Origin of the sequence: Trinickia sp. EG282A, assembly GCF_040965455.1 — a bacterium.
In the GTDB taxonomy this organism is placed as follows: Bacteria; Pseudomonadota; Gammaproteobacteria; order Burkholderiales; family Burkholderiaceae; genus Trinickia; species Trinickia symbiotica.
Genome location: NZ_JBFRCC010000002.1, coordinates 740408 through 855750, shown reverse-complemented (window position 1 = coordinate 855750; position 115343 = coordinate 740408). Strand labels below are relative to the sequence as shown.

The following is a 115343-nucleotide window of genomic DNA, read 5'->3' as shown; positions in this document are numbered from 1 at the left end:
CGGCCTGATTGGAGCCCTTGCCGCCCGGACCGAGCGCGAAAGCCGAGCCGGCGATCGTCTCGCCGATGAGCGGCATGCGATTCGCGCGAAACGCGAGATCCGTGACGTAAATGCCGAGGATGACGACGCGCCCGCTCATTGTCCCCGCTCCGTCGTGCCGCCGCTCGGCGCATCGGGCGCGAGAATCACGCCCTTCGCGAAGATGAAGCAGCCATAGCCGCGCTGCTCGCCGGTAGCGATCACGCAATAGGCCTTGCGCGCACGGGCATAGAACGCGTGGCGCTCGATCGGCGCGAACGGCACGGCGCGCCCCTCGGCGGCATTCACTTCGGCCTGGGCCTCGCGCTGAACGATGGGCAGCGCGTTCGGGTCGCCCACCACTTCCATGCGCATCGCGGGCGCTTCGACGAACGTGTCGAGCGGCAGCAGCGAAAGAACGGCGCGCACGGCACGCGCGGAGTCGGCGCCGTCCATGCGCAGGAGCCGCCCGAGGGTGGTCGCGCGCGCGACCGAATCGGCCGGGAAGTTCGCGTCGCAGATGACGAGTTCGTCGCCATGTCCCATCGCGCTCAACGCATAGAGGATGTCGGGATTCAACAGCGGGTCGAGTTGTTTGAGCATATGTCTCCTCCATTTCGATGTTGTGCCGCTTTGCGCCAACGGCTGCCCGGGTCAGGTGCGTCGCCGGATCGAGTCTGTCTCGATCCGGCGAACGAAAGCGGTCAATCGCCGTACGGTATCCAAATGTTCTTGATTTGGGTAGCCTGACGTAAAAACGGCAGACCCTCGCTCGAGCGGTCGAACCAGTCGATTTGCCGTCCGTAGTCGACAAAAGTCCGCTTCAAATTGCCGACGGACTCGCGCTCGACGAGCGTCGACTCGTCGGCACGCCCGAAGCTCCATACCGCGTCGACGTCGTCGTGCTTCACGAGCGCGGGCAACAAAGCGCTCCGCGAGCCGGTGACGATATTGAGCGCCCCAGCTGGCACATCCGACGTTTCGACAACTTGATAAAAGTCGGTCGCCATCAGCGGGCAAGCCTCGCTCGGCAGCACCACGACACGATTGCCTAGCGCAAGCGCGGGCGCAACGAGCGAGACGAAAGCGAGAAGCGGCGCCTCGTCGGGACAGGCGATGCCGATCACGCCGACGGGCTCGTGCATCGCCAATGCGACGCCGCGCAGCGGCGGGGCGTGCACCGCGCCGTCGAACTTGTCGGCCCACGCCGCGTAGCTGAAAAGCCGCCCGATCGCCGCATCGACTTCGCGTTGCGCGTCGAGGGCGACCACGCCCGCGCGGCGCGCGAGCTGCCGAGTGAATTCATCGGCGCGCGCGGCAAGGTTCTCGGCGAGGTAGTAGAGCACCTGCGCGCGACCATGCGCGCTCGCCTGCGACCACTTGCCCGCCGCGCGCGCGGCGGCCACGGCATCGCGCACGTCCTTGCGGTTGCCGTCGCCGACTTCGCCGACGAGCTCGCCGCCCGGCGTATGGACGGCCCGCGAGTAGCCGCTGTCGGGCCGGACCTGCTTGCCGCCGATGAAAAGCTTGGCCGTCCTGTCGATTCTCTCGATGCGCGAACCGTCGTCGACATGACCGGCTTCATCGGCCCGCCGCGGCGTACGCAGCGGCAGCTTGCTCCATGCGTGCGGCTTCAGGTATTCGTAGACGCCCTCACGCCCGCCCTCGCGCCCGTAGCCCGATTCGCGATAGCCGCCGAACCCGACCGCCGCGTCGAAAAGATTCGTCGCGTTGACCCAGACTACGCCGCAGAGGAGTCGAGGGGCAATGTCGAGCGCGCGGCCAATCGTCTCGCTCCAGATGCTGGCCGCGAGCCCGTAGCGCGTGTTATTCGCGAGCGCGACCGCCTCCTCGGGTGTGCGAAAGCTCATCGCCACGAGTACCGGCCCGAAGATTTCCTCCTGCGCGAGCGTCGAGGCCGGCGCCACCTCGGTGACGAGCGTGGGCAGATAGAACGAGCCGCGCTCGGGCAGCGCGACTTCGCGCGGTTGCCAGATCGTGCAGCCTTCAGCCCGCCCCGTCTCGACGAGCGATTCGATGCGCGCGAGCTGCACGGGATCGACGATCGCGGCCATGTCGATGCCCTTGTCGAGCGAATGACCGACGCGCAGCGTCGCCATGCGGCGCTTCAGCTTCTCGATGAATTGCGCTTCGACGCCTTCCTGCACGAGCAGCCGCGAGCCCGCGCAACAGACTTGCCCCTGGTTGAACCAGATCGCGTCGACGACGCCCTCGACCGCCGAATCGAGATCCGCATCGTCGAAGACGATGAAAGGAGACTTGCCGCCGAGCTCGAGCGTGAGCGACTTGCCCGATCCCGCCGTTGCCGCACGGATCTGCCGGCCGACTTCCGTCGAGCCCGTGAACGCGATCTTGTCGACGCCCCGGTGATCGACGAGCGCCGCGCCGGTCCGGCCGTCGCCAGTCAAGATGTTGAGCACGCCATCGGGCAACCCCCCGCGCTGCGCGAGCTCGGCGAAGAGCAGCGCGGTAAGCGGCGTGTACTCGGCGGGCTTCAGTACGACGCAATTGCCGAGCGCGATGGCCGGCGCGATCTTCCACGCGAGCATCAGCAGCGGGAAGTTCCAGGGCACGATTTGCCCGATCACGCCGAGCGGCGCCCATTCGGGAAACTCGCTCTCCTGCAGCTGAGCCCACCCGGCGTGGTGAAGAAAGTGACGCGCGACGAGCGGCACATCGATGTCGCGCGTCTCGCGGATCGGCTTGCCGTTGTCGAGCGCCTCCAGCACCGCGAAGAGCCGGCTGTGCCGCTGAACCATCCGCGCGAGCGCGTAAAGATGCCGCGCACGCCCGGGGCCGCCAAGCGCATGCCACCCGGGCTGCGCCGCGCGCGCTGCCGCTACGGCCGCTTCGACGTCGGCGGCGTCGCCCTGCGCGACGCGCGTGAGCGTTTCGCCCGTGGCCGGCGCGATGACGTCGAAGAACGTCCCGGCGGCCGGCGCGCGCCGGGCGCCGCCGATGAAATGGCCGAATCCCTCGCCGTGACGCGCGAGCCACTCGCGCACAGGCTGGTCGTCCTCAGGGGCGGGACCGTACTCCATCGAAGAAAAATACTCGGCTACGCTCATCGGAAATCGGCTCGGTCAGGCTGCGGGGTGTCGGTGGAAAGCGGAGTAACGACCGCTCACGTGATGCTCGAGTTGCCGTTCGATATCGGCCAAAAGGCTCGAGGCGCCGATGCGAAAGAGCGCCGGCTCGAGCCACGGACGGCCGAGCTCTTCCTTCATCAGGATCTGGTAGGCAAGCGCGGCCTTCGCCGTGGAGACGCCGCCGGCCGGCTTGAAGCCGACCATCGCGCCCGTGCGCTCGCGATACTCGCGAATCGCGCGCACCATGACGAGCGACACGTCGAGCGTCGCGTTCACGCCTTCCTTGCCCGTCGAGGTCTTGATGAAGTCGGCGCCGGCCATCATGCAAACCATCGAACCTCTTGCGACGTTCGAAAGGGTGCGAATGTCGCCCGTGGCGAGGATCGCTTTCACGTGCGCCGGGCCGCAAGCCGCGCGAAAATCGCGCACCTCGTCGTAAAGCGCGCGCCAGTTGCCGGTCAGGATGTGCTCGCGCGTGACGACGATATCGATCTCCGCGGCACCGTCCGCCACCGATGCTTCGATTTCCTTCAGCTTCAGGGGATGCGGCGTCAGGCCGGCCGGGAAACCGGTCGAGACGGCCGCCACGGGTATGCCGCTGCCCGCCAGCGCATCGACCGCCGCGGCGACGAACCGGTGATAGACGCAGACCGCACCCGTCGTGATCGGCGCGCCGGCCATGCCTAGCGCCTCGAGAATGTCTTCGCGAACGGGCCGGCGCGCCTTCGCGCACAAGCGGCGCACGCGGCCTTCAGTGTCGTCGCCGTTCAGCGTCGTGAGATCGATGCAGGTGACGGCCTTCAGCAGCCAGGCCGCTTGCGCATCCTTCTTGACCGAGCGGCGCGTGCCGAGCGTGGCGGTGCGCCGCTCGACGGCCGAATGGTTGACGCGCAACGTATCGAACCATCCGGCGTCGAATGGAACGCCCGCGTTTCGCGCCGCGTGCACGAGCGGCGCCTGACGCAGCGCGACGACGGAGTTCGAGGGAGCTTCGGACATAGGAATGGGGGCCTCGATCGTGCGAAAAGCGCTCGCCGCTTTCGCAATGCGAGGGAAAGCCGAGCGCTAACTGGCACCCATCCTAGCGCAGCCGATATGATCGTGACAATAGGTTGTTACGATCATCTCTACCGATCGGTCTTGTCGGCGTCATCGGTACGCAATCGATGCATCGACGCCTGCAACGCGGGATAGAGCTCCTTGTAGACCTCGAACTGCCGCGCGTAGATCGCACGGCGGGCAGGGTCGGGGCGCGCATGCTCGCGCAGCGTCACCCAGCCGCGGGTCGCCGCCACCTCGTCGGCGAGCCCTGAGCCGATCGCCGCCAGCAGGGCCGCCCCCATCGCCGCCTCGACTTCCTGCTCGATCGTAAAGACCGGGTATCCGGTCACGTCGGCAATGATTTGCATCCAGAGATCCGAGTGGGCCGCGCCGCCGACGACGATGAGCCGTTCGTCGAGCGCGCCCGCGCCGCGCCGGCCTGCCTCGATGTTGTGTTGCAGCGCGAAGGCGACGCCTTCGAGCACGGCGCGATACAGATGAGCGCGCGTATGGACGAGATTGAGACCGACGAACGCGCCGCTCGCCTGCGCATCCCAGATCGGGCTGCGCTCGCCCATCAAGTACGGGAGAAACACCACGCCGCCGCAGCCCGCCGGCACCTCGGCGGCGGCGCGCTCCAGCAGCACATGAGCGTCGCCGGGGGCGAGGCTGCCGGCCTCCTTGGCGGCCTTGGCCGCTTCGACTTCGGCCTGGCAAAACTGATCGCGGTACCAGGCCACGCAGGCACCCGCGCAGCTCGCGCCGCCAAACACGTAGAGATCGCGGCGCCCGTTGACGACGTACGGCATGCTGACGAGCCCGTGCCGCGCGTCGACGCTTTGGTTGATATAGCCCCAACACATGCTTGTGCCGATCATCGCAACGTGTTGACCGGCGCGGGAGACGCCGGCGGCGAGCGTCGCGATGGCCGCGTCGACACCGCCCGCAACGATCGGCATGCCTGCTTCGAGACCGAGCTCGTCCGCCCATTGCGGAAGCACCCCGGCGACGACCTCGGACGACTCGACGAGCCGCTGCGGCAGCATGGCGGCTGGAATGCCGAGCATCGCGAGCGCTTCGTCGGACCAGCGGCGCGCGGCCACGTCGTAGATGCCGCCGATGTTGCCCGCTGAACTGTGGTCGACGGCGACCTCGCCGGTCAGCCGATAGGCGACGTAAGCGTTTGGCGGCAGGAAATAGCGCGTCTTGGCCCAGACGTCGGGCTTGTGCTCGCGCAGCCAAAGCATCTTCGTGAAGCCATAGTAGCTATCGACGCCATTGCCCGTGATCGCGAGAAGCCGCTCCATGTCGACGTTGCGGCGTACCCATTCGACTTCGGCTGTCGCGCGCCGATCCATCCAGATGAGGCACGGGTGAAGCGGACGCATTTCGTCGTCGACGGGAATGCCGGAGCCGCCATAGAGGCTGCTGATCGCGAGCGCCTTGATGTCGCGGGCCTCGACGTCCTTGGCGCGCGCGTCGCGCGTGCAGGACGCGATGCAGTTCACGACGGCATCGAACCATACGCTCGGCCATTGCTCGGCCCACAATGGCCGCGGGGTATCGGGCCGGTAGCTTTGCGCATGCTGCGCAATGATCGTTCCGTTCTCATCGGCGAGTATCGCCTTCGTGCTTTGCGTGCCGATATCGATGCCGATGACGTAGTTCATCACGTTGTCTCCGAGTGGTTGTATCTCGAGGCCGGCGACGGCTTCGCCGCGCGGACGGACTAGTGCGTTTATAGGCCGATGGCTTCGCGCGTGCAACCGCGGCGCGCGACTGCCTCGACCGATGCCGATCGGATAACGCTCGGAGAAGACGTCGCCGCTGGGGTAAGTGGCGGCGTCGGGGATGTCCAGCGTCGAGCGGCGGGCTCAGAAGGCGGTCGCGCCGGTCGAGGCTTGTTCGCCGTGCGCGGTTTTTATGACACGTGCAACCGCGGCGAGAAAATGCTCTAGGTCAGGAGTGACGATCGAGGCGTCCTTCGCGGCGTCGTCCCATTGCCGCAGACGGACGGCGTCGGACGCATACGGCTTGCGATAAAAGGCGTCGGCTTCTTCTCGGCTGAAAACGCCGCCCTGTAGTTCCAGGCTGCGCTTGGAGTCAGCCGAGAGCCGCTCGTAATAGCTGTCGTCGACAGCGCAGAGATAGCGCTTCGCATCGACATGGAGGCGGATCGGCTCGAGCACGCTGTCAGGCAACACGGGGCGCAGAAACGGCAGCGCGAAGTATTGGTGCATGTCGTCGATGCCGTGCTCGGTGGGCGTGTCGCCCTGCAGGTTCAGCAGATGACCGAGATCGTGCAGCAAAGCGGCCGCGACGAGCACGTCGCTTGCGTTCTCGCGCTCGGCGCACGTGGCGCACTGAAGCGCATGCTGAAGCTGCGTGACGGGTTCGCCGCTGTATGAAATGTCGCCGTGCTGTTGGAACAAGGCGCGAATATCGTCGAGTTGCAAAGCCACGGAACGGTCTCGTACTGAAAGAGTCAGCCGAAGAGCGGGACGTGCGTTCACGCCCCGCATTGTTCGAGCGCGATAACGTCCACGCTCGAGGTCCATAGCTTCGTCGGGTTCAGTGACGATTCCATGACGGGCAACTGGCAATCGACTCTCAGGTCACCGGCCATGGCCGTCCATCACACTTGCAATGGCTTTAGTCGCCCTACCGCTCGTGCTTCTTCGGAATCTTCGCGCCGTGCTTGCGCGCCTGGTTCAGCGCGATGGCAACGGACTGCTTTTGCGACTTGCCGTGTTTCATTTCGGTCTTGACGTTCTTCGAGACGTCCTCACGAGATGTACCTTTTCGCAGTGGCATGGTCCTCTCCTGTGGTAGTTGCGGACTCGTTCACCGTTAGTTCGGTGTACTGATGAATCGAGCAACCCTCATTCCAGGAGCCGCACGTGCCCGCCTCGACCCACTGCCTCACGCCTCGATGCGCCGCCTCGTCATGCCGAGCAGCCCGGCCATCGCCGCGCGCGCCGCCTCCACGTTGCGCGCGCGGATCGCGTCGAAAACGGCCGTGTGCTCGCCGAGCGCCGCGTTGAACACATCGGCGCGCTTCGCGTTGAGCCGCAACTGCGCCTCGAGCGTGCGCTCGATGACCGAGCCTAGCGGCATCAGAAGCTCGTTGCAGCTGGCGGCCAGGATCCCGAGGTGAAAGCGCAGATCCGCCCGCACCCACTCGTCGATGCTGCGCGCCGCCGCCATCGCCGCGTGCGCGTCGGCGAGCGCGCCCATCGCCTCGTCCGTTTGCGCACGCGCCGCAAGCGCGGCAGCGTAAGGTTCCACCATCTCGCGCATCTCCTGCAGCTTGAGCGCAAATTCGAGCGGCGGCGCCACCTGCGAGTACCACTCGAGCAAGTCCGCGTCGAGCAGGTTCCAGGCGTGGCGCGGCCGCACGCGCGTGCCGACCTTCGGCCGCGACTCGACAAGCCCCTTCGATGTCAGCGTGCGCAGCGCCTCGCGCAACACCGTGCGGCTGACGCCGAATGTATCCATCAACTCGGCTTCGCGCGGCAGCGTCGATGCCGGTGCGTAGTCGCCGCGCAGAATGCCGGTCGCAAGCAGGTAGGCGACGCGCCCATGCAGATCGCGCTGAATGATCGTTCTCCCCAAATGTGTGGTCTCGTGGATGCCGACGCTTTCCTTTCAATCCGCGCCGACGACGGCGATTATCGCGACATGCAGGAAAAGCGCAACCCCGCGTCAGATAAGGATGAGTAGTACTATTAATACTACTTCATAACGACTTCGTGTACCATTCGTCTCCAACCGCAGTCGCCTCTGAGCAATCGCAAAGTCGGCACCGGGGATACCGCCAATCGTCATAGCAATCGTTGGAGACAGGAGAACCCTCCCCCATGAAGATCACGAAGCTCGAAACTTTCGTCGTCCCGCCGCGCTGGCTCTTCCTCAAGATTGAGACCGACGAGGGCATCGTCGGCTGGGGCGAGCCCGTCGTCGAGGGCCGCGCGCATACGGTCGAAACCGCCGTCCAAGAGCTCGCCGACTATCTGATCGGCAAAGATCCGCTCGCCATCGAAGACCACTGGCAGGTGATGTACCGGGCCGGCTTCTATCGCGGCGGTCCGATCTCGATGAGCGCGATCGCCGGCATCGACCAGGCGCTATGGGATATCAAGGGCAAGCACCACGGCGTACCGGTGCATGCGCTGCTCGGCGGGCAGGTTCGCGATCGGATCAAGGTCTACTCATGGATCGGCGGCGACCGCCCGAGCGACGTCGCGAACAACGCGCGCGCGGTCGTCGAGCGCGGCTTCAAGGCGCTCAAGATGAACGGCTCCGAGGAAGTCCAGATCGTCGATACCTACGACAAAGTCGAGCGCGTCATCGCGAACGTCGCCGCCGTGCGCGAGGCCGTTGGCCCGCACGTCGGCATCGGCGTGGATTTCCACGGCCGCATTCACAAGCCGATGGCCAAGGTGCTCGCGAAGGAGCTCGATCCGTACAAGCTGCTCTTCATCGAAGAGCCGGTGCTTTCCGAGAACGCGGAAGCGTTGCGCGACATCGTCAACCAGACCAACACGCCGATCGCGCTCGGCGAGCGGCTCTATTCGCGCTGGGACTTCAAGAACATCCTCGCGGGAGGTTACGTCGACATCCTGCAGCCCGACGCCTCGCATGCCGGCGGCATCAGCGAATGCCGCAAAATCGCGACGATGGCCGAAGCCTATGACGTCGCCATCGCGCTGCATTGCCCGCTCGGACCGATCGCGCTCGCGGCTTGCCTGCAGATCGACGCGGTCAGCTACAACGCGTTCATCCAGGAACAAAGCCTCGGCATTCACTACAACCAGGGCAACGACCTCCTCGACTACATCCGCAACCCGGAGGTCTTCAAATACGAAGACGGCTTTGTATCGATCCCGCAAGGGCCGGGGCTCGGCATCGAAGTCGACGAAGCGAAGGTGCGCGAAATGGCGAAGGTCGGTCATCGCTGGCGCAATCCGGTCTGGCGCCACGAGGACGGCAGCGTCGCCGAGTGGTAATCGAAAAGCCGTCACCGTGCAGCCGTAACACGTAACGCGAAGGACGTAACGCCGCGGGCAATCCTGGTCGAACCGGTCGCCCGCCGAGCGTTGCGCGAATCGCGCGTCTTCCCGCAACGCCTCGCCCCATCAGGCAGCGCGCCTTCGAGCGCACCCCTCCGCATCCGCGGTACCCGACCTGGCCTGCGTTTTGCAAAGTGTCACCGCAAAACGACCAATCAGGGAGAGGCCGCCATGGCGGAGTATCTGCCGGACTATTTGATCCGGGAACAAATGGCGGTGGGCGCGCTCGTGATCTTCGGCGTGCTGCGCGTGCTGGCCGCGGCGTTTGCGGTACGCCGCGGCTGGCATGTCGCTTTGGTCGACAAGGCCGGCATCGCCGCGGCCGTTCTTTATTGCGCCCCGCAGATCGTCGATCTGCTCTCGCATGCGTACCTCGTACCGGCAGCGACCGCCGAGCTCGAAGGCAAAGTCATCGGCTGCGCGATCGCGCTGTTTTGCGCGCCGATCGTGAGCCACAAGCTGGGTTACGAATAGGCGCCAAGCAGGCGCGACCGCAACCTTCCGGCGGGCGCCGCGCCGCCATCGTGGACGACCGCCGCCGCAGCCGGGTTTCGGCTTCATGCAGGCGGCGTAAGCGCAAGCACCGCCGCCGCGATGAACACCCCCAGTATCACGAACGCCTCGAGATGCAGCACATTGTTGAACGTGTGCGCATCGGCCGTCGACGCGGAGCGGCGCAAGCGCGGCAACACCGAGATCCGGTTGAGCCCGCCGAGCACGATGGCGAATAACACGAGGGCGGCCTTGAGCGCCAACACATGGCCCCAGGTGCTCGTGCGCAGCGCGGTGAGCGTGCCGCCGAGGCCGCGCTCGGCGCTGACGAGGCCGGTCGCAGCGACGACGACGAGCGCGACGAGCGAAGTCGTCGACACAAAACCGGCCACGCGGATCAAGGCGCCGCGCGTCGGCGACGCGTCGAGCGCGGGCAGGACCACGAAGCCGCCGGCCAACACGAGCCCGCCCCACACCGCCGTCGACAGCACGTGCAAGACTTGCGTCGCCGCCGCGAACGAGAGCGCACCCGCATCGGCCGCATGGCCGAGCAGCGCGGCACCGGATGCGCAAGCCAGCGCCGCGAGCCCCATTGCGAATCGGCCGAGCGGCCCGCCGCGATACATGCAAGCCGCGACCACGAGCACGGCCGCCCCGCCGAACGCCACGCACCAGGCGTGGCCGACGTGCGTCTTCACGAGCACGTCGGGCAGGTAGGCCACGCCGTCGACCAACCCCGCGCCGCTCATCGAGGCAGCCTCGTAGACCAGCCAGCCGCCGTCGGCGAGCACGAGGACGAACGCGGCGGCGACGATGGACGAGCGTGCCCGATGCCAGGCCGAATGCGATGACGCATTGCGCACCCCGGCGCCATCCCCCGCCAGCCACCGCTCGAAAAGCACCGAGCCGACGACGAACGCAAAAGCGATATTCATCAATGCGGCCAGCGTGGCCTGCCCGATCAGCAATCCGTCGAGATTCATCGGTCGGCGCGCCCCGCGAAGGTCGGTGATAGGCGAACGGCGTCTGCATGCGACAGCATGCCGCAGGGCACGCGGGAGGACTGACGAACAAGCTTCATGAGCGGCCAATCGAAAGAAAAACGACAGGAAGACGAAAAGCGCGGAGGCGTCGCGCATGCCGCGACACTCGCCTCGCGCGCCAGGCGAGAGTGTACGCTGTCGGCAGACCTCGGCCGACGACGTGAGTTCACGGACGATCCATTGCGAATGAAGCACGCATCGGCTTTGATACCAATACGATGCGCAGGCAGCCCTCAACCCATCCCGCATGAGCCCTGCGCACGGCTCCGACGCGGCAAATTGTCGCGGGAACGCGTCGTGCGCGATCGCGGCCATGCGCAACGAATAGCTCGTGACCGGCATCGATGTTAGAATGCTGCGTCGCAACGCCGCAGCACGCCGGCCGGAAGGTGACCCGCACCGTAGGCACCGAGCCCACATCCGGCAGTCACGAGCCAATCACAGAGAACCACCGGGCCGATCGAAGTCCGGCAGGTCCCACGAATAACGATGGAGTTACGCGTGTCTTCAAGACGCATTTTCCGCCCGCTACTCGCCCTTCTGCTGATTGGCGGTATCGGTCTCTCGATCAGTGCGCAAGCGCAGACGCAGCCCCAAGCCCCCGATACGATGGAACAGCGCGTGCAGGGTTGCACGGCGTGCCACGGCAGTCACGGGCAGGGCACCGATAATGACTACTTCCCGCGTCTGGCGGGCAAACCGGCCGAGTACCTGTTCAACCAGCTCCAGAATTTCCGCGAGGGCCGGCGCAAGTATCCGCCGATGAACTACCTCGTCACGTACCTTTCGGACGACTACCTGCACCAGATCGCGGATTACTTCTCCAAGCAGCGTCCGCCCTACCCGGATCCGTCGAAGCCGACCGTCTCGGCCGATACGCTCGCGCGCGGCAAGCAGATCGTCTTGAACGGCGATCCGTCGAAAAACGTCCCTGCCTGCGCGGCCTGCCACGGCAAGGCGCTGACGGGCATGGAGCCGGCCATCCCGGGTCTCGTCGGTCTGCATCAGGACTACATCAGCGCGCAACTGGGCGCCTGGCGTTCGGGCACGCGTCACGCGAAAGCGCCCGACTGCATGCATGAAATCGCGACGCGCCTGACCGACGACGACGTCAACGCCGTCGCGGCCTGGCTCGCGACGCAGCGCGCTCCCCAAAACCCCGTTCCGGCTCCGGCCCGCTCGATGAAGACTCCGCTTGCCTGCGGCAGCGAACCGCAATAAGCGCGAGGAGAGACATAAACATGAAACGCAAGTCCCTGTTCGCCCTCACGGCCGTCGTCGTCGCGGCCGCGGCGCTCGGCTCCGTCCTCTGGTCGGGCGGCGATAACCTGCACAACGGCGCGGCTGTCGCGGCCACGCCGGCCGATCAGGCCGCGCTCGTCAAGCGCGGCGAATACCTCGCCCGCGCCGGCGACTGTATCGCTTGTCACACCGTGCGCGGCGGCCAGCAATTCGCCGGCGGCCTGCCGATGGCGACACCGTTCGGCACGCTCTACACACCCAACATCACCCCGGACGATCAATACGGTATCGGCAAGTGGTCGGCCGACGATTTCTATCGCGCCCTGCACACGGGCCGCTCGAAGGACGGCAGCCTGCTCTATCCGGCGTTCCCGTTCGCGAGCTACACGAAGGTGACGCGCGCCGATTCCGACGCGATCTACGCGTACCTGCGCACGGTTCCGCCGGCGGAAGTGCCGAGCCGCCCGCATGAGCTGCGCTTCCCGTTCAACAACCGCAATCTGCTGATCGGCTGGCGCACGCTCTTCTTCCGTGAAGGCGAGTACAAGGACGATCCGACCAAATCGGTCGAATGGAACCGCGGCGCTTACCTCGTCGAGGGTCTCGGGCACTGCACGATGTGCCATACGTCGATCAACATGATGGGCGGCCCGGTCAACTCGGCGGCATTCGCGGGCGGGCTGATCCCGCTGCAGAACTGGTATGCGCCGTCGCTCACGTCGAACAAGGAAGCGGGTCTCGGCGATTGGGACATCAAGGACATCGCCAGCCTGCTCAAGACCGGTGTCTCCGAGCGCGGCGCCGTGTTCGGGCCAATGGCCGAGGTCGTCCACAACAGCCTGCAGTATCTGTCGGACGACGATGTCCGCGCGATGGCGACGTACCTGAAGACGATCCCGCAGAAGAGCGAAGCGCCCGAGACGATGCAGTACGAGACGTCTCAGAAGTTCGGCAGCGAGCTGCTCGACCAGGGCCAGAAGATCTACAAAGACAACTGCGCGAAGTGCCACGCCGACAACGGCCTCGGCAAGCCGCCGGCATACCCGCCGCTCGCGAACAACCAGTCGATCCAGATGCCTTCGGCCGTGAACCCGATCCGCATGGTGCTGAACGGCGGCTATCCGCCGAGCACGGGTGGCAATCCGAAGCCGTACGGCATGCCGCCGTTCGCTCAGGCTCTGTCGAACCAGGAAGTCGCGGCTGTGGTCACGTATATCCGTATGTCGTGGGGCAACCACGGCACGCCGGTCTCGCCGCAACAAGTGAGCGACCTGCGCTCCGCACCGCTCGATTGAGCCCATGATGCGCGAGGGCGCGGCCACGCGGGCAACCGCGGCCGCGCCCTCGCCTTTTTGGCGATGACGCGTCAGTCACGCGTCGCGCCTCTCGTAAAGATAACGTTATGTCATTCGATTCCCTCGGCCTGTCCGAACCAGTAGTACGGGCCGTTCATGAGCTCGGCTACACGTCGCCGACGCCAATACAAAAGCAGGCGATTCCCGCCGTTCTCGAAGGCGGCGATCTGCTCGCCGGCGCGCAGACCGGCACGGGCAAAACGGCCGGCTTCACGCTGCCGATCCTCGAGCGTCTCTCCCGCTCGTCCACCGGTCACGAGAGCGGCGCGCGAGCGGCCCGTCCGGTGCGCGCACTGATCCTCACGCCGACGCGCGAGCTGGCCGCGCAAGTGGAAGCCAGCGTACGCGCCTATGGCAAATACCTGAAGCTCAAGTCGACGGTGCTCTTCGGCGGCGTGGGCATCAATCCGCAGATCGAGGCGCTGAAGCGCGGCGTCGATCTTGTCGTCGCGACGCCCGGCCGGCTGCTCGATCACATGCAGCAAAAGACGATCGACGTGTCGCGGCTCGAAATCCTCGTGCTCGACGAGGCCGACCGCATGCTCGACATGGGCTTCATTCACGACATCAAGCGCGTGCTCGCTCAGTTGCCGAAGAAGCGCCAGAACCTGCTGTTCTCTGCCACGTTCTCCGACGAGATCAAGGCGCTGGCCGACAGTCTGCTCCAAGCGCCCGCGCTGATCGAGGTGGCCCGCCGTAATACGACGGCCGAGCTCGTCACGCAAACGATCTACCCCGTCGATCGCGAACGCAAGCGGGAGCTGCTCACGCATCTAATCAAAACGCGCAACTGGTTTCAGGTCCTCGTGTTTACGCGCACGAAGCACGGCGCGAACCGACTCGCCGAGCAGTTGACGAAGGATGGCGTGAGCGCGCTCGCCATTCACGGCAACAAAAGCCAGTCCGCGCGCACCCGTGCGCTTGCCGAATTCAAGGATGGCACGCTGCAAGTGCTCGTCGCTACGGATATCGCCGCGCGCGGCATCGATATCGATCAACTTCCCCACGTCGTCAACTTCGATCTGCCGAACGTGCCCGAGGACTATGTGCACCGGATCGGCCGCACGGGCCGCGCAGGCGCCACGGGCGAGGCGGTTTCACTCGTTTGCGTCGACGAGCGGCAATTGCTGAAGGACATCGAAAAGCTGATCAAGCGCGCGGTGCCGCAGGAAGTGATCCCAGGCTTCGAGCCCGATCCGACCGCCAAACCGGAGCCGATCCAGCCGCGTCGCAACCAAGGCGGCACGAATCGTCAGCCGCGCTCGGACCAAAGCCGGCCGCAACCGGCGGCGCGCGAGAAAGAGCCAGCAAGCGGTCGTGCCGCGCCGCGCGCCGAAACTCGCGGCGGGCAGACGAGCGATGCCAACCGTGTCGATACCAAGCGGGTCGATGCAAAGCGGGGCGACACCAAGCGCTCGGACCCGAAGCGTGCTGACGCGACGCGCCCCGATTCGACGCGCCCGGACGCCAAGCGCGCGGACCCGAAGCGTGCTGATGCGAAGCGCCCCGATTCGACGCGCCCGGACGCCAAGCGGCCGGATGCAAAGCGCGGCGCCGAAAGCGACAAGCATGGTCGCGGCCCCGCTCGCAGCGGGAACCCGAATGCAGCGCCGGGCACCGATACGCGCAAACCCGACGGTCGCAATAAGAGGCAGGAGATGGAACCACGCGGACGAGGCCAGCGTGCAAGCAATCCTGGCGCACTGCTCGGCGGCCGGTCGCGGCCTTCAGCCGCCAGCGGCGACTAACCGCAACCGCCATCAATCGCCGCTCGCTCCCCGCGCGGCTCGTCGGTTTTGCGCCGCGAGCCGCAGGCGATCGACCTGGCTCCGCCAACGGTCGAGCACGGCATTGCGGCTTTCGTCGGCGAGCTCGAAAGCGATTCCGCCCGTGAGCCGCGCATAGGCGACGCGCTGCAGCTCCCCCGTATCGATCGACGCTTTAAAACAAGCCAGCTCGCCGTCGTCGGGCAGGATGTCGACGTTCAATTGCACCTGATAAAACGCCGAATCGTGAACGAACGTCAGCGCGGCGCGAGCAGAGCCCTTCGTCGCCTGCTCGGTCAGCGCGCGTGCGGCGCGCGCACCCGGCCATAGCGAAAACGAAAGCGTCCGCGCATCCGGCGCATAGAGCTCGCCGAGGCTCAGGAGCGAGGTGCGCAGGTGCCCGTTCGCATCGACCGTCACGAGCGATGCCGTAAAGCCGGTCTCACGGGCGAGCGCCGTCCCGTCGAACAACGCGCGCAACTCGGACGGCCATTCGTCGAAGACTTGCGACTCGAGTGCACGCGCTCGAGAGGAAGGATCGCTCATCTGCGTGCTCCGGACACCCTATCGAAAAAACACATGCTGCGTGATTTTCGCAAGCGGGTAGTGGACGCCGGGCTGAATGCGCGCGGGAAGGTCGAGCGGCTTCAGCAGCATCTTCACACACATTTCAGCCGACAGATTGCGACGCACGAGCGCGTTGATGCGCGCGGCGCGCTCGCGGTTGTAAGCCGTATCGTGCACGCGCTCGGGGTAGCGGATCGCAAAAACGTGCCGCAATGCGATCTCGGAATCCTCGCTCTTGATCTCCATCACACGGCGCATCAACGCGCCAAGGACGGCCAGCCGGCCGTTGCCTTCGACCTTGTTGTACTTCTTGAAGTATTTGAAGAAGTGCTTGTAATGGCGGACTTCGTCGGTCCGGATGTTGTCGGTGATCTCCTTCAGCACAGGCTCATCCGAGCACTCGTTGATCGCGCGGTAAAGCGTGGCCGTGCCCGTCTCGACGACGCAGCGCGCCACCATCTCGAGCGCGCGCGTCTTCTCGAACTCTTCGACCGAGCAGGTCCGCGAGTATTCGTCGAAGAAGTTGCGAAAGGCAGTGTCCCAGTCGAATTCGGGCCAAACGTACGCGATGTAGGCCTTGAGGGCGCGCCCGTGCTGCAGCTCCTCGGGCTCCCACTGATGGTTGAGCCAGGCCGAGACTTCCGGATCGTCGTCGAAGTAGGACGTGAGGTTGCTCGTGTACAGATCGGAACCGCTTTCAATGAACGAAGCCGCGCACAAAAGCAGCAGCAAGTCTTCGTTCGCGGCCGCGCGTTGGCGGTCGATCCGGGTCAAATCGATGTCCTCGATGCGCCAGGGCATCACATGCGTGGAGTCCGTATACGTCATTGCATTGAGCTCCCAAAGCCGCGTCCCATGGGGTCCGCCGCGCGCCGGTCAACTCGCGCGAATACCCAATCGAGAGATTTCCCAAGACGTATTTCAGGCAAGCCTCGGGCCCGCCTATGCGTGCAGGAAATCCAATGCGGCGCTTCAGTTAATTAAACCTTATGCCGGCATGTTAGCCGGAGTTGGACGAAAGTGCTTCGGCACACTCCAATGACCGCCGAAGCGTATCGCCGGTTCCGGCCCTGATCACCTCGATCGGCCGGCGATGGGTGCATACGTCTTTCGGCGTATTACGAAAGAGAGAGCGCAGCGTCGCCCCGCGCGCTCGCCCTTTGACGCTCGCCCTTTGACGCTCGCCCTGGAACGCGCTCGTCTTACAATACGCACCTCAATTTGCCCAATGCGAACGCCGCCCACCATGACCCGAGACCCCCGCCTGAGCCTCAATGCGCGCCAACAGGAACTGCTCGAATGGGTCCAGCGCGACGGCTTCGTCACCGTGGAGGATCTAGCCTCGCATTTCGATGTGACGCCGCAGACGATTCGCCGCGACGTCAACTGGCTCGCGGACATGAATCTCTTGCGCCGCTACCACGGCGGCGCAAGCCTGCCGACGAGCTCGGAAAACGTCTCCTACACGGCCCGTCAGCGAATGTTCCATGACGAAAAGCGCCGCATCGCAGCGCTCGTCGCCACCCATATCCCCGATCAGGCATCGCTTTTCATCAACCTCGGCACGACCACCGAGGAAGTCGCGCGCGCACTGAACCGTCACCGCGGATTGCGCGTCATCACGAACAACCTCAACGTCGCCAACATGATGAGCGGCTACCCGGAATGCGAGGTGCTCGTCACCGGAGGCATCGTGAGACCCTGGGACAAGGGGATCGTCGGCGAGCTCGCCATCGATTTCATTCGCCAGTTCAAGGTCGACTTCGCGATCATCGGCACCTCGAGCATCGAGACCGATGGGACGCTGCGCGATTTCGACACGCGCGAGGTTCGCGTGGCCGAGGCCATCATCGAACACGCGCGCACGGTATTCCTGGCCGCCGACCACTCGAAATTCGGCCGCCCCGCGCTCGTCCGGCAGGGTCACCTGAACCAGGTCGACGCACTTTTCACCGATGGGCCGGTCCCGCCGGAAATGGACGAGGCGATCAAAGCCGCCGGCACCCAGGTATATATCGCCGAGCCGCAGTGAGCGGCGCGCGCCTCCGCTTATCATGCTGCGGCGCACGCGAAACTTGAAGTACTTTCGCGAAATCGCCACGGACGGCAGACCGCTTTGGCCCCGATCAATTGTCAAACGGAAAATTATCAGGGGACGATTTGGATAAGGCACTCCCCTTGACTACACTGCAGTTCCCCGGCGCATGACCGCGTTCAAGCGCCGCGATGTCTCCCTCTTCCGCCAAGGTTGAGTTCGACGGTAACCGCAAACGCGGCCGCCGCGGCAATTCGATTGCCCATGCATGGAGAGAACGAAATGCTGAGTCCGCATGAATTCGCTACGTTGCTACTCGTGAAGGATGCCCCGAACCAAGTCGATATGGACCGAGAAGAACTCGATGCACTCCTCGAGCATCAACTCGTGCGTCTCGAGAGCCTCGCCTCGGGCCACCGCGAATTGCGCCTGACCGAATCGGGCGATTCTGCGGTCAAAGCAATCAAACGCCTGTCGTAGGTTCCACCGGTTTCACCCGCTTTCGAAGCCTTGCGGCGCACCGCGCCGAAAGGCGGGCTTACGTGCGGCGCCATCATAGGCCCGATCCCGTGGTCTGCTCAGGCCGGTAGCGCGCTCGCCGCGATGCGGCGCGCTCGGATTCGGGTGGAACCGCTCCCCCCGCGCCCTTCAGTTCACCCCTAGCCTCCGCGCAGCGACGGATCCACGGCCGCGCGCCAATTGATCGCCTTCACGCGCGCCTCGTTGAAAAATTCCGCCCAGGCGGGCCGGGCATCCGAACCGCCCGCGACCAGCGCCGCATGCCGCTCGGCAATGGAGTTTTGAAACGCGCAAAAGTCGGCCTGTGTCACGCGGCGGTGCCGATAGCCGACATAGGCGTCGAGCAGCGCCGAATAGACGGCCGGCGCATCCGCACCGTAGTCCGCCTGCAAGCCGCCGCATTGCGCCTGCAGCGCCGAGAGCGGCGGCGCGCCGAATCCGGCCACGCCCGCCGCGCATCCCGTAGCGAGCACGACCGCCAGCACCACACCGCACCATCCGAATCCTCGCATCGTCCACCTCTTCGCAGTTTTCGTCATAGTAGCGCCGCACACACCCTCGCGCGCTGACGGCATGCGCGCCGCTCAAACCTGCGGCGCACGAGTCATTTGCTTTACTTTTTCGAAAATGTTCGATAGATTTCGAAAACGAACATGACGCGTTCGCTACGCTTTCCAATACCGGCGAATCGCGGCCATGCAGATGGCCAGGCAAAGAGGTGAGCGAGTGACAGAACTGAGGGAAGGGGCGCGATACGATCTGCTCGTCGTCGGCGGCGGCATCAACGGAGCGGGAATCGCGCGAGACGCCGCGGGGCGCGGGCTCGCCGTGCTGCTCGTCGAACAGGACGATCTCGCCGCGCATACCTCGTCGTCGAGCACAAAGCTTATTCACGGCGGGCTGCGCTACCTCGAATACAAGGAGTTTTCGCTCGTTCGGAAAGCGTTGAAGGAGCGCGAGACACTATTGCGCGCCGCACCGCACATCATCCGCCCGCTGCGCTTCGTGATGCCGCATATGCCGAATCTGCGTCCGGCGTGGCTGATTCGCGCCGGGCTTTTCCTCTACGACCACCTCGCGCGGCGCGAGCTGCTGCCGGGCTCGCGCGGCATCGTCATGCGCCGTCATCCGGCCGGAGCGCCGCTCGTCGATTCGATCGAACGCGGGTTCGTCTACTCCGACGGCTGGGTCGACGACGCGCGGCTTGTCGTGCTGAACGCGCTCGATGCGAGCGAACGCGGGGCCGCGATTGAAACCCGCACGAAGCTGGTCAGAGCCGTCCGTGCCGGAGGCGAATGGCAAGCCGAGCTCGAGCGCGCCGACGGCACGCGGCTGGCCGTCCGTGCCCGCGCACTCGCGAACGCGGCGGGGCCGTGGGTCGGCCAGCTCCTGCACGAGGCGCTAGGGCGCGGCGCACAGCATACCGTGCGACTGGTCAAAGGCAGTCATATCGTGACGCGGCGCCTCTTCGAGCACGATCACGCGTACATCTTTCAAAACCCCGACAAGCGGATCATCTTCGCGATCCCGTACGAGCGGGAGTTCACGCTGATCGGCACGACCGACGTCGAGTATCACGACGATCCAGCCCGAGTCGCGATCGACGACGCGGAGATACGCTACCTCTGCGAATCGATCAATCGCTACTTCAAGCGCAAGGTCGCACCGGCCGACGTCTGCTGGAGCTACTCGGGCGTGCGACCGCTCCTCGAGGAGGAAGGCGCCGCCGACCCGTCGGCCGTCACGCGCGACTACCGGCTCGAACTCGATACCGGCACGAACGCGAGCGGATCAGACGCCCCTCTGTTGTCGGTCTTCGGGGGCAAGATCACGACGTTTCGCAAGCTCGCCGAAGAGGCCGTGGACCTCCTCGGCGAGGCGCTCGACCACCGCGCGCCCGGATGGACGGCGGGTGCGGCGCTACCGGGCGGCGACATCGCGAACGGGCAATTCGATCGGTTTGCAGCACGCTTCGCGAGCGGGCATCCTTGGCTTCCGGCGGAGCTTGCGCACCGCTATGCGCGAGCTTACGGCACCCGGGCCGAGCGCATGATCGGCGAGGCGCGCTCGGTCTCCGATCTCGGGGCCGAGCTGGCACCCGGGCTGTACGAACGCGAACTGGCCTATCTGAGCGGCACGGAGTGGGCGCGCTGCGCCGACGACGTGCTGTGGCGCCGTTCGAAGCTCGGTCTTCATCTCGCGCCGGGCACGCTGGACCAGGTGCGATCGCGGATCGACTCGTGGTTCACCCAATCCCGGTCGCTCGAGAGCGCTTCGCGGGCTTCCGTTTTTCCGCAGTAACCGGCGGCGCGCAAAGCGCGGCCGGAGCAAACACACGCCGCACGCGGGCCGCGGCGAATGACGACAATCACATGGAGGGCAGACAATGCAGGACCAATACATTCTTGCGCTCGATCAAGGCACGACCAGTTCGCGCGCGATGGTCTTCGACCGAATGGGCAATATCGTCTCCGTCGCCCAAAAGGAGTTCACGCAGATTTACCCCCGGCCCGGCTGGGTCGAGCACGATCCGCAGGAGATCTGGTCGACGCAGGCCGGCGTCGCGGCCGAAGCCGTCACGCGCGCGGGCTTGAACGGCGGCTCGATCGCCGCGATCGGCATCACGAATCAGCGCGAGACGACGATCGTCTGGGATCGCGAGACGGGCCAGCCCATCTACAACGCGATCGTCTGGCAGGACCGCCGCACGGCCGAGCTCTGCGACGCACTCAAAGCACAAGGGCTGGAGGCCGAGGTCCGCGCGAAGACCGGGTTGCCGATCGACGCCTACTTTTCGGCGACGAAAATCCGCTGGATTCTCGATAACGTCGAGGGCGCGCGCGAAAAAGCCAAGCAAGGCAAGCTCGCATTCGGCACCGTGGACAGCTGGCTCGTCTGGAACTTCACGAAGCAGGCGCTGCACATCACCGACGTGACGAACGCCTCGCGCACGATGCTCTTCAATATCCATACGCTGCAATGGGATGGCGACCTGCTCGAAGCGCTCGATATCCCGCGCAGCATGCTGCCCGAAGTGCGGTCCTCGTCCGAGGTCTACGGGCCGACAGTGACGACCGTCTTCGCCTCGAAGATTCCGCTCGCGGGCATCGCGGGCGATCAGCACGCCGCCCTCTTCGGGCAAATGTGCACGAAGTCGGGCATGGTGAAGAACACTTACGGCACCGGCTGCTTTCTCGTCATGAACACGGGCGCGAAGCCGATCGAATCGAAGAACAACCTCGTTACCACGCTCGCCTGGAAGATCGGCGATCGTGTCGACTACGCACTCGAAGGCAGCATCTTCATCGCGGGCGCCGTGGTTCAGTGGCTACGCGACGGACTCGGCATCATCAAGTCGGCGAGCGAAGTGGAAGCGCTCGCCGCGAGCGTGCCGCATTGCGACGGCGTCTACCTGGTGCCGGCCTTCGCCGGCCTCGGCGCGCCTCATTGGAACCCGCGAGCGCGCGGCACGGTGTTCGGCGTAACGCGCGGCACGACGAGCGCACACCTCGCGCGCGCGGCGCTCGATTCGATCGCCTACCAGTCAGTCGACGTGCTGACGGCCATGCAAGCCGATTCGGGTATCCGCGTGGGCGAGTTGCGTGTCGACGGCGGTGCCTGCGCGAACGATCTGCTCATGCAGTTTCAGGCCGACTTGCTCGGCGTGGCGGCCGTGCGCCCGCGCATCAGCGAGACGACGGCGCTCGGCGCCGCCTATCTCGCCGGGCTGGCAGTCGGGTACTGGAAAGACATCGGCGAGCTCGAGAGCCAGTGGCAGCTCGACAAACGTTTCTCGCCGACGATGGAGCGAGGAGCGGCGCGCGAGTGTCTGGCCGGCTGGCAGCGCGCGGTGGCGGCCGCGAAAGCCTGGGCGGACGCCACCTGAGTCGCGCCGGCGGACGGCCGAGACCCACTCATCGATCGCATGGGCCGTGCGAGCGAAGAGAAGCCGATCCGAACGACAAAAAAGCAAGCGCGGGCGGCATCGCCCCAACCCGCGACTCGATACCAACGAATGCCATTCCGGAGACAAACATGTCACCTCTCATTGCTGAATTCGTCGGCACGGCGCTGCTCGTGCTGCTCGGCAACGGCGCCGTTGCCAATGTGTTGCTCGCGCGCACGAAGGGCAAGGGCGCCGATCTCATCGTCATCGTCTGGGGCTGGGCAATGGCCGTGTTCGTTGCCGTGTACGTCACGGCTTCGTTCAGCGGCGCTCACCTGAACCCGGTCGTCACCGTGAGTCTCGCGCTCGCCGGCAAATTCGCCTGGAGCAAGGTGCCCGGCTACGTGGCGGCGCAGATGCTCGGCGGGATGGCGGGCGCCTTCCTGGTCTGGCTCGCCTACCGGCAACACTTTTCGAAGACGGACGATCCCGACGTCAAGCTCGCCTGCTTCTGCACCGCGCCGGCAATCCGCAGCGTGCCGCACAACGTCGTGACCGAAATGATCTGCACGTTCGTGCTGATTCTCGGCGTGCTCTATCTTGCCTCGCCGCAGGTGGGGCTCGGCGCGCTCGACGCACTGCCCGTCGGCCTGCTCGTGCTCGGCATCGGCATCTCGCTGGGCGGGCCGACCGGCTACGCGATGAGTCCGGCGCGCGATCTGGCGCCGCGCCTCATGCATGCGCTGCTGCCGATTCCCGGCAAGCGCGGGAGCGACTGGCGCTATGCGTGGATCCCTGTGTGCGGGCCGCTCGCGGGCGGAGCGATGGCATCGTGGGTCTATATGCACATGCATTGACGCCGCGCGAGGTCGGCCGCCCCGGGCGTTGCTGGCCGGCGCCATCGCCGCCAGCCGGGGGCACCGGGCGGCGCCCGCTGCGGCAGTAATCGAACACACGCTCCGGGTTGTGCGGCAACCACTGCGACTCAGCAGACCTGCTCGGTCGCCCGGCGCGGCTCCGCCACGCGCCGGCGATCCATCCGTGCCGCCACCACCGTGACGAGAAGCGCGGCAAAAGTCACGGCGACGGCCACCCACGGCAGCGCCGCGAGTTCGAGCCCATGCGTGAGCGCGAGCCCGCCTAGCCAGGCACCTCCGGCATTGCCGACATTGAACGCGCCGATGTTCAGCGTCGACGCCAGATTGGGCGCGTGCCGCGCCTTCTCGACGACGCGCATCTGCAGCGGCGGCACGGTCGCGAAAGCCATAACGCCCCAGACGAATACGGTGACGGCGGCGGGCAGCGGCAGATGGCTCGTCTTCGCGAAGATGGCCATGACGGCCGCGAGCGCGACGAGAATCGCCATCAGCGAGGGCATCAGCGCGCGATCGGCGAGCTTGCCGCCGACGACATTGCCGACCGTCAGCCCCGCACCGAACAGCACGAGGATCAACGTCACGGTGTGCGGCGCAAAGCCGGTCACCTGCTCGAGAATCGGCGCAATGTACGTGAAGACGACGAATACACCGCCGAACCCGAGCACGGTCATGGCAAGCGCGAACCAGACCTGCGGCTCCTTCAGCACGCGCACTTCGCGAGCGAGGCCGACGGGCCCCGCGTCGTGCCGATTCGGCACGAGCGCGGCGATGCCGGCGAAGGAGAGGACGCCAAGCCCCGCCACGATCCAGAACGACACGCGCCAGCCGAAGTTCTGGCCGACGAACGTGCCGAACGGCACGCCGAGCACGTTCGCGAGCGTGAGCCCCGTGAACATGAGCGCGATGGCGCTTGCCTGCTTCTCGCGCGGCACGAGCGAAGCCGCGACGACGGCGCCGATGCCGAAGAACGATCCGTGCGCGAACGACGTCACTACGCGCGCGATCATCAGCATCCGGTAGTCGCCCGCGATCGCGCAAAGGATGTTGCCGATCACGAAAATCGCCATCAGGAGCTGCAACGAGGCTTTGCGCGGCATCTTGCTGGTCAGCACGGCGACGAGCGGCGCGCCGACCGCCACGCCGAGCGCGTAACCGGAGACGAGCAACCCGGCGGACGGAATCGACACGGCGAGATCACGGGCGACTTCGGGCAGCAGCCCCATGATCACGAACTCCGTCGTGCCGATGGCGAATGCGCTCAATGCAAGCGCAATGAGAGGAAGAGGCATGGCTAATCGAAACCAAGAGTTCGAGACCGCGCCATTGTCGCGAGGCTGCGGGAATTTGATAATTGGCCTATCGTTTGAATCATTCTCAATTTTCTTGGAATAAACAACCGATGGATCGGCTCGGCGACATCCGGCTTTTCGTCGAAGCGGCGCAAGCGGGCAGCATTACGGCGGCCGGCAGGCGGCTCGGGCTGACGCCGGCGGCCGCGAGCGCGCGTCTCGCGAAGCTGGAGGCGGCGCTTTGCACGCGCCTGTTCGAGCGGACGACGCGCCAATTGAGGTTGACGGACGAGGGCCGGATCTATCTGCGCCATGCGACGCAGGCGCTGCAGGCGCTCGACGACGCCGAGGCCGCCTTGCAGGCCGGACGCAACGTCGTGCGCGGCAAAATCCGCGTATCGACGACGTCCGACTTCGGGCGCAACATGCTGATAGGGTGGCTCGACGAGTTCAACGCGCTTTACCCTGATGTCACGTTCGCGCTTTCGCTTGCCGATTCCGTTTCGAACCTGCTCCAGGACGACATCGACATCGCGATCCGGTTCGGCACGCCGCGCGAGGATTCTTCGCTGGTGGCGCGGCGGCTCGCCACGAACCGACGGGTGCTCGTCGCCTCGCCCGAGTATCTTGCGCGGCACGGCACGCCGGCCTCGCCGGCGGACCTGGCGCGCTTTCATTGCATCGTGCTCGTGATCGCGTCGGGACCGCTCAACGAATGGACTTTCGTGCGCGGCGCGCAATCGGAGAGTTACACGGTGCCGCTCGAAGCCTCGCGCGAAACGAACGACGGCGCCGTGACGCGGACGTGGGCGATCGGCGGCTATGGCATCGCGCTGAAGTCGCTCTGGGACATCGACGCGGACCTGCGCGCGGGCCGCTTGCAAGTCGTCCTGCCCGAATGGCGCCACGCGAGCGATACACCGCTCACGGCCCTCTTCCACGGGAACCGCTATCGGCCGCCGCGCGTGCGCGCGCTGCTCGATTTCCTCATCGAGCGTTTCGCTCACGTGGAGCGGCACTGGGTCGAGCTGCCGGGGCTCGCCGCGGCGAGCCCAGAACTCGACGTGCCGGACGCACGCTCCCCGAGCCGAGGCCGGCAACCCGAAGGGCTATAATTCAGGGCTATGCGGAGCGTGGCCTGCCGGTCCTGTCGACCGGCATCGCGCCCTTTTTTATCTCGAATTTCACCGCCCCCAGGTCAACCACTGCGATCGGCGACTTCATGACCAAAAAAGTGTATGTAAAGACCTTCGGCTGCCAGATGAACGAGTACGACTCCGACAAGATGGTCGACGTGCTCGGGCAGGCGGAGGGCCTCGTCAAGACGGATACGCCCGAAGAGGCCGATGTCATCCTCTTCAACACGTGCTCGGTGCGTGAAAAAGCGCAGGAAAAGGTCTTCTCGGATCTGGGCCGCGTGCGCGAGCTCAAGGAAGCGAACCCCGATCTGCTGATCGGCGTCGGCGGCTGCGTCGCGAGCCAGGAAGGCGCGGCCATCGTCGCGCGCGCGCCCTATGTCGATCTCGTCTTCGGCCCGCAGACGCTGCATCGCCTGCCGCAGATGATCGGCGCGCGCCGCGCGACAGGGCGGGCGCAAGTCGACATTTCGTTTCCCGAGATCGAGAAGTTCGACAATCTGCCGCCCGCGCGCGTCGAAGGTCCGAGCGCGTTCGTCTCCATCATGGAAGGCTGCAGCAAGTACTGCAGCTACTGCGTCGTGCCGTACACGCGCGGCGAGGAAGTGTCGCGCCCGCTCGACGACGTGCTGACTGAAATCGCCGGCCTCGCCGACCAGGGCGTGCGTGAAGTGACGCTGCTCGGCCAGAACGTCAACGCGTACCGCGGACCGCTCACGGCGGGCTCCTCGGAGATCGCCGACTTCCCCACGCTGATCGAATATGTCGCCGACATGCCCGGCATCGAGCGGATTCGCTACACGACCTCGCACCCCAAAGAGTTCACGCAGCGCCTCATCGACACCTACTCGAAGGTCGACAAGCTCGTTTCGCACCTGCACTTGCCGGTGCAGCACGGCTCCGACCGCATCCTCATGGCGATGAAGCGCGGCTACACGGTGCTCGAGTACAAATCGGTGATCCGCCGGCTGCGCGCCATCCGCTCGGACCTGTCGCTCTCGACCGACATCATCGTCGGCTTTCCGGGCGAGACCGAAGCCGATTTCGCCAAGACCATGGCGCTCGTCGACGAGATGAATTACGACACGAGCTTTTCGTTCATCTATAGCCCGCGCCCCGGCACGCCGGCCGCGAACCTGCACGACGATACGCCGCGCGAAGTGAAGCTGAAGCGCCTGCAACACCTGCAGGCGACGATCGACGCCAACGCCGCGCGGATCAGCCAGTCGATGGTGGGCGGCATCGAGCGCATTCTCGTCGAAGGGCCGTCGCGCAAGGATCCGACCGAGCTCGCCGGACGCACGGCGAACAATCGCGTCGTGAATTTTCCGGCGCCGCCCGCGGTGCACGCGCGCCTCATCGGGCAAATGATCGACGTGCGCATCGGCCATGCTTATCCGCACTCGCTGCGCGGCGAGCTCGTGCTCGCAGACGCCGACGCCAATGCCGCGGCGCATTGAGAACCTTCTTTCAGGACTACCGTTCCGGACAACCGTTTGACCTTGAAAACAGCCCAGCCTCTGGAATTCAACGCACCGCGCGACGACAATGCGCGCCTTGCCAACCTTTGCGGACCGCTCGACGAGAATCTGCGGCAGATCGAGCAGGCACTCGATGTGACGCTGCAGCGTCGCGGGCACCGGATCGCTATCCGCGGGCGCGGCGCCAAGGTTGCGCTCGGCGCGCTCGAGAACTTCTACAATCGCGCACGCGAGCCGCTATCGGTCGACGACATTCAACTCGCCCTCGTCGAGGCGCGCCACCCCGGCAACCGTGGCGCGGGCATGGCCGACGAACCGCTCGAGGCGGCGGGCGTGCGCTATGACCCCGATCACCCGTTCGACGAGCCGGCGGGGCTCGACGACGAGGATCTGGAAGAGCTCGGTCCCAAGCTCTACACGCGCCGGGCGGATCTACGCGGGCGCACGCCGCACCAGCGCGAATACCTCAAGCAGATCGTTTCGCACGACGTGACGTTCGGCGTCGGGCCGGCCGGCACTGGCAAGACCTATCTCGCTGTTGCCTGCGCGGTCGACGCGCTCGAGCGCGATCAGGTGAAGCGCATCGTGCTCACGCGGCCGGCCGTCGAAGCCGGCGAGCGCCTCGGCTTCCTGCCGGGCGACCTCGCGCAGAAAGTCGATCCGTATCTGCGCCCGCTTTATGACGCGCTCTACGATCTGCTCGGCTTCGACAAGACGGCCAAGATGTTCGAGCGGCAGATGATCGAGATCGCCCCGCTCGCCTACATGCGCGGCCGCACGCTCAATCATGCGTTCATCATTCTCGACGAAGCGCAGAACACGACGCCCGAGCAGATGAAGATGTTCCTCACGCGTATTGGCTTCGGCTCGAAAGCCGTGGTCACCGGCGACACGACGCAGGTCGACCTGCCGCGCGGGGCAAAAAGCGGGCTCATCGAAGCGCAGCAGGTGCTCGCGAACGTGCGCGGCATCGCGCTCACGCGGTTCACGAGTGTCGATGTCGTGCGTCATCCGCTCGTTGCCCGCATCGTCGAGGCTTATGACAAACATGCGAAAAACGACGACCAGGAAAAGCCCGGGCGCGACGATCGTTAGCGCCCGTATGACGCGGCGCCAGCGCGGGCCACGGCGTTCCGCGCCATTTGGCAGCGATCACGACAGAGACGGATTGCCCACATGAGCGCCACCCACACGCCCAAGCTGACACTGGCGCTGCAGTTCCCGGCAGCGTCGGCTTATCCGCGCCATAAGGCGCTGCTGACGCGCGCGCGCGTCGCCAAGTGGATCAAGTCGGCCCTCTTCGCCGACGGCGAGCTGACGCTGCGCTTCGTCGACGCCGACGAGGGCCGTCTGCTCAATCGCACCTATCGCGGCAAGGACTATGCGACGAACGTGCTGACGTTCGCTTACGCGGAAAGCGCCGACGAGCCGGTCACGGGCGACATCGTCGTCTGCTGCCCCGTCATCGAAAGAGAAGCAGCCGAGCAAGGCAAAGCGCTCGAGGCGCACTACGCGCATATGATCGTGCACGGCACGCTGCACGCGCAGGGGTACGACCACGAGCAGGAGGACGAAGCGCGCGAGATGGAGGCGCTCGAAACCGATATTCTTGGAGGACTCGGTTTCGCCGATCCGTACGCCGAGCACGAACGTTGACGGCGCCCGACGAATTTCGACATGGCGCGATTTCCCGATTCCCCCAACCTTCGCCTCGATGACGGCGCCGCTGCCGCCGGCGATTGCGCCTATCCGCCCGCGTTGGCCGAAGGCCGGCTGCTGTCCGACGAGGAGCTCGCCGCGTCGCTCGCCCGTGCGTTGAAAGACTGGGACGGCAAGTGCGATCTCTGGCTCTTCGGCTATGGATCCCTCATCTGGAACCCGGGCATGCCCGTGGCGGAAAGCGTGCGTGCGCGCGTGAACGGCTACCACCGCGGGCTTTACCTTTGGTCGCGCGTCAACCGCGGCACCCCCGAGCAGCCGGGGCTCGTGCTCGCGCTCGATCGCGGCGGCTCCTGCACGGGCGTCGCCTTCCGGCTCACCGGTGAAACGGCGATGCCGCATCTGCAAGCGCTGTGGCAACGCGAAATGCCGATGGGCTCGTATCGGCCGCAGTGGCTGCCCTGCCGGCTCGTCGACGGACGGTGCGTCCCGGCGCTCGCGTTTGTCATGCGGCGCGATGTCCCCACCTATACCGGGAAGCTGCCCGATGCCGTCGTCAAGGCGGTGTTCGGCTGCGCGCGCGGGCGCTACGGCACGACGCTCGATTACGTGAGCCGCACCGTGCAGGCATTGCGCGAAAGCGGCATGCCCGATCGCGCGCTCGAGGCCTTGCTCGCGCGCTGCCGCGCGGACGATTGAGCTTTCCGAGGGCCCCGCTTCGCTGACTCAAAATCCCGACGCGGCCGCCACGCCGACGAGCACGCCGACGCCGGCCACGCCCAACGCCCCGACGAGCAGCCATCGGCGTCGCGTCAGCAGCGTGATGGCCGCCAGCGAAATCGCGATCTGCGTAAGCGTCGTGGCCTGCGCCCAGCGATGATGCCTGTGGAGCTGCTGTTCGCTTTCGGCGTCGGCTTCGCGCACGCCCTTTTCTAGCGCTTCGGCATGCTCGCGAATCGCCGCCTTCTGCTGCTCGTATTTGGCGACGTCGGCCTGGAACTTCGCGCTCGCCGCCGTATCCTTGCTCGTCAAGGCCGCACCGAGCTCGGCGAGGTTCTGCTTTTCCCCCTTCGCCTGATAGTAGCTCCACTGATCGGCCGCCTCGGTCTTGCGAATCGCCGCTTCGTTCTTGTAAAAGAGCGCGAGCCCTTCGGTGGAGCCGCCCTGATACGAGAAAATGGCGCCCAACGTCGCGAATACGGCCGTCATGACCGCGACCCGACCCGCAAACGGATCGGGCGGCGCATGATGACCGCCATGTCCCGCATGTTCGAGGGCTTCGTCATGGGGACCGTGCACTTCAAAATCGTCCGACATATTTGTTTCGCGCGAGAAGGGTAAAAGAGCACCGTGCATGAGGTATGCGCGCATTCGTCGATGCGCGTTGCGCGACTTTATCAGGATGGCGCGCGCGCTTGGAGAGTCTTGCGCCTGGTGTATCCTTAACTTTCCGCTTACCACGCGTCCGGCCGTCTCGGACGCTTCGCCATGAACGACTCCTATCCCAGTCGACGACACACCGACAAACCGCATGAAAAGCGTTCGCTGCTCGAACGCCTGACCGATCTCATCTCGCCCGAGCCCGAAACGCGCAGCGAGCTGCTCGAAATCTTGCAGGACGCGCATACGCGCAATCTCATCGATGCGGACTCGCTCTCGATGATCGAAGGCGTATTCCAGGTCTCCGACCTATCCGCGCGCGACATCATGATCCCGCGTGCGCAGATGGACGCGATCAACATCGCCGAGCCCCCCGAGCAATTCATTCCGTACGTCCTCGAGAAGGCCCACTCGCGCTATCCCGTCTATGAAGGCAACCGCGACAACGTGATCGGCGTCCTGCTCGCGAAGGACCTGTTGCGCTACTACGCGGAAGAGGATTTCGACGTGCGCGGCATGTTGCGGCCCGCCGTGTTCATTCCCGAGTCGAAGCGGCTCAACGTGCTGCTGCATGATTTCCGCGTGAACCGCAATCACATCGCGATCGTCGTCGACGAATACGGCGGCGTCGCCGGCCTCATTACGATCGAAGATGTGCTGGAGCAGATCGTCGGCGACATTGAGGACGAGTACGACTTCGACGAAGAAAGCGGGAACATCATCGCGTCGCCCGACGGCCGCTACCGCGTGCGCGCGCTGACCGAAATCGAGCAGTTCAACGAGACCTTCGGCACGCAGTTCTCCGACGAGGAAGTCGACACGATCGGCGGGCTCGTCACGCATCGCTTTGGCCGCGTGCCGCACCGCGGCGAGCGCATGCGCATCGACGACCTGATCTTCGAGGTGCTGCGCACCGACGCCCGCCAAATCCACATGCTGCTCGTCCGGCGCGATCCGCTCGCCGGCCAGCGCGAGCGCGAACAGCAGCACGTGGAGAGCTGAGTGGCCGAACCGATTTTGCCCCGCGCGCGCCAACGCGCAGCCACCTCGGTCGATGCGGCGAACGCCGCCGGCGCCAGCCTCCGTTCCGGTAGCGCGGGACGCTACGATCGCCCAGGACGCCCGTTCGACCGACCGATCTCGGCACCGCGAGCGCTGCCCCGCTGGCATTACCTTGCCGCGCTCGCGGCCGGCGCGGCCAACACGCTGTCGTTCGCGCCGACGCCGCATGGCGGCTGGCTCGCGCTCGCGCTGTTCGCTTTTCTCTACGCCTGGCTCACGCGCACGACCGGCTGGAAAAGCGCGGCGCTGACGGGTGGCGCGTTCGGCCTCGGCAACTTCGTCACGGGCGTCTGGTGGCTTTACGTCAGCATGCACGACTATGGCGAGATGGCGGCGCCGCTCGCGGGCGCGGCGGTCGTGCTGTTCTCGCTCTACCTCGCGCTCTACCCCGCCCTATCCGCGGGCCTATGGTCGTTTTGCGCCGGCCATGCCGAAAACGGCAGGCGACGCGGCGAACTGCCGTTCTACCCGACGTGGCACGGCACGTTCGCGTTCGCGAGCGCGTGGGCGATCGGAGAATGGCTGCGCGGCACGATGCTGACCGGCTTTCCGTGGCTCGCGAGCGGGTACGCACAGGTGGACGGCCCGCTGGCGGGCTTCGCGCCGATTGCGGGCGTCTATGGAGTCGGGTGGATCGGGGCGCTCGTCGCGGCGCTCATCGTCCAGGCGGTCCACGCGGGCATCGCTCGCCGCGGCCGCGAGCGGTGGGTGGCCGCCGCGATATGCCCGGGGCTGCTCGCGCTGGGGCTCATCGCGAGCGGCATGCTGCTCACGCGCGTCACATGGACGCTGCCGGCGAACGCACCGCTCAACGCACGCGTTCTGCAGGGCAACGTCAAGCAAGAAATGAAGTTCGACGAAGCGGGCGTGCGGGACGCTATCGCGCTCTATCAAAGGATGATCACGGAGAAGCCGGCCGATCTGATCGTCACGCCCGAAACGGCCGTGCCGCTGCTGCCGCAGCAATTTCCGCCGCCGTTCGCGCAGGCTGTGCGCAAGTTTGCCGACAGCACCGGCTCATCCATCCTCGTTGGCGCGTTCGGCGCGACGATCACGCCCGATGGCCAGATGATCGATCCGACGAACAGCCTCTTCGGTATCACGCCGAACTCCAATGAGCTCTACCGCTACGACAAACGCCATCTCGTCCCGTTCGGCGAGTTCGTGCCGTTGGGCTTTCATTGGTTCGTGCAGCTCATGAACATCCCGCTCGGCGATCTCGCACGCGGCCAGCCGGTGCAGCGGCCGTTCATGGTCCACAACCAGCCGGTCGACGTCGATATCTGCTACGAAGACATCTTCGGCGAAGAGATCGCGCGCTCGCTGCGCGAAACGGCGACGCCGGCCGGCGTGCTCGTCAACGTGTCGAATCTCGCATGGTTCGGCGACACCATCGCGCTCGATCAGCATTTGCAGATGGCGCGCATGCGCACGCTCGAGACGGGCCGCCCGATGCTCGCGGCGACGAATACGGGAACGACGGCCGCGATCGACGCGCACGGCCGCGTCGTGGCGAAGCTGCCTGCGATGACGGTCGGCTCGCTCGATGTGACGGTTCAGGGCACGGCAGGCCGCACCCCCTATATCGCGGCGGGCAACAACATCGTGCTCGCCGTGTCGCTGATGCTGCTCGCCTTCGGCTTCGCGTTCGGGCCGGCCAGGCAAAAGCGGCGCAACGACTGAAGCGCCGACTGCAACCGGCGGATCACCCAGCGGCCTGGCGGGCTGCAACGCGCATCGGAGAAGGGAGAGACGCAGCCCCCGCCTCACAATGCCGGCAGCAACTCCGGCGGATGATGCTTGAGCGTATGCCGCGCTTCGCGGAACTCGGGGAAGATCGACTCAACCGTTTGCCAAAAGCGCGGGCTATGGTTCATCTCCCGCAGATGCGCGAGTTCGTGCGCGACGACGTAATCGATGATCGAGAGCGGGAAATGAATGAGGCGCCAGTTGAGCCGGATGCGCCCGTCGCTCGAACAGCTGCCCCAGCGCGTCGCGGCCGATGACAACGCATACCCCTTGAAGCCGACGCCGAGCTTTTGCGCGTAGACGTCAAGCCGCTCGCCGAAAAGCCGCTTCGCCTCCCCTTGCAGCCAACCTTGCACGCGGTCCTTGATCTGCTGCGCGTCGGCGGATCCCGGCAGCGCGAGCGCGAGCAAGGCCGCGTCCACGTCGAAGGTCAACCTTCCGTGCGCCGACGCGAGCGCGATACGCACCGGCTTGCCCAGGTAGGGAATCTGCGCACCGTCCTGCCAGTCGATCCGCGGCAGCGCGCGCTGCTCGGCGCGCGTCTGCCATTCGGCCAGCTTGGCGAAAATCCAGCGTTCCTTGCCGACGATGGCCGCCTCGATGTCGGCAAGCGTGACCCAGCGCGGCGCCGTGATCGTGAGGCCGGTGCCGTCGATCGCGAAACCGATCGTGCGCCGCGCCGACCGCTTCAAGCTGTACTCGAGTGTGCGGCCGTTCAGCGTCAGGCGGCGCAGTTTGGCGGCGGGGGCAAAGGGAGAAGCCGGCGTCTGCGTCGGCGATGAAGGGGACGACGGCGGCAAAGCGGCATCGACGTGCGGCTCGACGAATAGCGGCAAGTCGAGCTGCCGGCTATCGAGTGCTTTGGCTGAACGGGGCGTTACGGGCTTCGGCATCGGCTTCCCTGTTCGAATAGGCGCCTGGGTCGATGCGGCGCATCTCGGCTTCGATCCATGTCTCGACGCGCGTATTGAGCTCGTCGGGGGTCAATCCTTTCGGATCGATCGGCTTGCCGATCGAAACGGTGACGATGCCCGGGTACTTGATGAACGAGTTGCGCGGCCAGACATGTCCTGCATTGTGCGCGATCGGGACGACGAGCGCTCCGGTATCGAGCGCGAAGCGCGCACCGCCGGTCTTGTACTTGCCCTGCTTGCCGACGGGCGTGCGCGTGCCTTCGGGAAACATGATGACCCAGGCGCCTTCGTCGAGGCGCCGGCGCCCCTGCTTGACGACCGAAGCGAAGGCGTACTTTCCTTCCTTGCGATTGATATGGATCATCTTCAGCATGCCGAGCGCCCAGCCGAAGAACGGCACGTAGAGCAGCTCACGCTTGAAGACGAAGCAAAGCGGGTGCGGCATCGTTGCCGGCAGCGCGAGCGTTTCCCAGGCCGATTGATGCTTCGAGAGCAGCACGGCGGGGCCGTCGGGCAAATTTTCGAGCCCCTCGACACGATGGCGGATCCCGTTCAGGTGCCGCAGCACCGCGAGGGTCGAGCGGCACCAGCCGACGGCCATCCAGTACCGCTTGTCGGCACGCAGGAACGGAAAGGCGATGAAACAGGCGATCGCGTACGGAATCGTATAGACGACGAGGTAGAGGAAAAGCAGAAGGGAGCGAAGGAAGCGCATCGGTGTCGTCGATCGTTTGGCGTCACTCGTCCTGATCGGCGAGGTACGTGAGCGCGAACGCCTTCAGATTTTCGTGCACGCGCGTGCCTTCGGGCAAGCCGCCAGCGACCAGCGTTTCGCCGCCTTTGCCCGTCAGCACGAGATGCGTCGGAAAGCCGAGCGCGGCGCCCGCCTGTAAGTCGCGTAGCGAATCGCCGACAACGGGCGTCACGGCCGGCTCGATCTCGAAGCGCTCGACGATCATCTTGAGGAGGCCCGGCTTCGGCTTTCTACACTCGCACTGGTCGTCCGCCGTGTGCGGGCAGAAAAACACGGCATCGATGCGCCCGCCGACGGCCGCCGCCGCGCGTTGCATTTTCGCGTGCATCGCGTTGAGCGCGGCCATGTCGAAGAGCCCGCGCCCGATGCCCGACTGATTCGAGGCAACGACGACGCGATAGCCGGCCTGATTGAGCCGCGCGATGGCTTCCAGACTACCCGGAATCGCGACCCATTCGTCGGGCGACTTGATGAACGCATCCGAATCGACGTTGATGACTCCGTCGCGATCGAGGATGACGAGTTTCTTGGTCATGGGCTAAGCCGCAAGCTTCGAAATATCGGCGACGCAATTCATTTGCGCGTGCAGCGCGGCGAGCAGCGCGAGCCGGTTCTTGCGCAGCGCCTCGTCGTCGGCATTGACCATGACGTCGTTGAAGAAGGTATCGACGGGGTCCCGCAGCGTCGCGAGCGCCGACAGCGCGCGCGTGTAGTCGCGCTGCGCGAGCTGCAACTGGACTGCCGGCGCAACCTTGCGGAGCTCGTCGTTGAGCGCCTTTTCAGCGGCTTCGACGAGCAGCTTCGGCTCGACGCCAGGCCGGATGTCGGCAACCAACGGGGAAACGGTCGCCGGCGCGGGCTTTGCCTCGGCTTCCGACTTCTTGAGGATATTGGCGATCCGCTTATTGGCCGCGGCCAGCGCCTCGGCTTCAGGCAACGCCGCGAACTCGCGCACCGCGTCGAGTCGCTCGACGATATCGTCGAGCCGCCTCGGCTCGAGGCTCAGCACGGCCTCGACCTCGCCCGCCGTATAGCCGCGCTCGCGCAGCAAGCCGCGCAGGCGGTCCATGAAGAAGGCATAGAGCGCCTGAGTCGCTTCCGCAACATGCGGCTCGCTCGCAAAGCAGGCATAGGCCGCGTGCAGCAGATCGACGAGATCGATCGGCAGCTGCTTCTCGATCAATAGGCGCAGCACGCCGAGCGCATGGCGGCGCAGCGCGAACGGATCCTTTTCGCCGGTCGGCACGAGGCCGATCCCCCAGATGCCGACGAGCGTCTCGAGCTTGTCGGCAAGCGCGACCGCGGTGCCCACGCCCGTCGAGGGCAGTTCGTCCCCCGAAAAGCGCGGCTGATAGTGCTCGCTGCAGGCTAGCGCGACATCCTCGGCTTCGCCGTCGTGCCGCGCGTAGTAAGTGCCCATCGTGCCCTGCAACTCGGGGAATTCGCCGACCATGTCGGTCAGCAGGTCCGCCTTCGCCAGATAGGCAGCGCGCCGCGCGAGCTCGACATCGGCATGAATGAACGGAGCGATCGTCCCCGTCAGCGCGACGAGTCGCTCGACGCGCTTCAGTTGGGACCCGAGCTTGTTGTGGTACACCACATTGGCGAGGAGCGGCACGCGCTCGGCCAGCGGCCTCTTTTTGTCGTGCTCGAAAAAGAACTTGGCGTCGGCCAATCGGGGGCGCACCACACGCTCGTTGCCTTCGACGATCTCGACAGGCGTTTTGGTCTCGATATTCGAGACGATCAGAAACCTCGAGCGCAGCTTGCCGGCCGCGTCGGTCATCGCGAAGTACTTCTGGTTGGTCTGCATGGTGAGGATCAGGCATTCCTGCGGGACCTGCAGAAACTCGTCCTCGAAGCGGCACTCGTAGACCGCCGGCCACTCGACGAGCGCCGTCACTTCATCGAGCAAGGCATCCGGCATCAGCACCTTGTCGGCCTGCGCGTGCGCGAGCAGTTGCGTGGCGATCGTCTCGCGGCGCTCGGTGAAGCTCGCGACGACGCGCCCCTTCGTGCGCAACGTCGATGCGTATTCGTCGGCATGGAGAATCGCCACAAGGCCTTCGGACATAAAGCGGTGGCCGAGCGTCGCGTCGCCGGCATCGATGCCGAAAGCCGTGACCGGGACGACCTCCTCACCATGCAGGACGGTGAGCCGCTGGACCGGGCGCACGAATTGAACGCTCGTGCCGTCGGGACGCTGGTAGGTCATCACCTTCGGGATCGGCAGTTTCGCGAGCGCTTCGTCGAGCGCAGCCTGAAGGCCGTCCGCAAGCGTCGCGCCGGGCGCCGAGTAGCGGAGGAAAAACGCTTCCGCCTTGCCGTCGGACGCGCGTTCGAGCTCGTCGAGCCGAGTGTCGGGAAAGCCGAGCGCGGCAAGCTTTTTGGCTAGCGGCGCGGTGGGCTGGCCGTTCGCGTCGAGCGCGACCGAAACGGGCAGCACTTTCTCGCGCACATGCTTCTCGGGCGCGACGGCGCGCACGCGTTTGACGAGCACGGCGAGGCGGCGCGGTGTCGCGAAGCGCTCGAAAGACGGCTCGCCGTCTATCAGATCGCGCGCCGCGAGCCGCTCGACGAGCCCTTGCGCGAAGGCATCGGAGAGCCGCGCCAGCGCTTTCGGCGGCAGCTCCTCGGTCAGCAGCTCGACGAGCAGGGAGGCGGTAGAGTCTTGATTCATGTTGTCGGATCTTTATCGGGTCTCGTCACTTCTCGTCGACCGTTCGCTCCGCTCTGAGCGGCGGCGTCCAGGCCGGCATCGCGGCGTCCTGCTCATCGGTCGTGAGGCCTCTCACGCCGTGCACCGGGTTGCCGAGCATCGGAAAGCCGAGCTTCTCGCGCGAATCGTAGTAGGCCTGCGCAACGAGCCGCGAAAGTGCACGGATCCGGCCGATATAGGCCGCGCGCTCCGTGACCGAAATCGCACCGCGCGCATCGAGCAGGTTGAACGTGTGCGCAGCTTTCAGCACCAGCTCGTAGGCCGGCAGCGCGAGCTGCGCTTCGATCATCCGCTTTGCCTCGGACTCGTAGCTGTTGAAAAGCGTGAAGAGCAGATCGACGTTCGCGAACTCGAAGTTGTAGGTCGATTGCTCGACTTCATTCTGGTGATAAACGTCGCCATAGCTGAGGCGCCGCAACTCCGGACCGTTCGGGCCCGCCTCTTCCCATTCGGTCCAGACGAGGTCGTAGACGTTCTCGACCTTTTGCAGATACATTGCGAGGCGCTCGAGGCCGTAGGTGATTTCGCCGAGCACCGGCTTGCAATCGAGGCCGCCGACCTGCTGGAAATAAGTGAACTGCGTCACTTCCATGCCGTTCAGCCAGACTTCCCAGCCGAGCCCCCAGGCGCCGAGCGTCGGGTTCTCCCAATCGTCTTCGACGAAGCGCACGTCGTTTTGCTTCAAGTCGAAGCCAAGCGCCTCGAGCGAGCCGAGATAGAGATCGAGAATGTTTTCGGGCGCGGGCTTCAGCACGACCTGGTACTGGTAGTAGTGCTGCAGGCGGTTCGGGTTGTCGCCGTAGCGGCCGTCCTTCGGGCGGCGCGACGGCTGCACATAGGCGGCACGCCAGGGCTCGGGGCCGACGGCGCGCAGGAACGTGTGCACGTGCGACGTGCCGGCGCCGACTTCCATGTCGATCGGCTGAAGCAGCGCGCAGCCCTGTTGATCCCAATAGGACTGCAGCGTCAGGATGATTTGCTGGAACGTGAGCATGTCGTGCCTTTTGCGGCGGGCGGCGCATGAGGCCGCTGAGTTCCGCCGACGTGTCGAAAGGCCGGCCGGACTGGATTTCCGAATGCACGGCCGGGCGCGGGACGCGATCATTCATGCGACCCGCGCTGCGAAACGATGAATTTTACCGGATTGGTGCGGCGTTGAGGCTTTTGGCGGGTCGCGCTCGAGCGCGAGGGCTGTGGCGCAAGGCCGATCGGACAGTTCCATCGAGGGCAGAGCCACGCGCGCAATGGCGCGCGCGGCGCGGTTACGTCAACGCTTTCTCTGAATGAACTCGATTTTGTAGCCATCCGGATCGGTGACGAATGCGATCACCGTCGTGCCGTGCTTCATCGGGCCCGCCTCGCGCACGACCGTGCCGCCTTGCGCCTTGATCTGTTCGCAGGCCGCGTACGCGTCGTCGACCTCGACGGCCAGATGACCGAATCCCGTGCCGAGGTCGTACGATGGCGTGCCCCAGTTGTGCGTGAGCTCGATGACGGTGCCCTCGCTTTCGTCCGTATAGCCCACGAATGCGAGCGTGAAGCGGCCCTCCGGATAGTCCTGCCGGCGCAACACTTTCATGCCGAGCAGGTTCGTATAAAACGCGATCGAGCGATCGAGATCGCCGACTCGCAGCATCGTGTGAAGCAGGCGCATGCTGTCCTCCCTTCGGTCGAAAAACGGAACGCGACAAACCTTGAATCTATCAAGAAAGCCGAAACGCCGCTGCGAGCCCGGCGCGACTCGAGCGCCGAAACGGCACGCCGCACGGCGCGCTCACTCGGAAGGCACTCGCCCCGGCGCAAGCGCCTGCGCCACACGTACGTATTCGTCGACGGACACTTCTTCGGCTCGACGGGAGAGATCGAATCCGAGCGCATCGAAATCGACTTGCTCCCGGTAGGCGGACAACGTATTGCGCAGCATCTTGCGCCGCTGCGAAAACGCGGCCAGGACGAGATCGGCGAACACGCGCTCGTCGACGGGCGCGAGCTCGTCCGGAGCAAACGGGATCATCCGCACGATCGCCGAATCGACTTTCGGCGGCGGCTGGAACGATTCGGGCGGCACGTCGAGCAGCTTGTCCATCACATAGCGGTATTGCAGCATGACCGACAGGCGCCCGAACGCCTTCGAGCCCGGCTCGGCGACCATCCGCTCGACTACCTCGTTCTGCAACATGAAATGCTGGTCGACGACGATCGGCGCGAACGACATCAGGTGAAAGAGCAGCGGGCTGGAAATGTTGTAGGGCAGATTGCCGACGATGCGCAGCGTCGGCCTGTCGCGCGTCTCGACGAGCGAGCCGAAATCGAACGCGAGCGCATCGCCCGCGTGCAGCGCGAGCCGTTCCCCGAATTTCTTCTCCAACCGCGCGATGAGGTCTCGATCGAGCTCGACCGCATGCAGCGGCGAGTCGGGCGTCGCGATCCGCTCGATCAGCGGCTCCGTCAGCGCGCCGAGCCCAGGGCCGATCTCGACCATGCGCTGGCCCCGCTCGGGACGGATCACGTCGACGATCGAATCGATGATGCCCATGTCGACGAGAAAGTTCTGCCCGAACCGTTTGCGCGCCAGGTGGCCTTCATGCTGGCGGCTTTGATGCTGTCTGCTCGTGGACATCGGGTCGTGGAAAGCGCGGAAAAGATGGAATCGAAGTGATGGATAGTCGAGCGGCGCGGCGAATCGGCTCGAGCGCTCGCTCAAGCGCCGCGCCGGTTCCGCGCCATCGCCACCGCCGTGTCGATCGCGGCGATGAGGCTGCCCGCATCGGCCTGCCCGGTGCCGGCCAGATCGAGCGCCGTGCCGTGATCGACCGACGTGCGGATGATCGGCAGCCCGAGCGTCACGTTCACGCCTTCCCCGAACGTCGCGTACTTGAGCACCGGCAGCCCCTGATCATGGAACATCGCGAGCACGCAATCGGCTTGCTCGAGGTAGCGCGGTTGAAACAGCGTATCGGCGGGATAAGGGCCGCGCGCGTCGATCCCGCGCTGCTCCGCGAGCGTCAGCGCCGGCGAGATCACATCGATCTCCTCGCGCCCGAGATAGCCGTTTTCGCCCGCATGCGGATTCAGGCCCGTGACGAGAATTCTCGGCACGGGCAGCCCGAAATCGCGCCGCAAATTCTGATCGATGATCGCGAGCGTTTCGACGAGCCCATCGACAGTCAGCGCCGCGGGCACATCTTTCAGCGGCAGATGCGTCGTTGCGAGCGCGACGCGCAGCGGGCGCGCGCCCGTGCCCGCGAGCATCATCACGACGCGCGCGGTTCCCGTGCGCTGGGCCAGATACTCGGTGTGGCCCGTGAAAGGCACGCCCGCGTCGTTGATCGTGCTCTTTTGGAGCGGAGCCGTCACGATCGCATCGAAGGTGCCGGCGAGCGCGCCGTCGATGGCGCCGTCGAGCAGGCCGAGCACGTAACGACCGTTGGCCGCGTCGAGCCGGCCGGCCTGAGCGGCGGTAGCGAGCGGACGATGCTCGACGTGCACGCGGACGTCGCTCGGCGGGCGCCCGCTGGTTGCGGCCATGCCAGTCGCAGCGGAGCCACCGACGAGCGCAGTCCAGTCGACGCCGACGGCGCGCGAGCGCGCCTCCAGCAAAGCCTCGTCGCCGAATACGGTGAAGTGGGCATCGGGCCAATGGGCCGCGGCGCCCGCGAGCGCCATCGCCGTCAGCTCCGGGCCGACGCCAGCCGGCTCGCCCGTCGTAATCGCGATCCGCAGGGGGGAACGCTTTTCGTTCGTCGTCGCGTTCGTCATCTCTCGTCGCTCATTGCGCCGCTGCACGCCTCAATCGCAGCGGCCGGCGCCTCGCTCCCGCACGGCGCCGCTTCTCTCGTGGCCTTACTGCTGCGCGAGCGAGCTGCCGAGCTTGTACTCGACGTAGGCCGAATCGCGCAGCTGCCGCAGCCAATCGGCATACGCCTGCTCGGCCTTGCGCTGGCCTATCGCCTGCCGCGCCATATCCATCTGCTGCTGGATCGAACCCGGCGCTTCGCGCCGGCCGAGCACCTGGATCAAGTGATAGCCGTACTCGGTGCGCACGGGCTCGCTCACCTCGCCGTCCTTCAGGTTATTCATGGCCCGCTCGAACTCGGGCACCGTCTCGCCGGGGCTGATCCAGCCGAGGTCGCCGCCTTGCGAGGCGGAACCGTCCTGCGAGTACGATTGCGCGAACTTGGCGAAATCGCCGCCCTGTTCGATCTGCTGGCGGATTTCGAGCTCCTTCCTGCGCGCCTCCTGCTCCGAGAGGCCGGTCGGGCTCACGCGCAGCAGGATATGGCGCACATGGGTCTGCATCAGCTTTGCCGCCTCGCTCGTCGAGCCGCCGACGCCCGTGCGCCGATCGACGAGACGCATGATCTCGAAGCCTTCACTCGTGCGGATCAGATTGGGGCTGACCTGGCCGGGGCGCAACTGCGAAGACGCTTCGACGAACTCACTCGGCAACTGCGACGGCGGCTGAAAGCCGAGGTCCCCGCCCTTTTTCGCGTCGGCCGCCTGCGATTCGTCCTTGGCGAGCGACTCGAAGTTCGCGCCGTCCTTCTTGGCGCGATCGAGAATCGCCTGAGCCTTCTGCTGGGCCGCCCCGAGGACGTCTTGCGTCGCGCCGTCGGGCACCTTCACGAGGATATGCTCGATGCGCAAGTCCTGTTCCGCCTTCGAGCCGGGACCGCGTTGGCTCGCGATGTAGTTGACGACTTCCGCATCGGATACGCTGATCCGGCTGTCGACCTCGCGCTCGCGCAGCTTCGAAAGCGTGAGCTCGGTACGCGCGTCGCGCGTGAAGACGGACCACGGCACGCCTTCCGCTTCGAGCCGCGCGCGGTAGACTTCGAGCGTCATGTTGTTGGCTTGGGCGAGGCGCTGCAACGTCGACTGCACGGCTGCATCGTCGATGTTGATGCCGTCTTCCTTCGCCTTTTGCAACTGGATCCGCTCGAGCACCATTTGATCGAGCACTTGCTGCTTCAACTGCTCGGCGGGAGGCACCGGCGCATTTTGCTGCTGCAGACGACGCGCGACCAGATCGACGCGCAGCTGCAGCTCGCGCTCGGTGATGACGTCGTCGTTGACGACGGCCGCCACCGAATCGACGGGCTGCGCCGCCTGAGACGACCCGGGCGTCGACGCGGGCGCGCCTTGCAATGCCTGCGCCGCCGCCGGCGTTGCCGGAACGACGAGAAAAACGACAAATAGGCCGCAAGCGGCGGCAATATTGGCCGCAAGCGTTGCCATGCGAAGCTTATTCGTGATTGCCACAGCTACTCCATTGTTGTCGGGCCGTCGAAACACGAGGCCCTTCCCCGTCGTCTTGCACAATGCTCCTCGCGCCCGCGGCGCGCCGGAAAATGCTGACCGCCGCCTCGCCCTCACTCGTAATCGGAGAATCGCGAAAGCGGCGGCGCCGGCGGCGGGGGCGGCTGATAGCCTTCCACGCCGGCCCTGAACGCCGCCGTGAGCCCGTTGTCCACGTGCGAGAGGCCCTTCAGCGTCAGTTGCGCGAGCACGCGCGTGCCGGAACTCGGCACACCCGAGGCCGTGATCCCGTTCACATAGCGTTGCAGACCGATGCCGAAGCCCCAGCAGTCGGCATCGTACTGGAAGCCGACCAGTCCGTCGACAACACGGTTGTCGGCCAAATCGTACTCGATCCGCCCGACCGCGAAGATGCGCCGGGTGATCGGCCATTCGCCCGAGATCAGCAACTGGTTGATCGGCTCGTTGTTGTTGAGTGCCAGATCGGCCCGCGTGTATTGATACGACAAGTTGATCACTTTGCGATCGGCGGGGCTGAAGCCGAAGCCGGTGATGGCCTGGACGAACTGACTCTGCTCGGCATTATATTGGACGGCCGCCTGCGTCGAAAAACCGGCGCCGATCTTGAGCGATCCGCCCGCGATGACGTTCGAGCCTTTCGTCCCGGGTTGCACGTTGGTCGTGCTGACCAGCACGCGCTGGTTGACGAAGTTGTATTGCTGGGCGATGACGAAGCGCGCGCGCTCGTCGCCCGTGGCGGCGTCGATGAAACGCGTCGTGAGCGCCGTCGTGACGCGGTTCGCGTCGGCCACGCGGTCGTTGCCGACGAACGAATTGGGCATGAACATCTCGGCAAGCCCGAAATCGAGCGGAGCCGTGTCGAAGAGCGGCGCGCGATTCTGATTGCGGTACGGCGAATAGACGTAGTAGAGCCGCGGCTCGAGCGTCTGGATGTAGTCGCCGCCGAAAAGCCGCACCGACCGTTCGAAGATGAGGCCGCTGTCGAAACTGTACGTCGGGACCGCCTCGGTGAAGTTCTTGGGCTCGCCCGCCGGCACGTCCGTGCCGATATTCGTGAGGTTGTACGCGGCAACGTGGGCCTGCACTTTCGGCACGATGAAGTAGCCGGGCGCATAGATGCCGTAAGACACGTACGGATTGAAAGCAAACCGATCGCCTTGCGTGGAATTGGAGACCGGTATCGTGAAACGCGTCGCGTCGGCCTCCGCGCCGAAGTCGAAGCCGCCGACGTTGTACCGCGTGTACTTGACGTTCAATTGCGGCTCGCGCCCGTAAGGCGTCGCGCCGGGATCGAACGACAGCCAGTGCTGCTCGCGCAACAGCACCGACCAAGGCCCGCTGTTATAGGTGAAGCCGGCTTCCTGCGCATACACGAGCTGCGCGCCGACCGTGTACTGGTTGCCCGCCGAGCCGAGCTGGTACGGATAGTTGATATCCGAGACCTTGTTGTAGTTGACGTAAAAGCCGAACCCGTTGCCGAGATTCTGATTGTGCTGCCAGAAGATCGCGTAGCGGTTTCGGTGGGCGGCGGCGTCGTTCGGCAGGTAATCGGTATAGAACGTGCCCGAGTAACTCGGCGAAAGATAGCGGAACTGCTGCTGCAACTGCACGCCGCGCCTTTCGATGTAGCGCCCCGTCACCGTCAGATCGCGGTTCGGCGCGATATTGAAATAGTACGGCTGCGAGAAATCGAACCCATTCGTCGAGCCGAACGAAAAGGTCGGCGGCAACAGGCCGCTCTTGCGCTCGTTGCTGAGCGGAAACGAAAGCCACGGGCTCGCGAAGATCGGCACGCCCTGGAAAAACAGTACGCCGTTGCGCGCGACGCCCTCGTCCTCGCCCGTGTCGAATTCGAACTTGCTGCCGCGGATGTACCAGGCGGGGCGCGTTTCGCACTGGCACGCCGTGTAGGTCGCATCGGTGAATACGGAACGCTCGCTATCGAGCAGCTTGACCTCTTTTGCGCTTCCCGAGCCGCCGCGCGTGGTGAAGCGATACTTCGGCACCGGCATGAAGCCCTGGCTCGATTCGACCTGCATATGGGCCTCGGGCCCGTAGAACACCGCACCGTTGGTGCTGATCCGCACATGCCCGTAAGCATCGGCCATGTCGGTGTCCTGATCGTAGTGAAGCGCATCGCCTTTCACGACCGACACGCCGCGCCGCACTTCGGCGGCACCCTTCGCGGCCATGTCGCGGTCCGCCGTGCCGCTCGCCTGGTCGCCGAGCACGAACGTCGAGGGAGCGCTGCCTGGGGCGAGCGGATGCTCCTCGATCTGCGGCGCGAGCCGCAGCCCCCAAGGCACGTCGATCTGCTGCGGCTCGGCTGCGGCGCCGGATAGCTGCGCATTCGAGATCGAGGGCATGAGACCCGGCACGGCAATCAATGCCGCGGCGAGCCGTTTCATGCGCGGGGCGCGATCGCAGATGCGGAAGCCGAAGGGATGCGTTCGAAGGTGTCTGGGCGGCATGTATCGATATTCGAATCGGCCGGCGGGCCGGCAACGGGCCGGTCGCTGCCTGCGTGCACCGCCGCGGGACGTGGCGGTCTCATCGAGCGCCCGCTTACCAGGGCGCGCGATGAAAGGCGGTCCAACGGGACCGTGCGAGGGCCAACACGGGGCGCATCAAAAAAAGTCGTCGGGTATTATATGGCAAGACGTTTTGCATCCCGCCTTTCATGACGACGACCTCCCCCGCCGACGCCCGCCTCGATTTGATGGGCGAGTGGCTTGGCACGCACGCGGCGCGCTATGCGCTCGACCTTGCCACGCTCGCACCCGCTTCCGCCGATGCAAGCTTCCGCCGCTATTTCCGGTTGGTATCGGCTGGCGATCACGGCGCGACGCTCATCGCCGTCGACGCCCCGCCGCCCGAGAAATGCCGCGAATTCGCCGAGATCGCGGGCCTGCTCGCGCAAGCGGGCGTGCACGTGCCGCGAGTGCTCGAATGCGATCTCGAGCGCGGCTTCATGTTGGTGACCGATCTCGGCACGCGGTCCTACATAGCTGCACTCGACGCGAACGATCCACAAAGCGCGCGGCCGCTCATGCGGGACGCGCTCGACGCGCTGATCCGCTGGCAGCTCGCGTCACGCGAAGGGGTGTTGCCCGTGTTCGACGAAGCGTTCATGCGCCGCGAAATGGAGCTCATGCCCGAGTGGTACATTGGCCGCCACCTGAACCGTGCCGTCGACGAGAAAACGCGCGCCGTGCTCGACCGCACCTACGCGCTCGTCATCGCGAGCGCACGCGCGCAGCCGCAGGTCTACATGCTGCGCGATTTCATGCCCCGCAACCTCATGATCCGCGAGCCGAACCCGGGCGTGCTCGACTTCCAGGATGCGGTGATGGGGCCGATCACTTACGACGTCGCTTCGCTCATGCGCGATGCCTTTCTGACCTGGGACGAGGAGTTCGAGCTCGATTGCTTCGTCTACTATTGGGAGCGCGCCAAAAAGGCGGGGCTTCCCGTGGACCCCGATTTTGGCGAGTTCTACAGGCAGATCGAGTGGATGGGCCTGCAGCGCCACATCAAGATCCTCGGACTCTTTTCGCGGCTCAATCACCGCGACGGCAAAGCGCGCTATCTCGCCGATCTGCCACGCTTCATCGGCTACGCGCGCAAAGTCAGCGAACGGTACCGGCCGCTCGCGCCGTTCGCGCAACTGATCGACGAACTGGACGGCCGCACCGCCGAAATCGGCTATACATTCTGAGCCTTTCGACGTTTCCAATAACTGGATAAACAGAACGACATGACGGCCAAGCCGACCAACGCGACACAACGAGCGGCGGCAGAAGCCGCGAACGCGGCGCCGATCAAGAAGGCGATGATTTTCGCGGCAGGCCGCGGCGAAAGAATGCGGCCGCTTACCGATACCTGCCCGAAGCCGTTGCTCGAGGTGGGCGGCAAGCCGCTCATCGTCTGGCAGATCGAGCGCCTCGCTCGCGCAGGCTTCACGACGATCGTCGTCAATCATGCATGGCTCGGCGAGCGGATCGAAGCGGCGCTTGGCGACGGCTCGCGCTGGGGCGTGCGCCTCGCCTACTCGGCGGAAACCGTCGCACTGGAAACGGCGGGTGGGATCGCTCAGGCGCTGCCGCTTCTCGAGGATGACGGCCGGCCTCAGATCTTCGTCGCGGTGAGCGGGGACATCTACTGCGATTTCGATTACGCCCGCTTACACGAGCCCGCCGGGCGACTCGCGCAATCGGCGCAACCGGGCATGCACCTCGTCATGGTCCCGAACCCGCCGTTTCATCCGACGGGCGACTTCGCGCTGATCGACGGTCAGCTTGCACTCGACGGCGCCCCGCGCTACACGTTCGGCAACATCGGACTCTACGACACACGGATGTTCCGCGGCCTCGGCCGCGGCGAGCGCTGCGCGTTGAAGCCGTACTACCGCGAAACCATCGGAGCCGGCCGCGCAAGCGGCGAGCTCTATGACGGACTCTGGGAAAACGTCGGGACTCCTCAGCAATTGCGCGAGCTCGACTCGACACTCAGCGTGCGGACCCGTTGACGATCGCCGGGTCGGCGAGCGGCGCCTCGCGCGCCGCCTGCTGCTGTTGCAGTGCCCACATCTGCGCAAAATGACCGCCCGCGCGCACGAGCTCGGCGTGCGTGCCGCGCTCGACGATGCGGCCGTGGTCCATCACGATGATCTGATGCGCGTGGACGACCGTCGAGAGTCGGTGCGCGATGACGAGCGTCGTGCGTCCGCGCGCGATCTGATCGAGTTCCGCCTGAATCGCGCGCTCCGAGCGGGAATCGAGCGCCGAGGTGGCTTCGTCGAAAACGAGGATCGGCGGGTCCTTGAGGAGCGTGCGCGCGATCGCCACGCGTTGCTTCTCGCCGCCCGACAGCTTGAGACCGCGCTCGCCGACGGGCGTGTCATAACCCTTCGGCAATCCCTCGATGAAGTCGTGAATATGCGCGGCGCGCGCGGCCGCGACGACTTCCTCGCGCGTGGCGCTCGGCCTGCCGTAAGCGATGTTGTAGTAGATCGTATCGTTGAACAGCACCGTGTCCTGCGGCACGATGCCGATCGCCGCCCGCAGCGTCTCCTGCTTCACGTCACGGATGTCCTGCCCGTCGATGCGGATTGCACCGCCCGACGTCCGGTCGAGATCGTAAAAGCGAAAAAGGAGCCTCGCGAGCGTCGATTTCCCGGAACCGCTTGCGCCGACGACGGCCGTCGTCGTGCCGGCGGCGATCGTGAAGCTCACGTCGTGAAGGATCTGCCGTGACGGCTCGTAGGCGAACGAGACGCGCTCGAACGAGAGCTCCGCCCCGCGTACGGCGAGCGACGCGGCGCCGGGCGCATCGGGTATCTCGCGGGCGGCGCCCAGCAGCGTGAACATCCGGTCCATATCGGTGAGCGCCTGCTTCAACTCGCGATAGACCACGCCGAGAAAGTTCAGCGGGATATAAAGCTGAAGCATGAACGTGTTGATGAGAACGAGGTCGCCGAGCGTGAGCCGTCCCGCCATCACGCCCGAGGTCGCGCGCCAGAGAATGAAGACGAGACCCGTGCCGATGATCGTCTGCTGCCCGAAGTTCAGCAGCGAAAGCGAGTTCTGCGATTTGATCGCCGCCGCGCGGTAGCGCTTGAGGTTTTCGTCGTAGCGCTTCGCCTCCCACTCCTCGTTCCCGAAATACTTGACGGTCTCGTAATTGAGCAGCGAATCGATGGCGCGCGAGTTCGCGCGCGAATCGAGTTCGTTCATCGTCCGGCGAAAGTGCGTCCGCCATTCCGTGACCTTCACCGTGAATGCGATGTAGACGACGAGCGCAATCAACGCGACCACGGCGTAGTAGGCCTCGTACTTGACGATGAAAAAGCCGAGCACGAGACCGACTTCGACGAGGGTCGGCAAGATGCTGTAGAGCGAATAAGAAATCAGTTGCTGAATGCCTCGCGTGCCACGTTCGATGTCGCGCGACATCCCGCCCGTCTGCCGCTCGAGATGAAAGCGCAACGAAAGCGAATGGAGGTGCCGGAAGACCTTCAGCGCGAGCTCGCGCACGGCGCTTTCCGTGACTTTCGAGAACAGAATCTCGCGCAGCTCGGTGAACGCCGACGTCGAAAGCCGCACGACCGCATAGGCGACGACGAGCAGCGCGATGCCGCCCGCGAGCACGATCGCCGGTTCGTGCTCGGCCCGGCCGAGCGCCGTCAGATGCCGCATCGACGCAAGACCATCGACGATGCGCTTCATGACGATCGGCACGCCGAGGTTCGCGACTTTCGCGCCGACCAGGCAGGTGAGCGCAAGCGCGACGCGCCGCTTGTAGGTGGCGAGGTAAGGCAGCAGCGAGCGAATCGTCTGCCAGTCGCGGCGCGGCGCGTCGGACGGCGGAGCGAGCTCGGTGGAAGCGGAAAAACGTCGCATGAAATCGGCGGCGACAGCCGCGGCAACAACTCTGCAAAATGTGGGGACTCGGGCTCGGCGTTGCCCGTACAATTCCAACGCCGCCACACCGCCCGTGCCGGTATTGTCGCAGAACCCGATCGGCGGCGTTTGCGCCCTTGCGGCGCGGATCGTTTTTACTTTTTCACAGTGCACCCATGACCTTTTCGCCCATGCTTCCGCAAAAATCCTGCGCCTTGCGCGTCATGCCCCAACCGTCGGACGCCAACGTCCACGGCGACGTATTCGGCGGCTGGATCATGGCGCAGGTCGACATTGCGGGATCGATCCCCGCGAGCCGCCGCGCCAACGGCCGCGTCGCGACGGTGGCCGTGAACTCGTTCGTTTTCAAGCAGCCGGTATTCGTCGGCGACCTGCTGAGCTTTTACGCCGAGATCGTCAAGACGGGCAACACCTCGATCACGGTGGACGTCGAGGTGTTCGCGCAGCGCATGAGCCTCTCCGAGGAAGTCGTGAAGGTGACGGAAGCCACGCTCACCTATGTCGCCACCGATCGCGATCGCCGTCCGCGCAAGCTGCCGGAACTCGGCTGAAGCACCGCCAGCGCCGCGCCTATGCGCCTATGCGTCGGCGTGTTCGGTCTTGCGCCCTCGGTCGCGCTCCAGAAGCTGGGGAATCGCATCCTGCGGCATCGGCCGCGCGAAGTAGTAGCCCTGCATTTCATGGCAGGCGCGCGCTTTCAGGAAGTCGAGTTGCGCGGCCGTCTCGACACCTTCCGCAATGACCTGCAGATCGAGCGAATGCGCGAGCGCGATGATGGCCGAGGTAATCGTCTCATCATCGCTGGAGTCGCCGATGTCCGAGACGAACGAGCGATCGATCTTGAGCCGGTCGACCGGAAAGCGCTTCAGATAGCTGAGGCTCGAATAGCCGGTCCCGAAATCGTCGATCGCGAGGCCGATACCGAGCGCGTGAAGCTCGTTGAGCATGATGACCGCTTCCTCGGCGTTGCGCATGATCGTGCTCTCAGTCAGCTCGAGCTCGAGGTAGCGCGGCTCCAGCCCGGTCTCCTCGAGGATCGACATGACGAGCTTGGCGATGTCGCGCTGCTGAAACTGGCGGGCCGACAGATTCACCGAGACGCGCGCGGGCGGCAGCCCTTCGTCCTGCCAGGCTTTGTTCTGGCGGCAGGCCTCGCGCAGCACCCACTCCGACAACGGGCCGATCAGGCCGCTTTCTTCGGCGACCGGAATGAACGCCGAGGGCGGCACGAGCCCCACTTCCGGGTCGTGCCAGCGCACGAGCGCCTCCATGCCGACGATGCGCCCGGTCCCGATGTCGACCTGCGGCTGATAGTGAAGCAGGAATTCGCCGTCGCGAAGCGCGCGGCGCAGGCGCCGCTCGAGATTCAGGCGCGCACCGACGCTCGTGTTCATCTCGGGCTGATAGAGCTGGAACGTGTTGCGCCCCATGTCCTTCGCGCGATACATGGCGAGGTCGGCCTTTTTCAGCAATGTTTCGACGTCCTCACCATCTTGCGGAAAGAGGCTCGCGCCCATGCTGCAGCCGACATAGAGCTCGGTGCCGTCGAGCATGACCGGCTCCGAGATCACCGCGCGAACGCGCTCCATCCACTTCACGAGCGCACCGTCGCCGACGAGCTCCGTCAGTACGATCACGAACTCGTCGCCGCCATGACGCGCGACGGTATCGCCGGCCTGAACCGTGCGCGCGAGCCGCTCGGCGACGACGCCGAGCAGGCGGTCGCCGACGCTATGGCCGAGACTGTCGTTGACGTTCTTGAAGCCGTCGAGATCGACGAACACGACCGCGAGTTCGATGCCGCGCGCCATTGATTGCTGCAGCCGCTCGCGCAGGAGGATGCGATTGGGCAGCCTCGTGAGACTGTCGTAGTTCGCCTGATATTCGAGTTGTTCCTGATAGCGGATCAGCTCGGTCACATCGTTGATGACGCCGATATGGTGCGTGATTCGGCCGTCCGTATCGGGCACGGGTGCGACGTAGAGCTGATTCCAGAACAGCGCGCCATCCTTGCGGTAATTGCGCAAAACCGCGCTGACCTCACGGTTCGCCGCGAGTCCTTCGCGAATGGCGACGAGCCCGTCCTGCTCACGATCGTCGCGCTGCAGGAGCCGGGAGTCGTGGCCGATGACCTCGGCCGGCTCGTATCCCGTGATGCGCTTGAAGGCGGGATTCGCGTACTCGATGACATGGCCGCCTTCGGCCGGCCCCGTGATGACGATCGCATTGACGCTCGCATCGAGCGCGCGGCTTTGCAGGCGCAGCGCCAGATCGGAGCGCTTGCGATCGGTCGTGTCCGTGTAGGAACCCAGCACGCCGATCACCGTGCCGTCGCCGTTCGTGAGCGGAATCTTGCTCGTGATGCCGGCGCGCAAGACGCCTTCCACCACAACTTCGAACTCGAGGTTCATCTTCGGCACGCCGGTCACGACGATTTCGCGATCGGCTCGCTGCAGCGAGTCAGCCATGCTTTTCCACGGCATGTCGTAGTCGGTCTTGCCGATCACTTGCTCGGGATAGGCGAGCCCCGCGTCGCGCGCGAACGCCATATTGCAGCCGAGATAGCGCGATTCGCGGTCCTTCCAGAAAATGCGCTGCGGGATGTTGTCGATGACGGTCTCGAGCATCTGGTTCGAGCGCTGGGCCTCGGCTTCGGCCTTGATCTGATCGGTCACGTCGTCGGCCAGCACGAACATCGCCGGACGGCCCATGAAGCTCAGCACGTGGTTCGAGATATCGGCCGAGAGCAGCGAGCCGTCGCGACGCCGATGGCGCCAAACCCCGGCCATGACACGGCCGCGGCGCGGCGTCGCGCTGGTGCGGCCCAGATACGAATCGAGCCGCGCGAGCTCGTCGGGCGGGTGAATCTCGCGGATCGTCATCGAAAGCAGCTCGCTTTCGCTGTAACCGTACTGCTCGACGGCGGCGTCGTTCGCCGCGAGAAAGCTCAGCGTTTCGCGGTCGTAGATCCACATCGGCACGGGATGGGCATCGAAAAGCTCGCGAAAGCGCTCGTCGCTGCGACGCATTACGCGCGCGACACGCAGCTTCGCGCGCGCGGCGCCCTCGCGCGCGCCAAAGGTGTAGATCAGCACGCCGCAGCCCGCGATCATCGTCACGAGCAGAAGCAGCATGGCAAAGCGCGTCGAACGCATCGAAGCGGCGACCGCGGCCGCGACGACGACGACGAGGTTGATCAGCAGCCGCTTCGAAAAGAAAGATGTCATTTATCGAACGTCGTTCGCACTGGGGACGACGCACCCATCCTGCGGGGCAGGCACCCCATTATTGAAGGAGTACGAAACAATACGGGTTTTTTGACGCGCCAACTCGTGGATAACGGCAACGCCGCGCAAAAGTTGAGCGTGTCGGCGCAAAAAAGCAAAACAACATGCTCAATTATTCGTATGACGAAATCACGAAACGAATCCGTACTCGATCGCTCGGCGAAATTCTCAACGATTGTTAAATTCAAGCCGCAAGCCCGAATTCCTTCATGGCCGGTATGAAGTCGTGATTGCCTTCCGGCTTGCGCGACAGCTTCGCCAGCACATAGCGCTTGAACGGCGCGAGCTGTGCCCAGCGGTCATTCGAGGGGACGGGGATCCCGGCGATGCCGCACTGATGGGTAACGCCTTCGGGCACGGTGTCGACCTTGCGCCATGCGGGGTCGGCGTCCGGCGTGAACCATTCCGGCTCGACATTCGCATGCGTGCGCATCATCTCGAAGAGCGCATGGTCGAAATTCGGCTCGATCGCCGTATCGTCGTCGACGGGAAAGCGCGCGAGCAGCACACGGTCCGGGTAGGGCAGCATCTGCCATTGCGCGAGCGAGATACGCAGCCCAAAGCGATCGAGGTTGAAGCGCACCGACATCGGCATGAATTTGAAGTCTTCTGACGACACCACTTCGAAATCGAACAAGAACGGCGCTTCGAGCAGTCCCATGACGATGTCCTCTCGGTCAACGAAGCCTTGTTTCGGCAGGCAGATATGGTCCGGTTCGGGTATTTTAGACTTTAACCGGCGCGTCAATGCGGCCAGCAAGGAGCGATCTTGAACGAACCATTGGATTACACCGAGCAATCGGGCGTCGTTGAGCAGCAAGTGCGCCGGCATCGCGCGGGCGCCGTCGAGACCGCCGCTGACCGGATCGGCCAGGAGTGGCCGGTCGCGCTCATTTTCAACGGCATCTCGCATGCCGTCATGATGTGTACGCCACGCGATCTCGAGGCGTTCGCGGTCGGCTTCGCAATTTCCGAAGGGATCGTCGAGCGCGGCAGCGACATCCATGACATCGAAGTGACGATGCACGGCGAAGAATTGCCGTTTCCACACGCTCAGGTCGAACTGACCGTCGTCCAGCAGGCGTTCGTCGCACTCAAGGAAAAGCGGCGCGCGCTCACCGGCCGCACCGGATGCGGGGTGTGCGGTATCGAGAGCATCGATTTGCTCGATCTCGCGCCCGAGCGCGTCCCTGATACGGGATTCCTGTCACGCCTCGCACCCGACGCGATCGCACATGCGGCGCGCGCGCTGCCCGAGCATCAGGCGCTCACGAAGCTCACGGGCGGCCTGCATGCCGCCGCATGGTGCGCGGCCGACGGGTCGATTCGGCGCGCCTTCGAGGACGTCGGCCGACACAACGCACTTGATAAGCTGATCGGCCAGCTCGTCCTCGATCGCACGGATACGACCGACGGCTTCGTCTTCCTTTCGAGCCGTGCGAGTTACGAGCTGGTACGCAAGGCGGCGCGCGTCGGCATCCCGATGGTCGCGACGATATCGGCGCCGTCGTCGCTGGCCGTCACGATCGCGCGTCAGGCAGGCATCCGGCTGCTGAGCTTTTGCCGCGAGGCCGGGTATGTCGACTACGAAACGGCATAGGGACCGCCGTGCCTCGAACGGAACGGCGCACCGCTGGGCCAGCGCGGCCCGCTAATCGAACTGGCGAAAGTCCGGCTTGCGCTTTTGAAGAAATGCCGTCATGGCTTCGCGTGCTTCGGGCGCGAGCAGCATCTTGCCGAAGTGCACGACTTCCTCCTTGATCCGCTGCGCGACTTCCTGGTCTCCCGCCTGCTTCATCAAGCGCTTCGTCACGCGCAGCGACGCGGCAGGCAACGTCGCCAGCTTGGCTGCCTGCGCGAGAGCAAACGCATCGACTTCGCCCGCAGGCAGCAGGCGGTTCACGATTCCCATCCGATGCGCCTCGCGTGCGTCGAACGCCTCACCCAGCAGCAACTTTTCCGCGGCGAGCTGGTAACCGGCCAGGCGCGGCAGCAACATGCTCGAAGCCGCCTCCGGACACAGCCCCAGCTGCGCGAACGGCAACGAGAACGTCGCCGAATCGGCCGCATAGACGAGGTCGCAATGAAGCAGCAGCGTCGTGCCGATCCCGACCGCGACGCCCGTTACCGATGCCACGACCGGCTTTGGCGCCGTGCTGATGCTGCGCAGAAACCGCAGAACCGGCGCGTCGTCGCCCATCGGCGGCGACTTCACGAAATCCTCGAGATCGTTGCCCGCGCTGAATGCGCCCCCAGCGCCGCGCATCACGATCGCACGCACGGCCGCATCGTCGCGGGCATCTTCGAGCGCTTCCGTCATCGCGGCATACATCGCCGACGTGATCGCATTCTTTTTATTCGGACGATTGAGGGTAATCGTCATCACGCCATCGGCGCGCTCCACCAGAATTTCGTCCGTCATTTGTCGACTCCAGAAAAAGCGATTGCTCGCGAAGCTGTCCGATCGTCGAGGAACGATCATTAGCCCGCGAGCCGGCACCGATATCCGCCGCGTCAGGCCGATCAAAGGCGCTCGATAATGCCGGCGGCACCCATGCCGGTACCGACGCACATCGTCACCATCCCGTACTTAAGATTGCGCCGACGCAGGCCATGCACGACCGTAGCCGCCCGAATCGCGCCGGTCGCGCCGAGCGGATGCCCCAGCGCGATGGCTCCGCCGATCGGATTGACCTTTGCGGGATCGAGCCCGAGCTCGCGAATGACGGCGAGCGACTGCGCCGCGAACGCTTCATTGAGCTCGATCCAGTCCAAATCGTCCTGCTTGAGGCCGGCGGCCTTCAGCGCCACGGGAATCGCTTCCTTCGGCCCGATGCCCATCACTTCGGGAGGCACGCCACGCACGGCGAAGCTCACGAAACGCGCCAGCGGCGTCAGGTTGAACTGCTTCAGGATCTTTTCGGAAACGACGATGAGCGCGCCCGCGCCGTCCGATGTCTGCGAGCTGTTACCGGCCGTCACCGAGCCCTTGCTCCTAAACACAGGCTTGAGCTTCGCGAGTCCTTCGATCGATGTATCAGGCCGAGGGCCCTCGTCGAGCGCGAGCTCGCGCGTGCTGACTTTGACCTCCCCCGAGGCCAGATCCGGAAATCGCTCGACGATCGCATAAGGCGCGATCTCATCCTTGAATTCGCCAGCCTTTTGCGCGGCGATCGCCTTTTCGTGTGAACTCAGCGAAAAGCGATCCTGGTCCTCGCGGCTCACCTTCCAGCACTCGGCGACGCGCTCGGCCGTCAGCCCCATGCCATAGGCGATGCCATAGTCTTCGTCGCGATCGAAGATATGCGGCGACATCGACGGCGTGTTGCCCATCATCGGCACCATGCTCATCGATTCGCACCCGCCCGCGATCATCGCGTCCGACTCGCCGACACGGATCCGGTCGGCCGCCATCGCGAGCGCAGTCAGGCCCGATGCGCAGAAACGATTGACCGTCACGCCGCCGACCGACCTCGGCAGGCCCGCGAGCAGCGCGCCCATGCGGGCGACGTTGAGCCCTTGCTCGGCCTCGGGAATCGCGCAGCCGACGATCGCGTCTTCGATGACGTTCGTATCCAGCGCCGGCACCTGCGCGACGGCCGATCTGATCGCATGGACCAGAAGCTCGTCCGGGCGCGTGTTCTTGAACGCCCCGCGCGGCGCCTTGCCGATCGGCGTGCGGCTTGCCGCGACGATGTATGCGTCTTGCAGCTGTTTGCTCATTTGCAGCTCCTCATTGCCACCGCGTTAGTTGCGCACCGGCTTGCCGGTCTGCAGCATGCCCATGATCCGCTCCTGCGTCTTTTGCGTGCCGAGCAGCTCGACGAACGCGCGGCGCTCGAGCGTGAGGAGCCACTCCTCGTCGACGAGGCTCCCCGCCTCCACGTTGCCGCCGCATATGACCTCGGCGATGCGCGAGGCGATCAGGTAGTCATGCGCGCTGATGAAGTTGCCGTCGCGCATGTTGACGAGCTGCGCCTTGATCGTCGCAATCGCCGAGCGGCCCGCGACGGGGATCTGCGAAGCCCGCAGCGGCGGCCGATAGCCGGCGGCCGCCAGTGCGCGCGCTTCCTTCTTCGCCGTATCGAGCAACTCGAAGACGTTGAAGACAATCGTGTCCGACGGCTTCAGATAGCCCATTGCGCGCGCTTCGAGCGCGGAGCCCGAGACCTTCGCCATCGCCGCGTTCTCGAACGACTTGCTGACGAACTTGAGCAGCTCGCCCTGCGGCGCGCCGACCGCGGCAGCCGTTTCCGCCGCGCGCAACACCGCCTCCTTGAGACCGCCGCCGGCTGGCAACAGCCCGACACCGACTTCCACGAGCCCAACGTAGCTCTCGAAATGCGCCACGCGCTTCGCGCTGTGGAGCATCAGCTCGCAACCGCCGCCGAGTGCGATGCCCGACACCGCCGTCACGACGGGCACGTTCGCGTATTTGACGCGCAGCATGCCCTGCTGGAACTTCTTCACGAACGGCTCGATGCCCTTCGCGCCGCCCATCATGAATGCGGGCATTGCCTCTTCGAGGTTCGCACCGGCCGAGAACGGTCCGCCGGGCGTGCCAAGCGTCAGCGAGGTCGGCTGCCAAATGACGACGGCGCGGTAGTCCTTCTCGGCGAGGTCGATAGCCTGCACGAGCCCGTCGATGACGCTCGGCCCCATCGTGTTCATCTTGCTCTTGAACGAAACGATGACGACGTCGTCTTCGCCGGCGCGATCGTCGACCCAAGCGCGCAGCGTCTCGCTTTCGAAGAGCGTCTTGCCCTGCTTTCTCGGATCGCGGCCGGTCTCGCCGACGAGCGGCGCGCGGAACATCTGCTTGTCATAGACGCCGAGCGTGGAACGCGGCACGAACGATTTCGCGGCCGGCGACCACGATCCCTCGTTCGTATGGACGCCGCCTTTCTCGGCGACGGGGCCGTCGAAGACCCACGAGGGCAGCGGCGCCTTCGCGAGCGCCTTGCCCGCGGCGATATCGTCCCGCACCCATTCGGCCACTTGCTTCCAGCCGGCGGCCTGCCATCCTTCGAACGGCCCGTCGCTCCAGCCGAAGCCCCATCGAATCGCGAGATCGACGTCACGCGCGTTGTCCGCGATCGATTCGAGATGAACGGCGATGTAGTGGAAAACATCGCGGAAAATGGCCCATAGAAATTGGGCCTGCGGGTGCTCCGATTCGCGCAGCAGCTTCAACCGCTCGGCCGGCGCACGCTTGAGGATGCGGCCGACGAGCTCGTCCGCCTTGGCACCGCTCTCGACGTACTCGCCCGTCTTCGGATCGAGTACCTTGATCGCCTTGCCTTCCTTCCGATAGAACCCGCTGCCGCTCTTCTGTCCGAGCACGCCCTTCTGGACGAGCGATGCCAGCACGGCAGGCGTCTCGTAGACGGGGAAGAACGGATCTTCGGGAAGATTGTCCTGCATCGTCTTGATGACGTGCACCAACGTATCGAGGCCGACGACGTCGGCGGTGCGGAACGTCGCCGACTTTGCGCGCCCGAGACGCGCACCCGTCAGGTCGTCGACCTCGTCGAAGCGAAGCCCGTATTTCGCGGCTTCCGCCATGACGGCGAGGATGGAAAAGACGCCGACGCGGTTCGCAATGAAATTCGGCGTGTCTTTCGCACGGACGACGCCCTTGCCGACGACGCTCGTGAGGAACGACTCCAGATCGTCGAGGATCTGCGCGCGCGTCGTCGCCGTCGGGATCAGCTCGACGAGATGCATATAGCGCGGCGGATTGAAGAAATGCACACCGCAAAAGCGCGACTTCAGCTCGTCCGAAAATCCTTCGGACAACTGAGTGATCGAGAGGCCCGACGTATTCGTCGCGAAAATCGCATGGGGCGCGAGATGGGGCGAGACCTTCTGGTAGAGATCGTGCTTCCAGTCCATGCGCTCGGCGATCGCTTCGATCACGAGGTCGCATTCGGCGAGCCGGGCAATATCGTCCTCGTAGTTCGCCGGTTCGATGTAGCGCGCATCGTCCTTGACGCCGAGCGGGGCCGGCGAGAGCTTCTTTAGATTGTCGATCGCCTTGAGGGCGATCGCGTTCTTCGGACCTTCCTTGGCCGGAAGGTCGAACAGCAGCACCGGCACCTTGGCGTTGATGAGGTGCGCGGCGATCTGCGCGCCCATTACGCCGGCGCCGAGCACGGCCACCTTGCGAATGATCAGGTTGCTCACGTGTCTCTCCAGTTAAAACAGCGCCTCGTCGATCTCCATCAGCGGCTTCGCCCCCGCGCGCGCCATGCGGATCGTCGCGGCCGTCTCGGGCAGGAGCCTCGCGAAGTAAAAGCGCGCGGTGGCGAGCTTCGACTTGTAGAACGGGTCGCCCGACGCCTCTTTGTCGAGCGCAATGCGTGCCATGCGGGCCCAGAAGTACGAGAAGACGAGATGGCCGACGGTGCGCAGATAGGGTACGGCGGCAGCGCCCACTTCGTCGGGGTTCTGCATCGCCTTCATGCCGATCTCCATCGTGAGCTTCTGCACCTTTTCGCCGATATCGGCGAGCGGGTTGACGAACTCCTGCATCTCGGGCTTAACGCCCTCCGCTTCGACGAACTCGGTAACGAGCTTGCCGAACTTCTTCAGCTTCGCGCCCATGTCGGCGAGCACCTTGCGGCCGAGCAGGTCGAGCGCCTGCACGGCATTCGTGCCCTCGTAGATCATGTTGATGCGTGCGTCGCGAACGTACTGCTCCATACCCCATTCGGCGATATAGCCGTGCCCGCCGAAGACCTGCAGAGCGTGATTGGTGCACTCGAACGCGTTGTCGCTGAGGAATGCCTTCAGCACCGGCGTGAGCAGCGCGACGAGATCGCTCGCGTCCTTGCGCACGGCCTCGTCGGCATGCGAGAGCTCGCGATCGATCTGCACCGCGGCCCAGTACGAAAACGCGCGCGCGCCTTCGGCGTAGGCCTTTTGCGTGAGCAGCATGCGGCGCACGTCGGGATGGACGATGATGGGATCGGCCGGCTTCTCCGGCGCCTTTGGGCCGGAGAGCGAGCGCATCTGCAAGCGCTCCTTCGCGTAGGCGAGCGAGTTCTGGTAAGCCACTTCCGTGAGGCCGAGCCCCTGCATCGCGACGCCGAGCCGCGCCGCGTTCATCATGACGAACATCGCCTGCAGGCCGCGGTTCGGCTCGCCGACGAGCCAGCCCTTCGCGTTGTCGAGGTTCATCACGCAGGTGGCGTTGCCATGAATACCCATCTTGTGCTCGATCGATCCGCACTTGATGGCATTGCGCTGACCTGGCTCACCGTCCGGCGTCGGAATGAACTTCGGCACGATGAAAAGCGAGATACCCTTCGTCCCCGGCGGCGCATCGGGCAGCCGCGCGAGAACGAGGTGCACGATGTTCTCCGCGAGGTCGTGCTCGCCGCTCGAGATGAAGATTTTCGTGCCCGACAGCGAGTAGGAGCCGTCTCCATACGACTCGGCCTTCGTGCGCAGCATGCCGAGGTCCGTGCCGCAATGCGGCTCCGTCAGGCACATCGTGCCCGTCCAAGTGCCGGCGACGAGCTTCGGCAGATAGACCTTCTGCTGCTCCGGCGTGCCGTGCGCGGTGAGGCACTCATAGGCGCCGTGCGAGAGCCCCGGATACATCGTCCAGGCCTGGTTCGCCGAATTCATCATCTCGAACAACGCATTGTTGACGAATTTCGGCAGCCCCTGCCCGCCATATTCGGGTTCGCAGGAGAGCGCGGGCCATCCCGCTTCGACGTACTGCCGGTAGGCGTCCTTGAAACCCGTGGGCGTTTTGACGATGCCGGCGCCCTCGTAGACGCACCCTTCCTGGTCGCCGCTCTGATTGAGCGGGAACAGCACCTCTTCGCAGAACTTGCCGGCCTCTCCGAGCACCTGATTGATCGTATCGGCGTCGAGTTCGGCGTGCCTCGGCATGCCCTTCAGTTCGGCTTCGACGTCGAGCAGCTCGTGCAGAACGAACTTCATGTCGCGCAGCGGCGCGGCGTATTGGCCCATGACTACCCTCCAAAGATTGCGGCGACAAGCTCGGCCGTCGATCGAGGCGGGCACTGGCACGCGCCCCGCTAACGGCTCTGGTAAGAAACGATCGTCTTTTCCAACGCGGCCCACGTGAGGCGCGCGGCATCGGGCAGATGCAGAAACCGCGCGTCGTGATGCAGACCGAGCGTGAAGCTATACAGTTCGAACAGCATCAGGTTCGGATCGGTATCCGCACGCAGATGCCCTTCTTCCACCGCCTGCGAAATCGCGCGCAAAAGCGCCGCGCGCCAGGTCGAAACGCTTGCGACGAGCTGCTCGCGCACCGGGTTGTCGCCGCGATCGTCGTACTCGACGGCGCCGCTGATATAGATGCATCCCGTCATCACTTCCTGGACGCGCTTATCCATCCAGCGCGACAGCATCGCCTTCAAGCGCGGCAGACCGCGCGGCTCGCGCAGGCTCGGGTAAAACACCTCTTCCTCGAACCGGCGGTGGTACTCGCGCACCACTTCCACCTGCAGATCCTCGCGCGAGCCGAAATGCGCAAACACGCCGCTTTTGCTCATCTGCATGCGCTCGGCCAGAAGACCGATCGTCAGACCTTCGAGCCCGTCGCGGCTCGCCAGGTCCAGCGCTGCATCGAGGATCGCGGCGCGCGTCTGTTCACCTTTTCGCATGGCCTCGTACCGTTCTTTTCGTGATCGAACCAAAAAAAATAGAACGGCCGTACTATTATTGAGTGCGGCCGTCGTCGAAACAAGGACTTTATTAGAACGCCGTATCTAACTGGGGGCCTTATTCTTGCCTCATTTGCCGAGGGCGGGAAAGAGGGCTTTCGCGAATTGCGATCGCGAGCGCCGCCGTTGCCCTCCCGTTACCGCGCCATGACGGCGCCGTTACGTTATGCCCCTCGATCCCATCAATCGTATCCCCCGACGGTGATGAGTTTCATGACGGCCCGGTACGCGACGTAGGCGGCGCCGTTGATCGCTCGCTCGAAAAAGGGCCGTGCGGCGTACCGATCGGCATCGATCGGCCGCGCCTCGTCGAAGGCGGCGACCATCGCCTCACGCAGCAGCGCGATTTCCGGATGCTCGACGAGCACGACGTTGGCCTCGTTGTTGAGCACGAGACTGAGCGCATCGAGATTGGACGAGCCGACCGTCGCCCAGTTGGAGTCGACCACGGCCACCTTGCCATGGAGCATCGTCTTTTCATACTCGGCTATCCGCACGCCGGCTTTCAGCAGCGTCCGGTACAGGTAGCGGACCGCGTAGTCGAGCAGCACGAACTCTTTGCGCCCGACGACGAGCCGCACGTCGACGCCGCGGCGCGCCGCGCTCGCGAGGGCCCGGCGGATCTTGCGTCCAGGCATGAAGTAGGGATTCGCGACGAGGATTTCGCGTCGAGCCCGGCCGATGGCAACGAGATAAGCCTTCTCGATCGCCCGCCGGTTCACGAGGTTGTCGCGTGCGACGAAGGCGACGGCCGGCGAGCCGAGCGGAATCGAAGCGCCTCGCCGGCCGCGCGCCCAGGCCGGCAGCCAGGCGCCTGCTCGCAGCGCTTCCAGCGGATGCGGGCGATGGCCGCTCTCGATGCGCCGCCATTGGATGTCGAACGCCGCGCTCACCTGCGCGACGACAGGTCCCTCCAGCTCGACGGCGAAGTCCCAGCGCGGAAACGGCAGGCTTACGCCGTTCGAGTCATAGTCGTCGACGATGTTGATGCCGCCGCAAAAGGCAAAACGCTCGTCGACGACGGCGATCTTGCGGTGGGTGCGCGAAAAGCCGAAACGGCCGAAGAGATGCGGATTGTAGACGCGATGCGCGACGCCGGCGGCGAGCCATTCATCGAAAAACGGCAGGCGCCCCGTGCCGATACCGTCGGTGATGATACGCACCCGCACGCCCCGCTTTGCCGCGCGGATCAGCGCGGTCGAGACGGGCTGCCCGGCCGCGTCGTCGCAGAAGATATAGGTTTCGAGCACCACGCTCACCTGCGCCGCATCAATGCGAGCGATCAGCGCCGCGAAGTAGTCGGCGCCCGTGCTCAGGAGACGAACGCCGTTGCCCGCGGTGAACGCAAGCCGCACGAGGCCTCGGCGCGAGAGCAGGCCCGCGCCGAATCGCGCCAGCCGGCGCGTGCGGCGCCGGCTCATTCGTCCCGTGCACGCGCGCGGCGCGGCAGTTCGAGGATCGCGTCGCGGTTCGACGAGGAGAAGCAGCGTGCCGCCGCTTCGGCATAGGGCAGCCACAAATAGGCGGTGTGCTCGCGCGGCGCCAGTGTCACCGCGATCCGGTAGGGCACCTCGAGCCCGAACCAATGCTCGACGTTGCGGGTGATGCCCTCGGCGTATCGATGCCGCCAGACGGGATAGATTTCGTACTCGATCTGGTGATGCCAGTCGATCAGTGCATCGGCCGGCACTTGGTCACCGCCGATCTCGATCCCCGTCTCCTCCGCGACTTCGCGCACTGCTGTCTGTATGAGCGGTTCATCGAGATGGTCTTTCGAGCCGGTCACCGATTGCCAGAACCCCGGGCGATCGGCGCGCTCCATGATCAGCACGTCGAGCTCGGGCGTGTAGATGACGACGAGGACGGACTCCGGAATCTTTGGCGGCTTTTGCATGGTTTTTCAATCGTAGCCCGCGAGAAGAAAAAAGGCGCCGACGCGCCTTTTCTCTTCCAACAAAACAGCGAGGCCCTCTCAGACCTTCGATTGTTCCGGCTGACGCAAGCGGATATGCAGCTCGCGCAACTGGCGCTCATCGACAGCGCTCGGCGCCTGCGTCAGCAGATCCTGCGCGCGCTGCGTCTTCGGGAAGGCGATGACGTCGCGGATCGAATCGGCGCCGGCCATCATCGTCACGATGCGGTCGAGACCGAACGCAATGCCGCCGTGCGGCGGCGCGCCGTACTGCAACGCGTCGAGCAGGAAGCCGAACTTCGCCCGCGCCTCCTCCGGCCCGATCTTCAGTGCACGGAACACCTTGCTTTGAACGTCCTCGCGGTAGATCCGCACCGAGCCGCCGCCGATTTCCCATCCGTTCAGCACCATATCGTAGGCCTTGGCCAGGCATCGGCCAGGGTCACTCTCGAGATACTCGAGATGCTCGTCCTTCGGGCTCGTGAACGGGTGATGCGCGGCGACGTAGCGTGCTTCTTCTTCGTCGTACTCGAACATCGGAAAATCGATGACCCAGAGCGGCTTCCAACCCTGCTCGACGAGGCCGTTCGCCTTGCCGAACTCCGAGTGGCCAATCTTCAGACGCAGCGCGCCGAGGCTGTCGTTGACGACCTTCGCGCGATCCGCGGCGAAGAAGACAATGTCGCCATCCCGCGCACCCGTGCGTTCGAGGATCGCGGCGATCGCGGCATCGTGCAGGTTCTTGACGATCGGGCTCTGCAAGCCGTCGCGCCCCTTTGCCGCATCGTTGACCTTGATCCAGGCGAGGCCCTTCGCACCGTAGATGCGCACGAACTCGGTATAACCGTCGATGTCGCCGCGCGTGAGCTCACCGCCCTTCGGCACGCGCAATGCGGCGACTCGCCCATCCTTGCTGTTGGCCGGCGTGCTGAATACCTTGAACTCGACGTCCTTCATCGCATCCGTGAGCTCGGTGAACTCGAGCTTCACGCGCAGATCGGGCTTGTCCGAGCCGAACCGCGCCATGGCCTCGGCGTACTGCATGACGGGGAACGGATCGTCGAGCGCGACGTCGATCGTTTCCTTGAACACGTGGCGAATCATCTTCTCGAACAGGTCGCGGATGTCCTGTTCGGAAAGGAACGAGGTCTCGCAGTCGATCTGCGTGAACTCGGGCTGGCGGTCGGCGCGCAGGTCCTCGTCACGGAAGCACTTCACGATCTGATAGTAGCGATCGAAGTTCGCGACCATCAGAAGCTGCTTGAAGAGCTGCGGCGATTGCGGGAGCGCGAAGAACTGCCCCGCGTTGACGCGCGACGGCACGAGATAGTCGCGCGCGCCTTCAGGCGTGCTCTTCGTGAGCATCGGCGTTTCGATGTCGATGAAGCCTTGCGCGTCGAGGTACTTGCGGACCTCCATGGCCACCCGGTAGCGCAGACGCAGATTCTCCTGCATCTGCGGACGGCGCAGATCGAGCACACGGTGGGTCAGGCGCGTCGTTTCGGAGAGATTGTCGTCGTCGAGCTGGAACGGCGGCGTGACCGATGGGTTCAACACCGTCAGCTCATGGCAAAGCACCTCGATCTTGCCGCTCTTCAAGCCCGTGTTGACCGTGCCCTCGGGGCGGTTGCGCACGACACCGACGATGCGCACGCAAAACTCGTTGCGCACGCCCTCGGCCGCCTTGAACATCTCGGGGCGATCCGGGTCGCAGACGACCTGAACGAGCCCCTCGCGATCGCGCAGGTCGATGAAAATGACGCCGCCATGGTCGCGCCGGCGATGCACCCATCCGCACAGCGCGACGGATTGGCCCAGCAGGTGTTCGGTCACCAGACCGCAGTATTCAGATCTCATCGACATGGTGTTCGTCTTTCGTTTGCATGAATGAGCGGGACGCGCCACGCGGCGCGCTTCGCATTAAAGGGGCGGCTCGACCGGACGTCGTATCGGCGCAACCGGCGTCGGCGCGGCCGGGGCGACGACGCCCATCGAGACGATGTACTTCAGGGCCGCATCGACGCTCATGTCGAGCTCGACGACCTCGCTTCTCGGCACCATCAGGAAAAAGCCCGACGTCGGATTCGGCGTGGTCGGGACATAAACGCTCACATGCTCTTCCTGCAAATGATTGACGACGTCGCCGCCGGGCGCGCCGGTCAGAAAGGCAATCGTGTATGAGCCGCGCCGCGGATACTCGATCAGGAGCGCCTTGCGAAACGCGTTGCCGCTGCTCGAAAGCAGCGTGTCGGAAACCTGCTTCACGCTCGTGTAAAGGGGCCCGACGACCGGGATGTGGCGGACGATCGCATCCCACCAGGTGACGAGTTTCTGACCGACCAGGTTCTGAGTGAAGAGACCGACGACGAAGATGAATGCGATCGTCAGCAGCGCACCGATGCCCGGCAGATGGAAGCCGAAAAGCTTCTCCGGTTGCCACGAGGATGGCAGGAGTAGCAGCGTCTGGTCCATCGTGCCGATGATGAGCCCGAGCACCCAGAGCGTGACGGCCAAGGGCACGATAACGAGCAGACCGGTAAGGAACACGGATTTGAGCGTCGTCTTCTTCATGAGTACCGCCAGAAATTTTTAGAGCCCCCGCGCTCACTTCGTTCCGTGCCCCCGAGGGACTTCGGCTGCCTTGGCGCGAAACCGGCGCCACGAACGTTCCCCGGGGGGCAAGCCCCCTCCGGGAGGGTAGTCGTGCGCCACGGAAAAGAGTCGGCGCAGGGTGCGAGCCGCTTACTGCAGGTCGAGCGGCAGCGACTGGCGACGGCGCCCGGACGGTGCGCTCGCCGGCGTTCCGGCCACGCCTTCCGCCCGAACCGTGTCACGCGTCCGACGTGCTCGATGCAGCGGCCGTCGAGCTCGCCGTACTCGTGGGCGCGCCCGTCGCCGCACCGGCATTCGTCGCGCCGGCATTCGTCGCGCCGGCATTCGACTCGCCGGCATTCGACTCGCCGGAATTCGACCCGCCGGCTTCCTGCTTGCCGCTGTCGGCGCCCTTGGCGCCGTTCGCGCCCTTTCCGCCGCTCGAGCCACCGCGGAAATCGGTGACATACCAGCCGGAGCCCTTCAATTGAAAGCCGGCCGCCGTCAACTGCTTGCGGAATGTTTCACTGTGGCATTCGGGACACTGCGTGAGTGGCGCATCGCTGATCTTCTGCAGGACGTCTTTCTCGAAGCCGCACGATTCGCAACGATAAGCGTAGATCGGCATGATTCTCTTCCCGTCAATTCCGACGAAAACGGTTCAAAGCTTGCAAAACGTTGAATTATAGCCGTAATCGGCTGACGCCCCGATGTCGGGCCGCGGCCGAAAGGCGCTAGTGAGATGGGGGCGGCGATTCGGAACTTCAAGCCCCATATGCCACCACGAGCCAGAAGCGCGCGACGACGGCCCCGACGCCGACCGCCACGCCGAACAGAAGCAGCGCCTGGAGCAGCCGATTCGTGCGCCGTTGCTCGACGAGCAGCATCTCCATGACGGCGTCGTTCGGCGAACGCGAGCCCTCGCGCACGTCGGCGAGCACGTTGTGCACAAGCCGCGGCAGCTGCGGCAGCGTCTTGCTCCATTGCGGCGCCTCGATCTTGAGCCGCTCATACCAGCCGCGTAAGCCGACCTGCTCGTTCATCCAGCGCTCGAGATACGGCTTCGCGGTCTTCCAGAGATCCAGCTCCGGGTCGAGCGAACGGCCGAGACCTTCGACGTTGAGCATGGTCTTCTGCAGCAGGACGAGTTGCGGCTGGATTTCGACATTGAACCGCCGCGAGGTCGAGAAAAGCCGCATCAGCACCTGGCCGAGCGAGATGTCCTTCAGGGCCCGGTCGAAGTAGGGTTCGCAAACGGCACGAATCGCGCTTTCGAGTTCCTCGACGCGCGTCGTGGGCGGCACCCAGCCCGACTCGAGGTGAAGCGTCGCGACGCGGTGGTAATCGCGTTTGAAAAATGCGAGAAAGTTCTGCGCGAGGTAATTTTTGTCGAAGTCCGAAAGCGCGCCGATGATGCCGAAATCGAGCGCGATATAGCGGCCGAAATGCGCGGGATCGAGGCTCACCTGGATGTTGCCCGGGTGCATATCGGCATGAAAAAAGCCGTCGCGGAAAACCTGCGTGAAAAAAATCTCGACGCCTTCGCGCGCGAGCTTCGGTATGTCGACCCCCGCCTCCCGCAGCGTCTCGATCTGGCTGATGGGCACACCGACCATACGCTCCATGACGAGCACGCTCGGCGTGCAGAACTCCCAGTACATCTCGGGAACGAGCAGCAGATCGAGTCCGGCGAAGTTGCGGCGCAGCTGGCTGCCGTTGGCCGCCTCGCGCATGAGGTCGAGCTCGTCGTGCAGATACTTGTCGAATTCGGCGACGACTTCGCGCGGCTTCAAGCGCTTGCCGTCGGCCCAAAGGCGCTCGGCCCAGACGGCGAGATCGCGCAAGAGCGCGAGGTCCGAGTCGATGACGGGCAGCATGTTGGGCCGCAGCACCTTCACGGCCACGGGCTTGCCGGCGTGTTGCCCCGATTTCACTCTGGCGAAATGCACCTGGGCGATGGAAGCACTCGCCACGGGAATTCGCTCGAAATCGTCGAAGAGAACGTCGACGCTCGCGCCGAGCGATTTTTCGATGATCCCGATCGCCACGTTGGAATCGAATGGAGGCACCTGATCCTGCAGCTTCGCGAGCTCCACGGCAACTTCGGTCGAAAGCAGGTCGCGCCGCGTCGAGAGCACCTGGCCGAACTTGACGAAGATCGGGCCTAGGCTTTCGAGGGCAAGCCGCAGCCGCACGGCCGGCGGCGACCTGAAGCGGCGGCCGATCGTGCCGATGCGAAGCAGGAATCGCACGCGGCGATCTTTGATGCGCGCGAGCATCATCTCGTCGAGGCCGAAACGGATGACGGTGAAGACGATCTTGATAAAGCGCAGAAGACGCATGGAGGAAAAATCCCGGGGCCGACGTCTAGCGCACGCCGCGCATGGGTACGCTGACCGCTCGCCCGCCGCGCTCGATGCGTTCGATGCGCTTTTCAAGCCGCGCGAGCGCGTCGCGTGCGCGTGCAAGCTCCGCATTGAAAAGATCGAGCGATGCACCCCGGACGAGCTGCGGATTTTCATCGAGCAGATACTCGGCAACCGAATCGCGCAAATTGCGGCCCGCGCGCGCCGCCTGCTCGCCGGCCATTCGCACGAGCGTGGCGACTCGATACGCCGGTGCATCGCCGATCACCTTGGCGAGGTCTTCTTCTGGCTCCCAGCGCAAGTGCTCGGCCAGCTTGCCGAGGAGCGTCGCGAACTCGGCGTCGCCCTCGATCTTCACATGCTTCATAACCGCGGCCTGGCCGCCTTGCACGAAGGCGGGCAAGGCGTCAGCCGGGACGGCGATCGCCACGTCGACCTGCGGCGCCTCCGTCTCGTCGATACCGTTTAGATAGCCGTCGGGTTGGACGACGAACGTCACGGCGACGGACGAGAAGGCGAGCCGGGCCGTCTTGCCCGCATAGGGCGCCAGGCGCTCGCGCGCCCAGGCTTCGCGAGCGAGCAGGTGATTGACAGCGGCGGCAATCGGTTTGGCGGCGAGGATCATCGGGCTCGAAAATGAAAAGCCCGCGCGAGCGAGGTGGCCTACGCGGGCCTCTATTGTAGCGTCCGATCGACCGCCGGCCGCCGACGACATGCCCCGGCGGTCGACGCAACGACGCTGACGGGACGACGCCGCGCTGGTAACCGGCGCGCGGTGCGACAGGCAGCATCGATCAGCAACGGGCGCGCTTACTGAGGCGCACTCGTGGTCAACGGGTTGACTGACCACGAAGCCGGCGCGGGCGGCAATGGCGGACCGCCCAGTTTGATTGTGATGTTCCCATGCATGTCGGAATCTTGATTGAGGCAATTGGCTCGCTCCCAACTCGCCTTGTCGGAACTTTCACAGATCGCCGACTTGAAAAGCGTGCCGTCCGTGCAGAGATCGGACGCGCCCGGCGCGACCGGTTCTACGGGTTCTATTTCGACTTTGGTTCGAAACCAACGAATTTCTGCATCAAACCGATTGGTCAAACGCATGCGGCATTGCCACCGAAAGTTGTCCTCTTGCCGGGACGCTGTGACGAGCCAGCGCAACTCCTTGGTTTCGTAAAAACAACTATCTTCCGAAAGAAGTTCATAGTACCTGTATTTTTCGTTCCATCCCCGTTCCAAGGTAAACTTTTCTTTCCCCGCGACGGGTTTCGCACAGGAGGCGAACTCTTGCGTCATTTCAAATCGAGGATTGTTTGCGCCATAATTATCGACCTCAATTATGTTAAAACGCCGCACCGGATCGGCATTGGCATGTGGCGAGACACTTATTGCAGAAATCGCTAACGCAAACAGGACGAATATCCTCATGGGAGCAGGTCTGGCGAATTGAACACGCTCTAATGAGGCGCGGACTGTTGGATCCCGGCAAGCAGCCAGCCCTCTCCTGCGCGCGCCGACTTGGTCAAATTCCACACCTCCGAAAACGGCTCGGCCGGCGCGCCAGCCGATTCGCGAATCAGCCCGCTGAAGCGAACGCTCGCGAGATACTCGGGGCCGCGGTCTTCGACGCCGAGCAGTTCGGCGTTCAACTGGACGACGTCGGTCCGATTCGTTTCGCGGCCGCGCGCGTCGATGTCACGTTTCAGCTCGCTGAACATTTCGGGCGTCGTGAGGTCGCGGATCTCGGCGACATTGCCCGCGTCCCAAGCCGCCTGTAAGCGCGCAAAGTTGAGCTTGGCGTGATGCAGAAACGTCCCCTCGTCGAAGCCAGCGGGCAGCGTCGCGGCCGTGCCTGCGGACTGTCCCGCGCCCGACCACGCGGCGCCGCCGGCGCGGCGGCCGAACGCGTCATCGCTGCCGGCCTGCATGCGGTTTTCTCCGAATGGCCGCGAACCGAACGGCGTCGCACCCGTCGCCGCGCCGGCGGCGCCGTATGCGGGCGACGGCGCGCGTCGGCCACGCGACACGAGCTTGCGCACGAGCCAGATGCCGATCATTGCAAGCAGCGCAATGACGATGATGTTCGCCATCGCCCCGGCGAACGCGGAGCCGAGGCCGAAATGCGACAAGAGCGCCGCGATGCCGAGACCCGCCGCGAGCCCGGCGATCGGCCCGAGCCAGCGCGAACGCGGAGAAGCGGCGGGCGCGGGTTGCGGCGATGGGGACTGTTGCGCGCGCTGCGCCTGAGACGGTTGTGCCGATTGCTGCATCGGTTGTTGCTGGGCCGGATTACGAGGCGACGACGGCGCATTCTGCGAGGGCTGCAGCATCTGCGCCTGGCGCCCGACGCTCCGGCCGCCACCGAGCCGCTTCGCGTGCGCATCGAGCGACGCGATCGTGCTCGCGGCGATTACGGCGACCACGACCGCCGATCCGATTCGCTTCCCCAAAGTCTTGGAAAGCTTGTTGAAAGCACAGGAATGCGAACCGGTCATCTCAAAATCCTCCGTTAAAACAATGAGCTAGCGACGCTAATACTTCGTCGCGACATGCAAGGCTACCACGCCAGCTGACAAATTGTAATATTTGACGGCTTCGAGGCCTGCTTGTTCCATCATTGTTTTCAACGTGTCCTGGTCCGGATGCATGCGAATCGATTCGGCGAGATAGCGGTAGCTTTCGGCATCCTTCGCGAACTTGCTGCCGAGCCAGGGGAGCACCTTGAACGAGTAGATGTCGTAGGCGCGGCGCAACGGCTCCCAGACTTTCGAGAATTCGAGCACGAGCAGGCGTCCGCCCGGCTTCAGCACGCGCCGCATCTCGGCCAGCGCGATTTCCTTGTGCGTCATGTTGCGCAGGCCGAACGCAACCGTGACCACGTCGAAGTAGTTGTCTGGAAACGGAATTTTCTCGGCGTCGCAGAGCAGCGCAGGGGTGATCACGCCGTCGTCGAGCAGCCGGTCCCGGCCCACGCGCAGCATCGACTCGTTGATGTCGGTCAGCCAGACTTCGCCCGTCTGTCCCGCTTGCTTCGCGAACGTCTTGGCGAGATCGCCGGTGCCGCCCGCGATGTCGAGCACCTTGAACCCGGGCCGCACGTTCGCCTGCGCGATCGTGAACTGTTTCCAGACCCTATGCATCCCGCCCGACATCAGATCGTTCATCAGGTCGTAGCTCGGGGCGACCGAATGGAAGACACCCGCCACCTTCTTCGCCTTTTCTCGTTCATCGACCGTCTCGTAGCCGAAATGAGTCTTGGTCATGGCGTACATCCTCCCTTCTTTTGCATGGTTGCGCGCGAACGCGGCGGGAGCCGCGGCGGTGCGCGATCTACTATGATCCCTTGCCCGTCGCCGAGAGCTGCCGCCGCGGCACCCTGGCACGGACTCCCTCAGTGGCAGTGGCCGTGCCCGCCCGGTGTGTCCGGCGCGCTCATCGGCGCGTCGCGATCGACGCCCGCCGCGGCGAGCTTGTCGAGGTATTGCCGCCACAGCGCGTCCTTCTGTGTCGCGAGCTCGTAAAGCAAATCCCACGAATAGATGCCCGTGGAATGCCCGTCCGAAAACGTCGGCTGCAGCGCGTAATTGCCGACGGGCTCCATCGCCACAATCGTCACGTCGCGCTTGCCCGTTTGCAGCGTCTCCTGTCCCGGCCCGTGCCCACGCACTTCGGCTGACGGCGAATAGACGCGCAACAGCTCGAACGGCACGCGATAGCTTCGGCCGTCGGCGTATTGCAGCTCGAGCACGCGCGAGACGGCGTGAATGACGACGCTCGTCGGTACGGGCGTATCGGATGTGAGTCCGCTCATGGCTTTCTCGATAGGAATTCAGGGCGTGCGGGTTCGGGCGGTTCGGGCCTTCATGCCAACGCCTCGGCGATTTCGCGACGAACCGCGTCGCCAAGGAGCGTGGCTTGCGCGCGCCGCGACGACAGCAACGCCTCCGAGACGCCGCGCTGGCGCGGTGCCCAGACGGGCAACGGGAAATGCGCGTCGTTCGAAAAACGCGGGATCACGTGCCAGTGCACGTGCGGTACCTGGTTGCCGAGGCTCGCGAGGTTGACTTTGACCGGCTGCAGCACGTGCCGCTGCGCCCGCTCGACGGCATAGACGACGCGCATGAGACGGTCGCGCTCGGCGGCCATGAGATCGGAGAACTCGGAAACATGCCGGTTCCAGATCACCCTGCAGAAACCCGGGTAATCGTGCTCGTCCGCGAGGACGACGCGCATGGCGTCGTCCTGCCAGAGCACTACCCCGCCTTCGTCACGGCAGAATGCACAGTCCATCGTCGTCCTTTCGCGTCTTTTGCATTATCGCGGCCTCGATGAAACGCCCGATTCTCTCGCGCCTCGGCTCCTGTCCACCCCTATTAGACCAGCACGCGCTCGATCCCGCCATCGTTGGCCTTGCGGACGTAGTCGACCATCCAGTCCTCGCCGAGCACCTTGCGCGCCATTTCTACGACGATATAGTCGGCTTCGATGTCCGCATCCTCGTTGTAGCGCGAAAGCCCTTGCAGGCAGGACGGGCAGCTCGTCAGGATCTTGATGTCGGGCTGGCCGTGCGCACCGCTCCCCGCGCCGTCGGATGCGGCGCCGTGGGGAGCCGCGCCGTTGCCGGCCGCGCCCGCGTCGACGATCGGCAACGCGCGCAGCTTGGCCGCGCCCTTCCTGATCTCTTCTTCCTTGCGAAAGCGAACCTGTGTCGAGATATCGGGCCGCGTGACCGCGAACGTGCCCGACTCGCCGCAGCAGCGGTCGTTCTTCTCGATCTTGTAGCCGTCGTTGCCGGCCCCCATCAGCTCGTTGACGAGCTTGACCGGGTCCATCGTCTTGATCGGCGTATGGCACGGGTCGTGGTACATGTACCGCACGCCCTTCACGCCGTCGAGCTTCATCCCCTTCTCGAGCAGGAACTCGTGGATGTCGATGATGCGGCAGCCTGGGAAGATCTTGTCGAATTCGTAGCCCGCGAGCTGGTCGTAGCAGGTGCCGCACGAGACGACGACCGTCTTGATGTCCAGATAGTTGAGCGTGTTCGCCACGCGATGGAACAGCACGCGGTTATCGGTGACGGTCTTCTCGGCCTTGTCGTACTGCCCCGCGCCGCGCTGCGGGTAGCCGCAGCAGAGGTAGCCCGGCGGCAACACCGTCTGCACGCCCGCTTCCCAGAGCATCGCCTGCGTCGCGAGCCCGACCTGCGAGAAGAGGCGCTCGGAACCGCAGCCGGGGAAGTAGAACACCGCTTCCGAATCGACCGTCGTCGTCTTCGGGTTGCGGATGATCGGCACGATCTTGTTGTCCTCGATGTCGAGCAGTGCGCGCGCCGTTTTCTTCGGCAAATTGCCGGGCATCTTCTTGTTGACGAAGTGGATCACCTGCTCGACCACGGGCGGCTTGCCCGTCGTCGCGGGCGGATGGGCCGTCTGCTTCTTCGCGAACTGCTTGACCACCTCGTTGCCGAAGCGCTGGACCTTGTAGCCGACCCCCATCATCGCCGTGCGCGCGACGTTGATCGTGCGCGGGTTCGTCGCGTTGAGGAAGAACATGCCCGCGGCCGAACCCGGGTTGAACTTCTTCTTGCCCATCTTGCGCAACAGGTTGCGCATGTTCATCGACACGTCGCCGAAGTCGATCTTCACCGGGCACGGCGTCACGCATTTGTGGCAGACCGTGCAGTGATCGGCCACGTCGTTGAACTCGTCCCAATGCTTGATCGACACGCCGCGGCGGGTCTGCTCCTCGTAGAGGAACGCCTCGATCAGAAGCGAGGTCGCGAGGATCTTGTTGCGCGGGCTGTAGAGGAGGTTCGCGCGCGGCACGTGCGTCGCGCAGACGGGCTTGCACTTGCCGCAGCGCAGGCAGTCCTTGATCGAATCGGCGATCGCGCCGATATCGGACTGCTGCATGATCAGCGACTCGTAGCCCATGAGCCCGAAGCTCGGCGTATAGGCGTTGCGCAGGTCGGCGCCCGCGAAAAGCTTGCCCTTGTTGAAGCGACCTTGCGGATCGATGCGCTCCTTGTAGGCGCGGAATTCGGCGATCTCGTCGTCGGTCAGGAATTCGAGCTTCGTGATGCCGATGCCGTGCTCGCCCGAGATGACGCCGTCGAGCGAGCGCGCGAGCTTCATGATGCGCTCGACCGCCGCATGGGCGACTTGCAGCATCGCGTAGTTGTCCGAGTTGACGGGGATGTTCGTATGAACGTTGCCGTCGCCCGCGTGCATGTGCAGCGCGACGAAGACGCGCCCGCGCAGCACCTGCTTGTGGATTGCCTGAGCCTGCTCGAGGATCGGCTTGAATTCACCGCCGTTGAAGATCTGCCGCAGCTCCGCCCGGATCTCCTGCTTCCACGAGACGCGCACGGTGCGATCCTGCGTCACGTGGAAAACCGTCGCGTCGGATTGGGCGTCGACGCGGTCCGCGAACTTCTCGGCGAGCGCTTCGTAGCCGAGCTGCACGAGCGTATGCTGAGCCTCACGCAACGGCATGTCGAGGTTGTCCCGCAGGAACGTCCAGCGCTCGCGCACGCGCCCGAGCAGCTCGAGCGCATGCTGAACGCGGTCTTCGAGCAGCTCCGCGCTGGGAATTTCGTTGGCGTCGTCGGTCTTGCCGAGCGGCAGGTTACCCGCCTTGAAGAAGGCCTCCAACGCGTCGACGAGCTCCAGCTTGTTCTTGATCGAGAGCTCGATGTTGATGCGCTCGATGCCGTCCGTGTACTCGCCCATCCGGTCGAGCGGGATGACGACGTCCTCGTTGATCTTGAACGCGTTCGTATGCTTGGAGATGGCGGCCGTGCGGCTGCGATCGAGCCAGAAGCGCTTGCGCGCCTCGGCGCTGACCGCGACGAATCCCTCGCCGCTCCTGCCGTTCGCCATGCGTACGACTTCGGAAGTCGCGGCGGCGACGGCGTCGGCATCGTCGCCGACGATGTCGCCGATCAGCACCATCTTCGGAAATGCACTGCGCTTCGACTTCGTCGCATAGCCGACCGCGCGCAGATAGCGCTCGTCGAGGTGCTCGAGGCCGGCGAGAATCGCGCCGCCGCGCCTGGCGGTCTCGAAGAGGTAGTCCCGGATCTCGACGATGCTCGGGATCGCCTCGCGCGCCTGGCCGAAGAACTCGAGACAGACCGTGCGCGTATGTGCCGGCATCTTGTGGAGCACCCAGCGCGCCGACGTAATAAGGCCGTCGCAGCCTTCCTTCTGTACGCCCGGCAGGCCGGCGAGGAACTTGTCGGTCACGTCCTTACCGAGCCCCTCCTTGCGGAAGCGCCGGCCTCCGATCGAGAGCGTCTCGGTGCGCAGGAGCTTCTCGCCTGGCGCATGCTCGCCGTCGAACCATTTGAGCTCGAAACGTGCTGTCTCGATATCGTGGATCTTGCCGAGGTTGTGTTCGAGGCGCGTGATTTCGAGCCAGTTGCCGTCCGGATCGACCATGCGCCACCAGGCGAGATTGTCCAGCGCCGTTCCCCAGAGCACCGCCTTCTTGCCGCCCGCGTTCATCGCGATATTGCCGCCGATGCAAGACGCGTCGAGCGAGGTCGGATCGACCGCGAAGACATAGCCGGCCGCTTCCGCCGCCTCGGTCACGCGCCTCGTGACGACGCCCGCGCCCGAGAAGATCGTCGGCACTTTGCGCGCGACGCCGGGCAGCTCGGTCAGCTCGACCGCGCCGAGCAGTTCGAGCTTTTCCGTGTTGATGACGGCCGAAAAGGGCGTGAGCGGCACCGCTCCGCCGGTATAGCCCGTGCCGCCGCCGCGCGGAATGACCGTGAGGCCGAGCTCGAAGCAGGCTTTGACGAGGCGGGCAATTTCCTCTTCCGTATCGGGTGTCAGCACGACGAACGGATACTCGACGCGCCAGTCCGTTGCATCCGTGACGTGCGAGACCCGGGAGAGTCCATCGAAGCGAATGTTGTCCTTCTGCGTGCAGCGGCCGAGCACTTTGAGTGCGCGGCGGCGCAGGTCTGCCGTCTCGGCGAACTCCGCCGCAAATGCCTCGACTGCCCGACGGGCGGCGGCGACGAGCGTCTCGACGCGTGCGGCGCGCTCCTGACCGGCCACGTCGTCATGCGAGACGAGATCGGCGCGGCGGCGCTTCTCGATTTCGGTGAGCCGGTGATGCAGCGCTTCGATCAGCAGCTTGCGGCGCTTCGGATTGTCGAGGAGGTCGTCTTGCAGATAAGGGTTGCGGCGCACGACCCAGATGTCGCCGAGCACTTCGTAGAGCATACGGGCCGAGCGGCCCGTGCGGCGCTCGGCCCGCAACTCGTCGAGAACCTGCCACGCCTCTTCGCCCAGCAATCGGATGACGATTTCGCGGTCGGAGAAGGACGTGTAGTTGTAGGGAATCTCGCGCAAGCGCGGTTCGGGATCGGCAGCCAGCGCGGCGGCGGCGCCGTTCGGATCGAAGACTTGAGGTGCGTTCATGGTCGGACGGATCGATGGGCCGGCCGCGCGCTCGTCGATCGAGTCGATCTAGTCGACTTGGCGACCGCGCGGCGAGCATTGCGCATCAGGCGCGCTATTTTCTGGAAAGTTTGGCTTCGTCAGGCGAACGGCCATCGCACGGCGGGCGCCGGCGAGCCCTCGCAAGCAGCGTCTCACACCGGCCACGATCGTCCATGACGGACGTGCCGCTCCGCCGCGGGGCGCGCTTCTCGCGGTGCGGGGATCAAGTGGGCGGTCCGAGGTTGCCAGCGCATTTTCCGGTCCAGGGTGTATCGAAATGCGATTCTACCGCAGGATGGCGGTGGGCGTGGGAGGGGGCTGCCGTCGTTGCAAGACGATAGTGGAGGACCTTCCTTCATCTCAATGACGGCATGGCTCACGCCGCGAGGCGCCCTCGGCCGCTCCAGATCTATGACCGAATGGTGCTCAGCGGAACAAACTTCGACACTCGCATGGCAATGTCCACAACCCGGCATCCGCCGGGTCGATGTTTCAACGGAATAAGAGATTCTTGAGGACCACATATACGATGAAGCTCATCATCGCGGCGAAACAACTCCACCAGATGATTTTTTGTACTCGCGTTTCAGGTACCTGCCCTGAGAAACTCAGCATAATCACCACTCCGTTCCAGTTGTCCCTTTATCGACCGCGTACCCCATACCCGTTGACGCAGAGATATTAGGTCTACCTAGGTTTGCGCCGACTCTAACCCTGAGAACCGTTGCTCTCGCGATGAACGCCTGCAAGAAGAAAGACCACTCTCATCTTGACTGTGCGTCCTTCATTCGACGCAATCTCCTCTTGAATTCGAGAATCGGCAGGAGCGGATAACTTGACACATCACAGCCTTGCCGCTTGGCCATAACAAGATTCCACCGCGCCTTCTTGTGATTTTCATTGAATGATGCAGCGTAAGGAGAAGGCGCATTTTGCTTAATCAGATACAATTGGACCATCGCTCCTGTTATATCCCCACTTGTTGAGTAAGCGCGATCGAAGTTGTCGCTGGCCCATTCGTTCAGGCCACGCGCGAGTTCAAGACGTTGCTCGCAGGTCAACGCAGCCGCATCATACCCACGCGTAGCAAAGGAGCAGGACGTGACCGACATCGCCAAGGCGCTGACGAATAAAACGTTCATTAATATCGACAATCTCATTTCTCCAACCATCATCAATGCATATCTCAAGAATCAAAATTACCTGGACCAGCGCCCCTGCGCTTCCGCACAACGCCCATCTCCCGCACCAATTGGTTAGCAGTCGCGGACCATCGTTTCGGTATCTCATCAATCTCAACTATCGACGCATATGCGCAAGTCTGCCGAGAGGGCATCGCGGATGTCGCGATTCCCTCATTTCTCGGACAAACGGAAGGGGTAGAATAGATCCGTTATCGGTCCCACAAGATGAGCATCGCTACAGCAACGGCTCGGTGAGATTCAAGGACCAATCCTTGTTTGGCTTGGAGTTCATCAGCGCCTGCTGGTTCTTGATATCGGCTCCGGTATAGGTCAGGCCTTGTTCCTTAGCCAGTGCCGAAAGCCGCTTCGCCTGCTCCCGATCCTTGTCATTCAACTGCCGGTTGCATAAATCAAAGTGCTACAGACCGATCCCGGATGGCTTTCACGCCCTGCGCGGCCAGGTAGCCAAACACGGCGAGCAACGCTGAAAACGGAAAGGAAGCAAACCAGAATTGCGGCGGCTGCCCGCCGAGCAAGAACACAGGTAGCGTGAACAACCATGCAAGAAGCGACGAGAAGCAGACATGGACAAGTGGCTCTTTCGCCACTCGCATCACAAGAATGCTGTACATCAAGGGGGTCATAATGACGTTGATCCAGATCAGCGTGATGAAGACTATCGGGTTCTCGCGTAGCAGATAGCCGACGAGCACACCCAATATAGGCGGTACAAATGCAATCAGGACGAACGGTAAGAACCAACGCCCAATCTCCAGATGCCAATCAGTTGATAAGCATGAAAGGGCATTCAGCTTCCGAGCGACGCGGTGAGATATTCCCCAGCCACAGGCACCGACGATCCCTGCGATTAAAAATTCCCAAAGATTGAAACCCGCAGATTGATCGAACATCCCCCGAAAAAATCCCTCGAACGACGAGATTGCAATCATGCCGCCGAAGGCCGAATAAACAAACATTCTTTTTCTCATGGATTTTTAGCTCCGTTTCTACCTTTCAGTCTACACCTGGGAAACCACCGATCAAATGTTTCCGGCTCGAGCGCGGCAAGCTCGTCATCACGCACGCTCACGCAGGCCAGGCACATCACTTTTCTTTGGATGGAAATTATTGAACATCCGTATCCTTTTCTTGCTCTGTGCGCTCGAGACCTGAGATTCTTGCGATCCAAACCAAAACGACAGTACCCATGCCGAGGCCGATCGCGATCAGTATTCCTTCTGCAGTGGCGACACGTGGTAGAACCTCCTCCATCGCACTATTCCACCCCTGTCGAATACCCATCGACAGAAATGAAATGAATGGAATACTAAGCCCTCCGACGATGAAGAAGACCCAATAATTCACCCTTCTCGTCCAATGTGCGACGAAAGGCATCACAAATGGCACCACTAGCCCGTACATCGCTCCTATAAGAGCATCGTGCTTCATGAGTTCCTCACGTCATTTTGTGTCTTCGTATTGGTTCACGGCAGCCTGTGCCGCTCGACCAGCCGCCTGCCCCTGAGTGAAGCCATTGATCCGAATTACAGCTCCAGGGACCGTCGACACGTTCGTAATCTTGTTCGGTATGTCGGCCCACTTGAACATCGATGTTCCGAAAATGCCATTTGCAGCCCCGATGGTCGCTGCAGTGCCGAATCCCAGCAGCGAAAAACGCTCGTCAAATGCACTCGCCGCATCAGCGCCTTGATATTTCGCTAGTGCAGCAGCGGCTGCAGCAGCGAACGTGTATGAACCTGCGGATACACCAGCGCCAGTTAGCGCCCCCGTGGTCAACGAGTATCCGGCTTGAGCTGCCTTATAGGCTGCGACGAAATCTGCGGCGTATCTCCCTCCGGCCGACACGATTGCAAGCACCCGTGGCGTGGCCGCTGCTGCCGCCAAACCTCCGGTCACGGCGCCAGCTATGCCCAAGCCCAGCGCAGGATTGGCGACCGCTCCCGGTAGGGCCCGCTGCTCCGGCTTCAGCGGCCCGCCCAGTGACCCTGGATCGGCACGCTCGGCCGCCGTCGCCTTGAACAAATTGCCGGAGTTCTCCGAGATGTACTGCGCTGCCGCCATATCGTAACCGGGGCCGGCCTTCGCCTTGTCGTCCACCATCATGTAGCCCGTGCCCAGCAACGACTTTTCCGCTCGTTCGAGCGTGATTACCTGGCCCGTTTTCTTTTCATAGGCGGCGGCAAACCGGTTCGCATGTTCCTTCGTCCAATGCCGTTCTTCATCAAGAAGCTGCCGGTTATATAACCCCTCCGTGCCCGCCGCGTTCGCGGCGGTCATCGGATCGCCCATCACGCCTGCCACGCCCGCGACGAAGGACGTGACCAGATTGGTCTGCGCCTCCTTCTCCTGCGCGCTGAGCCCCGTCGTCGGCCCGAGCAGCGAGCCCAGCACCGAACTGGCCGCCGCCCCCATCGCGCCCGCGTTGCACGTCTGCGCGCTCGCAGCCGCTCCCGCACATCCCACGATCGCGTGCAACGCCGCACGCGCCGCTTCAGCCTCCGGCGTCCCTTCCCCGAGCCGGTTGGCCAACTCCTTCGCCTCGCTCACCGCCAAGCCTTGGAGATAGCTCACCGCCGCCTCCCGCATGAACGCTTCGGCTCCGCCCGTCACGTTCCCGCCGGCGGCCGCCGTCAGCGCCGTCAGCACCCGTCGGTAGCTGCCACCGGGCCCCCAAGTCGCCGTCAACTCGTCCGCCTTCTGCTGCGCCAGTACCCGCTCCTCCGGCGTCAGCCTCGGGTCGTTCGCCGCTGCCTGCGCCGCATCCACTTCCTTGGCCCGATTGGCAAGAAAGGCCCCCGTCTCCCGTTGCCAAGCGCCGACGATCTCGAATCCCGCCTGGAGCTCCCGCTCATCGAATATCGGCTTCAGCGTATTCGCTCCGTCGCGCTCCGTCGTCACGGCGCGATTGACGCTTGCAACCGTCTCCTCCGCGCTTTTGCCGGTCAGCGCTTGCTGCTTCGCCTCGTCGGTGATGTGAATCGCCCCGCCGCTGATGCCGCTGACCGTCGTGCTGCTGCCGTCACCCGACGCCCCCATGACCACGGGCGGCGCAGCACTCCAATTGCCCGAGCGCGGCAAGTCGGTGCCCGGGACCTTGTCGCCACCCGTCGTCGCCTGTCCCTGCTGGTTCGTGCCGACGCCGCCAGCGGTCGAATTGCCCTTGCCACCTCGTGGCGACATGCCGCCACCATCGGAGCTATAGCCGCCTCCTAGCGCGAAGCCGCTCGCGCTGTATTCCGCACGGTTCTGAATATCGCTCGTCGTCAGCGTCGCCGTCGTTAAGCTGTTCAGGCCATCGGCAATCGCACGCTCGGTGCTCGTGATCACGCCGCCGTTCAGGTGAGTATCGCCCTTTACGTTGATCTGGAAGCCGCCGTCACCTGCCTTGATGCCCGACTGCTCCGTCACGCTCGCGAAGTCGCTGTCCATCTTCTGCTGACCATAGTTCGCACTGCCCGAGACCCCATAGCCCACCGTGACGCTGCCGCTGACGGATTCATCCTTGCTTTGGTACGTGCTCGTATCCTGCAGACTCTCGATCGTCAAGTTGCCGCCTACGTCGGCCAACACTTGCCTGCCGCCAACCACCGCCCCGCGCAACGTTGTGTCTCCACCCGACTCCAGTTTGAACTTTTTGCCCGCCGACACATGCGTGTTCGTCCACATGACATCGGTGCCGTCGCCCTTGCCGCGTGAAGCGCTCGCATTGGCCGTCACGCCGAAGGACGCACCATTTGAATTGCCGCTCACCGCCACCCCCACGCCGCCACTCATACTGCTGCTGGAGCGATGCATCTCAACGGCGTTCTTCGCCGCCAGCAGGGCAATCGCACCGTCGGCCTTCAGGTGCACATCGCCGCCGCCCTCGATGTCGCTGCCCTGCACGGTCATCTTCGAATCCTCTCCAGCGCCCGTCGCGCGAATGCGCACGCCGCCACCCGCGAGAACCTTGGAGCCCGCCACCCGCACGGTGTCTTCCGTCGTCTTGCTTTGGCTCTTCGATCCGCCCACCGTAATCGAGGCGCTCACGCCGCCGCCCGACTTCGGATCAGCCTTTGCGGCATCGGCCGCATTCTTGCCCGCCAGCCCCGTCGTTGCCCCGGCGAGCAGCTTGAGGCGCATGTCCGATGTCTCGCCGGCCGCATGCTTCATCTGCCCGGCCGTCTGTATCGCCGCGACCACCGGAGCCGTCACCGCCACGGTGAGACCCGATTGCTTGAACCGCGTCTCCTGCGCACTGTGGCTGATCTCCTCGGCTGCGAGGATATCCACCTTCTTCGCCTGAATATCGATGTCGCCCTGCGGCGCCAGGACATGGCTGCCAACCTGCCTGTAATGGTTGCCCGCGACAATAGCGACATTGCCGTTCGTCGAGCCGACAACCGACGCGGACGCAGTCGCTCGAGAATTCCGATTGTCCTGGCTATGTTGCTGCGTCCCAATCGTGAAGCCGATCCCACCGGTGCCGAAAAGACCCGTCTTTCTCTCGTCGCGGTGGTGCCGCTCCGTCGCCGAATTGATCGCCGCTTCGATATTCACATCGTGCAATGCAAACAACGAGGTACCGTGCGTCGATACGACGTTGCTTCCCTTTAGATTGATATCGTGGCCCGCCTGCAGATGGACAGTGTCGCCCGAGAACGTCGTGCCTTGATGCATCGTTTCGGACAAGGTATTACGCGTCGAAATCGTCTTCGACGAGAACCAGCTGCTCTTGCCTTTGTGCTGGTGCGCCTCGTCGACGTTGTGTGTCGTTTTCGACGATGTCAGGTTGATGTCGTTTTCCGCTGTTGCGATCAGCGCGCCTTGCTCGCTCGTCACCGAGGCGCCGCGCGCATTCAAATCGCGGCCAGCCGACAGGCGCAGATCGCCGACTGTCTGGATCGACGCCCCCAGCTCCCGGTGCGTACTATCCTTGCGCCAATTGTTGGCATCCCATTTCAGCGAATGGCTGCTAGACGTATCAATCGTAGTCAGATTTAGATCGCGCCCCGCCGCAATCACCGTCTGCCCGTCCGTGCTTGCATTGCCGATATGCGAACCAGCAAGCGTCAGATCCCGCCCCGCCGCGGCAACCAGCGTCCCTCCCGACGGGTCCGTCACATATAGCCCCGCCACACGGCTTATGTTGGTTATCGTGCCCTGGCCGTTCGCATTGCTGTTCGTCGTACTGACGCTCTTCAAATCGCGCCCCGCGATGGCCGAGAGACTGTTGGCAGCATCGATGGTGCCGCCCAGATTGAGAAGATCGGTCTTCGCCTTAACCGCAACATGACTACCTGAGATGCGCCCGCCAAGGTTTTTGACGTTCTCGGCCGTGAGCGAGAGAACATCGCGGCCCGCAATCGTCCCTTGGTTCACGAGATCCTTCGATAGTTTCAGGTCGACCGTTTGCCCCGATATCAACGCTCCCGTTCCGTCGATATCACCTTGCTTCACAAGCACATAGACCTGCGGAACGAGTGCCTTTGCGGTCTGCCCATCCGGCAACGTCACCTCGCTTTCGACGAGCCAGACAATATCGCTCGTCAATCGCGCCATCTGGGCCGCCGTCAGCGCAATGCCTGGCCGCAAATCCCACTCTTTCGCGTAGGTCAAGCCGTTGTTGATCAGCGCCCGATATTCCGCTTCATCGCTCGCGTAGCCTCTAAGGAACCTGCGCCCCGTCAGTTGTGCAATTTGCTCACGGATCAGCTTCTGCTCGTAAAAACCGTCGCCCAGGCGCTTGTGCGTCAGCGCCGGATCGATCCGCAGTTGTTCCAACATATAGTCCGATGACAACCACTCCCGATAGTTGACGAAGCGTCGATCCGTTTCGATCAGATAGTGGCCCGTCGGATTTCGGTTCACGGAAAAGAGGCTAGTGTTCGGCACCGTAGTGTTGACGGCGGCACTACGAATGACGAACGAGTGACCGCTTGCGGGCGCGTTGACGGCTTCGACCTCGGTGATGGGGTTTATCGCCCTGCCGGCACGGACCGTCACATCGGCTGCGCCTGCACCCGCTGCGCCTCGTACGAGAGGTGCGGTACTGACGCCCGCGATCTGCGTGCCGCTCCCGCCCGGCGCGGTATGACCCCGGTAGACCGTCGGCGTCAGTCGAATCTCGCTGATCGTCGCCGGTGGCGTATATGCTGTGGAGCGGCTACCTGTATCATCGCGACCCTTCCTGTGATTGCGCCAATACGATGTGACTGTGCCGACATCCGTCACTATCTGTTGGCCAGCCACCTCGGTGTTCTGGAGCTTCGCTCCATTTCCATCGAGCGCACCTCCCGCGATGATTTGGCTTTTGTCGTTGAGTACCTTCCTCGCGTCGATGCGCATGGCACCGCCCGATGTGATCCTCCCCGGATCGGATTCTGCAATGACAGTGGCCGCCGTCGTGCGATCGTATTCGTACTTGCTCCAGCTCTCGTAGTTGCGTTCCGGAGTATGCAAGTGGTCGGACTCGTCGTTGTACACGCGAACGTCGGAGTCGCCGCTCGCATAGCGATTCGGTGATCCGTCGCCCTGGTACTCGACGATATGCGCGGGCTCACTTTGCCGCTGAACGGTGGTGGCGAAATGCTCGTTTGTGTTGTTGACGTCGACGGCGGTCAGCTTGAGCTCACCAAGCGCTTCGATCGACGCGCTGTTGTTATTGACGACACCCGCCGAACCTGTCGCCGTGCGGCTACCGTCGATGGCGCCGCCGATCGCCATATCACCCGCGCTGAAGATCAGTGAATGCTCACGGTTCGTGATGGTCTGCGCGCCGATATCGAGGCGACTGCGCGCGGCAATGGTCGCCGCCCTATCGTTCTCGGCGTCATTGTTGACCGTGCCGGCCGATATTGCAGAATGGTCGCCGTAGATGCGGCCAGTTCCCACGTTATTGAGGACTCCGGACGTAACGGTCGTATCCTGCCCGTCGATCAACCCTCGATTCGTGATCGTGCCTGCGGCGCTGATCTGCGATGTTGCGGCGCTGAACTCGCCACGTTCCACGTTTTCGATGTCGCGTGCATTCACTGTTAGCGTCTTGCCAGCCCGCATCACCGCCTGGTTCGTAAGCTTCCCGGCAGTCTCAAATTCGGCGTTGCTGTTCGCTTCAAAATTGCCCGCATTGAGGAAGTCGCCCGCGAGGCTGACATTGAGGTCGCCTTGCGAAAGCACGCTTCCGTCACCGGATAGTCCGGCGCTGTTCACACCGAGCGATTTAGCCGCGATCAACGTGCCGCCTTTGTTGATCACTCGCTGAGTCTTTTGCGTCAGATCGCGGTCGCGCACATGCACGGATTGCGCGGACGAGATCAGACCTCCGGTGTTGTCGATCGTGCCCGAGCCTGTCAGTGATAGCGACGTGTCGGCTCGCACAGCACCGGACCGGTTGTCGATCGCATCGGCAGTCACGCTGATGCTCTGCGCTTCGACGCCTCGGTCGTTGCCATGCGTGCCGCGATTGATGAGGCTGCCAGCACCTATCGTCAATGCGGCACCCGAGCGCATCAAACTTGCGCTGTTGTCAACGGTACCGCTCCCTACATCGATCGTCAGGTTGCCGAGCGCTTGAACGTTGCCACCGCGGTTATCAACGCCGGTGCCGGTCAGTGTTATGGCTTCCTTTCCAGTTATTTGCCCGCCCCGCGCATTGGTGATCTGCGCTGTTGTCGCGTTGATGTCGCCCGTGGCACCGATAAAGCCCGCCGAGTTATCGAGCTTGCCCGTTCTCAGTGTGATGGCGCTCTGGGCGATAATGCCGCCTGCCGGACCGGAATGCGTGTTCGACAGCGTCTGGCCGTGGGTGTCAACGGTCACAGTCCCGCTGGCCTGCAAGCTGCCCGCATCGTTGGTCAACCGTCCGCTCTGGACTTCGAGCAATCCGCCTGCGGCGACCGTGCCGCGCGTGTTGTCGAGCGGCCGCCCACTGCTATTCAGTCGCACGTCGGTGCGACCGGACACCACGCCATCCGTATTGGTGAGTCCATTGGCCGCGATCGCGACGGGCCGCGCCGCCTCGATACGGCCAGACGTGTTGTCGATGACCCCCGCGGACGCCGTTACCTTTGATCCACCGCGAGCCGATCCAATCTGACCGCTCGCGTTATCGATCGAGCTTCCGACAATGGTTACGTTCTCGTTCGCGGCAAGCAGGCCACCAGCATTGACCACAGCGCCAGCCGTCAGCACATCGAGTGCGCCGCCCGCGGTGAGTCCGCCGCTTGCGTTCGACAACGTCGCTGCCCTTATGCTTGCGTCACCGCCCGCGGCAATCTTGCCTTTCGCACTGTTGTCCAATGCGCCCGACAGGTTCATCGTCAGCGGCGATGCGCCTGCGGCCTGAATCGTGCCGCCCTGATTCAGCAAGTCTCTGCCGCTCACTGTCAGCGCGCCATTGGCGGCAATCGTGCCGTCGCTATTGTTGAGCGAGGAGCGAACGGCGATCGATGCGTTGCCGCTACCGGCCTGAACGATATGTCCGCTGCGATTCGACAGCAAGTGGGTGTCGAAGCCAAGCTTATTCGCCGCCACGTTACCGCCGTCGAGCGTGATCGTCTGTGACGTCATCGACAGCGTACCGTTCGTACCGATCGCGCCGCGCGCGCCATTTACAGTGATGGCATCCAACGACAGCGTCCCGATACCAGCATGCTCGATGCGTCCATCGGTATTGATCAGCGTCTGCGAACCGATCGATAGATTGCCTCCGTTCGCAGCAATCCGCCCGTTGGTGTTATCGAACTGTCCGGGAAGTCGAATCGCCAGATCGGTGGTGCCCGTCTGAACAAGGTTGCCCTGGGTGTTGAAAATATCGCGCGCCGCGAGCGATAACCGATCGGCCGATACCGTGGCGCTATTGGTACTGAGCGTACCGGCTGCACTGGCCGTCAATGTCTGTGTCGCCGAAATGCTCGCCCCGCTCAACTCGATGCCACCGCCGCTCGCCGTCAACGTGACGTCCTTCGCGGCCGTTTGGCTGCCGGCCAGACTGATTTCCGCGCCGCTTGCCGTCGCGTCTGCACTCGCGAGGTTCTGCCCGTGCGCGCCGATCTGGCCCGTCGCGGCCAGTTGCAGGGTACCGCTCCCGCCAATCGTGCCGTCGCTACCTATGCCGGCTCCGAGTAATGAGTTCGATTGGCTGTCGATCGCGCTGGCCGTTCCTGCGGCTTCGACCGACGTATTGCCCTGCGCCGCGATCGTGTGCGTATTGACTACATTGCCGCGCGTCGTCACTTGTGTATCGCCAAGTGCGTAAACAATCCCCGAATTCGAGACACCGCGCTTCGTGTCGACACGCACCATCCCGCTCGCCGTGATGCGTCCGCTGTTCTCGAGCTGGCCGTCGGCCGTCACCAAGACGTCGCCAGCCGATGCCCCAATCTGCCCTGCGTTGCGCACGCCCACGCCTGACTCGGTGCCGACGAGCGTGATCTTGCCGGCATACATGCCGCCGAGGTTCGCGACATCGAGCCCGTAGGCGGGCGCGCTGCCGCTCGCCGTGATCGCCGCCGTTTGCGTATGGTCGGCACTAACCTTGTTCGGCCCTGCGGTCACCTTCAATGAGTTCGCCCAGATGCCGGCGTTCACCTGCACGGAGCGCGCAATGATATCGGTATAGTCTGTGCGGCTCGCGTCCAGTCCGGCTCCCGTGATGCCGATCATGCCGTTCTGAACGCGATAGCTGTCGAGATTCCCATTGTTGAAGATTGGTGTACCCGTGGTCAGCGTGGCCCGATTGGCGTTGATGAATCCGCAGCCGTCGCACGTGATGCCCGCCGGGTTTGCGATGACAACCTGCGCGCGATCTCCCGCTACCTCGAGGTAGCCGCGCAGCAGGCTCGGATTGCTCGAATTCACCTCATTGAGAATCACACGTGCGGTACCCGCCGCCAGCCACGGGTTGCCCTGCACCCAGCCGCCTAACTGCGTTTGCGCCGACTTTCGCGCGTTATTGAGAATGGCGCCTTGTGCATTGACATCGAACTGGCTGTAGGTGTTGCGCGAAACGCCTGCGGCGCTCGGCGTCTGGATGTTGATCAACGGCACGCCGTTGCCCGCGTTCAGGACGGTCGGCTGCTGATTGCCAGGCGCGCGGGGGTCCGCCACTATCTGGGCCCTTGTAGCAAGGCTCGCGAGCCCCAATGCCAGCAAGATCGAATACTGCAATGGACGGAAGGCTGCAACAACGGTCGTCGCAGCCTCTGGTGTGGCCCCCGGCACACGTGAGGTGCCCGGCGCCTTGCCAGTGGTCACCGCGGTTTCGGCGACAGCCATCAGCATGCCCCGGACCTTGTTGAAGACGATGCGATAGAGGGACTTGTTCATTTGCTTCGGTCCTTCGAATGCGGTAGTGGACACGCGATGGGATGATCAAAGAACCAGGTTCGCGCCTCCTCCTTCGTCACAGCGATGCCGTTGAACTCCATGACACGCAATCCGCGCTCATCGCCGCGGTGATAGAGCGAACGCAAACAGCGATCGGCAAAGAGCCGTGCCACGAGACGACGCAAGATTCGGGTGTGGCCGAACGGCGCCACCCAGTCGAGGATCCATATCCGGTCGCCACTCGCCCAGTCGGCCTCCAGCATGAGTTCGGGCGGATGACTCAGGTAGCGCGCTTCCGCTGCTTCGCAGAAGCTCGCCCAGGCGAGATAGAAGACCGGCTTGCCGGCTTCTGCAGCCAGCACAAATTGTTTGTGCTTGATGGCCGGCAACAACGCGGATGCAAGGACATGCAGCGGGGCGTCCCGATGCGCGGCCGAATGCATCCAGAGCCAAACGGCGCTCCCAAGCGCTTCTGCCTCGTTGCACGGCGTATTCAACAGGCCGGGAGCGATAATCTCGAGCGATTCATTCCTCATGCATCGCCCCTCAATACGTCCAGCTGATGTTGAAGCCCGCGGTGGTGCTGGCGGTCTGAAATCCATCGGGCCTGCTGATGGGGCGGCCGGCAAACGCATCCCAGTAAAACCGTTTGTACCCTCCGCGCAGGCCGATCACCGCGCCGGCGAGCTGCGTGCCGACGAGCTCTTGCGTCGATGGCCCGCGGACCTGACCATAGTCAACGCCGAGGTAAAGCTCCTGCCCTGTGTTGCCTATAGTCCAGCCGAGGTCGTTGCGCACGAGCCAGCCGCGCTCGCCGAGCAGCGTGGTTTCGCCGTCGAAGCCGCGCACCGTGTACCGTCCGCCGATCTGAAAGCGATCCTGCGGCACCAGTGATGTACGGTTCCACTGCGCGCGCCATGCAACGAGATATCGGAACCGCTGCTTCGACACCGCGATGGGGATGTTCAACTGCCCTTGCGCGGTAATCACCGCCGAGCGCGACGTGCCTTCGCCGAACGCTTCTTCCGGCGCGGCACGTGCCGACAACATCCCCGTTCCGCGCCGGTACGCGACGTCGGCATCGAGCGTTGCAGCGCCGATGAATTCGCGATGCGCGAGACCAACCGCCCAACCGGCCATGCGGCGGCGCTGCACTTCGATTTCCGTATCGTCGATGTAGTTACGCGAATTGCGCGACCAGGCGGCGACGTACGCACTCGCCTTTCGCACAGCATCGCGATAGAAGAGGCGCGACAAGCGCAGCTCGCTGTTTTCGCTGCTGCCGCTGAAGACGTAGGTCCGATTCCCACCCGCTACCGACTGGCGGTAGTCGTAGCCGCTGATCGTGAAGCCTAGCAACCAGTAGTCGTACGGCACCTCATAGTGGACCGTGTATCCGCGCGTCCCTTTGCCATCGCCATAGCCTCGGCCAAGATCGCGGTTGAGGCTGACGTAGAAGAGGTCGTTGAGCGTCCACCAGTTGTCGTAGGAGAGCGTTACGCTCCCTTGGTATTTGCCCGTGTATTTGCTGCCCGAATCATCCGCCGACAACGTGATCCGAAATGGGAAGTCCTGCTTCCATTTAATGACAAGGTCGCTATCTCCAGGCTTGGCGTCGGGACCTTCGGCGGGCGTGATCTGAATGTCCGCATCGACAGTGGGTACACGCTGAAAATTCTCGAGTGCCTGCTCGATGTCGCGCACATTGAGGATATCGCCGGGGCGCGCGGGAACAGCATTCCATTTCGTCCCGCGGCGGCCACGGCCCTCAGAGAAGCGAATTCGGCGAACGCGGCCGGGGATGACCGCGAGCGTCAACGTGCCTTGCTTGAGATCTTGCGGCGGGGCGAGGACCCGCGTCGTGACATACCCGCGCGCGACGATTGCGTTTTGCACGCGTTTCATCGTCAGGCTGATGCCTTCGCTGCCGAGGCACCGGCCCGTTGCATGATCGTTCGCCGGGTTGGCCGCCTTTACCGCCCACTGGAACCGTTCCGCAGCATCGCCTTCAAGCACGATGCGGTCAATGCGAAAACAGGGCGACTCGTGCTCCGGCAGCCGTTCATCGCCCGCCTGAACCGGTCGTTGGAGCCGCACGTCGGGAGCGGCTTCCTGCTGTGACCTCAAAGCACGCTCACGCTCGCGTTGACGCAACTCTTGCTGCAAGCCATCCACCATTGACGCAGGCTGCGCCGTCGCAGGCGTCACCGCCAGCGCCAAAACGCAGAGTGCGACACAACATTCGCCGCGCCTGTGGATGAACCTTCCTAGCCTCATGCTTGCCGCCCGTGTTCGTTCGTCGTTCGAAACGGAAAAGCAGCGGCGGCCCGACCATCAGGCTGGATCGGTCTGTCTTGTGCACGCCCAATTCCGTCTTGCGATCAAGATGGGCCGTACTCTGCCTGCACTACTGGCAAGAATCGAAAGGTTAACGTAAAAATCAGACGGATTAACGGGGGAGCGTAGAGCGAGGGAGAAGCCGCGCCGGCTGCGTAGGCCGGACCGATGAAAACCCGACGCGAAGCCCCGGGCGACGAGCACCGGCTAATTTCGACTTACTGAAACAGGCCGATCAACTAAACGTTCGATCACCGCCCGCGGCGCGAACGAGGCGGCTTCCGTCGCGAAAGTACGGCGAGCGGCTGGGTCGCAGTTCGTGGCCGAGGCGCCGTTGGCGCTATCATTGTCCTTTTCAGCCTCTGGCGGTCCGTCGAAGCGCATTGCCGCGTCATCACATGTCCACGTCTTCCCACGATTACCTCAAGAAAATCCTGACAGCGCGCGTCTACGACGTGGCTCACGAAACGGAGCTCGAGCCGGCCCGCAATCTGTCGGCGCGCCTCGCGAACCGCGTCTACCTCAAGCGGGAAGACAATCAGCCCGTCTTCTCGTTCAAGCTGCGCGGCGCCTACAACAAGATGGTGCACCTTTCCGCCGACGCGATGGCGCGCGGCGTCATCACCGCCTCGGCCGGCAATCACGCGCAGGGCGTCGCTTATTCGGCCGCGCGCCTCGGCGTGAAAGCCGTCATCGTCGTACCCGTGACGACGCCGCAAGTGAAGGTCGACGCCGTGCGGGCGCATGGCGGCCCGACCGTCGACGTCGTCCAGGCCGGCGAATCGTATAGCGACGCCTACGCGCACGCGCTCGAGCTTCAGCAGGCACGCGGCCTCTCGTTCGTCCATCCGTTCGACGACCCGTACGTGATCGCCGGCCAGGGCACGATCGCGATGGAGATCCTCAGTCAGCACCAAGCCCCGATCCACGCGATTTTCGTGCCGATCGGCGGCGGCGGGCTCGCGGCCGGCGTGGCTGCCTACGTGAAGGCCGTGCGCCCAGAGATCAAGGTCATCGGCGTGCAGACGGAAGACTCGTGCGCGATGGCGACGTCACTAAAAGCCGGCGAGCGCGTGACGCTCGACGAGGTGGGGCTCTTTTCGGACGGCACGGCGGTCAAGCTCGTCGGCGAGGAGACGTTCCGCCTTTGCAGCGAGTATCTCGACGACGTGCTGACCGTCAACACGGACGAGATCTGCGCAGCGATCAAGGACGTCTTTCAGGACACGCGAAGCCTGCTCGAACCCGCCGGTGCGCTCTCCGTCGCGGGCGCGAAGCAATATGCCGAGCGCACGGGCGTCGAAAATGAGACGCTCGTCGCCATCACGTCTGGCGCGAACATGAACTTCGATCGGATGCGCTTCGTCGCCGAGCGCGCCGAGGTGGGCGAGGCGCGCGAAGCCGTATTCGCCGTGACGATTCCTGAAGAGCGCGGCAGCTTCAAGCGTTTTTGCGAGCTCGTCGGCGAGCGCAGCGTCACCGAGTTCAACTACCGGATCGCCGATGCGAGCGCCGCGCATATTTTCGTCGGTGTGCAGATCAAGAGCCGCGACGAATCGGCCGACATCGCGAGAACGTTCGAGGCGCACGGCTTTCCGACCGTCGACCTCACGAACGACGAGCTCTCGAAGCAGCACATCCGCTACATGGTGGGCGGACGCTCGCCGCTCGCGCAAGACGAGCGGCTCTTTCGCTTCGAGTTTCCGGAACGGCCCGGCGCGCTGATGAAGTTCCTCTCGTCGATGGCGCCTGACTGGAACATCAGCCTCTTTCATTACCGGAATCAAGGCGCCGACTACAGTTCGATCCTCGTCGGCATTCAGGTGCCCGTCGCCGACGATGACGCATTCGCGCGCTTCCTCTCGACGCTCGGCTATCCGCATTGGGATGAAAGCCGCAATCCGGTCTACCGGCTCTTTCTCGCCTGAGGGCGCATCAACGGACAGATCCAAGAAGTTTTGCCATGACCCCCGACCAATCGCCGCTCGGCAAGCCGTCCTCATACGCCGAGCAGTACGATCCGACTCTGCTCTTTCCGATCGCGCGCAGCCTTGCGCGCGAAGCGATCGGCATCGGTGCGCAGTTGCCGTTTTTCGGCACCGACATCTGGAACGCTTACGAGCTTTCGTGGCTCAATGCGCGCGGCAAGCCGCAAATCGCGATCGCCACGTTCTATGTGCCGGCCGAGTCGCCGAACATCGTCGAATCGAAGTCGTTCAAGCTCTATCTCGGCTCGTTCGCCCAAACGCGCATCGAATCGATCGACGCATTGCGCGAGATGCTCAAGCGCGACGTGTCGGCCGTCTGCGGCGCGACCGTCTCGGTGCGGCTCGCATCGCCGTCTGAGTTCGGCAAGCTCGAGCTCGACGAACTCGACGGCCTCTCGCTCGACCGCCTCGACCTCGAGACCGACGTCTATCATCCGGAACCGTCGCTGCTGAAGGCGGCGCTCGACGAGGCGCCTGTCGAAGAGACGTTGTTCTCCAATCTGCTCAAGTCGAACTGCCCCGTCACGGGCCAGCCGGATTGGGGCAGCGTACAAATTCATTATGTCGGCCCGCAGATCGATCAGGCCGGGCTCTTGCGCTACATCATCTCTTATCGCAATCACACCGGGTTTCACGAGCAATGCGTCGAGCGGATGTTCGTCGAGATCCTGCGCGAATGCCGGCCCGTGAAGCTCGCGATCTATGCGCGTTACACGCGGCGCGGTGGGCTCGACATCAACCCTTTCCGCACGAACTTCAACCTGCCGATGCCTGACAACGCACGCACGGCGCGGCAGTAAAGCGCGCGTTTCGCGCGCAGCGGGCATCGACGATTCGAGAGCTCGCCGGTTCGGCGCGGTCACTGCTCGCGCCAGGTTGCCCCGCGGGCGACGAACCGGCCCGCCCGCTCGCCCGTCGCCTCTCCGTTACGACACGACAGCACGCCGTTGACCCAGACGGCGTCGATGCCGTCGGCGGCCTGCCGAGGGTTTTCGAAGGTCGCGGCGTCACGGATACGCGCCGGGTCGAACAGCACGAGGTCGGCCTGGAAGCCCACGCGTACCTCGCCGCGAGGCCCGAGCCCGAAACGCTGCGCGGACAGGCTCGTCATCTTCCGCACCGCCTCCTCGAGCGGGATGAGCTTCGCATCGCGCGCATAGTGGCCGAGCACGCGCGGAAACGCGCCCCATAGGCGCGGATGCGGCAGCGGATCGTTCGGCAGGCCATCGGAGCCGATCATCGTCGCGGGGTGCGAGAGGATGCGGCGAACGTCGTCCTCGGACATGTTGTGATAGACCGCGCCCGCCGGCTGCAGACGTTCGGCCGCCTCCCGCTCTTCGACGCCCCACTCGGCTGCGATCGCCGAAAGTCGCTTGCCGGCCTGCTCGGGATGCGGCGTCGACCACGTGATCGTGATTTCGATGTCGCCCGTGACTTGCTTCAGATCGAGCGTCGACGAGCTGCGGTCGTACGGATAACAGTCGCAGCCGATCGGTTGGATCCGCCGCGCCGCTTCGAGCGAGGCGAGCACCTCTTTGCTTCGGCCCCAGTTGCTAGGCCCTGCGCACTTCAAGTGCGAGACGACGACGGGCACGCGCGCATGGCGGCCGATCCGGCACGCTTCGTCGAACGCCTCGAGGATGGCGTCGAACTCGCTTCGCATGTGTGTGGTATAGACGGCCCCTGCGGCGGCGAGCGGCTCCGCCAGCGCCATCACCTCCTCGGTCGGCGCGGCGTTGGCCGAGGCGTAGGCAAGCCCGGAGCTCAAGCCGAGCGCGCCATGCGCAAGCGCCTCCTCGAGCTCGGCGCGCATCGCGGCCACCTCGCGCTCGGTCGCGGCACGATCGAGGCGATCCATGTGGTTGTTGCGCAGCGCCGTGTGGCCGACGAGCGCCGCGACGTTGACGGCGGGGCGCGCCGCTTCGATTGCATCGACGTAGGCCGCGAATGTGGGATAGCGAAACGCGTCGCGCTCGCCAAGCAGGTTCATCGGGTCGGGCGGATCGCCTTTCAGCGTCACGGGCGACGCGCTGATGCCGCAGTTGCCGACAATGACCGTCGTTACGCCTTGCGTGATCTTCGGCAGGCATTGAGGCGAGCGGATGACGTGCGTATCGTCGTGCGTATGAACGTCGATGAAACCCGGTGCAAGCGCCCGGCCTTCCGCCTCGACGACTTCCTCGGCGAGCCAGTTCGAGAGATTGCCGATCGCGGCAATGCGCCCGTCGCGCACGGCAACATCGCGCACGACGGGCGGCTCGCCCGTGCCGTCGTATAGCTGCGCTCCGACGATCAGCGTATCGGCGGCTTCGGGGTGAGAATGCATGCGTAGTCTCCTGTCAGTGGGTGTCCCCACGGGGATTTCCTTCGGTCACCGGGCCGTCCCAAGCCACTGACGGCCCCCTCGCGCCCCGAAGGGAGCACCGTTTCGGGGCTCCCTGGGGAAGTCCCCTCGCGGGAGCGGGCAGCGAACGCAGAGAGCGTGGGGGCGACCCATTAGAGTCGGGGTCATCGCTTCGATCCTACCTGCAGGTTCGGTACCATGCACGGAAAGCGGATGTTTCGACCGGCACGCGGATCTGCGCTTTCTTACGATCGATATCGTGCCGGATTCATCATATGCAGTCGAGCAGCGCCCGACAACCGACGACGACCGACAAGGACAGTTAGCAGCCATGAAGATCACCTATCAAAACGCGACGATCGATCCCCGCAGCAAGGGCCTGGGCACGGTGCCGAGCGCGAGTGTGCCGCTCGAATCGGCGGCCAACCTCGAATGGAATCTGCTCGCCGAGGACGTCAGCCTGCCGGCCGCCGTGCTCTATGCGGACCGGATCGAGCACAACCTCCAGTGGATGCAGGCTTTCGTCGCCGAGTACGGCGTCAAGCTCGCGCCGCACGGCAAGACGACGATGGCGCCGCAACTCTTTCGCCGACAACTCGAAACGGGCGCCTGGGGCATCACGCTCGCCACCGCCCATCAGACGCGCGCCGCGTATCTCGGCGGCGTCCAGCGCGTGCTGATGGCGAACCAGCTCGTGGGGCGGCACAACATGGCGATGATCGCGGAGCTCCTCACGGACCCGGATTTCGAGTTTTTCTGTCTCGTCGATTCCGTCGACGGCGTCGAGCAGCTCGGCGCATTCTTCGAGTCGGTACGCAAGCCGCTGCAGCTTCTCATCGAACTCGGCGTGCCGGGCGGGCGCACGGGCGTGCGGGACGATGCACAGCGCGACGCGGTGCTCGCGGCCATCGCGCGGTATCCCGATACGCTGCGGCTGGCGGGCATCGAGATTTACGAGGGCGTCCTCGCTGACGAAGCGGCCGTGCGGACCTTCTTGCGCCGCGCCGTCGAAACGACGCGCGCCCTCGCGGCGCAAGGCCGCTTCGCACGCACGCCGGCGATCCTGTCCGGCGCCGGCTCCGCCTGGTACGACGTGGTCGCCGAGGAGTTCGCGCAGGAATCGAAGTCGGGCGCCGTCGAGGTCGTACTGCGGCCAGGCTGCTATGTCACCCACGACGTGGGCATCTATAAGAAGGCCCAGGCCGCCATCCTCGCGCGCAATCCCGTCGCGAAGAAGATGGGCGAGGCCCTGCTGCCGGCGCTGCAGCTTTGGGCCTATGTTCAATCGATCCCGGAAGGCGATCGCGCGATCGTCGCCTTGGGCAAGCGCGACGCCGCTTTCGACTCCGGGCTGCCGGTTCCGGCACGCCATTACAGGCCGGGTACGCCCGCTCCGCGCGAAATCGCCGCCGACGAAGGCTGGGAAGTGACGGGACTCATGGATCAGCACGCCTACATGCGCATCGCGCCGGGCGCCGATCTGAAGGTGGGCGACATGCTCGCGTTCGACATTTCGCATCCCTGCCTGACGTTCGACAAGTGGCGGCAGCTGCTGATCGTGGATGAGCAGTATCGAGTCACCGAAGTCGTCGAAACGTACTTCTGAACGACCAGGGCCTGCTCATCGTGACTTACCGATCGCAGGCCCACCCGACTCAGACCGTCTCCGCCTGCGCTACCTCGGCGATGCGCGTCTCGAACTTGGCGAGCGCGGCCGAGAGCGCCCGCAGCGCATCGTCGGGCAATGCACCCATCGTTTCGCGCAAGAATGCGTTGCGGCGCGGCAGCGCTTCGGCGACGACGGCCGCGCCTTCGCTCGTCAGTTCCACGTTCGTCACGCGGTTGTCGCGCGCGTCGACGCTGCGAGCCACCCAGCCCAGCGCCTCGAGCGCCTTCAATTGCCGTGTCAGCGCGCCCGGGTCGATCCGCAGGCGCTCGACGAGGCGCTTTTGCGACCATTCCCCGAGCTGATCGGAAAGCGCGAAAAGGATGCGCCAGCGCGGCATCGGGTGGCCGACGTGCGCCTCGAATGCCGACATGAAAGCGCGATAGGTGCTGCCGAACTGGCGGACGACCGCGACGTATTCATGTTCTTCCATTGCCTGCTCCAGGTCCGGTTCGGTTCATTCGCTCGCGACGGCAGGCTCGGGCGCGCGTGCGATCTTCACCCGCGGCACGCGCCGGCATTGCCAGGCGGCGAAGAGCGCGACGGCCATCGCGACGGCGATGCCGGCATGAATCGACGCGACGAGCGCCTCGCGTGCCGCCTCGAGCAGCGCGGCACCGTCATGGCCGGCGTGCGCGAGCTGCGCGATGAGCGATTGCTGGGCCTCACGGTTCACGAGGATTTGCGGATCGCGCATCTGATCGAGCCATGGCGTGGCATTCGCCGCTTGCAGCGCGCCCCCGACGCGATGCCGGTACATCAGTGAAACGAGCGTGCCCGTCAACGCCGTGCCGAACATTCCGCCGATCATCCGCAGGGACTGCAGCAGCGCCGTGGCGATGCCCAGGTGCTCGCGGCCCGCCGTCTGCTGCGCGAAGACGGTAAGGTTCGGCAGCACGAAGCCAAGACCGAGCCCGCCCGCCACCATGAAGGTCATCAGCAGTGCGTGCGGCATGTTGCGCGTCGCGGCGACGGTGCCGAGACATGCGACGGCGACGAGCAGGAACCCGATCCAAAGCATCGAATTCGGATTGCGGATGCGCGTGACGATGCGGCCATTCGTGATACTGCCGATCGTGATGAATACGACGAGCGGCGTGATGACGAATCCTGCATCGCGCGGCGAAAGCCCGAAGCCGCCCTGCAGCAGCAGCGGCGCGTAAAAGAGCAGAGAAAACATGGTGAACCCGCCGAGCACCGACAACGCGAAGAGCGCCGCGAGGCTTGCATTGCGGAACATGTCGAGCGGCAGGATCGGCTGTGCGCTCGCGCGCTCCCATTTCAGCAGGGCAAAAGCGCTGGCGACACTGAGCACGACGAGTGCGGCGACGACCGGCGTGAAGCCGTCGTGCGCGACCCATTCGACGAAGAGTTGCAGACTGGAGAGCGAGATCGCGATCAACAGCGCGCCGGGCCAATCGAGCCGTATGCGGCCCTTGTGCTCGACGTGCCGCATATGCGGCAGATAGCGCCAGACGAAGACGAGCGAGAGCAGGCCGACCGGCAGATTGACGTAGAACGCCGAGCGCCAGCCGTAGTACTGCGTGAGAAAGCCCCCGAGCGACGGCCCGATCGCGTTGGCAATGCCGAAAGCCGAGCTCATCAGCACCTGCCAGCGCAGCCGCACGACCGAATCGGGGAAGAGATCCGCGATACAGGCGAACGCGGTGCCGACGAGCATGCCGCCGCCGATGCCCTGCAAGCCGCGCGCAAAGACGAGAAAAACCATGCTGTTCGCGGCGCCGCAAAGCGCCGACGCCCCGGTGAAAAGGGCGATCGACGCAATCACGAACGGCTTTCGGCCATAGTAATCGCCGAGCCGTCCGAAGATCGGTACCGTGATGACGGATGTGAGCAGATAGGAGGTCGCGACCCATGCATAAAGGTCGAAGCCCTTCAGCTCGGCGACGATCGTGGGCAAAGCCGTGCCCACCACCGTTTGGTCGAGCGCAACGAGCATCGTCACGAACGATACGCCGAGCATCGCCAGCAGCGACTCGCGAAAAGGGAGAACCTGCCCCTTCGAGTGGTGAGGGGCCGTATGAACAGCCATCGTTTGATGAAGCAATCGTTGTGTCGTCAAAGAACTGAAATGATAGCATGGTGGCGCAGTCGCCGCCTCGCGCTCGCGCCGTCCTTCGCGCCCGTGCCGCCGGCGGGCGCTCTGCCTCACCGTCAAGGGAAATGCTGTGATGGAAAATTCGACCCCGGCCATTGCCGGCCCGCTCACGGCCGACGATCTCGCGGCGCTCGCGCGTGCGAAGCGCGCGCTCGAGCGTGCGCCGCTTGCGATGAAGCTGGCCGGCGCCGCGGGCGCGCCGGTGGAACGGCTGATGGCGCGTCTGCCGGCGGCGGCGCACGAGACCATCGCCGAAGCGACGCGGCGTGCGCTGGACAAGTGTCTGCAGGCCGCGCTGGCGAGCCTCGGCGTGCACGGCGAGACCGAGGGCCTCCTACCGGGCGGGTCGGCCGCGTCGGCCAAGGCCCGCGACATCTGGCACAAGCTCGCGGTCGCGACCACCGGCGCGGCCGGCGGTGCCTTCGGGCTGCTGGCGTTGCCGGCGGAACTGCCGGTTACGACGACCCTGATGTTCCGTTCCATCTGCGATATCGCCCGCAGCGAAGGCGAGGACTTGCGGACGATCGAGACGCAGCTGCAATGTCTGTCCGTATTCGGCCTCGGCGGCGGCACCCGGTCGAAGCGCGAGCAGGCCAACGAAGACGCGGAGTTCGGCTACTTCATCGCGCGGGGCGCGCTCGCGCAGGCCATATCGAAGGCATCGTCGGACCTCGCGTCGAAAAGCCTCGCCTCCCACGGCACCGCCGCGCTACTGAGACTCATGAACGCGATCGCAGCGCGCTTTTCCGTGCAAGTCAGCGAGCAGGTCGCGGCCAAGTCGATTCCCGCGATCGGGGCGGTGCTCGGTGCCGTCGTCAACACGGCCTTCATCGACCATTTCCAGCAGACGGCGCACGGCCATTTCACGATCCGTCGGCTCGAGCGGCGATATGGCACAGAGGTTGTGGAAACCGCCTACAGAGCAATCGACCTCTCGCCGCTGCGCTGACGATAGCGTTCGCTGGCATGCCAGCGCGCGAACGCAGCCGCCCGATCGAGGGCGCGGCGCGCCTCGGGAATGAACGGGGCGAATAGTTGCCAGACATGCGGCATCTTCGCCCAGACCTCGAACTCGACGACACATCCGGCCGCCCGCGCGCGCTCGGCGACGCGCCGCGCGTCGTCGAGCAGCACCTCCGTGCTGCCAGCCTGAATCATCAGCGGCGGCAGGCCCGTGAGATCTCCGTAGAGCGGCGACGCATACGGGTGCCTGGGATCCGCGCCGGCCAGATAGAGACGCGTCGCGCGCTCGATGGCCGCACCGCGAAACATCGGATCGGCTCCGTCGTTCGTGACGAGCGTCTTGCCCGTCGCCGCAAGGTCGGTCCAAGGGGAGAACAGCAGCGCGGCGGCAGGCAACGCGTCTTTCGCGTCGCGCAGCGCGAGAAGAAGCGCGAGCGCGAGGCCACCGCCCGCCGAGTCCCCCGCTACCACGATCGAATCGGGCGGTATCCCGTCGGCGAGCAGGCAACGATAGGCGGCGAGCGCGTCGTCGACGGCGGCGGGGAATGGATGCTCGGGCGCAAGGCGGTAATCGAGCGAAAACGCACGGGCGCCCGTACGCACCGCCAGCGGAAAAACGAGCGAGCGATGCGATCTTGGCGAGCAGAAGTAGTAACCGCCGCCGTGCAAATAGAGTAGCGTGCGCATCGGCGCGCCAGCGTCGGGCACGGCCGCACTATCGAGAGGCGCCGTCGCGGCGGGATGGGCAGGGGCGCCGAGTTTGCCGGCCGGCTCGAGCCATTCGCCGCGTAACGGCGCGTCGTCGACGCCGTAGTGCTCGGTGAGCCGCCAGCCGGCCGGCACCTTTGGCGACCAGACGCGCTCGGCCGTGCGCGTACGGGCACGCTCGACGCTCACATGAGGCTTCTCCGTCTCCGGACGGAACTGCTTCTTGAGAACCCAGCTGACGACGGCGCTTTGCCAACTCATCGCGGCCCACTCCCTGAACGCGGCAAACGATCATGGTACTTGCGACGAACGTGCCATGAACGAGCGGTTCTCGAATATCCGATCTAGACCGGATGGACAGAAGTCAGTGCGGCGCAGCGGGCGACGGCAACAACTGGCCGCGTATTTCGCCGCTCTTGTATTGCTCCGTATAGATATTGAAGTACCACTTGCCCGTCTCGAGGTCGTTGATCTGCGCGTCCGTCAACGTGGCTTGGCCTTCGATGTCGCCGCGCAGCGCCTTCGCGAGCGGGGCGTCGATCTGCACGGCGGCGTTTTGGCCGACCGATGCCGGTCCCTGAAACCGCGCCATCGTTGCGGGGCCGGAGAGCCCCTGAAACGAGCCGGCCCACTTGAGGAGCTTCGTCGAGGTGTCGAACATCGCTTTCAGCTCACCGCTTCCCCTGCTCGTCGTCGGCGGCACCTCGCTCGACGGCTGCAGGCTTGCCTTGTAGACGACTTCGTCGGCGAGCGCAGCGCCGATCGTCAAAACCGACAGCAGCGCAGCAACTCCGAGCTTGCGCGTCATACGCATATTGTCCTCGCGATCGAGACGTCTCCGCCGGCACAGCGCGTCGCTGTGCATGCGGGTCGGCAGCAATGGTAGACCAAAGCATCAGGCCGTATGGGGTTCCCGCGTACACGGTCGCTCAGCACACTTTCCGAAACATCAGGTCGACGACGGTGCCGGGCCCGATGGGCGTCCAAGCCGCATCCTTCGGTTGGGCCTTGCCTGCCGGCTCGCCCTCGGCCGTCATATAGTTGGTATCGATCGCGCGCCACGCTTTATGGTCGCAGTCGATTTGATAGCGGGTGATGGAGACGGCAACAGGCTTCGTCGCCCCGGAAAGCATCGCGGGGACTTTCCACAGCGTCTTCGCAACGTACTCGAGATAGCCGTCGGGACCGCTTTTGACGCTATCCATGTCGACCTCGTAAGAGAGATCGCGCTCGCTCGCCAGATGGACCCATTGCGCCGCATCGGATTGGGAGCTTGCCGCAAGCGCCACGAAACAAATCAGCAATCGACGGAGCAATTTCATTATCTTTCCTATGATCGAAATTGGCCCACGACGTCGATTCGAATTTATTCCGGACTTCTTTATATCGCCCTTTTTGCCGGCGTCTTCGACGTTACTGGATTCTAGCAGAGCGATCATTCACCGCGCGCAGCGATATGGAAAATTCGACATGACCGAACGACTCGAGCCAGAGCGCGTGGCGCGCGTAACGAAAGGGCATTGTTCACTGCTCGAGGCACGGGAAGCGGGGGTTCGGGAAACGGATGCAGCGAGCGCTAGCGCGCACCGCTCGCGTCGAATGCGATGTCAGGCGCGCTTGCCCCGACGCCCGCCTCGAAATCATGGACGCGCAGGCTCACTTTGCGGGCATAGGCCGACGATCCGCCGTAGCTCTTGAGCGCCGCGGCCACGTCGCCCTGGGCCGACTCTATATAGCCGTGAAGGATCGCGGACCCGGCTTCGATATTGGCGGCGGGCTCCGTCAGATCGATATGGCTCACCAGGCGGCGGTGTGCGGCGGGCACGACCTGCATGAGTCCAGTCGCGCCGTGCAGGCCATGCGCCTTCTCGCGAAACCGCGACTCGATCGAGATGATTGCAAGCACGAGCGCCGGCGGCAGAGAGTACTTCGATGCCGAGGAAATTACCGCGTTGGTGATCTCTTCCGCCTTCGCACGGGCGAGGCCGAATTTTTCCACGAGCATGCTCGAGATGCGATGCGTCTGCGCAGTCGCGACTTCGCTCACGGATGCGTGGGCGGGTGCCGTCGCGCCGCTTGCTTGCGCTAACGACGATGCGTCGATTCCACTCGTTGCCGGCGCGGGTGCGGGTACGGCTGTCGATTCAGAGCCCTCGGCATAGGCATGCGTCAGGATTCCGAACGAAATCAGCAGTGCGCAGAGGACTCGGCTCATGGGTCGATGCGGAACGAATGGTCCCGCATTATAACGGCGCCCATTAATCAGCAGACAAGAAGACTCGGATATCGATGGAGCGCTCTAGGAAGCCCGAAGCACGTGGATCGTCGACCGCAGCCGCCAGATCACAATGGAATGACAATGGAAGTGACGACTCACTTGCAGCCGCGGGCACAGCCGGACGCGAAGCGGTTTGTCAGCTCGCGGGCTCGAGCACACGCTGAAGCACGGCGTCCTCGATCGCGGCGAACGCGGCCGTGCCACGCGCTCGCGGCCGCGCGAGCTCGACCTGCCGATCGAGCGCGATGCGCCCGCGCTCGATGAGCAGAATTCGGCTCGCGAGCGCCACGGCTTCCTGCACATCGTGCGTCACGAGCAGCGCGGTGAACCGGTGCTCGCGCCAAAGCCGCTCGATGAGCTCGTGCATTTCAATGCGCGTGAGCGCGTCGAGCGCGCCGAGCGGCTCGTCGAGCAGCAACAGATCGGGGCGATGCACGAGCGCACGCGCAAGCGCCACACGCTGCCGCTGGCCCCCTGACAACTGCGCGGGCCAGTCGTGCTCGCGGGCCGAGAGCCCCACCTCGTCCAGTGCCGCGCGCGCTTCATCGCGCGCCGCGCGCGGCAGGCCGAGCATGACGTTAGCGAGCACGCTCTTCCACGGCAATAGCCGGGCATCCTGAAACATGATGCGTGTGCGGGGCGCTCCACGCGGCTCGCGACGCCCGCCTTCGCCCCTTTCGCCCCTGACGAGCTCGCCGTCGTCGGGCGTCTCCAGACCGGCCACGAGGCGCAGCAGCGTCGACTTTCCGCAGCCGCTGCGCCCAATGATCGCAACGAAGCTTCCCTTGGCGACGGTCAGGTCGAGACGATCGAGCACAACGCGCTCGGCATAACGCTTCGAAATCGACTTCAGGGCGATCGCCGCCTCGGTGCCCGTTTCGAGCGTCGCATCGTTTGCCTGGCCGATCCCGTCCGCCATTGTCGAGGCACTCACGCCTTCACTCCTCGCCACCCGTGCGGCCGCTTCACCGCCCTCGCCCACCTCGCGCCGAGGCTCGTGCGCGCCGCGCGCGGACGCACGGCACTGCCCGCATAGGCCGGATGCCAAGGCAGCAGACTTCGTTCGAGGCCGCGCGCGAGCATGTCGGCCAACTTGCCGAGCAATGCGTAAAGCAGAATGCCGACCACCACGACGTCCGTTTGCATGAATTCGCGCGCATTCATCGTCATGTAGCCGATGCCCGACTGCGCGGAAATCGTCTCGGCGACGATCAGCATGACCCACATCAACCCGAGCGCGAAGCGCACGCCGACAAGAATCGAGGGCAACGCGCCCGGCAAAATCACATCGCGGTAGAGCGCCAATCCCCGCACGCCATAGCTCCTTGCCATTTCGACGAGGTTGCCGTCCACCGAGCGGATTCCGTGAAAGGTGTTCACGTAGATGGGAAAGAACACGCCCAGCGCGACGAGAAAAAGCTTGGCCTGCTCCTCGATGCCGAACCAGAGGATGACGAGCGGGATCATCGCGAGCGCGGGGATGTTCCGAATCATTTGGACGGTCGAATCCAGCGCCGCTTCGATCGACTTGAAAAGCCCCGTCGCGAGCCCGAGCGCAAAACCGATGCCGCCGCCGATCGCGAAACCGACCAATGCGCGCCACGCGCTCACCTCGACATCGGTCCACATTTCGCCGCTGAGCATGAGCCCCCATGCCGCTCGCGCAACCGCAAGCGGTTCCGGCAAGACGCGCGCGGAAAGCCAACCGATGCGTGCGCTCACCTCCCACGCGAAGAGGATGAGGGCCGGGACGATCCACGGCACGATGCGCCTCGTCAACGCCTGCGTTTTCACGGTGCTTCCCCTTTCAATCATTTCGTAGTGCGAAGGTTTTCGTCACCCGCGTTCGAGCAGGTCCCGCTCAGCCGTGCGCTGCTTTCGGCAAGTGCGTCACGCCGACGATTTCGCCGAAAGGCCCTGGCAGCGCCGACTCCAAGTTCTCGCGCACCCGCAGCGGTAGCCTTGGAAAGACGAGTTCGGCGAAGCGATAGGCTTCTTCGAGGTGCGGATAGCCGGAAAGAATGAACGTGTCGATGCCGAGCTCGGCATACTCGGTCATGCGCGCCACGACCTGGTCGGGAGTGCCGACGAGCGCCGTGCCGGCCCCCGTGCGCACGAGTCCGATGCCGGCCCAGAGGTTCGGATAGATCTCGAGCTCAGCCCGAGTGCGGCCCTTGCCGCCATGCAGTGCAGCCATGCGGCGCTGCCCTTCCGAATCCATCTTGGCGAAATCGGCTTGCGCTTTCGCGACGGTTTCGTCGTCGACGCGGCTGATGAGCCGGTCCGCCTCGGCCCATGCTTCGTCCTCGCTTTCACGCACGATGACATGGAGCCGGATCCCGAACTTGACCTTGCGCCCCTTGCGCTCGGCCCTCGCGCGCACGCTGGCGATCTTCTTCGCCACCGCGTCCGGCGGCTCGCCCCAAGTCAAATAGGTATCGATATGATCGGCCACGATCGCCTGAGCAGCCTCCGACGATCCGCCAAACCACAATGGCGGATGCGGCCGCTGGAAGGACGGGTAGAGCAGCTTGCCGCCGCGCGAGCTCAGATGGCGCCCCTCGAACTCGACCGACCCGCCGTCATGGGCTGTCCTGAAGTGGTCGCGCCAGATCGACAGAAACTCGTCGGTGATCTCATAGCGAACGTCGTGATCGGCGAAGAAGCCATCGCCTTCCAGCTCCACGGGGCTGCCGCCCGTCACGACGTTGATGAGCAGCCGGCCTTTCGAGAGCCGGTCGAACGTCGCCGCCATCCGGGCCGACAAGCCGGGCGAGCTGAGCCCCGGCCGAATGGCGACGAGAAACTTGAGCCGACGCGTTGCCGCGATGAGGCTCGATGCGACGACCCATGCGTCCTCGCAGGAACGGCCCGTCGGCAGCAGCACGCCTTCGTAGCCGAGCGTGTCGGCTGCCACGGCAATCTGCTGGAAATAGTCATAGGTGGCGGCGCGCGCGCCCTCGGACGTGCCGAGATAGCGCGAATCGCCGTGCAGCGGGATGAACCAGAAAACCTTCATGCGCCTCTCTCCGCTCTCTCAGGCAAGCCACTGCGCGTCTTTGACGGCGATTTGTTTCGGAATGAGCCTGAGCTCGCTGAACGTATCGGCGATCGTTTGCTGTGATGCCAGCACGTTTGCCGAGACCGGACGGGCGCCATACGACGAGCGGCGCGCCGCGACTTCGACGATGGCCGGCTCGAGGCCGACGAGCGGCGCGAGCTGGGCGGCAACCGCGGCCGGGTTCGCCTTCGCCCAGGCGTCCGCGCTCGCCAGCTCCTCGAGCGTCGCGCGCACGAGCTGCGGCGCGCTCGATGCGAAGCGCCTCGACGCCAGATAGAACTGCGTGTTGTCGACGAGACCGGTGCCGTCGGCGAGAATGCGCGCGCCGGTTTGCTTCTCGATCGCGGCGAAGTAGGGATCCCAGATTACCCATGCGTCGACGCTGCCTTGCGTGAACGCGGCGCGCGCGTCGGCTGGCGCGAGGTAAGCAGGCTGAATGTCGGCGTACTGAAGGCCGGCGTGCCTCAACGCCCGCACCAGAAGGTAGTGGACATTCGATCCCCTATTGAGCGCAACCTTCTTGCCGCGCAGATCCGCGACGGACTTGATCGGCGAGTCGTGCGGCACGACGATCGCTTCCGCGGCAGGCGACGGCGGCTCATTCGCGACATAAACGAAATCGACGCCGGCGGCCTGCGCGAAGATGGGAGGCGTTTCCCCGACGGTGCCGAAATCGACGGCTCCTGCGTTCAGTCCTTCGAGCAGTTGCGGGCCCGCGGGAAACTCGAGCCACGAAACCGTGACGCCTTGGCTCGCGAGACGCTTCTCGAGCGTGCCGCGTGCCTTCACGAGCACGAGCGAGCCGTACTTCTGATAGCCGATACGCAAGGTCTTGGCAGCCGCGCCTTGGGCGAGCGCCCACTGCGGGTATCCGGCGCCGAGCGCGCCGGCCGCCAGCGCGGCACCGCTCGCGGCTGCTGCCTTGAGCCAGCGACGACGTGCGGGTTGATGAAGCTCGTTGTTCTTCGAAGACATGACTTCTCCACGACGCTGATTGAGCGCCTTCGGCACAAAACTGTTCGGTTTCAAGAGAAAGGGGATCGAGCGGCGCTACCGCTACAGGAACCGCCAGTCTAGGAAAGGCGCGATGCGATGAGAACGATTGTTTTCAGCTTTGCTCTTGCCGGATCGTCATATGGGGAAATCGTGCAAACGATTTGACATCCACGCAGATCTCGAATGCCTGGCGCGCCGGCACGCGAGTTGCGGCGCAAGCGGAATACGATGGCGATCGGGAGAAAACGATGGCGACGCGACCGCAGACGGACTTGCCGCAATTCGACCGGCCGTTCCGACTATTCGCAACCGGAACGCGCGTGCTCGCGCAAAACGCGGCGGGTAAATTGATCGACCTAGGTGCGATCGACTGCAGCGAAGGAGGCGCGTGCACGATCCGCCTCGACGTCGACGGCGTCGACAGCGGCCCGCAGGCTGGAGCCGAGGCGGCGCTTCGGGCCCTGGTGCCGATGTTGAGCTTCGATTACCTCGATGGCCTCTTTACGAGCGAGGCCGACGCGCAGTTCGATGGGTTGCTCGACGATTTACCACATGTCGCCTTTACACTGCCCGAGCCGGCTCCGCGCGAATTCGTCGATCGCAGACCACCTGAACTCTTCTAGGTCTAAGGCGGCACTGGCGCGGCGCCCCTCGCGCCCGTCGACGCTTCGAACACGAACGCAGCATTCACCAGAGGCATGACTTGGGCGCCTGAAAATGGGCGAACGCGGCACGCACCCATGCGGCGTACCTACTGCTGCTCCAAGTTGCCCCACCGTGCCACCGCCGGCTCGGCATCGGCCCACTTCCATCGCGTCCCTTGCTGACAAGCGCTTGCCGTATACCAATCCTCGTGCGCGTCCGGACCATCGCCATGCGCGACGGAGAACACGAAGTCCTTGCAAAGGGCGAGCGGGGTCGCGAATGCGCGCGTCACGCGCACGCGCCCGCGCCCGTTCTCGATCGGTAGCCAATGCTTGACGCGCCACGCCCCGCTTTCGTCGACGGGCAGCGCGCCGACGACGGCCGCGATCGCATCCTGCTGATCCTGGTGCAGATGGCGCGTCGTACGCCTGACCGCTTCATCCGTTGCCGCCTCCACCGCAATGCCGACACCGATTCCGATGGCAGGGTTCGTCGTCGCCGCCCCGGTCGCCACGCCGGCCGCGGCGCCACTTGCGGCGCCAATCGACTGGCAACCTGTTCCGACGATCATCCACAACGCGGCAGTGATCGCAGCGATCCCGGCGAGATAGCGTGCATTCATTGCATCGGACCCCATCGGCTTGTCGCGGGCTCGGCCGACGCCCATTTCCACTTGGTGCCGTCGCGGCATATCGATGCGACGTAGAACTCGTTTTGGGCGGGTGACTCGCTGACCTTTACCGCACTTGCAGCGCTAGCAGCACTTGCAGCGCTAGCAGCACTTGCAGCGTCAGCACCCGCGGAGCGCTTCGCGACCGGCCGATCGACGGAAAAAACGATCTCCTTGCAGTCGAGCGCACCCGTGCTAATGACGCGGCTGACTGTCACGCGTCCGTGTTGGTTGGGCTCGATTGGGATCTTGTGCGAAACCGACCAGGAGGCCACCGCGCCGACGTCGAGCGGCCCTGCTGCTTCAGCGATGCGCTCTTGAGTAGCGTTGTGCGCGACGCGCTGCGTATACGCGACTCCTGCGCGAGCCGCGGCCACGGCGCCGAGACCGATGCCCGTCGCGACCGCGGCGTTGCGCGTCACCTTCGATGCGGCGGCGGCCCCGGCAATACCCGCACCCGCATTCGCACTCTCGGTATAGATGGAATTGCAACCGCCGAGGACTAAAACGCTCGCGTACGCAACGATCGCGAGCGCGATCGAGGCGCCTGTCCCGCGCCACGTTGCCAGAAACGACCCAGGTTCTCCGATCACATCCGCCATCGCTATCTCCTTGCCTTGCATCCCGCTATCTGCAATCGGCGTGCCGAGGAAAGGGCTCCATGGGCGTGAGAGTAAGATCGCGTGGATGTCGACTGACTTTACCGGGATGTTCAAATGGACCTATTCGCTTTCGCGCCCCGCCCTGTCCGGCTCATTTGCGCGGCGCTGCTGCTTGCGCTGACCGCCGGCGCCGCCGAAGCCGGGCAAAACACCAGTGTCCGTTCACCTGCTTCCGGCGTCCTCTGTGATCGATATATGTGCGCAAACGACAAGGGCGTCTCTCGCGAGTTGACGTCTCGGTATCTGGGGAAGAAGGCTGCGGCAAGGCTTTTTTCACAAGGTGAATTCAGCCAGACGGAATTCACCTTCGCCAACGGTATCTTCTGCGACGTCAAGGAACGTCTTTGCCGCGAAAATCGCTTCTACGGTGCGGATGGGAAGCACACTGGGGCGGTATCGGGAAAGTACACGGCGCAGCTTTTCGGCAAGTGACGGGCGCCGAGTGCGCTCGGAGAGCACGCCTGAAAACGCTTCAAGTGGCCGAAAGCGTCGGCTCATTGCCTTTAGGGGCGAAAACCTCTTATCACAACGATTGGAAGTACGAGTTGCACGTCTGTACCGAATCAGTGACTGCCCCATTCCGATCACTGTCGGCGTTGTAGACAAAACAACAGCCGTTGTTTATTCAACAACAGACGGCGTATCATCGCCGTCGCGTTGTGCGAACTACAACAATCGTTGTAGAATGAACAACGACAAGCGATGGACCGTTGCAGAGGATCCGCCGAGGCGTATCGAGCGCATGAACGAAAAAATGTTTGCCGAAATCTTCGGCGGAGTGGGTCGAGTCAAAGCCCTGCGCCATTTGTTCGAACACCCTAACGAGGAATTCAGCGCTAGGGAGCTCGCCGCCCAGGCCAAGCTGGACCCTGGCAACACGCATCGATGGTTGCAACGCTGGGAGGTGGTAGGGCTCGTGAAACGCGGCGCAACGAAGGCCGGCTATCAGATAGCGCGGGATCCGGCTCTAGTGCCGCTCATCGATCTTTTTCGCCAAAGCAGCGCGCTCGTTGCGGATCTCCAGCAAGTGCTGCGAGAGACAACGGGCGTTCAAATTGCCTTCATTTTCGGATCGTTTGCGCGGCATGAAGAAAGGGCGGCGAGTGACATCGACGTGCTCGTGCTCGGCACCATCTCCGAGCTTAGGACCAATGCTCTGCTGCGTCCGCTCGCACGCAAGTACAGCCGACCGTTCAACGCCTCGGTGTTCACGATCGAGCAATTCCGCGCATTGTTGAAGCAAAGCGATCCATTCGCGACTGAAATCATGCAGCATCCCAAGGTCAGCTTGATAGGAGACCTGGATGCCGTCGCTCGATGACCTGCTAAACACGCCAGATACACCGTTGACCCGCCAATCCGCCGTCAACAAGGTGCAGTTGCAAGGCAGGCTCAAAGAAGCCGCCCTCAAATACGCCGACGCTCAGCGCAAAGAGAATAGCGCCAGCACGCGTATGGACGCCGCCTATGACTCCGTCTTCTTCTGAGCGTTGGCAGTGCTCGCCAGCCAGTCAGTTCGAGTATCGTCCAAGCCAGGGCATCACCAGATGGCTTTGGAAGCGGCTGCCCATATCATGGGCCTACCGCAAGAACTCAGCGATACGGTTGACGCGTTGAGGGACTGGCGCAATCGCAAATACCAAGCGGCCTTCATCGCGAGCGATGCGGATGTGACTGATGCTCTCGATACTGTACGTCGCTATCTGGAGGCCACCGCTGGCTGGTTTCAGCGAGTGTGTCCATCTCTGCTCAAATAGTCGTTGCGACGCGTGCTCGCGATTCGCGCTTGTGGAAGCAGTGACCGAATGCGCGCACGCGAAGACTTGGTCGCTAGAGACTAGTAATCGCTGCAATTTGCTACCTCACCCACCCGCTCCAAAGAAACCTGAGCACAGCGCAAGCGGCCCCGAGAATCTCACCGAATCGTCGATTCGAATGAGAAACTCGGGGCCGCGCTTACATCAGTGGATGAAGCTACCTCTAGAAGGGAATATCGTCATCCATCTCGTCGAGCCCGCCGCCGGCCGGCGCGCTGGGCCGGCCACCGCCCGCGCCACCACTGCCGCCACCGCTGCGCGCCGCGCCACCGCCCGCGGGCCTACCCCCTCGTTCAGCCGGCTCACGGCCATACCCACCGCCTTCGTCACCCATGCCGCCACCGCCGCCCGAACCGCCACGGCCGCCGAGCATCTGCATCTGATCCGCGACGATTTCAGTCGAATAGCGGTCCTGACCGTCCTGGCCCTGCCACTTGCGCGTGCGAATGCGCCCTTCGATATAAACCGACGAGCCCTTCTTCAGATACTCGTTGACGATCTCGGCAAGCCGCCCGAAAAACGCGACGCGATGCCACTCGGTGGCTTCCTTCATTTCACCGGTCGTCTTGTCCTTGTAGCGGTCGGTCGTCGCGAGACGAATGTTCGCAATGGCGTCCCCGCTCGGCAGGTAACGCACTTCAGGATCGGCGCCGAGGTTACCGACGAGAATGACCTTGTTGACGGATGCCATATGTTTCTCCAGTTGATTCCGTGTTGCCCGAGAGCGCCGCGCAAGCAGCGACTCCGGCCCCATGCATAGCGCTATTGTGCGGCGACGCCGTTCGTGTGGACAGGAACAGGAATCAGCGCGAAAAGCAGCCGCCCCGATCCCGCGCCGGGTTGTGTCCTGGAGGCCATCTTGCCTCGAACCATCACCGGCTGCCGGCTCCCGTTCACGCCTTGCGCGGCGGCGGCTTCATATTCGCGGCGATTATAAGCCACCCCAAAACGAGCCCCGAGCACGCGAAAAACACCGCATTCTGCCCGACCGATTTCAGCAGCCACCCGCCGATCACGCCACCCAACGCGAGCCCGACGGACTGCGTCGTGTTATAGACGCCGGCCGCCGCGCCCTTTCTCGTGCCGGGCGCAAGTTTCGAAACGAGCGAAGGCTGCGACGCTTCCAGGATATTGAAACCGAGGAAGTAGACGAACAGAATCGCCGCCACGGACAAGATGGTATGCGGTGCCGCGCCGAGCAACAATTGGCCGATCAGGATAAGCACGATGGCACCGAGCAGCACCGGCTTCATCTTGCCGCGCTTTTCCGCGGCAATGATCGCGGGCACCATCATCACGAAGGAAAGCCCCATCACGGGCAGGTACACCATCCAGTGCGAGGCGACGGGCAAGCCGCCCGCCTCGAGAATCCGCGGCACGACGAGGAAGAGCGCCGTTTGCGTCGCGTGAAGCACGAGCACACCGAAGTTCAGGCGCAAGAGCTCCACGTTGTGAAGCACCTCGGCAAAGGGCGCCGGCACGTGCACCGGCTTTGGCGCGTTCGGCACGATCCAGAGCACCACGCCGACTGCGACGAGCGACAGCACGCCGACGAGCGCGAACAGCCCGTTCATGCCGATCCAATGGAAGACGATAGGCGCGCCGACGATGGCCACCGCGAACGAAATGCCGACGCTGCCGCCGATCATCGCCATGGCCTTCGTCCGGTGCTCCTCGGCCGTCAGATCCGCGATGAACGCGATGACGGCCGACGAAACGGCACCCATCCCTTGAATCACGCGCCCGGCGATGATCCAGGCCATCGAGTGCCCAATGGCCGCGACGAAGCTTCCCAGCGCAAAGATCGCGAGCCCCACGGCGATCACGGGCTTGCGGCCCAGCTTGTCCGACGCCCAGCCGTAAAAGATGTAGAGCATCGACTGCGTGACGCCGTATGCGCCGAGCGCAATGCCGACCAGCAGCACGTTGTCGCCGCCTGGGATCGTCTTCGCGTAGATGGAGAACACCGGCATGATCATGAACAGACCGAGCATGCGCAGCGCGAAGATGCCCGCGAGCGACACGGTCGCGCGCAACTCGGGCGCGCTCATGCGTGAGGAAGTGACGGAAGCGTTCGACATCAGGGGAGCGGATCGGTAGCGGTGGCGACGCCGTTCGACGTCTCGTTCACGCCGCGTCCCGTCCGCCGAGGGGGCATTCCCTCAACGGGATTTCCTCGGGGCGCCAGGCCGTCCCAGCGGAGGCGCTGTAAGGACGCCGTAACGGCTGTCTGCAAAAGTCGTTATAGTAGCAGGTTTGGTCCGCCTCCTCCTCGCTCAGGTATGGAACAGATTCGCATCCGTGGGGCTCGCACCCACAACCTGAAAAACGTCAATCTCGACCTGCCGCGTCACAAGCTCATCGTCATCACCGGGCTCTCCGGCTCGGGCAAATCGTCGCTCGCCTTCGATACGCTCTATGCCGAGGGGCAGCGCCGCTATGTCGAGAGCCTCTCCGCGTACGCGCGCCAATTCCTGCAGCTGATGGAGAAACCCGATGTCGACCTGATCGAGGGGCTCTCGCCCGCCATCTCGATCGAGCAGAAGGCGACCTCGCACAACCCGCGCTCGACGGTCGGCACCGTCACCGAAATTCACGACTACCTGCGCCTGCTCTACGCCCGCGTCGGGACGCCCTACTGCCCGGATCACGGCATCGCGCTCGAAGCGCAAAGCGTCTCGCAGATGGTCGATACCGTCCTCGCGCTGCCCGAGGACACGAAGCTGATGATCCTCGCGCCCGTCGTCGCCAATCGCAAGGGCGAGCATGCCGAGCTCTTCGAGCAGATGCAGGCGCAGGGCTTCATCCGCTTTCGCATCCGCTCGGGCGGCGGCACCGCCAACGAGGGTGAAGCGCAGATCTACGATGTCGATTCGCTGCCGAAGCTCAAGAAGAACGACAAGCATACGATCGATGTCGTCGTCGATCGCCTGAAGGTGCGCCCCGACATCAAGCAGCGTCTCGCCGAATCGTTCGAGACGGCGCTGCGGCTTGCCGACGGCCGGGCGGTCGCGCTCGAGATGGATGCCGGCCAAGAGCATGTATTCAGCTCGAAATTCGCCTGCCCGATCTGCTCCTATTCGCTGCCGGAGCTCGAGCCGCGCCTTTTCTCGTTCAATAACCCGATGGGCGCGTGCCCCGATTGCGACGGGCTCGGGCAGATCACGTTCTTCGATCCGAAGCGCGTCGTCGCGTATCCGTCGATTTCGCTCGCGGCAGGCGCGGTCAAGGGATGGGACCGGCGCAACCAGTTCTATTTCCAGATGCTGCAAAGCCTCGCGGCCTACTACGAGTTCGACATCGACACGCCGTTCGAGGACCTTCCCGAAAAAATCAAGAAGCTGATTCTCTTCGGGTCGGGCAAGGAGACGATCCCGTTTTCCTATATAAACGAGCGCGGCCGCGCGACGGTGCGCGAGCACGTGTTCGAGGGCATCGTCCCGAATCTCGAGCGGCGCTATCGCGAGACCGACTCGGCCGCCGTGCGCGAAGAGCTCGCGAAGTACCAGAACAATCAGCCCTGCCCGTCGTGCGACGGCTCACGGTTGCGCCGCGAGGCGCGCTTCGTGCGGCTCGGCGCGAATGGCGACGCGCGCGCCATCTACGAGGTGAGCGGCTGGCCGCTGCGCGACACGCTGGGCTACTTCCAGACGCTCAAGCTCGACGGCGCAAAGCGCGAAATCGGCGAGAAGGTCGTGAAGGAAATCGTCGCGCGGCTCATGTTCCTCAACAACGTCGGGCTCGATTATCTTTCGCTGGAGCGCAGCGCAGACACGCTCTCGGGAGGCGAGGCGCAGCGCATTCGCCTCGCCTCGCAGATCGGCTCGGGACTCACGGGCGTCATGTACGTGCTCGACGAGCCATCGATCGGCCTCCATCAGCGCGACAACGATCGGCTCATCGCGACACTCAAGCACCTGCGCGACCTCGGGAACTCGGTCGTCGTCGTCGAGCACGACGAGGACATGATCCGCATGGCCGACTATATCGTCGACATGGGCCCGGGCGCCGGCGAGCATGGCGGCATGATCATCGCGCAGGGCACGCCGGTGCAGGTCGAGGGCGATCCGGCGTCGATGACGGGTCAATACCTCTCGGGCACACGCCGGATCGAGTTTCCGGACGAGCGCAAAGACCCCGACGAGCGCCACCTGCGCATCGTCGAAGCGCACGGCAACAATCTGAAGCGCGTCACGCTCGATCTGCCGGTGGGCCTTCTGACCTGCGTGACGGGCGTCTCGGGCTCGGGCAAGTCGACGCTCATCAACGACACGCTCTATAACGCGGTCGCGCAACACCTGTACGGATCGTCGACTGAACCCGCGCCTTACGAATCGATCGAGGGTCTCGAGCACTTCGACAAGGTCATCAACGTCGATCAATCGCCGATCGGCCGCACCCCGCGCTCGAATCCGGCCACCTACACGGGCGTGTTCACGCCGATCCGCGAGCTTTTCGCCGGCGTGCCGGCCGCCAAGGAACGCGGCTACGATCCGGGACGCTTCTCGTTCAACGTCAAAGGCGGCCGCTGCGAAGCCTGCCAGGGCGACGGCGTGCTGAAAGTGGAGATGCACTTTCTGCCCGATGTCTATGTGCCTTGCGACGTCTGCCACGGCAAGCGTTACAACCGCGAGACGCTCGAGGTTCACTACAAAGGCAAGAACATCAGCGAGGTGCTCGACATGACGGTCGAGCAGGCGCACGAGTTCTTCGGCGCGGTGCCCGTCATCGCGCGCAAGCTGAAGACGCTGCTGGACGTCGGCCTCGGCTACATCCGGCTCGGGCAATCGGCCACGACGCTCTCGGGCGGCGAGGCGCAGCGCGTCAAGCTTTCGCTCGAGCTATCGAAGCGCGATACGGGCCGAACGCTCTATATTCTCGACGAGCCCACGACCGGCCTGCACTTCCACGACATCGCCCTTCTGCTCGAAGTGATCCACCGGCTTCGCGATCACGGCAATACAGTCGTCATCATCGAGCATAATCTCGATGTAATCAAAACCGCCGACTGGGTGATCGACCTGGGCCCCGAAGGCGGCGCGGGTGGCGGGCAGATCATCGCCCAAGGCACGCCCGAGCAGATCGCGAGATCAAGGGCGAGCTTCACAGGGAAATATCTCGCACCGCTGCTCGAGCGGCGTTAAGGCCGCGAGCGAGGCGCCTGCCGCACCGCACAAGCGCGTTGCCTCGCAAATACGGGTGGAGACACAAGGCGTCATGGGTAATCGCAACGAAGCACCGAAGGAAATTGCCACACGGGACAAGGCTGCGCGTCCCGTGCGGCTCACGAGCGACATGAGCCTGCCCAAGCTATCCGTCGTCGAAGCCTGCAGCTACGTCGCCGCCTTGGCCGGCATGTGGGCCGTGATGCACCTGAAGCTGCTCGCCG

98 protein-coding genes and 1 pseudogene (2 of these 99 running past the window's edge) are annotated in these 115343 nt (G+C 64.4%); 33 read left to right on the top strand and 66 right to left on the bottom strand.

Annotated elements, in window-relative coordinates; translation table 11 throughout:
• The 8 genes from rbsK to AB4Y31_RS11755 all read right to left on the bottom strand — a co-directional run.
• A protein-coding gene (gene rbsK, locus AB4Y31_RS11790; RefSeq protein WP_368674060.1) for a ribokinase crosses the window boundary here: on the bottom strand, window positions 1–139 show its 5' portion. It extends 806 nt beyond the left edge of the window; 139 of the gene's 945 nt are visible here — the first part of the coding sequence; its start codon is at window positions 137–139; its stop codon lies off the left edge, out of view.
• Window positions 136–621 (bottom strand): RbsD/FucU family protein, encoded by a 486-nt coding sequence (locus AB4Y31_RS11785; protein ID WP_368674059.1) that lies wholly within the window; start codon window positions 619–621, stop codon window positions 136–138. Before AB4Y31_RS11785 ends, rbsK begins: the two co-directional genes overlap by 4 nt.
• Before the next feature lie 101 nt (window positions 622–722).
• Window positions 723–3107, bottom strand: coding sequence for an aldehyde dehydrogenase family protein (locus AB4Y31_RS11780; RefSeq protein WP_368674058.1), 2385 nt, complete (start codon window positions 3105–3107; stop codon window positions 723–725).
• 15 nt (window positions 3108–3122) lie between these two features.
• Window positions 3123–4127 (bottom strand): deoxyribose-phosphate aldolase, encoded by a 1005-nt coding sequence (gene deoC, locus AB4Y31_RS11775; RefSeq protein ID WP_368674057.1) that lies wholly within the window; start codon window positions 4125–4127, stop codon window positions 3123–3125.
• 128 nt (window positions 4128–4255) lie between these two features.
• Entirely contained in the window at window positions 4256–5839 is a 1584-nt protein-coding gene (locus tag AB4Y31_RS11770) for an FGGY-family carbohydrate kinase (RefSeq protein WP_368674056.1), read from the bottom strand.
• A gap of 204 nt (window positions 5840–6043) precedes the next feature.
• Complete coding sequence (locus AB4Y31_RS11765) at window positions 6044–6631, bottom strand: phosphonate degradation HD-domain oxygenase (RefSeq protein WP_368674055.1); 588 nt, start codon at window positions 6629–6631, stop codon at window positions 6044–6046.
• A gap of 199 nt (window positions 6632–6830) precedes the next feature.
• The gene (locus tag AB4Y31_RS11760; RefSeq protein ID WP_018443759.1) at window positions 6831–6983 is read right to left on the bottom strand and encodes a DUF6496 domain-containing protein; all 153 of its coding nucleotides are present in this window, start codon (window positions 6981–6983) and stop codon (window positions 6831–6833) included.
• Between the two features lie 108 nt (window positions 6984–7091).
• A complete protein-coding gene (locus AB4Y31_RS11755) occupies window positions 7092–7784 on the bottom strand; it encodes a FadR/GntR family transcriptional regulator (protein ID WP_368674054.1) in 693 nt (230 codons plus the stop codon).
• A 245-nt stretch (window positions 7785–8029) separates the two neighbouring features.
• On the opposite strand from AB4Y31_RS11755, the gene dgoD reads away from it, so the two are divergent.
• Together dgoD and AB4Y31_RS11745 are read left to right on the top strand one after the other, a co-directional pair.
• The gene (gene dgoD, locus AB4Y31_RS11750; RefSeq protein ID WP_018443756.1) at window positions 8030–9178 is read left to right on the top strand and encodes a galactonate dehydratase; all 1149 of its coding nucleotides are present in this window, start codon (window positions 8030–8032) and stop codon (window positions 9176–9178) included.
• 234 nt (window positions 9179–9412) lie between these two features.
• Window positions 9413–9715 carry a hypothetical protein gene (locus tag AB4Y31_RS11745; RefSeq protein WP_368674053.1) on the top strand — a complete coding sequence of 101 codons (303 nt, stop codon included), beginning with the start codon at window positions 9413–9415 and terminating at the stop codon, window positions 9713–9715.
• Window positions 9716–9798: 83 nt separating this feature from the next.
• On the opposite strand, the gene AB4Y31_RS11740 is transcribed toward AB4Y31_RS11745, so the two are convergent.
• Window positions 9799–10716 (bottom strand): copper resistance D family protein, encoded by a 918-nt coding sequence (locus AB4Y31_RS11740; protein ID WP_368674052.1) that lies wholly within the window; start codon window positions 10714–10716, stop codon window positions 9799–9801.
• A gap of 549 nt (window positions 10717–11265) precedes the next feature.
• On the opposite strand from AB4Y31_RS11740, the gene AB4Y31_RS11735 reads away from it, so the two are divergent.
• The 3 genes from AB4Y31_RS11735 (at window position 11266) to AB4Y31_RS11725 (ending at window position 15121) form a co-directional block, all read left to right on the top strand.
• Window positions 11266–11997, top strand: a complete 732-nt coding sequence (locus tag AB4Y31_RS11735; RefSeq protein ID WP_107152747.1) for a c-type cytochrome — start codon at window positions 11266–11268, stop codon at window positions 11995–11997.
• A gap of 20 nt (window positions 11998–12017) precedes the next feature.
• The gene (locus AB4Y31_RS11730; RefSeq protein ID WP_018443751.1) at window positions 12018–13313 is read left to right on the top strand and encodes a cytochrome c; all 1296 of its coding nucleotides are present in this window, start codon (window positions 12018–12020) and stop codon (window positions 13311–13313) included.
• A 107-nt stretch (window positions 13314–13420) separates the two neighbouring features.
• Window positions 13421–15121, top strand: a complete 1701-nt coding sequence (locus AB4Y31_RS11725) for a DEAD/DEAH box helicase (RefSeq protein ID WP_368674051.1) — start codon at window positions 13421–13423, stop codon at window positions 15119–15121.
• A 12-nt stretch (window positions 15122–15133) separates the two neighbouring features.
• On the opposite strand, the gene AB4Y31_RS11720 is transcribed toward AB4Y31_RS11725, so the two are convergent.
• The gene (locus tag AB4Y31_RS11720; RefSeq protein WP_368674050.1) at window positions 15134–15685 is read right to left on the bottom strand and encodes a hypothetical protein; all 552 of its coding nucleotides are present in this window, start codon (window positions 15683–15685) and stop codon (window positions 15134–15136) included.
• Window positions 15686–15703: 18 nt separating this feature from the next.
• On the bottom strand, window positions 15704–16534 hold the full coding sequence (locus AB4Y31_RS11715) for a ferritin-like domain-containing protein (RefSeq protein ID WP_018443748.1): 831 nt from the start codon (window positions 16532–16534) through the stop codon (window positions 15704–15706).
• A 418-nt stretch (window positions 16535–16952) separates the two neighbouring features.
• Between AB4Y31_RS11715 and AB4Y31_RS11710 the strand changes: the two genes are divergently transcribed.
• Window positions 16953–17738, top strand: a complete 786-nt coding sequence (locus AB4Y31_RS11710; RefSeq protein WP_018443747.1) for a DeoR/GlpR family DNA-binding transcription regulator — start codon at window positions 16953–16955, stop codon at window positions 17736–17738.
• A gap of 285 nt (window positions 17739–18023) precedes the next feature.
• The gene (locus tag AB4Y31_RS11705) at window positions 18024–18221 is read left to right on the top strand and encodes a hypothetical protein (RefSeq protein WP_026230241.1); all 198 of its coding nucleotides are present in this window, start codon (window positions 18024–18026) and stop codon (window positions 18219–18221) included.
• Window positions 18222–18400: 179 nt separating this feature from the next.
• Here AB4Y31_RS11705 and AB4Y31_RS11700 read toward each other — a convergent pair whose 3' ends face one another.
• Window positions 18401–18772 (bottom strand): hypothetical protein, encoded by a 372-nt coding sequence (locus AB4Y31_RS11700; RefSeq protein WP_368674492.1) that lies wholly within the window; start codon window positions 18770–18772, stop codon window positions 18401–18403.
• A 223-nt stretch (window positions 18773–18995) separates the two neighbouring features.
• Between AB4Y31_RS11700 and glpD the strand changes: the two genes are divergently transcribed.
• The 3 genes from glpD (at window position 18996) to AB4Y31_RS11685 (ending at window position 23003) form a co-directional block, all read left to right on the top strand.
• The gene (gene glpD / locus AB4Y31_RS11695; RefSeq protein WP_368674491.1) at window positions 18996–20561 is read left to right on the top strand and encodes a glycerol-3-phosphate dehydrogenase; all 1566 of its coding nucleotides are present in this window, start codon (window positions 18996–18998) and stop codon (window positions 20559–20561) included.
• A gap of 85 nt (window positions 20562–20646) precedes the next feature.
• A complete protein-coding gene (gene glpK, locus AB4Y31_RS11690) occupies window positions 20647–22146 on the top strand; it encodes a glycerol kinase GlpK (protein WP_368674049.1) in 1500 nt (499 codons plus the stop codon).
• 149 nt (window positions 22147–22295) lie between these two features.
• Entirely contained in the window at window positions 22296–23003 is a 708-nt protein-coding gene (locus AB4Y31_RS11685; RefSeq protein WP_368674048.1) for an MIP/aquaporin family protein, read from the top strand.
• A gap of 128 nt (window positions 23004–23131) precedes the next feature.
• Here the strand turns inward: AB4Y31_RS11685 and AB4Y31_RS11680 are convergent, their stop codons facing one another.
• Entirely contained in the window at window positions 23132–24313 is a 1182-nt protein-coding gene (locus AB4Y31_RS11680; protein WP_368674047.1) for an MFS transporter, read from the bottom strand.
• A 110-nt stretch (window positions 24314–24423) separates the two neighbouring features.
• Between AB4Y31_RS11680 and AB4Y31_RS11675 the strand changes: the two genes are divergently transcribed.
• The 5 genes from AB4Y31_RS11675 (at window position 24424) to AB4Y31_RS11655 (ending at window position 29288) form a co-directional block, all read left to right on the top strand.
• Window positions 24424–25428, top strand: coding sequence for a LysR family transcriptional regulator (locus AB4Y31_RS11675; RefSeq protein ID WP_368674046.1), 1005 nt, complete (start codon window positions 24424–24426; stop codon window positions 25426–25428).
• A 107-nt stretch (window positions 25429–25535) separates the two neighbouring features.
• Entirely contained in the window at window positions 25536–26909 is a 1374-nt protein-coding gene (miaB, locus tag AB4Y31_RS11670) for a tRNA (N6-isopentenyl adenosine(37)-C2)-methylthiotransferase MiaB (RefSeq protein WP_368674045.1), read from the top strand.
• Between the two features lie 42 nt (window positions 26910–26951).
• A complete protein-coding gene (locus tag AB4Y31_RS11665; RefSeq protein ID WP_018443740.1) occupies window positions 26952–28025 on the top strand; it encodes a PhoH family protein in 1074 nt (357 codons plus the stop codon).
• A gap of 81 nt (window positions 28026–28106) precedes the next feature.
• Window positions 28107–28586 carry an rRNA maturation RNase YbeY gene (ybeY, locus tag AB4Y31_RS11660; RefSeq protein ID WP_018443739.1) on the top strand — a complete coding sequence of 160 codons (480 nt, stop codon included), beginning with the start codon at window positions 28107–28109 and terminating at the stop codon, window positions 28584–28586.
• Window positions 28587–28607: 21 nt separating this feature from the next.
• Complete coding sequence (locus AB4Y31_RS11655) at window positions 28608–29288, top strand: gamma-glutamylcyclotransferase (protein ID WP_368674044.1); 681 nt, start codon at window positions 28608–28610, stop codon at window positions 29286–29288.
• Window positions 29289–29315: 27 nt separating this feature from the next.
• Here the strand turns inward: AB4Y31_RS11655 and AB4Y31_RS11650 are convergent, their stop codons facing one another.
• Window positions 29316–29906, bottom strand: a complete 591-nt coding sequence (locus AB4Y31_RS11650; protein WP_368674043.1) for a DUF4337 domain-containing protein — start codon at window positions 29904–29906, stop codon at window positions 29316–29318.
• Window positions 29907–30077: 171 nt separating this feature from the next.
• Here AB4Y31_RS11650 and AB4Y31_RS11645 point away from each other — a divergent pair, with 171 nt between their 5' ends.
• A complete protein-coding gene (locus tag AB4Y31_RS11645) occupies window positions 30078–30971 on the top strand; it encodes an HlyC/CorC family transporter (RefSeq protein WP_368674042.1) in 894 nt (297 codons plus the stop codon).
• A 135-nt stretch (window positions 30972–31106) separates the two neighbouring features.
• Window positions 31107–32714, top strand: coding sequence for an apolipoprotein N-acyltransferase (lnt, locus tag AB4Y31_RS11640; RefSeq protein ID WP_368674490.1), 1608 nt, complete (start codon window positions 31107–31109; stop codon window positions 32712–32714).
• An 83-nt stretch (window positions 32715–32797) separates the two neighbouring features.
• Here the strand turns inward: lnt and AB4Y31_RS11635 are convergent, their stop codons facing one another.
• The 10 genes from AB4Y31_RS11635 to AB4Y31_RS11590 all read right to left on the bottom strand — a co-directional run bounded on the left by AB4Y31_RS11635 (window position 32798) and on the right by AB4Y31_RS11590 (window position 44918).
• Window positions 32798–33673, bottom strand: a complete 876-nt coding sequence (locus tag AB4Y31_RS11635) for a M48 family metallopeptidase (protein ID WP_368674041.1) — start codon at window positions 33671–33673, stop codon at window positions 32798–32800.
• A complete protein-coding gene (locus AB4Y31_RS11630) occupies window positions 33630–34409 on the bottom strand; it encodes a lysophospholipid acyltransferase family protein (RefSeq protein WP_368674040.1) in 780 nt (259 codons plus the stop codon). Before AB4Y31_RS11630 ends, AB4Y31_RS11635 begins: the two co-directional genes overlap by 44 nt.
• Before the next feature lie 22 nt (window positions 34410–34431).
• Window positions 34432–34983, bottom strand: a complete 552-nt coding sequence (gene gmhB / locus AB4Y31_RS11625; RefSeq protein ID WP_018443732.1) for a D-glycero-beta-D-manno-heptose 1,7-bisphosphate 7-phosphatase — start codon at window positions 34981–34983, stop codon at window positions 34432–34434.
• A gap of 3 nt (window positions 34984–34986) precedes the next feature.
• On the bottom strand, window positions 34987–37128 hold the full coding sequence (gene glyS, locus AB4Y31_RS11620) for a glycine--tRNA ligase subunit beta (RefSeq protein WP_368674039.1): 2142 nt from the start codon (window positions 37126–37128) through the stop codon (window positions 34987–34989).
• A gap of 25 nt (window positions 37129–37153) precedes the next feature.
• Window positions 37154–38161, bottom strand: a complete 1008-nt coding sequence (glyQ, locus tag AB4Y31_RS11615) for a glycine--tRNA ligase subunit alpha (RefSeq protein ID WP_368674038.1) — start codon at window positions 38159–38161, stop codon at window positions 37154–37156.
• A gap of 273 nt (window positions 38162–38434) precedes the next feature.
• Window positions 38435–38821: a lactoylglutathione lyase gene (gene gloA / locus AB4Y31_RS11610; RefSeq protein ID WP_368674037.1), complete on the bottom strand. Its 387-nt coding sequence runs from the start codon at window positions 38819–38821 to the stop codon at window positions 38435–38437.
• Window positions 38822–38941: 120 nt separating this feature from the next.
• Entirely contained in the window at window positions 38942–39787 is an 846-nt protein-coding gene (gene rsmA, locus AB4Y31_RS11605; RefSeq protein WP_368674036.1) for a 16S rRNA (adenine(1518)-N(6)/adenine(1519)-N(6))-dimethyltransferase RsmA, read from the bottom strand.
• Window positions 39788–39867: 80 nt separating this feature from the next.
• Entirely contained in the window at window positions 39868–40926 is a 1059-nt protein-coding gene (gene pdxA, locus AB4Y31_RS11600) for a 4-hydroxythreonine-4-phosphate dehydrogenase PdxA (RefSeq protein WP_368674035.1), read from the bottom strand.
• An 84-nt stretch (window positions 40927–41010) separates the two neighbouring features.
• Window positions 41011–42429, bottom strand: coding sequence for a peptidylprolyl isomerase (locus tag AB4Y31_RS11595; RefSeq protein ID WP_368674034.1), 1419 nt, complete (start codon window positions 42427–42429; stop codon window positions 41011–41013).
• A gap of 110 nt (window positions 42430–42539) precedes the next feature.
• On the bottom strand, window positions 42540–44918 hold the full coding sequence (locus AB4Y31_RS11590; protein ID WP_368674033.1) for an LPS-assembly protein LptD: 2379 nt from the start codon (window positions 44916–44918) through the stop codon (window positions 42540–42542).
• Between the two features lie 209 nt (window positions 44919–45127).
• Here AB4Y31_RS11590 and AB4Y31_RS11585 point away from each other — a divergent pair, with 209 nt between their 5' ends.
• On the top strand, window positions 45128–46165 hold the full coding sequence (locus AB4Y31_RS11585; RefSeq protein ID WP_368674032.1) for an aminoglycoside phosphotransferase family protein: 1038 nt from the start codon (window positions 45128–45130) through the stop codon (window positions 46163–46165).
• Window positions 46166–46279: 114 nt separating this feature from the next.
• Complete coding sequence (gene murU / locus AB4Y31_RS11580) at window positions 46280–46975, top strand: N-acetylmuramate alpha-1-phosphate uridylyltransferase MurU (protein ID WP_368674489.1); 696 nt, start codon at window positions 46280–46282, stop codon at window positions 46973–46975.
• Here the strand turns inward: murU and AB4Y31_RS11575 are convergent.
• Window positions 46956–48848: an ABC transporter ATP-binding protein/permease gene (locus tag AB4Y31_RS11575; RefSeq protein ID WP_368674031.1), complete on the bottom strand. Its 1893-nt coding sequence runs from the start codon at window positions 48846–48848 to the stop codon at window positions 46956–46958. The genes murU and AB4Y31_RS11575 overlap by 20 nt on opposite strands.
• A gap of 176 nt (window positions 48849–49024) precedes the next feature.
• Between AB4Y31_RS11575 and AB4Y31_RS11570 the strand changes: the two genes are divergently transcribed.
• Window positions 49025–49420 carry an acyl-CoA thioesterase gene (locus AB4Y31_RS11570; protein WP_020566544.1) on the top strand — a complete coding sequence of 132 codons (396 nt, stop codon included), beginning with the start codon at window positions 49025–49027 and terminating at the stop codon, window positions 49418–49420.
• A gap of 27 nt (window positions 49421–49447) precedes the next feature.
• On the opposite strand, the gene AB4Y31_RS11565 is transcribed toward AB4Y31_RS11570, so the two are convergent.
• Both AB4Y31_RS11565 and AB4Y31_RS11560 read right to left on the bottom strand, forming a co-directional pair.
• A complete protein-coding gene (locus tag AB4Y31_RS11565) occupies window positions 49448–52096 on the bottom strand; it encodes an EAL domain-containing protein (RefSeq protein ID WP_368674030.1) in 2649 nt (882 codons plus the stop codon).
• A 244-nt stretch (window positions 52097–52340) separates the two neighbouring features.
• Window positions 52341–52817, bottom strand: a complete 477-nt coding sequence (locus AB4Y31_RS11560) for a nitrate reductase associated protein (protein ID WP_368674029.1) — start codon at window positions 52815–52817, stop codon at window positions 52341–52343.
• 108 nt (window positions 52818–52925) lie between these two features.
• Between AB4Y31_RS11560 and fdhD the strand changes: the two genes are divergently transcribed.
• Entirely contained in the window at window positions 52926–53756 is an 831-nt protein-coding gene (gene fdhD, locus AB4Y31_RS11555) for a formate dehydrogenase accessory sulfurtransferase FdhD (protein ID WP_368674028.1), read from the top strand.
• A 51-nt stretch (window positions 53757–53807) separates the two neighbouring features.
• On the opposite strand, the gene AB4Y31_RS11550 is transcribed toward fdhD, so the two are convergent.
• The 18 genes from AB4Y31_RS11550 to AB4Y31_RS11465 form a co-directional block, all read right to left on the bottom strand.
• The gene (locus tag AB4Y31_RS11550; RefSeq protein ID WP_368674027.1) at window positions 53808–54578 is read right to left on the bottom strand and encodes an enoyl-CoA hydratase; all 771 of its coding nucleotides are present in this window, start codon (window positions 54576–54578) and stop codon (window positions 53808–53810) included.
• 101 nt (window positions 54579–54679) lie between these two features.
• Window positions 54680–55879 (bottom strand): acetyl-CoA C-acyltransferase, encoded by a 1200-nt coding sequence (locus tag AB4Y31_RS11545; RefSeq protein WP_368674026.1) that lies wholly within the window; start codon window positions 55877–55879, stop codon window positions 54680–54682.
• A 24-nt stretch (window positions 55880–55903) separates the two neighbouring features.
• On the bottom strand, window positions 55904–58342 hold the full coding sequence (locus AB4Y31_RS11540; protein WP_368674025.1) for a 3-hydroxyacyl-CoA dehydrogenase/enoyl-CoA hydratase family protein: 2439 nt from the start codon (window positions 58340–58342) through the stop codon (window positions 55904–55906).
• Between the two features lie 12 nt (window positions 58343–58354).
• A complete protein-coding gene (locus tag AB4Y31_RS11535; protein ID WP_368674024.1) occupies window positions 58355–60142 on the bottom strand; it encodes an acyl-CoA dehydrogenase C-terminal domain-containing protein in 1788 nt (595 codons plus the stop codon).
• Window positions 60143–60210: 68 nt separating this feature from the next.
• Complete coding sequence (locus AB4Y31_RS11530; RefSeq protein WP_018443713.1) at window positions 60211–60804, bottom strand: TetR/AcrR family transcriptional regulator; 594 nt, start codon at window positions 60802–60804, stop codon at window positions 60211–60213.
• A gap of 242 nt (window positions 60805–61046) precedes the next feature.
• Complete coding sequence (gene clsB, locus AB4Y31_RS11525; RefSeq protein ID WP_368674023.1) at window positions 61047–62285, bottom strand: cardiolipin synthase ClsB; 1239 nt, start codon at window positions 62283–62285, stop codon at window positions 61047–61049.
• On the bottom strand, window positions 62282–62758 hold the full coding sequence (nudB, locus tag AB4Y31_RS11520; RefSeq protein ID WP_368674022.1) for a dihydroneopterin triphosphate diphosphatase: 477 nt from the start codon (window positions 62756–62758) through the stop codon (window positions 62282–62284). Before nudB ends, clsB begins: the two co-directional genes overlap by 4 nt.
• A gap of 78 nt (window positions 62759–62836) precedes the next feature.
• Window positions 62837–64639 (bottom strand): aspartate--tRNA ligase, encoded by a 1803-nt coding sequence (gene aspS, locus AB4Y31_RS11515; protein WP_368674021.1) that lies wholly within the window; start codon window positions 64637–64639, stop codon window positions 62837–62839.
• A gap of 57 nt (window positions 64640–64696) precedes the next feature.
• On the bottom strand, window positions 64697–65347 hold the full coding sequence (locus AB4Y31_RS11510) for a DUF502 domain-containing protein (RefSeq protein WP_018443709.1): 651 nt from the start codon (window positions 65345–65347) through the stop codon (window positions 64697–64699).
• Between the two features lie 259 nt (window positions 65348–65606).
• On the bottom strand, window positions 65607–65996 hold the full coding sequence (locus tag AB4Y31_RS11505; protein WP_368674020.1) for an FmdB family zinc ribbon protein: 390 nt from the start codon (window positions 65994–65996) through the stop codon (window positions 65607–65609).
• A gap of 136 nt (window positions 65997–66132) precedes the next feature.
• On the bottom strand, window positions 66133–67710 hold the full coding sequence (gene ubiB, locus AB4Y31_RS11500) for a ubiquinone biosynthesis regulatory protein kinase UbiB (protein ID WP_368674019.1): 1578 nt from the start codon (window positions 67708–67710) through the stop codon (window positions 66133–66135).
• 25 nt (window positions 67711–67735) lie between these two features.
• The gene (locus tag AB4Y31_RS11495) at window positions 67736–68359 is read right to left on the bottom strand and encodes an SCP2 domain-containing protein (protein ID WP_368674018.1); all 624 of its coding nucleotides are present in this window, start codon (window positions 68357–68359) and stop codon (window positions 67736–67738) included.
• A gap of 185 nt (window positions 68360–68544) precedes the next feature.
• Complete coding sequence (locus AB4Y31_RS11490; protein WP_368674017.1) at window positions 68545–69159, bottom strand: hypothetical protein; 615 nt, start codon at window positions 69157–69159, stop codon at window positions 68545–68547.
• Window positions 69160–69188: 29 nt separating this feature from the next.
• Window positions 69189–70226, bottom strand: coding sequence for a TIM44-like domain-containing protein (locus AB4Y31_RS11485; protein WP_368674016.1), 1038 nt, complete (start codon window positions 70224–70226; stop codon window positions 69189–69191).
• A 36-nt stretch (window positions 70227–70262) separates the two neighbouring features.
• Window positions 70263–70994 carry a bifunctional demethylmenaquinone methyltransferase/2-methoxy-6-polyprenyl-1,4-benzoquinol methylase UbiE gene (gene ubiE, locus AB4Y31_RS11480; protein ID WP_368674015.1) on the bottom strand — a complete coding sequence of 244 codons (732 nt, stop codon included), beginning with the start codon at window positions 70992–70994 and terminating at the stop codon, window positions 70263–70265.
• A 128-nt stretch (window positions 70995–71122) separates the two neighbouring features.
• Entirely contained in the window at window positions 71123–71542 is a 420-nt protein-coding gene (locus tag AB4Y31_RS11475) for a gamma-butyrobetaine hydroxylase-like domain-containing protein (RefSeq protein WP_107152783.1), read from the bottom strand.
• A 50-nt stretch (window positions 71543–71592) separates the two neighbouring features.
• Entirely contained in the window at window positions 71593–72021 is a 429-nt protein-coding gene (locus AB4Y31_RS11470) for an HIT family protein (RefSeq protein WP_368674014.1), read from the bottom strand.
• An 83-nt stretch (window positions 72022–72104) separates the two neighbouring features.
• Window positions 72105–76166, bottom strand: a complete 4062-nt coding sequence (locus tag AB4Y31_RS11465) for a DUF3683 domain-containing protein (RefSeq protein WP_368674013.1) — start codon at window positions 76164–76166, stop codon at window positions 72105–72107.
• Between the two features lie 1122 nt (window positions 76167–77288).
• Here AB4Y31_RS11465 and AB4Y31_RS11460 point away from each other — a divergent pair.
• Entirely contained in the window at window positions 77289–77447 is a 159-nt protein-coding gene (locus AB4Y31_RS11460; protein ID WP_368674012.1) for a hypothetical protein, read from the top strand.
• A gap of 159 nt (window positions 77448–77606) precedes the next feature.
• Here AB4Y31_RS11460 and AB4Y31_RS11455 read toward each other — a convergent pair whose 3' ends face one another.
• The 6 genes from AB4Y31_RS11455 to AB4Y31_RS11430 all read right to left on the bottom strand — a co-directional run bounded on the left by AB4Y31_RS11455 (window position 77607) and on the right by AB4Y31_RS11430 (window position 89878).
• Complete coding sequence (locus AB4Y31_RS11455) at window positions 77607–77765, bottom strand: hypothetical protein (protein WP_368674011.1); 159 nt, start codon at window positions 77763–77765, stop codon at window positions 77607–77609.
• Window positions 77766–77781: 16 nt separating this feature from the next.
• Entirely contained in the window at window positions 77782–78360 is a 579-nt protein-coding gene (locus tag AB4Y31_RS11450; RefSeq protein ID WP_368674010.1) for a hypothetical protein, read from the bottom strand.
• Window positions 78361–78496: 136 nt separating this feature from the next.
• The gene (locus AB4Y31_RS11445) at window positions 78497–78820 is read right to left on the bottom strand and encodes a hypothetical protein (RefSeq protein WP_368674009.1); all 324 of its coding nucleotides are present in this window, start codon (window positions 78818–78820) and stop codon (window positions 78497–78499) included.
• Between the two features lie 12 nt (window positions 78821–78832).
• On the bottom strand, window positions 78833–87700 hold the full coding sequence (locus AB4Y31_RS11440; RefSeq protein ID WP_368674008.1) for a hemagglutinin repeat-containing protein: 8868 nt from the start codon (window positions 87698–87700) through the stop codon (window positions 78833–78835).
• Window positions 87697–88236, bottom strand: coding sequence for a toxin-activating lysine-acyltransferase (locus AB4Y31_RS11435; protein ID WP_368674007.1), 540 nt, complete (start codon window positions 88234–88236; stop codon window positions 87697–87699). The genes AB4Y31_RS11440 and AB4Y31_RS11435 overlap by 4 nt, the downstream gene beginning before the upstream one ends.
• A 10-nt stretch (window positions 88237–88246) precedes the next feature.
• On the bottom strand, window positions 88247–89878 hold the full coding sequence (locus tag AB4Y31_RS11430; protein ID WP_368674006.1) for a ShlB/FhaC/HecB family hemolysin secretion/activation protein: 1632 nt from the start codon (window positions 89876–89878) through the stop codon (window positions 88247–88249).
• A 557-nt stretch (window positions 89879–90435) separates the two neighbouring features.
• On the opposite strand from AB4Y31_RS11430, the gene ilvA reads away from it, so the two are divergent.
• Together ilvA and queF are read left to right on the top strand one after the other, a co-directional pair.
• Complete coding sequence (gene ilvA / locus AB4Y31_RS11425) at window positions 90436–91965, top strand: threonine ammonia-lyase, biosynthetic (RefSeq protein WP_018443691.1); 1530 nt, start codon at window positions 90436–90438, stop codon at window positions 91963–91965.
• A 35-nt stretch (window positions 91966–92000) separates the two neighbouring features.
• Window positions 92001–92825 (top strand): NADPH-dependent 7-cyano-7-deazaguanine reductase QueF, encoded by an 825-nt coding sequence (queF, locus tag AB4Y31_RS11420; RefSeq protein ID WP_368674005.1) that lies wholly within the window; start codon window positions 92001–92003, stop codon window positions 92823–92825.
• 59 nt (window positions 92826–92884) lie between these two features.
• On the opposite strand, the gene AB4Y31_RS11415 is transcribed toward queF, so the two are convergent.
• Window positions 92885–94351: an amidohydrolase family protein gene (locus AB4Y31_RS11415; RefSeq protein ID WP_368674004.1), complete on the bottom strand. Its 1467-nt coding sequence runs from the start codon at window positions 94349–94351 to the stop codon at window positions 92885–92887.
• Between the two features lie 349 nt (window positions 94352–94700).
• Between AB4Y31_RS11415 and AB4Y31_RS11410 the strand changes: the two genes are divergently transcribed.
• Entirely contained in the window at window positions 94701–95975 is a 1275-nt protein-coding gene (locus tag AB4Y31_RS11410; protein WP_368674003.1) for an amino acid deaminase, read from the top strand.
• Window positions 95976–96024: 49 nt separating this feature from the next.
• Here AB4Y31_RS11410 and AB4Y31_RS11405 read toward each other — a convergent pair whose 3' ends face one another.
• Window positions 96025–96468 carry a MarR family winged helix-turn-helix transcriptional regulator gene (locus AB4Y31_RS11405; protein ID WP_018443687.1) on the bottom strand — a complete coding sequence of 148 codons (444 nt, stop codon included), beginning with the start codon at window positions 96466–96468 and terminating at the stop codon, window positions 96025–96027.
• Window positions 96469–96492: 24 nt separating this feature from the next.
• Window positions 96493–98088, bottom strand: coding sequence for an MFS transporter (locus AB4Y31_RS11400; RefSeq protein ID WP_368674002.1), 1596 nt, complete (start codon window positions 98086–98088; stop codon window positions 96493–96495).
• Between the two features lie 139 nt (window positions 98089–98227).
• On the opposite strand from AB4Y31_RS11400, the gene AB4Y31_RS11395 reads away from it, so the two are divergent.
• Window positions 98228–99103 (top strand): EcsC family protein, encoded by an 876-nt coding sequence (locus AB4Y31_RS11395; RefSeq protein WP_368674001.1) that lies wholly within the window; start codon window positions 98228–98230, stop codon window positions 99101–99103.
• Here AB4Y31_RS11395 and AB4Y31_RS11390 read toward each other — a convergent pair.
• From AB4Y31_RS11390 to AB4Y31_RS11355, 8 genes and pseudogenes are all read right to left on the bottom strand, one after another.
• Complete coding sequence (locus AB4Y31_RS11390) at window positions 99070–100086, bottom strand: alpha/beta hydrolase (RefSeq protein ID WP_368674000.1); 1017 nt, start codon at window positions 100084–100086, stop codon at window positions 99070–99072. The two genes, AB4Y31_RS11395 and AB4Y31_RS11390, sit on opposite strands and share 34 nt — an antisense overlap.
• A gap of 103 nt (window positions 100087–100189) precedes the next feature.
• The gene (locus tag AB4Y31_RS11385) at window positions 100190–100639 is read right to left on the bottom strand and encodes a CHRD domain-containing protein (RefSeq protein WP_368673999.1); all 450 of its coding nucleotides are present in this window, start codon (window positions 100637–100639) and stop codon (window positions 100190–100192) included.
• A gap of 115 nt (window positions 100640–100754) precedes the next feature.
• Window positions 100755–101147: a surface-adhesin E family protein gene (locus AB4Y31_RS11380; protein ID WP_368673998.1), complete on the bottom strand. Its 393-nt coding sequence runs from the start codon at window positions 101145–101147 to the stop codon at window positions 100755–100757.
• A gap of 254 nt (window positions 101148–101401) precedes the next feature.
• Window positions 101402–102040: a transglycosylase SLT domain-containing protein gene (locus AB4Y31_RS11375; protein WP_368673997.1), complete on the bottom strand. Its 639-nt coding sequence runs from the start codon at window positions 102038–102040 to the stop codon at window positions 101402–101404.
• A 202-nt stretch (window positions 102041–102242) separates the two neighbouring features.
• Window positions 102243–103151 (bottom strand): annotated as a pseudogene (locus tag AB4Y31_RS11370) (ATP-binding cassette domain-containing protein); the annotation flags it as partial.
• A complete protein-coding gene (gene ssuC / locus AB4Y31_RS11365) occupies window positions 103034–103918 on the bottom strand; it encodes an aliphatic sulfonate ABC transporter permease SsuC (protein ID WP_368673996.1) in 885 nt (294 codons plus the stop codon). The gene ssuC and the pseudogene AB4Y31_RS11370, both read right to left, overlap by 118 nt.
• A gap of 46 nt (window positions 103919–103964) precedes the next feature.
• Window positions 103965–105122, bottom strand: a complete 1158-nt coding sequence (ssuD, locus tag AB4Y31_RS11360) for an FMNH2-dependent alkanesulfonate monooxygenase (RefSeq protein ID WP_368673995.1) — start codon at window positions 105120–105122, stop codon at window positions 103965–103967.
• A gap of 18 nt (window positions 105123–105140) precedes the next feature.
• The gene (locus tag AB4Y31_RS11355; RefSeq protein ID WP_368673994.1) at window positions 105141–106139 is read right to left on the bottom strand and encodes a sulfonate ABC transporter substrate-binding protein; all 999 of its coding nucleotides are present in this window, start codon (window positions 106137–106139) and stop codon (window positions 105141–105143) included.
• Window positions 106140–106408: 269 nt separating this feature from the next.
• Between AB4Y31_RS11355 and AB4Y31_RS11350 the strand changes: the two genes are divergently transcribed.
• On the top strand, window positions 106409–106783 hold the full coding sequence (locus AB4Y31_RS11350; RefSeq protein WP_368673993.1) for a hypothetical protein: 375 nt from the start codon (window positions 106409–106411) through the stop codon (window positions 106781–106783).
• Window positions 106784–106911: 128 nt separating this feature from the next.
• On the opposite strand, the gene AB4Y31_RS11345 is transcribed toward AB4Y31_RS11350, so the two are convergent.
• Both AB4Y31_RS11345 and AB4Y31_RS11340 read right to left on the bottom strand, forming a co-directional pair.
• Entirely contained in the window at window positions 106912–107427 is a 516-nt protein-coding gene (locus tag AB4Y31_RS11345; protein ID WP_368673992.1) for a hypothetical protein, read from the bottom strand.
• The gene (locus AB4Y31_RS11340; protein ID WP_368673991.1) at window positions 107424–108077 is read right to left on the bottom strand and encodes a hypothetical protein; all 654 of its coding nucleotides are present in this window, start codon (window positions 108075–108077) and stop codon (window positions 107424–107426) included. The genes AB4Y31_RS11345 and AB4Y31_RS11340 overlap by 4 nt, the downstream gene beginning before the upstream one ends.
• A gap of 114 nt (window positions 108078–108191) precedes the next feature.
• On the opposite strand from AB4Y31_RS11340, the gene AB4Y31_RS11335 reads away from it, so the two are divergent.
• From AB4Y31_RS11335 to AB4Y31_RS11320, 4 genes are all read left to right on the top strand, one after another.
• Entirely contained in the window at window positions 108192–108569 is a 378-nt protein-coding gene (locus AB4Y31_RS11335; RefSeq protein ID WP_368673990.1) for a YcgJ family protein, read from the top strand.
• A 100-nt stretch (window positions 108570–108669) separates the two neighbouring features.
• On the top strand, window positions 108670–109458 hold the full coding sequence (locus tag AB4Y31_RS11330; protein ID WP_368673989.1) for a nucleotidyltransferase domain-containing protein: 789 nt from the start codon (window positions 108670–108672) through the stop codon (window positions 109456–109458).
• Window positions 109442–109624 (top strand): hypothetical protein, encoded by a 183-nt coding sequence (locus AB4Y31_RS11325; protein WP_368673988.1) that lies wholly within the window; start codon window positions 109442–109444, stop codon window positions 109622–109624. The genes AB4Y31_RS11330 and AB4Y31_RS11325 overlap by 17 nt, the downstream gene beginning before the upstream one ends.
• Window positions 109625–109684: 60 nt before the next feature.
• Complete coding sequence (locus AB4Y31_RS11320; RefSeq protein ID WP_368673987.1) at window positions 109685–109894, top strand: hypothetical protein; 210 nt, start codon at window positions 109685–109687, stop codon at window positions 109892–109894.
• Between the two features lie 223 nt (window positions 109895–110117).
• Here the strand turns inward: AB4Y31_RS11320 and AB4Y31_RS11315 are convergent, their stop codons facing one another.
• Entirely contained in the window at window positions 110118–110645 is a 528-nt protein-coding gene (locus tag AB4Y31_RS11315) for a single-stranded DNA-binding protein (RefSeq protein ID WP_368673986.1), read from the bottom strand.
• A 202-nt stretch (window positions 110646–110847) separates the two neighbouring features.
• On the bottom strand, window positions 110848–112035 hold the full coding sequence (locus AB4Y31_RS11310; protein ID WP_368673985.1) for an MFS transporter: 1188 nt from the start codon (window positions 112033–112035) through the stop codon (window positions 110848–110850).
• A 201-nt stretch (window positions 112036–112236) separates the two neighbouring features.
• Here AB4Y31_RS11310 and uvrA point away from each other — a divergent pair, with 201 nt between their 5' ends.
• Entirely contained in the window at window positions 112237–115098 is a 2862-nt protein-coding gene (gene uvrA / locus AB4Y31_RS11305) for an excinuclease ABC subunit UvrA (RefSeq protein WP_368673984.1), read from the top strand.
• Window positions 115099–115171: 73 nt separating this feature from the next.
• A protein-coding gene (locus AB4Y31_RS11300; RefSeq protein ID WP_368673983.1) for an AI-2E family transporter crosses the window boundary here: on the top strand, window positions 115172–115343 show its beginning. The gene runs 914 nt beyond the window's last position; 172 of the gene's 1086 nt are visible here — the first part of the coding sequence; its start codon is at window positions 115172–115174; its stop codon lies beyond the right edge, outside the window.

What these genes read in the sequence shown, in the direction of transcription:
- AB4Y31_RS11785 (WP_368674059.1), bottom strand. Translation starts at nt 621, where the DNA reads ATGCTCAAACAACTCGACCCGCTGTTGAATCCCGACATCCTCTATGCG.
- AB4Y31_RS11780 (WP_368674058.1), bottom strand. Translation starts at nt 3,107, where the DNA reads ATGAGCGTAGCCGAGTATTTTTCTTCGATGGAGTACGGTCCCGCCCCT.
- deoC (WP_368674057.1), bottom strand. Translation starts at nt 4,127, where the DNA reads ATGTCCGAAGCTCCCTCGAACTCCGTCGTCGCGCTGCGTCAGGCGCCG.
- AB4Y31_RS11770 (WP_368674056.1), bottom strand. Translation starts at nt 5,839, where the DNA reads ATGAACTACGTCATCGGCATCGATATCGGCACGCAAAGCACGAAGGCG.
- AB4Y31_RS11760 (WP_018443759.1), bottom strand. Translation starts at nt 6,983, where the DNA reads ATGCCACTGCGAAAAGGTACATCTCGTGAGGACGTCTCGAAGAACGTC.
- dgoD (WP_018443756.1), top strand. Translation starts at nt 8,030, where the DNA reads ATGAAGATCACGAAGCTCGAAACTTTCGTCGTCCCGCCGCGCTGGCTC.
- AB4Y31_RS11745 (WP_368674053.1), top strand. Translation starts at nt 9,413, where the DNA reads ATGGCGGAGTATCTGCCGGACTATTTGATCCGGGAACAAATGGCGGTG.
- AB4Y31_RS11740 (WP_368674052.1), bottom strand. Translation starts at nt 10,716, where the DNA reads ATGAATCTCGACGGATTGCTGATCGGGCAGGCCACGCTGGCCGCATTG.
- AB4Y31_RS11735 (WP_107152747.1), top strand. Translation starts at nt 11,266, where the DNA reads ATGGAGTTACGCGTGTCTTCAAGACGCATTTTCCGCCCGCTACTCGCC.
- AB4Y31_RS11730 (WP_018443751.1), top strand. Translation starts at nt 12,018, where the DNA reads ATGAAACGCAAGTCCCTGTTCGCCCTCACGGCCGTCGTCGTCGCGGCC.
- AB4Y31_RS11725 (WP_368674051.1), top strand. Translation starts at nt 13,421, where the DNA reads ATGTCATTCGATTCCCTCGGCCTGTCCGAACCAGTAGTACGGGCCGTT.
- AB4Y31_RS11720 (WP_368674050.1), bottom strand. Translation starts at nt 15,685, where the DNA reads ATGAGCGATCCTTCCTCTCGAGCGCGTGCACTCGAGTCGCAAGTCTTC.
- AB4Y31_RS11715 (WP_018443748.1), bottom strand. Translation starts at nt 16,534, where the DNA reads ATGACGTATACGGACTCCACGCATGTGATGCCCTGGCGCATCGAGGAC.
- AB4Y31_RS11710 (WP_018443747.1), top strand. Translation starts at nt 16,953, where the DNA reads ATGACCCGAGACCCCCGCCTGAGCCTCAATGCGCGCCAACAGGAACTG.
- AB4Y31_RS11705 (WP_026230241.1), top strand. Translation starts at nt 18,024, where the DNA reads ATGCTGAGTCCGCATGAATTCGCTACGTTGCTACTCGTGAAGGATGCC.
- AB4Y31_RS11700 (WP_368674492.1), bottom strand. Translation starts at nt 18,772, where the DNA reads ATGCGAGGATTCGGATGGTGCGGTGTGGTGCTGGCGGTCGTGCTCGCT.
- glpK (WP_368674049.1), top strand. Translation starts at nt 20,647, where the DNA reads ATGCAGGACCAATACATTCTTGCGCTCGATCAAGGCACGACCAGTTCG.
- AB4Y31_RS11685 (WP_368674048.1), top strand. Translation starts at nt 22,296, where the DNA reads ATGTCACCTCTCATTGCTGAATTCGTCGGCACGGCGCTGCTCGTGCTG.
- AB4Y31_RS11680 (WP_368674047.1), bottom strand. Translation starts at nt 24,313, where the DNA reads ATGCCTCTTCCTCTCATTGCGCTTGCATTGAGCGCATTCGCCATCGGC.
- AB4Y31_RS11675 (WP_368674046.1), top strand. Translation starts at nt 24,424, where the DNA reads ATGGATCGGCTCGGCGACATCCGGCTTTTCGTCGAAGCGGCGCAAGCG.
- miaB (WP_368674045.1), top strand. Translation starts at nt 25,536, where the DNA reads ATGACCAAAAAAGTGTATGTAAAGACCTTCGGCTGCCAGATGAACGAG.
- ybeY (WP_018443739.1), top strand. Translation starts at nt 28,107, where the DNA reads ATGAGCGCCACCCACACGCCCAAGCTGACACTGGCGCTGCAGTTCCCG.
- AB4Y31_RS11655 (WP_368674044.1), top strand. Translation starts at nt 28,608, where the DNA reads ATGGCGCGATTTCCCGATTCCCCCAACCTTCGCCTCGATGACGGCGCC.
- AB4Y31_RS11650 (WP_368674043.1), bottom strand. Translation starts at nt 29,906, where the DNA reads ATGTCGGACGATTTTGAAGTGCACGGTCCCCATGACGAAGCCCTCGAA.
- AB4Y31_RS11645 (WP_368674042.1), top strand. Translation starts at nt 30,078, where the DNA reads ATGAACGACTCCTATCCCAGTCGACGACACACCGACAAACCGCATGAA.
- AB4Y31_RS11635 (WP_368674041.1), bottom strand. Translation starts at nt 33,673, where the DNA reads ATGCCGAAGCCCGTAACGCCCCGTTCAGCCAAAGCACTCGATAGCCGG.
- AB4Y31_RS11630 (WP_368674040.1), bottom strand. Translation starts at nt 34,409, where the DNA reads ATGCGCTTCCTTCGCTCCCTTCTGCTTTTCCTCTACCTCGTCGTCTAT.
- gmhB (WP_018443732.1), bottom strand. Translation starts at nt 34,983, where the DNA reads ATGACCAAGAAACTCGTCATCCTCGATCGCGACGGAGTCATCAACGTC.
- glyS (WP_368674039.1), bottom strand. Translation starts at nt 37,128, where the DNA reads ATGAATCAAGACTCTACCGCCTCCCTGCTCGTCGAGCTGCTGACCGAG.
- glyQ (WP_368674038.1), bottom strand. Translation starts at nt 38,161, where the DNA reads ATGCTCACGTTCCAGCAAATCATCCTGACGCTGCAGTCCTATTGGGAT.
- gloA (WP_368674037.1), bottom strand. Translation starts at nt 38,821, where the DNA reads ATGCGCCTGCTTCACACGATGCTGCGAGTCGGCGATCTCGATCGCTCG.
- rsmA (WP_368674036.1), bottom strand. Translation starts at nt 39,787, where the DNA reads ATGTCCACGAGCAGACAGCATCAAAGCCGCCAGCATGAAGGCCACCTG.
- pdxA (WP_368674035.1), bottom strand. Translation starts at nt 40,926, where the DNA reads ATGACGAACGCGACGACGAACGAAAAGCGTTCCCCCCTGCGGATCGCG.
- AB4Y31_RS11590 (WP_368674033.1), bottom strand. Translation starts at nt 44,918, where the DNA reads ATGCCGCCCAGACACCTTCGAACGCATCCCTTCGGCTTCCGCATCTGC.
- AB4Y31_RS11585 (WP_368674032.1), top strand. Translation starts at nt 45,128, where the DNA reads ATGACGACGACCTCCCCCGCCGACGCCCGCCTCGATTTGATGGGCGAG.
- murU (WP_368674489.1), top strand. Translation starts at nt 46,280, where the DNA reads ATGATTTTCGCGGCAGGCCGCGGCGAAAGAATGCGGCCGCTTACCGAT.
- AB4Y31_RS11575 (WP_368674031.1), bottom strand. Translation starts at nt 48,848, where the DNA reads ATGCGACGTTTTTCCGCTTCCACCGAGCTCGCTCCGCCGTCCGACGCG.
- AB4Y31_RS11570 (WP_020566544.1), top strand. Translation starts at nt 49,025, where the DNA reads ATGACCTTTTCGCCCATGCTTCCGCAAAAATCCTGCGCCTTGCGCGTC.
- AB4Y31_RS11565 (WP_368674030.1), bottom strand. Translation starts at nt 52,096, where the DNA reads ATGACATCTTTCTTTTCGAAGCGGCTGCTGATCAACCTCGTCGTCGTC.
- AB4Y31_RS11560 (WP_368674029.1), bottom strand. Translation starts at nt 52,817, where the DNA reads ATGGGACTGCTCGAAGCGCCGTTCTTGTTCGATTTCGAAGTGGTGTCG.
- AB4Y31_RS11550 (WP_368674027.1), bottom strand. Translation starts at nt 54,578, where the DNA reads ATGACGGACGAAATTCTGGTGGAGCGCGCCGATGGCGTGATGACGATT.
- AB4Y31_RS11545 (WP_368674026.1), bottom strand. Translation starts at nt 55,879, where the DNA reads ATGAGCAAACAGCTGCAAGACGCATACATCGTCGCGGCAAGCCGCACG.
- AB4Y31_RS11535 (WP_368674024.1), bottom strand. Translation starts at nt 60,142, where the DNA reads ATGGGCCAATACGCCGCGCCGCTGCGCGACATGAAGTTCGTTCTGCAC.
- AB4Y31_RS11530 (WP_018443713.1), bottom strand. Translation starts at nt 60,804, where the DNA reads ATGCGAAAAGGTGAACAGACGCGCGCCGCGATCCTCGATGCAGCGCTG.
- clsB (WP_368674023.1), bottom strand. Translation starts at nt 62,285, where the DNA reads ATGAGCCGGCGCCGCACGCGCCGGCTGGCGCGATTCGGCGCGGGCCTG.
- nudB (WP_368674022.1), bottom strand. Translation starts at nt 62,758, where the DNA reads ATGCAAAAGCCGCCAAAGATTCCGGAGTCCGTCCTCGTCGTCATCTAC.
- aspS (WP_368674021.1), bottom strand. Translation starts at nt 64,639, where the DNA reads ATGTCGATGAGATCTGAATACTGCGGTCTGGTGACCGAACACCTGCTG.
- AB4Y31_RS11510 (WP_018443709.1), bottom strand. Translation starts at nt 65,347, where the DNA reads ATGAAGAAGACGACGCTCAAATCCGTGTTCCTTACCGGTCTGCTCGTT.
- AB4Y31_RS11505 (WP_368674020.1), bottom strand. Translation starts at nt 65,996, where the DNA reads ATGCCGATCTACGCTTATCGTTGCGAATCGTGCGGCTTCGAGAAAGAC.
- ubiB (WP_368674019.1), bottom strand. Translation starts at nt 67,710, where the DNA reads ATGCGTCTTCTGCGCTTTATCAAGATCGTCTTCACCGTCATCCGTTTC.
- AB4Y31_RS11495 (WP_368674018.1), bottom strand. Translation starts at nt 68,359, where the DNA reads ATGATCCTCGCCGCCAAACCGATTGCCGCCGCTGTCAATCACCTGCTC.
- AB4Y31_RS11490 (WP_368674017.1), bottom strand. Translation starts at nt 69,159, where the DNA reads ATGAGGATATTCGTCCTGTTTGCGTTAGCGATTTCTGCAATAAGTGTC.
- AB4Y31_RS11485 (WP_368674016.1), bottom strand. Translation starts at nt 70,226, where the DNA reads ATGACCGGTTCGCATTCCTGTGCTTTCAACAAGCTTTCCAAGACTTTG.
- ubiE (WP_368674015.1), bottom strand. Translation starts at nt 70,994, where the DNA reads ATGACCAAGACTCATTTCGGCTACGAGACGGTCGATGAACGAGAAAAG.
- AB4Y31_RS11475 (WP_107152783.1), bottom strand. Translation starts at nt 71,542, where the DNA reads ATGAGCGGACTCACATCCGATACGCCCGTACCGACGAGCGTCGTCATT.
- AB4Y31_RS11470 (WP_368674014.1), bottom strand. Translation starts at nt 72,021, where the DNA reads ATGGACTGTGCATTCTGCCGTGACGAAGGCGGGGTAGTGCTCTGGCAG.
- AB4Y31_RS11465 (WP_368674013.1), bottom strand. Translation starts at nt 76,166, where the DNA reads ATGAACGCACCTCAAGTCTTCGATCCGAACGGCGCCGCCGCCGCGCTG.
- AB4Y31_RS11450 (WP_368674010.1), bottom strand. Translation starts at nt 78,360, where the DNA reads ATGAGAAAAAGAATGTTTGTTTATTCGGCCTTCGGCGGCATGATTGCA.
- AB4Y31_RS11445 (WP_368674009.1), bottom strand. Translation starts at nt 78,820, where the DNA reads ATGAAGCACGATGCTCTTATAGGAGCGATGTACGGGCTAGTGGTGCCA.
- AB4Y31_RS11440 (WP_368674008.1), bottom strand. Translation starts at nt 87,700, where the DNA reads ATGAACAAGTCCCTCTATCGCATCGTCTTCAACAAGGTCCGGGGCATG.
- AB4Y31_RS11435 (WP_368674007.1), bottom strand. Translation starts at nt 88,236, where the DNA reads ATGAGGAATGAATCGCTCGAGATTATCGCTCCCGGCCTGTTGAATACG.
- AB4Y31_RS11430 (WP_368674006.1), bottom strand. Translation starts at nt 89,878, where the DNA reads ATGGTGGATGGCTTGCAGCAAGAGTTGCGTCAACGCGAGCGTGAGCGT.
- ilvA (WP_018443691.1), top strand. Translation starts at nt 90,436, where the DNA reads ATGTCCACGTCTTCCCACGATTACCTCAAGAAAATCCTGACAGCGCGC.
- queF (WP_368674005.1), top strand. Translation starts at nt 92,001, where the DNA reads ATGACCCCCGACCAATCGCCGCTCGGCAAGCCGTCCTCATACGCCGAG.
- AB4Y31_RS11415 (WP_368674004.1), bottom strand. Translation starts at nt 94,351, where the DNA reads ATGCATTCTCACCCCGAAGCCGCCGATACGCTGATCGTCGGAGCGCAG.
- AB4Y31_RS11410 (WP_368674003.1), top strand. Translation starts at nt 94,701, where the DNA reads ATGAAGATCACCTATCAAAACGCGACGATCGATCCCCGCAGCAAGGGC.
- AB4Y31_RS11405 (WP_018443687.1), bottom strand. Translation starts at nt 96,468, where the DNA reads ATGGAAGAACATGAATACGTCGCGGTCGTCCGCCAGTTCGGCAGCACC.
- AB4Y31_RS11400 (WP_368674002.1), bottom strand. Translation starts at nt 98,088, where the DNA reads ATGGCTGTTCATACGGCCCCTCACCACTCGAAGGGGCAGGTTCTCCCT.
- AB4Y31_RS11395 (WP_368674001.1), top strand. Translation starts at nt 98,228, where the DNA reads ATGGAAAATTCGACCCCGGCCATTGCCGGCCCGCTCACGGCCGACGAT.
- AB4Y31_RS11390 (WP_368674000.1), bottom strand. Translation starts at nt 100,086, where the DNA reads ATGAGTTGGCAAAGCGCCGTCGTCAGCTGGGTTCTCAAGAAGCAGTTC.
- AB4Y31_RS11385 (WP_368673999.1), bottom strand. Translation starts at nt 100,639, where the DNA reads ATGCGTATGACGCGCAAGCTCGGAGTTGCTGCGCTGCTGTCGGTTTTG.
- AB4Y31_RS11380 (WP_368673998.1), bottom strand. Translation starts at nt 101,147, where the DNA reads ATGAAATTGCTCCGTCGATTGCTGATTTGTTTCGTGGCGCTTGCGGCA.
- AB4Y31_RS11375 (WP_368673997.1), bottom strand. Translation starts at nt 102,040, where the DNA reads ATGAGCCGAGTCCTCTGCGCACTGCTGATTTCGTTCGGAATCCTGACG.
- ssuC (WP_368673996.1), bottom strand. Translation starts at nt 103,918, where the DNA reads ATGATTGAAAGGGGAAGCACCGTGAAAACGCAGGCGTTGACGAGGCGC.
- ssuD (WP_368673995.1), bottom strand. Translation starts at nt 105,122, where the DNA reads ATGAAGGTTTTCTGGTTCATCCCGCTGCACGGCGATTCGCGCTATCTC.
- AB4Y31_RS11355 (WP_368673994.1), bottom strand. Translation starts at nt 106,139, where the DNA reads ATGTCTTCGAAGAACAACGAGCTTCATCAACCCGCACGTCGTCGCTGG.
- AB4Y31_RS11350 (WP_368673993.1), top strand. Translation starts at nt 106,409, where the DNA reads ATGGCGACGCGACCGCAGACGGACTTGCCGCAATTCGACCGGCCGTTC.
- AB4Y31_RS11345 (WP_368673992.1), bottom strand. Translation starts at nt 107,427, where the DNA reads ATGAATGCACGCTATCTCGCCGGGATCGCTGCGATCACTGCCGCGTTG.
- AB4Y31_RS11340 (WP_368673991.1), bottom strand. Translation starts at nt 108,077, where the DNA reads ATGGCGGATGTGATCGGAGAACCTGGGTCGTTTCTGGCAACGTGGCGC.
- AB4Y31_RS11335 (WP_368673990.1), top strand. Translation starts at nt 108,192, where the DNA reads ATGGACCTATTCGCTTTCGCGCCCCGCCCTGTCCGGCTCATTTGCGCG.
- AB4Y31_RS11325 (WP_368673988.1), top strand. Translation starts at nt 109,442, where the DNA reads ATGCCGTCGCTCGATGACCTGCTAAACACGCCAGATACACCGTTGACC.
- AB4Y31_RS11320 (WP_368673987.1), top strand. Translation starts at nt 109,685, where the DNA reads ATGGCTTTGGAAGCGGCTGCCCATATCATGGGCCTACCGCAAGAACTC.
- AB4Y31_RS11315 (WP_368673986.1), bottom strand. Translation starts at nt 110,645, where the DNA reads ATGGCATCCGTCAACAAGGTCATTCTCGTCGGTAACCTCGGCGCCGAT.
- AB4Y31_RS11310 (WP_368673985.1), bottom strand. Translation starts at nt 112,035, where the DNA reads ATGTCGAACGCTTCCGTCACTTCCTCACGCATGAGCGCGCCCGAGTTG.
- uvrA (WP_368673984.1), top strand. Translation starts at nt 112,237, where the DNA reads ATGGAACAGATTCGCATCCGTGGGGCTCGCACCCACAACCTGAAAAAC.